The organism is Alishewanella aestuarii B11 (genome assembly GCF_000280055.1).
Taxonomy (GTDB): domain Bacteria; phylum Pseudomonadota; class Gammaproteobacteria; order Enterobacterales; family Alteromonadaceae; genus Alishewanella; species Alishewanella aestuarii.
Map to the genome: position 1 here is coordinate 57,672 of NZ_ALAB01000002.1, position 115,343 is coordinate 173,014.

The window sequence follows — 115,343 nt, forward strand, 5'->3', positions numbered from 1 at the left end:
CTGTCACAGGATGATCCCGATTTTGCCCGCATGAATTGGGTATTTTCAGGTAATGCCAACGTTTATGAGTTTCCGATTGTTTCACTGGGTGTCAGTATCCAGGGCGCCGCTGCCCATTGGTTAACAGCCAATACCTTTGTCTGGAATACGCCGGCAGCCGATACCGCGCCAGTGGTGAAGTTGTTCTACTCTACCGATGCCAGTTTAACCGTGAATAATAGCGATGAAATCGAAGGTGGCAGCAGTATTGAATTGACACCGGTATCAGCTGATGACAGTTTGCGAGCCTTAGTGCCGCATTTGGCTAATGCAGCGGTGTTCAGTGCTAATTTTACCACCGAACAAGCAAAAGCGATGGCGAAAAATCAGCTGGCACTGGCTGCCTATAATAGCGATAACGAGCTGATTAGCGCCAGCTATGTGCAAGTGGCTAAGGTGCTGGATGATCTCTATGCCTCTGGCGATAACAGCGCCTTAGATGCGCAGTTGGGTTTGCGCTACAACGGCAATGACCTTAGTGTTGCTGTCTGGGCTCCGACCGCGCGTTCGGTTAAATTAAAAGTGTACAATGCCAGCAAAGCGCTGACTGCCACGCACAATATGACTTCAGATACTGCGACCGGTGTTTGGCGTTACAGCGGTACCCGCAGTGCCCTGGATCGCCAGTTTTATCGTTTTGAAGTTGAAGTCTACCACCCGTTAACGCGCAAGGTGGAGATCATAGAAGCTACCGATCCCTATTCTGTTAACGTCTCTACCAATGGTCGTTACAGTCAGTTTGTTGATTTAAATGACGATGACACCAAGCCTGAGGGCTGGGATAGCCGTGAAGTACCGGTAGTAGCCAACCCGACCGATATCGTGATCTATGAAGGCCATGTGCGTGATTTCAGTATTCGCGATCAGAGCACGCCGGCAGCCCACCGCGGTAAATATCTGGCCTTTGCCGAGACGGATTCTGCACCCGTGCAGCATCTGCGTAAGTTGGCGGAAAACGGCTTAACCCATTTCCACGTGTTGCCGCTGAATGATCAGGCGAATATCAATGAAGATGCTAATCGCCGGGTCAATCTGACGGATACCATTGGTCGGTTATGTCAGTTAAATGCGCAGGCGCCGGTATGCGGGGTAGAAAATGCCAATGCCACTATTGAGTCTGTGTTGCAAAGTTATTTGCCATACGAATCTAAAGCCCAGGAATTAGTGCAGTCAATGCGTGCCATTGACGGCTTTAACTGGGGTTATGACCCGCATCATTTTATTGCCGTCGAAGGCAGCTACGCCTCTAACCCGGAAGGCATCGCGCGGATTAAAGAAGTGCGGACGATGAACAAGGCACTGAACGACTTAGGGCTGCGGGTGGCGCTGGATGTGGTATACAACCATACCAGCAGCTCAGGCCTGTTTGATAATTCAGTGTTTGATAAAATTGTCCCTGGCTACTATCACCGCTACAGCGAGACCACCGGTAATATCGAGCGTTCGACCTGCTGCGAAAATACCGCCACGGAACACAAAATGTTCGACAAGTTTATCAAAGACTCGCTGGTGATCTTATCGCGCGACTTTGGTTTTAACGACTTCCGCTTCGATATTATGGGCCACCATCCAAAAGAAGGTATTTTGGCAGCTCGCGAAGCGGTACGTGCCATTGACCCGGATGTTTACTTCTACGGTGAAGGCTGGAACTTTGGTGAGGTTGCCGATAACCGCCTATTTACCCAAGCCAAGCAGCAGGATATGGCAGGTACTGAAGTAGGCACCTTTAACGACCGGATCCGTGAAGGCGTGCGCAGTGCGGCCTTGTTTAGCGGAGTAAATAACGATGGTAACCTGGCACAACAGGATTTTGTGCGCATTAGCTTAGCCGGTACCTTAAAAGACTTCGTGTTTAAAAACTACCGCGATATTACCGGCCCGGCCAGCAGCGCCAACTGGAATAGTCAGGCGGCAGGTTATGCAGAAAGCCCGGCGGATATTATCAACTATGTATCGAAACACGATAACGAAACCTTGTGGGATAATCTGCAGGCTAAGTTACCGGAGTCAATGACACTGACCGAACGGGTACGGGCGCAAAATGTGGCTATTGCCATCCCGTTAATGAGTCAGGGTATTCCGTTCCTGCAACTGGGTGGCGATTTCCTGCGCTCCAAGTCGATGGATCGCGACAGCTATGATTCCGGCGACTGGTTTAACTTTGTCGACTTCACCTATCAGACTAACAACTGGGCTGTAGGTTTACCGCTGGCGGAGAAAAATCAGGCTAACTGGGAGAATATCGCCCGCTTATTCCTGAACCGGGAGACCAAGCCGGCCAGCTCAGATATCCGCTTTGCGGCGGCCGTATTTGCAGAGTTCTTAAGCATCCGCAGTGGTAGCCCGTTGTTCCGCTTACGCACAGCAGATGAAATTACTGCCCGCTTAGGCTTCCATAATATTGGCCGTAATCAGCAGCAGGGCTTAATCGTAATGAGCCTGGATGACGGCATTGGTGTGCCGGATCTGGACCCGCTGTATGATGCGCTGGTGGTTGTTATTAACGGTACAGCGGGTGAATTATCCCACACTGTACCCACAGCTGCCGGTTTTGAGTTACATCCAACCCAGCAGGCGTCTGTGGATCAGCGGGTACATAGTGCCAGTTTCACTCAGCAAGCCGATGCCGGTACCTTTACCGTGCCGGCAAATACTATTGCCGTCTTTGTTAAGCCACAAATGGGTGCGCAGGGCGCCGGTTTAGCCGCAGATGCGACATTGGGCGCGCCGGATATTCCGCCTTATGCCGCAACCGATGTCTTTGTACGTGGTGGTTTTAATGGTTGGGGTGAAGCCGATGCCTTTAATTATGATGGTGCCGGCATCTATACCGCCACTATCAACATTGATCAGGGCAGCTACGAGTTTAAAGTCGCCTCAAGTGATTGGTCGACTGTAAATATGGGTGCAGGTGCCGCCGGTAATCAGGTTGTAGTCGGTACACCGTTAGTGATTCAAGCCAGTAACGATAACTTACGGATTGATATCGCTAAGAGCTCAACCTACGTCTTTACGTTAAATGCCAATGATGCTGCTGCACCAACCTTAACCGTATCTGAGTATGTGCCTTATGGCCCAACCACCATTTTCCTGCGTGGTGGTATGAACGGTTGGGGTGAGGCAAATGCATTCAACTATATTGGTGGCAATAAGTACAGCGTAGATATCAACATCACTGCCAGAGACTACGAGTTTAAAGTTGCCTCCAGTGATTGGGCTACGGTGAACCTCGGTGCTGGTGCAGCGGGCAATACCCTTACACTGGGTGTACCTAAGGTTATCGAACCAAGTAACGATAACCTGCGGATGGACTTTGCGGAAACCGCGACCTACAACTTCCTGTTAGATGCGACCTTTACTGCAGAGCCGGAGCTAACGGTGACGAAGAAGGAATAAACAATACCAAGTATCAGAGCCTCTGGCTCTGATACGGTACCTTGACCGTCGGGAATGAGCGCGCGAATGCGATAACATCTAAAAGCTGCAGCTGGTCTGCAGCTTTTTTATTGCTGATAGCTGCCAACGAATAAGAGGCATCATGACAAATAAGTTCGGCAAACTATGCCCGTTGTTGTGGCCAGCGGCGCCCGAAAACGCAGCAAATCGTGCTCGCGCGCCTGAATAAACTGTACTTTAGCCTCGGCAAATTGCTGTTGCTGCCGGTACCATTGCCCAAGCTGATAGTGCAGCAGGGCATGGCCGGTTGTGGCTGCAGTTTGCTGCAGCGCTGCTGCCAGCGCTTGTTGTGCCGCAGGCTCGCGCAGCTGGCTAAGTTGCAGTAACTGTTGCTGTTGTTGTGCGGTTAAAGGCTCGCTTTGAAAAGGTGGCTGATCTGCCAGATTGCTGGCTATTGTACTGAGATAAACCGGGATCCCCGCCGCACGATAGCGCGCTAGTAACCGGCTCATATTGGCCTGAAATTGCGTTAGCCCGGCTTGGTAAGTCGGCGAATCCAAAGCGATGGCTTTGTCGCGCGCGACCTGCGCCATAAAAGTACGGCTGCTGCCGTTTATTTGTGCTGGCGGTCGCAGCTGCAGATAGCCCTGTTCCAGCAATTGAAAGCTGCGCAGTTGCCGTAAGCTGAGTAGCCAGCGGCTGAGTCGCGGCGAGCGTGCCGCCAGATAATTAGAGCCAACACCCAATAGGCCCAGGTACTCGTTATGACCGGCGTAAATCAGCACCGCATCGGGCTTAAGCGCAATAATTTCGTCGGAAAAATCCAGTAGGGTGTAGCTGTTTACCGCCGATAAGGCGGTATTGACTACCTCTACCGGCCGCTCCGGAAAGGTGCGCCTTAAACGTTGTTCCAGCATGCCGGCCAGGGCCGCGCCCATACCATAAGGATAACCCGCTGCGGTCGAGCCACCCTGTACCACTAAGCGGAGTCCATTAGCTGGCTTTTGTGCCAACACAAAGCTGGGTTCCAGCTCAACCCTTGGTACAGCAGCGCCAGCTGGAAAGTAGCGTTTGACGATCTGGGTTTCGGTTACCAGATAGGCCGGGTTTGCCGGGTAGGGTTTAAACAAGGGTAAAGGCTGGGCCGGAAACAACAGCCGTACCGCGCCTTCCAGCAACAGAAACAGCAGTAGCGGTAAGCTGAGGGCGATAAGCCAGAACAGGGGACGTTGCATGTTAAGGGCGTCCGGGGGCTTGAGTTGGCGCTAACTGCTGCCGCAATTGGGCTTGTTGGCGCAACGCCAGCGCATGAGTCGGGTCAAGGGTCAGAATGTGTTCTACCTGCTGCAGCGCGGCGGTTAGCTCACCGGCAAAATAGTAACTACGCGCCAGCATCAGGCGATAGGATATATTTTCTGGCGCCAGATTGACTGCGCGCTGCTGATAATACATCGCGAGCAGCAGATCCTGACTATCAAAATACAACTGACCAGCGACATAGGCTGCCTGATGCTGGTTAGGCAAGGCGTCAAATAATAAGGCGGCCACCTTCGCCGCTTTCGCGGGTTGTTGCTGTTGTTGGTAGTAATCTAATAGCTGCTGGCTGCTTTGTAGCCAACTGAGTCCCTGTGCCCTTTGCCAGGCAAGCTGCTGCTCCGGGTTTTGTCGTGGGCCAAAACTGACCTGCTGTGGCTCGGTGGTAAAGGGGTAATCGGCAGTCAGCTGGCGGATCTTGTAATCGGCCAGTTGTAAATCCACGGCAGTCAGTGGCATATCCGCCCAGGCCTGGGCCAGGCTAACCGCGACGGCCGGCGGCCCCAGATAGCGCTCCAATAGCGGTAACCAGGTTTCGGCAATCAGGAAATAACCACGGGCATTCGGATGCAGATGCTCCAGCATCAGCTGATAATCGATAATGCCATTGTTGCTGGCCTGGCGTAGCTGCGCTTCAGCATCAGCCAGGGGCAGCCTAAAGTCAGAGGCCAGCTGTTGCAGCTGCTGATTGATCGCCAGCGGTGCCCGAAAACGCAATAGATCATGCTCCCGCGCCAGTTGAAAATGTTGCAGCGCTAAGCGCTGCTCACCAGCGTCGAGCAGCAGCTCGGCCAGCTGAAAATGCCAGCTGGCAACATCGGGGTTCTGTTGTAACGCTTGTTGTAATTGCTGGCGTGCTTGCTGCGGCTCCGGCGTCAGGGTCAATGCCGGCTGGCTGGAGCTAAAGGGGGGCTGGCGTTCATTACTGGCGATACTGCTTAAAATCACTGGTACCCCGGCTTGATGGTAGCGGTGTAGCAGCGCCTTGAGATTAGCCTGAAATTGCTGTAATCCGGCCTGATACAGTGAGCTATTTAGCGGGATCTGCTGTTCGGCGGCAATCTGCGCCATCATGGTGCGCTCCGCCAACGCTGGCGCGGGTGGTGTTCTAAGCGCACTATACAAGCGTTGTCCGGCCTGGAATAAGGCCAGTTGCCGTAATTGTAAATACAGCAGCTTACTCAGGTGGTTGCCGTCTCCAAGAAGTGCTGAGCCGACACCCATCAGGCCCAGATATTCATTATGGCCGGCATAAATCAGGATCAGATCCGGCTCAATCGCCAGAATTTCGGCACTAACATCGCGCAACGTATAGGAATTTACCGCTGACAGGGCGGTGTTAAACACCAGAATATCCCGATCCGGATACAGCCGCTTTAACCGCTGCTGTAACATTGCCGCCGGCGAGCCAAAACGGCCATAGGGGAAACCGGCAGCGCTGGAGCCACCTTGCAGCACGATGCGAAACTGGCCGGCTGGTTTCACTGCCGGAAAATACTGGGTATCAATGGCCAGATCCGGCGCCTGCTTGGGATCGGCAAAATAACGTTTTATTAAATCCGGATTGGTTTGCAGATAGCCCGGTAAGGATTCAGAGGCGATAAACAGCGGATAGCGCTGATACCAGGGGCTGACACGCAACAGCATTTCCAGTACCAGTAACAGCAATACCGGTAGTAGCAGCGCGATCAAATAAAAGACTTTGCGTGGGGGCTGTGGTGTTGCCAACTTTGCTGCAACCTGATTCAAAAAGCATCAGCTTACGTTACCTTAAGCCCTTGTTAGCAGCAAGTTTTCTGATACCAGCTCTATCGGCTTTTTAAAAATCAGGTTAAGTTAAGGCAATAAGTTTTCAGTTAATGGATTTATGCGTTATATCCTCGGTATTTCCTGCTATTACCATGATAGTGCCGCCTGTGTGCTGCGCGATGGGGTGATAGTAGCGGCAGCGCAGCAGGAGCGTTTTAGCCGCCTGAAACATGACGCTGGCTTCCCCGCCGACGCCATTCGCTATTGTTTGCGCGAAGCAGGGATAGATCTCAGTGAGCTAAGTGCCGTAGTGTTTTACGATAAGCCGTTACTGAAATTTGAACGTTTGCTGGAAACCTATCTGGCACATGCGCCGCGCGGTTTTCGCTCGTTTTTAATGGCGATGCCGGTTTGGCTAAAAGAAAAACTGTATTTAAAAACCGTATTACGGCGTGAGCTTCGGGCGTTAGCCGGGCTGGATCGCAATGCGCCACTACCCAAATTATTGTTTAGCCAGCACCATCAGGCGCATGCTGCCTCGGCGTTTTATGCCAGCCCCTATCAGGAGGCGGCAGTGATCTGTCTGGATGGGGTTGGCGAGTGGGCGACATCGACTATCTGGCATGGCCAGGGTAATCAGCTAAGGCCTTTAGCGGAACTGCATTTTCCGCATTCATTAGGTTTACTGTATTCGGCCTTTACCTATTATTGTGGCTTTAAGGTGAATTCCGGCGAATACAAGTTAATGGGGCTGGCGCCTTATGGCGAGCCTAAGTATGTTGAGTTGATTTACCGTGAATTAATTAGCGTGCGCGAGGATGGCAGCTTTGCACTGAATATGCGCTATTTTGCTTATCCGGTTGGCTCACGCATGATTAATCAGCGTTTTGCCGCTTTGTTTGGCGCACCACCGTTAACAGCAGACGCCGAACCCGGCCAGCTCTATCTCGACTTAGCCGCTTCCATTCAGCAGGTGACCGAAGAGATCGTACTGAAAATTGCCCGTCATGCCTGGCAACTGACCGGCGCCAGCAAGCTTTGTCTGGCAGGGGGTGTCGCCTTAAATTGTGTCGCCAATGGTCGCTTATTGCGCGAGGGGCCTTTTCAGGAGCTTTGGATCCAACCGGCTGCCGGCGATGCCGGTGGTGCCCTAGGCGCGGCCTTGCTGGCCTGGTATCAGTATTATCAGCAGCCGCGGCACAGCGATGAGCTGCAGGACCAGATGCAGGGGAGCTATCTGGGACCCGCTTATAGCGAGGACGAGATCGAAGCACTGTTACAGGCAGAGCAGGCACCCTATCAGTACTTGAGCGAGCCGCAGCTGTATCTGGAAGTGGCACGGTTATTGGCGGCGGGTAAGGTGGTGGGATGGTTTCAAGGGCGGATGGAATTTGGACCGCGGGCACTGGGGAATCGCTCCATTCTTGGTGACGCGCGCAGCCCGGTGATGCAAAGTATCCTGAACCTGAAAATTAAACAGCGCGAATCTTTTCGCCCTTTTGCACCCGCGGTGCTAGTCGAGGATTTGCAGCAGTATTTTCAACTTAACCACCCCAGCCCCTATATGTTGTTAGTGGCCAGGTTGGCCGCTGAATTACAACTTGAGGTGGCGCCGGGGTTAAGCGGTTTAGCCCGGCTGGCACAGCAGCGCTCCAGTCTGCCGGCCATTACGCATATTGATTACAGTGCCAGAGTGCAGACGGTCAGTGCCTATACTAACCCACGTTTTTATCAGCTGTTGCAGCACTTTAAAGCTCAGACCGGCACCTCAGTGCTGATTAATACTTCGTTTAATGTCCGGGGCGAGCCACCGGTTTGTAGCCCGGTTGATGCCTTGCAGGGCTTCTATGCGACCGATATGGATGTGCTGGTGCTGGGCAACTGCCTGCTACATAAAGCTGACCAGCCTGCAGTGAAACTACAGGCGGCGCGCCAGCGCGTCTTTGCCGCAGATTAGTGCCGGGGAGCAGATAACAGATGAGTGCGCTGTTACTAAAAAAAACTGACCACAAGGGGCTGCGCCAATTTGGCCTGCAAATGGCGCTAGTGATTCCGATTCTGTTTGGTCTCTTGCTACCCTGGCTGTTTGGCTGGTTTTGGCCTTTCTGGCCTTGGATGGTCGCTGCAGGATTTTTATCGCTGGCGCTGGTTTATGCGCCAGGTTTATATTATCCCTATCGGGTATGGATGGCTTTTGCGGCAGTTATGGGCTGGCTGAATACCCGACTACTGCTTGGCGTGGTGTTTTATCTGTTGATGGCACCACTTGGGCTACTACTCAGGTTAACCGGTAAGCTGCAGTACCAGCTGCACCCTAAAGGTAACAGTTATTGGCGCAAGCCCGATAAAGAGCCAACGGCAAAAGACTTGGAGGATCCATTCTAATGCAGGAATTTTTAACTGATTTATGGGCCTTTTTGCGAGTGCGCAAAAAAATCTGGTTGTTACCCATTATTTTGGTGCTGGCGTTGTTAGGCGGGCTGATCGTTGTCAGTCAGCAGTCTGCGCTGGCGGGCTTTATCTATACCTTATTCTAAGCGCCAAATTCGCTAAAGCTGAGCAAATGCTGTATGCTGCGCGCCCTTCCTTTTGAAGGGCACTGCAGCTGCGGGCAGAGATTTTCGCAGCACCATTGCGGGAATACGCATGCAATTTACTGATTTACCTTTAGCGGCTGAGCTGCTCAAAGCTGTAGCTGAAAAAGGCTACACCACGCCGTCACCTATTCAACAACAAGCTATCCCTGCGGTACTGGCGGGGCGGGACCTGATGGCCGCCGCCCAAACCGGTACCGGCAAAACTGCCGGCTTTACCTTACCGTTACTGCAGCGGTTGAATGACAGTCGCGAGCAAGGCCGTAAAGTACAGCCGAATCAGGTACGGGCACTGATCTTAACCCCAACCCGTGAACTGGCCGCGCAAGTTGCCGAAAGTGTGCAGCTGTATGGTAAGCATTTACCGCTACGCAGTACGCTGGTATTTGGTGGCGTTAAAATTAACCCGCAGATGATGGCGCTGCGTAAAGGTGTCGATATTTTGATTGCCACGCCGGGCCGGTTGCTGGATTTATACCAGCAAAACGCGGTGCGCTTTAATCAACTGGAAATTCTGGTGCTGGATGAAGCCGACCGGATGCTGGATATGGGCTTTATCCGCGATATTAAGAAAATTCTGGCGCTGTTACCGCCGAAGCGGCAGAACCTGTTATTTTCGGCCACCTTCTCAGACGAGATCCGTACTCTGGCCAAAGGCCTGCTGCATGAACCGCTGGAAGTGACGGTAACGCCGCCAAATAGCACGGTAGAGCGGATTGAGCAGTGGTTATACCCGGTTGATAAAGGTCAGAAAGCCAATTTACTGATCCAGCAAATTAAACAGCATAACTGGCAGCAGGTGCTGGTGTTTACCAAAACCAAACATGGCGCCAATAAGCTGACCTTATTGCTGGAGAAAGCCGGCATCAGCGCCATGGCTATCCATGGTAATAAAAGTCAGAATGCCCGCACCAAAGCACTGGCTGAGTTTAAAGCCGGCGGCATTCGGGTGTTAGTGGCAACGGATATTGCGGCGCGAGGTCTGGATATCCAGCAATTACCGCAGGTCGTCAATTATGAGCTGCCAAATGTTGCTGAAGACTATGTGCACCGTATTGGCCGTACCGGTCGTGCTGGTGCTGCTGGTTTGGCGGTATCGCTGGTTTGTGCTGAAGAGTTAAAAGAACTGAAAGGTATTGAAAAGCTGATTAAACAGCTGTTACCACGCAAAGTTATCGAGGGTTTTGCGCCGCAGCAGTCGTTGCCCGAGACGATGTTAAGTACTCTGCCGGTTAAGCCGAAGAAACCGAAAAAGCCAAAAACCTACACTCAACCCAGAGCCTTAGTTAGCGCCAACACGGCGCGCTAAAGCAACACAAGCCGCCGGTTCGAAATATCCGGCGGCCCTCTTGTTTCAACCACAGATCGGCTTATACTCCCGTACAGGTAGTACTTTGGAGTTAGCTGGTATGTACGGGTATATTGCGCGGCAACCCATCTTTAATGCGGCAAAAGAGACCATCGGTTACGAGCTGCTATTTCACGATGGTGAGGTTAATTCCTTTCCGAAAATAGATGCCGACGAAGTTTTTGCCCGCCCGGAAATGCTGAAGCATAAGCAGCTAAGTTCTAATTAAGCGAACTTACTGCAGTCGTTTGCATTATTACCTCTAGTTTTTCTTAACAATATGCCAGCAGCGTTATGCACTCAATATTTCTATGTCTGTGGCGTCGCAGCAGCCATAAATCGCTGCTTTGCATACGTATGCACCAAAAAAAGGCATAACCTGACACGGAATCTGCGGTAATTTAATCAACATAACCAGATCAACAGACAAGGTAATCGCTGATGCAAATAAAACACGCCACCCTAAGCGCTCTGGCGCTGTCGATGATGCTTGCTTGTGGTAAAGCACCTGCGCCGGAACAGGCTACGCCGGCAGCCGCCGCAAATCCTAAAACAGACGCCGCTGCAGAGCCTTCCGGTAAGCCCGTGGTGTATCAGGTATTTACCCGCCTATTTGGTAATACGAATACCACCAACAAGCCCTGGGGTACGCTGGAAGAAAATGGTGTTGGTAAGTTTAGCGACTTTACTGATGATGCCCTGAAAGGCATTAAAGCGCTGGGTACTACCCATATCTGGTACACCGGGGTGCCACATCATGCGGTGATCCGCGACTATACCGCCTATGGTATCAGCAACGACGATCCTGATGTGGTAAAGGGCCGTGCCGGTTCACCCTATGCAGTGAAAGACTATTACAGTGTGAATCCGGATCTGGCCGACGACCCGGCCAAACGGCTGGACGAATTCCAGGCGCTGATCGCCCGTACCCATCAACATGGCATGAAAGTGTTGATCGATATCGTCCCTAACCATGTGGCGCGGCGTTATGAGTCTCTGGCCAAGCCGGAGGGCGTGCGCGATTTTGGTGCGGATGACGATACCAGTGTGGAATATGCCCGCGATAATAATTTCTACTATATCCCCGGTTCCGCCTTTCAGGTACCGGCCTGGCCGGCCGATTATCAGGTGCTGGGCGGTGATGCCCATCCGCTGGCCGATGGCAAATTTGCTGAAGTGCCGGCGAAATGGACCGGCAATGGCGCCCGCTCGGTGCAGCCGGCCTTTGATGACTGGTATGAAACGGTAAAAATTAACTTTGGCGTGCGTCCGGATGGTAGTTACGACTTTGACAAACTACCGGCTGACTACGCTGAGAAAGATTGGCAAGCGCATTATCAGTTCTGGCAAGGCAAAGAAGTGCCCAACACTTGGATTAAATTCCGTGACATCGTTTTGTACTGGACTGCGATGGGCGTTGATGGCTTCCGCTACGATATGGCCGAGATGGTACCAGTGGAATTCTGGAGCTATTTAAACTCGCATATTAAACAACAAAACCCGGACGCCTTTTTATTGGCCGAGGTATATCAACCGCATTTATACCGCGACTATATCAAGCTTGGTTTAATGGATTACCTGTACGATAAAGTCGAGTTTTACGACAGCCTAAAGCTGGTGATGCAGGGTAAAGGCCCGACGTCTGAGCTGGTGACCATTCAACAGCGGATGGCCGATATTGAACAGCATATGCTGCACTTTCTGGAAAACCACGACGAGCAGCGTATTGCTGCTCCGGAATTTGCCGGCGATGCCCGCAAAGGGATGCCGGCGATGGTGGTGTCAGCCTTGATCAGTAAATCCCCGACCATGCTTTATTTTGGCCAGGATGTCGGCGAACCGGGTGCGGATGACGCGGGATTTGGTAAGGCCAGCCGCACCACCATCTTTGATTACTGGGGCGTACCGCATCACCAACGTTGGATGAATGGTGGCAAATTTGATGGCGGTGCCCTAAGCCCGGCAGAGCGGGAGCTGCGGCAATTCTATGAAACCTTAATGCAATTTAGCCGTAATGCCCCGGCATTGAATGGCGCTTATCTGGAGTTGCATACGCACAATTTGGCCGCTGGCAGTGCATACTCGGAACAGCAACTGGCGTTTGCCCGCTACGTGGAGCGGCAGCAACTGGTGGTGGTTAGCCATTTTAATCCGCAGCAGGGCGTTGAATTTACGTTGCAGTTACCGGCCAGTCTGATCAGTGCCTGGCAGCTGGCAGATGGTACCTATCAGCTGCAGGATCAATTATCCGGGCAACAGAATCAGCTGCAGGTGAGCAATGGTCTGGGGCAGATCCCGGTGCAACTGGCCCCGCTGGGCTCGGTTGTGTATCAACTGGTGCGTTAAGGAGCCACTATGCAGCCTGTTATAATGCGGATCGCTGGCCTGCTGTTATTGCTGGGGCTGCTGTTTAACAGCAGTCAGGCCGTCGAACATTATCAAAGTCACCGCCAAACCGCGCAGGGCCTGATCCTGACCACGGATCAGGGTGAAGTGAGCATCGCCTTTTACAACGCCCACAGTGTCGCTGTCTGGTATCAGCGAAGCGCTGTGCTGCAACAAGACTCCTTGTTGATCGGCACAGCACCACAGCCGGTAGCCTTGCAATTGGCGCTTGATGAGCAACAACTGACCTTGCAAAGTGATGCCTTGCAACTGGTGATCAACAAAAGCCCGTTAAGTATTGCCTTTTACCGCGATGGCGAGCTGTTAACCCGGGATCAGGCCGGCCTGATTCAGGCGGATGGTCAGCTTGGTTTTGATTTTAGTCTTGCCGAGCAGGAAAAACTGGCCGGTGCCGGGCAGCGAGTGCTGGGTATGGATCGCCGCGGTCATAAGTTACCGCTCTATAACAAGGCGCATTATGGTTACAGTACCGAGTCGAGCCAGATGTACTTTAGTCTGGCCGGTATTTTATCCGATAAAAACTATCTGTTGCTGTTTGATAATGGCGCCACTGGTGAGCTGGATCTGGGCCATAGCCAGGCAGATCAGTTACGTTTCCGTGCCCAGGGCGGTCGCAGCAGCTATCTGCTGGTCGCTGCCGATACGACACCTGAGCTGATCCAGCAGTATCTGGCGGTCAGTGGCAAACCGCCATTACCCGCGCGCTGGACCTTAGGCAACTATGCCTCGCGCTTTGGTTATCGCACCGAGGCAGAGGCGCGGGCGGTGGTGCAAAAATTCCGCGATCTTAAGCTGCCACTAGATGCCATTGTGATCGATCTGTACTGGTTCGGGCCGGATATTCAGGGCCATATGGGTAATCTGGACTGGGATCGTGAAGCATTCCCAAATCCAGAGCAAATGCTGGCCGATTTTGCTGCCGATGGTGTTAAAACGATCCTGGTGACGGAGCCCTTTATTCTGACAACCTCCAAGCGCTGGGATGAAGCGGTCGCGGCGAGTGCTATTGCGCCGGGGCCGGATGGTCAGCCAAAGACCTTCGATTTTTACTTTGGTAATACCGGCCTGGTTGATGTGTTTAATCCCAAAGCCGCCGATTGGTTCTGGCAGCGTTACCATGAGTTACTGACGCAAGGTGTTGGTGGTATTTGGGGCGATCTGGGCGAGCCTGAAGTGCACCCGGCCGATACCTATCATTATCTGCCGGGCATTGGCTTACAGCCTGCCGATGCAGTGCATAATGCCTATGGCCATCGCTGGGCTGAGTTGGTGCATCAGGGCTATCGCCGTGATTTCCCGGCACAGCGGCCCTTTATAATGATGCGCGCCGGCAGCTTAGGTTCGCAGCGCTTTGGTATGGTGCCCTGGACCGGTGATGTCGATCGTAGCTGGGGCGGGCTAAAGCCTCAGGTCGAACTGGCGCTGCAAATGGGCCTGTTTGGCTTTGGCTGGATCCACTCTGACTTAGGTGGTTTTGCCGGTGGCGAAGTCTTTGATCCTGAGCTGTATATCCGCTGGCTGCAATATGGCGTATTTCAGCCGGTGTACCGGCCACATGCTCAGGAGCATATTGCCCCTGAACCGGTATTCCATAGCCAGGAAGTGATTAACACCCTGCGCCCCTGGCTGGAGCTACGCTACCGCCTGCTGCCATATAACTATACGCTGGCCTATCAGCATAGCCAAAGCGGGATACCGCTGATGCGACCGTTGTTTTTCCTGGATGAGCAAAACCCGGCGCTACGCGATGAAGCCAACAGCTATTTATGGGGCGATGCCTTTTTAGTGGCGCCGGTGACTGAGCCGGGCGTAACAAGCTGGCCGGTAAATCTGCCACAAGGTGTCTGGTTTGATTTCTTTAGCGGCGAGCGGCTGGAAGGTGGTCAGGTGCTGCAGCGTCCGGTGACGATCGACACCATTCCGGTGCTGGTAAAAGCCGGTAGCTTTATTCCGATGACCGACAGCTTGCAACGCACCGCGGATTATCAGGGCAAGGCGTTAACACTGCACTATTACGCCGATCAGAGTGTCGCTGCCAGCCAGTACAGCCTGTTTGAAGATGATGGCGTAACGCCGGATTCGGTTGCCAAGGGCCAGTATGAGCTACTGCATTTCGCGGCCAGGACGGAAGACAACAGGCTAACGCTGAACTTTAGCCGCGAAGGCGGGGAGTATCAGGGCAAGCCGGCCAGCCGCGATTTCACATTGGTGCTGCATAATCAGCGTGGCAAGGCGCGCAAAATCTATCTGGATGGCCGTTATATCCCGATTGTTGCCCAGCCGCAGCGTTTTGCCCGCGGTGAAAATATCGCCTGGTATGACAAAGCGAATAAGCAATTGCATATTAAGTTGCCGCTTAAGGCTGCAACTAAACAATTACAGCTTCACTATTAAACGTCGAAGCTAAACCCAAACGCCAAAGCTGACAGTTTTAAATGCTGTCATGTTTGGCGGGGGCATAGTACCGGAGACATAGTACCGGAGACATAGTACCGGAGACATAGTACCGGAGGCAAAGATGACGGCGCTTAGAAAATATTGGCGGCGGGGATGGCTAAGTGGTTTATTTTGCGGGTTAATGTTAAGTAGTACTGTGTTGGCAGCAGACGATAATACAGCAACTTTGCCAGGCGTTACGGTTGGCCAACTTGTCAGGTTGCCGCAGATCGCCTCAGTCTATGTGCACAGTCGCCCGATCGATGTCTGGTTACCGGAAGGTTACAGCAGTTCACAGCGCTATGCGGTGCTCTATATGCACGATGGTCAGATGTTATTTGATGCCCGTACTACCTGGAATGGCCAAAGCTGGCAGGTAGCCGAAACGGCGCAGCAATTACAGCAACAGGGGCAGGTGCGGCCCTTTATTGTGGTGGGCATTCACAATATTGGTGCGGCGCGGCACAGCGAGTATTTTCCGCAGCAGCCCTTTTTAAGTTTACCGGAAGCGGTGCAGCAACAGCTGTATCAACTGGAGCGCGCGCCCGGTGTGCCGTTATTTGCCGGCGCCGTTTACAGCGATAACTATCTGCGCTTTTTAGTAACAGAACTAAAACCCTATATCGATCAGCATTTTGCTACTGATCCGGCACGCGAAGCGACCTTTATTATGGGCTCCAGTATGGGTGGCCTGATTTCCTGGTATGCGCAAAGCCGCTATCCGCAGGTATTTGGCGGTGCCGCTGCCTTATCCACTCACTGGCCCGGCACCTTTAGCGTGGAGAATAACCCGATCCCGCAGGCCTTTCTAAGCTATCTGGAGCAACAGCTCCCCGCTGCCGGCCAGCATAAGTGGTACTTTGATTATGGTGACCAAACGTTGGATGCGCTCTATCCACCGTTACAGCAGGAGGTTGATCGCTTATTCCGGCGCAAAGGTTTTAGTGCGCCCTTGTGGCACAGCGAGCTGTTTGCCGGTACCGATCACAGTGAACAGGCCTGGGCGGCCCGGTTAGCAACACCACTGCGCTTTTTACTGGCTAAGCCAACGCAGGAGCAAAACTAATGCGTAATTTTTTGCAATTAAAGTTATTTGGCTTATTAGCTATCTATGGTCTGAGTTTTGGTTTGCAGGCGGCTAGTGAATACGCGTCTAGGGTACAGCGGGTTGAGCCACTGAACTGGTGGGTTGGTATGCAGCATCCGACTGTTGAGCTGATGCTGTACGGGGATAAGTTAGCGGAGTTAACACCTAAGCTCAGCTATCCCGGGGTTAGCATCAGCGCGGTACATCGTACCGATAACCCGAATTATCTGTTTGTTGAGCTGACACTGTCTGCTGATGCGGCGGCGGGCACCTTGCCACTGCAGCTTTGTCGCGGCGCAAAAGCCGTACAGCAAGTTGATTACCCGTTATTGGCACGAAATGAAGGTTCAGCACAGCGCCAAGGCTTCTCGCCAGCCGATGCGATTTATCTGATTACGCCGGATCGCTTTGTAAATGGCGACCCCAGTAACGACAGCGTACCCGGGATGCTGGAGCAGGCGAACCGGCAGGATGATAACGGCCGTCATGGCGGCGATCTGGCCGGGATGCAGCAAGCGCTGCCGTATTTGCAGCAGCTGGGCGTGACCGCGGTTTGGCCAACGCCGCTAACCGAAAATAATCAACCGGCTTATTCCTATCACGGCTATTCCGCCACCGACTTTTACCGGGTGGATCCCCGCTTTGGCAGCAATGCGCAGTTCCGTGATTTTGTTGCGACCGCCAATCAGCTTGGTATTAAAGTGATTCAAGATATTATCGTTAATCATATTGGCAGTAATCACTGGTGGCTACCGGACTTACCGGCTAAAGACTGGCTGAACTTCCCGAGCGGCGATGGTAATGGCAACTTTGTGCCAACCAATCATAACCGCAGCACCATTCAGGACCCCTATGCGGCCGATATTGATCGCGAGCTATTTACCGATGGCTGGTTTGTCGACACCATGCCGGACTTAAATCAGCGTAACCCCAGATTAGCGACCTATCTTATTCAGAATAGTATCTGGTGGGTGGAATACGCCGGGCTGTCGGGTATTCGGGAAGATACCTATTCTTATGCCGATAAAGCCTTTTTAAGCGAGTGGGGCCGCCGCATTATGCAGGAATATCCTCAGTTTAATATTGTCGGTGAAGAGTGGAGCCCGAATCCGCTTATCGTCTCGTACTGGCAGGCCGGCAAGCAGAATAAAGATGGCTATGTTTCGCATACTCCGGCGATGCTCGACTTTCCGCTGTATGACGCCCTGCTAAAATCACTGGCAGAGCCAGAGAGCTGGAATAGCGGCTGGATCCGGCTGTATGAAATGCTGAGCAATGACCATGTCTATGCCAACCCCTTTAATTTAGTGATCTTTGAGGGTAACCATGACACTGCACGCTTATTTTCAGTGCTGGGCGAAGATCAAGACTTGTTCCGGATGGCGCTGAGCTATCTCTTTACCATGCGCGGTATTCCACAGCTGTTTTATGGCACTGAGCTGGCGCTGACCAGCCCGCCACAGCGCGATGATGGCAAGGTACGGGCCGATTTTCCCGGCGGTTGGGCGGGCGATAAAGTCAATGCCTTTACCGGCGCGGGGTTAACGGATACCCAGCTTATGGCGCAGCAACTGGTCAGCCGGCTGCTAAACTGGCGTAAAACCGCCAGCGCGATCCATCAGGGTAAACTACTGCACTTTGCCCCGGATCGCGGCACCTATACCTATTTCCGCTATAACGAGCAACAAACTGTGATGGTGGTGATGAATAAGCAACCGCATCCGGTAACACTGGAGCTGGCACGTTTTAGGCAGGTGCTGCCAGCCAAGGCGCAAGCCACAGAGGTGCTAACTGGTGCAAAATTGCAGCTGCAACAACAGCTAACCGTGCCGGCGCGGGGCGTATTGGTATTAGATATTCGCTAAACTGCGACTGTTCTGCCATAGTTAGCAGTGAATTTTTCATTGTTTAACAGGGACTTTCCAATGCGAATTAAAAAACTGCTTGCTGTGACCTGCTTGGCCGCGCTACTGCCATTGGCAGTAAGTGATGCCTGTACCCGCGCTGTCTATAAAGGGCCGGAGCAAACCATTATTACCGCCCGCTCGATGGACTGGAAAGATGAAATTCCGGCGAATCTTTGGTTATTCCCGCGCGGTATCGATCGCCGGGGCGAGGTCGGTCCCAACTCGGTACGCTGGCCCGCCAAATATGGCAGTGTATTGGCCAGTGTCTTTAGCGTGATTCGCAATGCCTTGGTGCCCTTTGGTATTTCCTCCGAAGCCGAACCCAATATTCCCTCGACCCGCTGGCGCAGTCTAAACCGGCGCAGCCGTTTGTGTTTGCCGGTCTGTAAAACCTATCAATCGCGGTGCCTTCGCGGCGTTGCGCCTTGCTGAATACGTATTCATCTTGTTCTTGCCGCTAAATGCAGGTATCAAACAGCCTGACAGGTAAATAATTATAAAACCGCAACAGAGACCATCATTATGCAAACCAAACCAAACCTTGGCTTTTGGCAGATTTGGAATATGTGCTTTGGGTTTTTTGGCATTCAGTTTGGCTTTGCCCTGCAAAATGGCAACGTCAGCCGGATCTTCCAAACCCTGGGCGCCGACATGGAGCAAATTCCGATCCTGTGGATCGCCGCCCCGCTAACCGGCTTACTGGTTCAGCCGATCATTGGCCACTTTAGTGATAAAACCTGGACTAAGCTGGGCCGGCGCCGGCCGTTCTTTTTATACGGCGCTTTAGCCACTACCGCTGCGCTGGTGATAATGCCAAACTCGCCGACCTTGTGGATCGCCGCCGGTATGCTGTGGATTTTAGACGCCGCCATTAACGTGACGATGGAGCCGTTTCGCGCCTTTGTTGGTGATAACCTGAATAAACAGCAGCGGCCAACCGGCTTTGCCATGCAATCCTTTTTTATCGGTGTCGGTGCCGTGGTCGCGTCTGCCTTACCCTGGATTATGACCAACTGGTTTGGTGTCGCCAATACGGCTGCCGAAGGCATGATCCCGGATTCGGTGGTGTACTCTTTCTACGCCGGTGGTGTGGTACTGTTTTTAGCGGTGGGCTGGACCATCATCTCCAGTAAGGAATATAGCCCGGAGCAACTGGCTGCCTTTGATGCCGCTGAGCAGGCAGAACATCCCTGTGCGCCTATGGCAACCCCGGCTCAGGATTACTGGCGCAGTGGCGCTGCAGCCGTAGTGATTGGCGTGGCAGCCTTTGCTGCGGTGGCATTCTGGCAGCTGGATAAGCAACTGTATTTACTTGGCGCTTTAGTTGCCGCCTTTGGTTTACTGCAATGGGCGGCCAGCTGGTTTAAGCAACAGCAAAACCGCAATATGCTGGTGCAGCTGACCGATGATTTATTTACCATGCCGAAAACCATGCGCCAACTGGCCGTGGTGCAGTTTTTTTCCTGGTTTCCGTTATTCGCGATGTGGATCTACACCACCGCCGCCGTTACCAGCTACCACTATGGCACCACCGATACGACCTCGGTAGCCTATAACAATGGCGCTGACTGGGTTGGGGTATTGTTTGCGGTGTATAACGGTTTCGCCGCCATTGCTGCGTTGCTGATCCCGCTACTGGTTAAAGCCACCAGTACGCAAAAAGCGCACTGTATTAACCTGTTATTCGGCGCCCTGGGTTTATTCTCCTTCTTCCTGATTAAAGATCCGGCGCTGCTGTGGTTACCGATGATTGCCATTGGTATTGCCTGGGCCTCGATTTTGTCACTGCCTTATGCGCTGCTATCTAACTGTTTACCCGCCCATAAAATGGGGGTGTATATGGGGATGTTTAATATCTTTATCGTGTTACCGCAGCTGCTGGCGGCAGCTATTCTGGGCAGCCTGGTGGGCTATCTGTTCCAGGGGCAGGCGATTTATGCGCTGGCGATTGGTGGCGTAAGTTATGTAATAGCGGCACTTTATGTGTTGCGGGTAAAAATCGAAACAGTAAAGGGATAAACCATGTTAAGAACCTCATTAACCGCGCTGACGCTGGCGCTGGCACTTAGTGCTTGCAAGCCGGCGCCACAGCAAACTGAAACTGTTGCCGCACCGCTGGCGGCGAGCGCAGCAGCTGAGCCTGGCCCCTGGTGGCAAGATGCGGTGTTTTATCAGATTTGGCCGCGTAGCTTTTACGATACTAGCGGCGATGGCCATGGCGATTTTAATGGTATGACCGCCAAGCTACCGTATTTACAGGAGCTGGGTATTAACGCCATCTGGTTAACGCCGATGTTTGAAGCGCCCTCCTATCATGGTTATGACTTTACTGAGTTTTATCAGGTGGAGCGTGACTACGGCAGCATGGCAGAATTTGAAGCCTTTATTCAGGCGGCCGATGCCAAAGGCATTAAGGTGATTCTGGATTTAGTGATTAACCATATCTCGCGTGAACACGAGTGGTTTCAAAAGTCAGCCGAAGGCATCGCGCCCTATAAAGATTATTTTGTCTGGCGCAAGGACTTACCAGCCAAAGGCGAAGGCTGGGGCCACGCCTGGGCTGATAATGATCAGCCGGACGCAGTTTGGCACTTTGATGAGCGGCGCGGTGAGTATTATTACGCTGCCTTTGGTGCGACCCAACCGGATCTGAATTTAGAACACCCGGATGTGGTGGCCGAAATGAAGAAGATGGCGAAATTCTGGCTGGACAAGGGTGTGGCCGGTTTCCGCTTAGATGCGGTGCGCTTTGTGATGGAAAGTGGCCCGGATGGTCAGGCCGATTTGCCGGCGACCATTGATTATTGGCGCGATTTTAATGCCTTTGTCAAAAGCGTGAACCCGGAAGCTTATTTAGTTGGCGAAGCCTGGGTAGATATCCCAATTGCCGCCAAATATTGGGGCAACGGTGAGGGGCTGGATCAGGGCTTTGACTTTGAAGTGGGTTATAAAATTATTGGTCAGCTGCAGCAAAATGCCGGCAATGCCGCGCAGTTTGGTACTATTAGCGGTACGCAAAGTGGCGAATTACACCCGCTACAGGAAAACCTGCAACGCCGTCTGGACTCGTCCGCGCCACTGGCATTCTTCACGCCATTTTTAACTAACCATGATCAGGACCGCGTTGCTTTTCAGTTAAGCGGTGATCGTGCGACGGTACTGCAAAAATCCAAACTGGCCGCGGCCATGCTGTTTAGCTCGCCCGGTACTAAGTATCTTTACTACGGTGAAGAGATTGGCTTAACGCAGGCACAAAGTGGCCATGATGTATACAAACGCGCACCGATGCTGTGGAACACTGAGGCCCAGGCTGGCTTTACCGCAGCGCCGCTCAGCTGGGTAGAGCAAAAAGAACAGTTTACCGTGCAGTTTGCCGATTGGTGGCCGGGCTTTTTACAGCAGCAGTTAAGCGCCGGTGGTAATACCGTAGCAGAGCAGCAAGCCCAGCCAGATTCACTGTGGCGCCTGTATCAGTTCTTAATCGCGCAGAAAAAGCAGCGGCCCGAGCTAAAACTGGCAGGCAGCTATCAGGTGACAGAGCCTGCCGCCGGCCTGCTGCAAATCGACCGCGAGCTAAATGGCAGCCATACCCGCTTCGTACTGAACCTAAGCGAGCAGCCGTTAGATATCAGTGCCTCTCTGGAAAGCAAGCTCAATGCCAGCTGGGGCTTTGATCTTAATGCCAGTCAGCTGGCCCCCTATGGTTTAGTGGTGCTGCAAAGCCACAACTAATTATCCTGTTGCAGAAAAACCCACACGGCAATGCTGCCCTGTGGGTTTTTTATTGCTGTGTAGACGTATCGACTCATCAGAGTGCTCAGGTCAGCTAAGGTCGTCTCGAAAAATTCACTTCAGATTATGTTTTGGCGCTAATATCAGTAAAGGTTCCATTACATAAGCATTATCAATATGCTAATAAAATGCCTTGTTTGTTCGTTATGTCTAGCTTAACCTTTCTGATCCGTAGCGAAACCAACCTGTTTGACCATAATGCAATTAAAAATCATCATGTTAACTTAATTAGATCAGGTGAGCGTTAATGAAATTATTATTAATATTTCTTTTGGTCTGTATGCCCATGCTTTATGCAACAGAAGTGACTTACCCTAATCGCCATACTTTTAGCAATGTTGAATCGTCCCCCAGTATTTTTGCGGGAAAAGTCATAGATATGGTAGGTGTGTTAAGTATTAACGGTGAAGAGGCCTACTTATGCGAGTCGGTAGACGCATGTTTATCCTGGAGCCCAAATCGTTTCAAGCTTGACTGGCGTAAATTGAATGAAGTTACTGGTGGGGGGATGTCTGGGTATGATATGTGTCACGTACTGGTTATTGGAAACTACATTCCAAGTGAGAAACATGACAAAAGCTATTACATTGGGTCGATAGGTACGACTAATCTGCAAATTTCTTTGTCGATATCAAGACTGGATTATCAGAAATTAAATCCTAATTGTGCAGTTTGGAATGATTTTATAAAGAATCGACCTGGTGATGAAGGGCGTAAGCAGCTTGAAGACATGATTATCAGAATGAAATATAGAACACGATAGCAAGTTTTCTGGTCAGTAAGATACGCATTGTTCGCTATAATAACCAGAAATTAGACATAGGAATTTTAGTATGGAGCTTTTCGCTAAATTTTTGAAAATATAACAGCGAAAATAAAGAAGAAAAAATATGGGTTAGTATCGAGAAAGTAAAGTTTCAGGAAAAGTAGATATTTAAATTTTAAGAATGAGAAACCGGACGGGCCAACAAAATGCAGCTTGTAATACTTTTCATCACAAGCCTTCTAGGCGATGCAAATTTTGCAATGAACCATGTTCCAGCGAACTACATCAGTTATTGCCAGCAATTTATCACTGAAACTACAGGGAGGCCGCTTCCCGCTGAGGTCGATACCGCAGTAGTGCAAAAACTAAAATTAACATCTTCAGTTGCTTTTACCAGAGGAACTTTAGGTGAGGTTGGGAAGATAAGGGATAACTACAAGCAGTTTTTTGTTTGCAGTGTAGTTAATGATACAGGTGAAGTTATCAGTCTGTATGAAACAAAAGTGAAATTGCATTACGAGAAAGAAACGCCTTTACATAGTGAGTATTCAAAAAACTATGTAGATAATGACGATGCTTTCTTTGATCTATTCCTCTTTTTCCGCCATGGTGATGATTTCCTTTTTCAAGAAAAGGCTCGCTATAATAATACGCAACTCTACAAGTATTTCAGCAAGCTAGAAGATGCTTGGTATGGTGATGTTATATTAAATGACGCAGAAGACGCTATCCTTAAGCGCCTAGTTGGAACCTGGTATTTTGTGAACGATGATATTTCAAATGATTGTTATCAATCAATAGGGATTAGCAAACATAAAAATTTTACCATAGGTAATGAATGTGATGAAGTCCCGAGCGATCGTACAGCTCTTCACGAAGAAGAATTGGTTCGTGAAGCCGGTAAATATGATCTTGATGATGGAGTTCTTATACTGAGTCGGGACAGAATTTATAGAGACAGCTTCTTAACCCCATTCGAAAAAACAGTAGCTTATAGAATCATCCTAACCGATAACGCAAGTAAACTCATCTTGATAGATGAAAATAATAATAGACTGGTCTTTTCAAAGTTCTCAGATAGCAAAGATTAAATGAGTTTTGATCTTTAGATTGAAATTGAACTGCCTTGGGTGTAACGCTACAGGCTTATAGTTATTACGGCTACGCGAAAATGGTCGTCGGGGCGATTAGGGCATAGAGAGCGGGGTTTGCAACATCAACCAAATGCTAAAGGTGATGATGTTGGCAGTATAATGTCATATTCTCGCAATAGAGCAATATTGAGTTCGGATAACCAGAGGTTATATTATGGGTGTTTTTATACGGTGCGTGATTTGCACTGGTGATTTTTTAATGTTTTTTTTCGTTTCAGCCGCATTTTGTATTGCTGATGATGAATATCCACAAGAAGTTGAAGGGCTCGTTTATAACTACGAAAGAAAAGAAGGTGATAAGTATTACTTTAAAAGGGCTAAGTATAAATTAATAAGTGAGTTGGAAGGAAGATGCATATTTGGCATTGTTGATGAGGTGAGCGTGCCTTCATTTGTTTATGAAGGTGAGCAAGATTACATTGTTGAAGAGTTCTATGCGGTGACCAAAAAAAGAGATGGTCGTTGTGAATTTGATAATGATGTATTTAGAAATGAAAGTTTGATTTTTTTTAGAATGAATCTTGATGAGTTTTTGGCGGTGGAGCCAGAGTTTTTTTCATTCTTGAGCAGTAGTGATTTGAGAAATTATATCCTATCAGAGCTGGGTTATTCCGCATACTCTGCTTTCTCTATTGCTAAGGTTGGCGATTTTGATTTTAGGGTCAATTTATCCATCGGTGGTTCGGTGTATAATATGAGTGTTCTGTTCGCTAATGAAAATTTTAAAATTTTAAAAGTTAATAAAGAGTTTGAAAATCTTAACTATTAGGGAGAAAGCAACGAGGCTGGGCTTTTTGGGTAGTACTCATTCACTTCTCGAAGCCTTCGGCGGCAGATCCCGAAAGGGAAATGTACTACACCCATGTTATAACAAATAACAATGGCGTTTCCGAGCAGGTAATGAGCTTTGATGTGTTTGGTGCGCGGCGGGATGCCCAAAGCTGGGCGCTAAAGCATACTGAAGCCAGCTCTGGTTTACTGTCCCGCGCGCTCACCTTGCGCTGGGCACCTCGCTTTTGCAATCCTGCAATGCTCCTCGCCACCGCCCTTGCCTTCCGTGGCAAGGGCGTTCGCTGGGGGGAAGATACGCAATCTTCCCCCGTTTCCAGCTCACTATACCGGCCATGAACAAATCGACGATGTCGGTCTGGTGCATATGGGTGGCCGGGTATACGACCCGATATTAGGGCGTTTTTTACAAGCCGACCCCTTTGTGCAGCAGCCAAACAATACACCGAATTTAAACCGCTATAGTTATGTACTAAATAACCCGCTCAATGCGACAGACCCTTCTGGTTATTTTTTCCAGATGTTGGCGATGTGGGCGGCGGCACGGCAATGGCAAACTTTGCCGGAGGGATGGCAAAGGGCTATGCTAAGAGTATGTTATTTAACGGCGCAATGAAGGGCTTGTCGCATTTACAAAATAGAGCGAGTACCAATGGGCCTGATTCGGCAAAGGCGGTCGATAATACGCAGGGTAGTAATAGTGCTGATGGGCATACAGCATCAGGCGAGTCTGGACACTACCTTGGGGACACAGATAGAGCTGCTCTAGCAAAGAGTATGGATACATTAAATCAGCAACTGATTAAGAGAATGGAATCCGGTCTTTTTAAATCACATAAAGAGGCTGCTGAATGGTTGCATGATAATGGTTTCGTTTTGACTGAACAGTCTGGTGCAGAAATCTATGCAAGGATTTTTGAGCGCGCAGATGGATTTGCAGTTGGAACGGTCATAACAAGTTACCATACTAGTAGAATCGATGTTGTTGATATGAGTCGTTCTGTTTCCTCTGGCCGCTTAGTTGCAGATTGGCATACCCATCCGGCGGTTGGAGCAGCGAACTTTTCGCAGCAAGATTATCAAACTAGATTGGATCGATACGTCAGCTTCAAAGACTATTGGAATCCATCATCCGGTTTACGGCATTATGATGGTTTTAAAGCGTGGAGTACGTTAGGTTATAATCCATCACCAGCGCTGCCCGATATGACACTTGATCATGGCGACAAATTTTCATCTTGTATAAAAGGCGGTTGTTAATGAAACTTATATGCGCACTCTTCATTCTGGCATTGTTTAGTTGGCATAGTATTGCGGGGTTACCTGTAATCTATCCGAATCGAATTACCATTGCTGAGTTACAGCTGTCACCAGAAAAGTATAACGGCAAAAATATTGACGTTATTGGTATATTGAGTGTGCATGAAGATGAGGTATTTCTTTGCGAGTCAATGGATGTTTGTCTGTCTTGGAGCCCATTTAGACTGCAAATTGATTTAGCCTCGATAAAAAAGTCAACACTGGGAAGTTATCAAACCTACGACACTTGCCCAGTTATTATCATAGCCGAGTTTTTTAATGAGCCTTCCCATCAATCTTATGCAATAGGTCAGCTTAGATCAGATTTGATGCAAGTTGAATTATCTATATCGCGTGTCGATTACCAGAGTTTTAATCCAAACTGCAAGGCATGGAACGATTTCATAGAAGGTTTTTCAGTAAGATATGGTGATAAAAAACACGAGAATATTAAGCGATCTATTGAGGGAATGCGAACACGAACGAGATGAGTATCTTGGTTTTGGTTAAGGAGTCATAACGGCCGTTGACGGGAGCTTAAACAATCCAATCCGAAATCAATGCTGAACCCATGCAGCATGGTGGCGTCGAATGGCTGTAACGGCGCTTTGTGGTGCTCATTCATTTGGGCAGCGAGGAGTTTGACCCAATACTGGGCGTTTTTTACAAGCCGACCCCTTTTATTCAGCAGCCGAATAATATTCAGAATTTTAACCGATATAGTTATGTACTGAATAACCCGCTCAATGCGACAGACCCTTCTGGTTATTTTTTCCAGATGTTGGCGATGTGGGCGGCGGCACGGCAATGGCAAACTTTGCCGGAGGGATGGCGAAGGGGTTTGCCAAGGGGCAGATATTTAACTGCGTAACCGGGGCTGGAAAGTGTTTACTGGCCGGGGATGGTAATGCTGCTACAGGGCAGGCCGCAGCCGATAACCCGAATGCACCGCAGCAGGTGGATAATAAGCAAGGTAGTGCTAGCACGGATGGACTGCCTCAGTTTAAGGGAGTTCGAGACTGGTATAGAGAAGGCGGCTTGCAAATTTCTAAACTAAGCGCAGAGGAAGCTGTAGTTTTCAAGGCCCAAGCTACAGAAGCTCGCGGTGGAATTAAAGATTTCTTATCAAAGCTAAATAGCAATGATACTGATTTCAAGAATGAAGTTGCTCAGTTCTATGGCTTGTCCGGAGCAGGTGATAGAGACTTCTCCATACTTCAAGACGGTTTGAACACACATGGGAATGAAGTCATGCGTTTAATTGACAATGCAATTAATAATACGTCAAGCGTGTTCCGGATGGCAGGTTCGTCACACGGCGCAGCTACAGGGGGAAGGGTTTTTCTTGGTGACCCATTTTGGAAAGGTATTCAGCAAGCAGGAACTATAATTCATGAATTCTCACATGTGGCCGGAACTGGCCACAATGACTCTTGGACTCCCGAGCTGGCTTTAAAAGGTTTGCCTGGTATGCGAAGAGATGTTCTTTATCAAATGCCAGGAACATCAGACAGGCTAATATCTTTGGACAGAAATATTAAAAACACATATTTCTTTGAATTTGCGGTGACACGATTATGAATAAGTTGATTATGGCTGTTTTGGCTTTACTTTCGTGTGTTGTTAGAGCGGAAAATGTGTTTATCACTGCAGTAATTGCCCTCGATTGCGATGATTTGGATACTGTTACTATTACTCAAGTCAATGTAACAAGTCAGCCAATTAAAATTATGCAGGGTCAACTAGACTCTGATGGATTTTGGATTAAAGGTAGTCTAGTTATTTCGAACGAAGCTCACAAATTACCAGCTAGTACAGCACCATCTTGGCACTTTGAACACTTTGAATGGCCAAGGGAGTTAGTCATGATGGAACCAGGACGGAAGTTTGTTTCTAAATTAAGAATAAGTGATTTTTTTGAAATGAGTAATTTTGTTGTTGCAAGATTATACTATCAAAACTATCTAAATATCATTGTGGGTGATGATGAAGTATTTACCAGTATAAAATCAAATAGCTTTATTGTATCTGAAGAGTGCCCGGCAGTAACCGATTCAGGTTGGGAAGATAATGGAGAAGCAACTATCTGATCTTTGTTATAGTAAACGTCAAAATAATCGAGAAATATTAATTTTAATTTAAAATCTTCGGGGTCAGATCCCGAATGGGCATTAACAATCTGTACTTACCGCCTTGAGTCGCTGGTTTAAGGCGGTATCTATCCGGCTGGCTCTGCCCATGTCATCGCCAATACCAATACCAATGCCTTGCCAGAACTACTTTGGCAAAAGCTAATGCTTAAAAATCGAATTTTAATAACAATTTACGTTTCGGCTATTGATTAGGGGGTTGTAATGAAAAAGTTGTTACTACTTTTGGTTGTGCTTTTTGTGACTAATGCTCTGGCTGATACAACAGCTAAGATTGATAAAATATTAATGTTTGAAGGTGGGAACCTGGTTTATATTTATCCGGAAACCTTCGGGGTCAGATCCCGAATGGGCATGCCATTGGATATCACACCCATCCATCGGGCGAAATTAACTTTTCAAACATCTTTACCGCAATGAAAAACGGAGGAAATGCTGATACAGAGTGGATTAGAGCTAATGGCAAAGGCTTGTATGTTGGTGTGATGCAAGGTGGTGTGGTGAAAATTAGCTTTTGCGGACATAATTCTACTTGCTCACGCGATACTTCAACAGATGGTGCTAAAGGTAAAGTGATCAAATGATAACTGTATTTATAATGTTAGCTACGCTTTTTCTGTCGGACGAGGAAAAGGCCCGCAGTAGTGCCACCTCCTGCTTTAAGTCTTACACCGAAATACTAAATAAAGCTGTTTCTGACGATGTGGATAGTGTCACCGTTAGAGTGCTCGAAAAAACTTCATTAATCGCTTTTAGCAGAGGTTCTATCGGTGATGTGGGGACATTTTCTGAGAGCTATCAGCAATATTTTTCTTGTACTACTTCTAATGCAACTGGAAGAACCTTAAGTATAACTGAGACTCAACAAATGCCGATTGTGTTGGAAGAAGTACCCTGGCTATCAGAGTTTTCTGACAACTATGTAGATAATGACGAGAAATTTTTCTATATCTATCTTTTCAATTTTAATGCTGGTGCTTTCACGTATGAGGCGAAGAAGAAATATAACAACACACAGCTTTATGAGCACATCATCACCACAGCAAGCAAACAGTGAAGTCTTAGGGGGGCAGATCCCGAAGGGGAAGTGTACTACACCCATGTTATAACAAATAGCAATGGCGTTTCCGAGCACGTAATGAGCTTTGATGTGTTTGGTGCGCGGCGGGATGCCCAAAGCTGGGCGATAAAGCATACTGAAGCCAGCTCTGGTTTACTGTCCAGTGCGCTCACCTTGCGCTGGGCACCTCGCTTTTGCAATCCTGCAACGCTCCTCGCCACCGCCCTTGCCCCTTCCGTGGCAAGGGCGTTCGCTGGGGGGAAGATACGCAATCTTCCCCTGTTTCCAGCTCACTATACCGGCCATGAGCAAAGCGATGATGTCGGCCTGGTGCATATGGGTGGCAGGGTATACGACCCGATATTAGGGCGTTTTTTACAAGCCGACCCCTTTGTGCAGCAGCCAAACAATACACCGAATTTAAACCGCTATAGTTATGTACTAAATAACCTGCTCAATGCCACAGACCCTTCTGGTTATTTTTTCCAGATGTTGGCGATGTGGGCGGTGCAGTATATTGCGGCCGCAAGGGCAACCAGCGCTATAAGCTATGCAATGCAGCGATTAAAGAAATGAATGAGCTTGTTATGGAGAATGATGATTTTTTTAATATAAAAATGAGCTTACAGATAAAGCTGCAGATACTAATTTAGTCTTCTCGGAAAAATGCATCCGCGAGAAAAATGGTGCGAAGGTCGCTGGTTATTGGAGTGGTAGCGAGAAAAGGCTTTTGCGTTCTAAACCAATGTTGAATGATAATAATTTCAGTAGGTATATCAAGCACGAATTTGGACATTCGCTTGGTTTAGACCATATGGATAACGATATTAAAATTTTATGAGTTATTATGGGTTGCGTGACGGCGGCCAACCCAATAATGTCTTTTTAGATTAACTCAATACCAAAAAGATTATTTGATGAATGCTTATTCTCCTAAGAGTAGATGGCGGTAAGAAATGAGGTTTATATCATTTGCTTTGTTTTTTCTATGTTTTAATGTCAATGCTATAGTAATTCAATGTGCTGAAACTAGATATTACCCTATCGATAAGCAAGTGTTGCTGAATGAAAAGGTTAGGGTTGGTGGTTTTTTAAGCTATGAGTTGGCTGAAGTCTGTGATGAAATGCTAATAAAAACTTCGATATTTAAACTGGATTCAGGGTTTTATGCATTTTATTTTCTTGAGTACAGTAATGACGATGAGGCATACACAATTGAGGGCGTCAGAGAGTTTGTGGTATGTTTCAAAGCTGATGATTCGTGTTTGGCACAGCTTAGAATAGAAAAAGATTTTTACAACTCTATTGATGACGACAAAATGGAGTTTGTTGTGTCGTCTTTAATTTCTGCAAGGCGTGATTCTGACATTTCCTCTTTATTTAAGAGGAGGTATCATTATTTTAATCTTGTCTTGGATTCTCGTTATAGAATATGGTTTAGGTTGATTAACAATTTATCTCTAAGTAAAAGTGATTTGTGGGTGTTAAGCATGAGTCCGATATTTATTGAGAGTGAAAATAAAGTAATTGATGTTTTCTCACTTTTTATATTCGAAGATATAAGTACTTACACGATTAGTTTTGATATAAATCACTCATCTTTCGAATTGCTGAGTGTCGGAAATCCGATACTCTAACAGATTTCGACAAATCTATCGCTTTGCATGATTAGCGCTCAGCCCCTACTCTTGCAATATTGGGCAACTAATCTCCAGAGTAAGCAAACAGTGAAGTCTTAGGGGCAGATCCCGAAAGGAAAATGTACTACACCCATGTTATAACAAATAGTAATGGCGTTTCCGAACAGGTAATGAGCTTTGATGTATTTGGTGCACGTCGGGATGCCCAAAGCTGGGCGCTAAAGCATACTGAATGGTTTACTGTCCCGCGCGCTCACCTTGCGCTGGGCACCTCGCTTTTGCAATCCTGCAATGCTCCTCGCCACCGCCCTTGCCTTCCGTGGCAAGGGCGTTCGCTGGGGGGAAGATACGCAATCTTCCCCTGTTTCCAGCTCACTATACCGGCCATGAACAAATCGACGATGTCGGTCTGGTGCATATGGGTGGCCGGGTATACGACCCGATATTAGGGCGTTTTTTACAAGCCGACCCCTTTGTGCAGCAGCCCAACAAGCAACTGTCAAAAGCTATACTTATATGATTAGTTTTGATCTGGATGACAGACGTTTCGAATTGCTAAGTGTCGAAAATCCGATACTTTGATGGTTCCAACAAGTCTATCGATGCTCCTGATCTAGCCTTAATAGCCGGCTTATGTGTCGTGTTACGACTGGTGGGTGTTTACTGAGCGACAGAGCCCGCCCCCGACTGCGCGAAGTTGTTGTAGCCCTGAGCTGTCACTGTTCAGATCTACTGCGACTAAAAGCCGATAGTCCCCAGCCTAAGTCCGCGCTACACTTACTATATTATCCTTAGCTAAGGGAATGCCGGATGTCGCATCGCGCTCATTTATTTTCGTTACGGATTTGCCATGCTTTGCGTGAGAGTCTGGCTGAGGGTTATAACCGGCACAAGCTGGTCAAAGACTTACTGGCCGGTGTTACGGTCGGTATTATTGCAATACCACTGGCGATGGCGTTGGCGATTGCATCCGGTGTACCGCCGCAATATGGGCTTTATACGGCCATTATCGCCGGCTTTGTGATTGCCCTTACCGGCGGCTCGCGTTTTAGCATCTCCGGGCCGACCGCTGCCTTTGTCGTGATCCTGTATCCGATTGCGTTAAAGTACGGCTTAAGTGGTTTACTGCTCGCCTCAGTGTTGGCCGGAGTGATGTTGGTGGCGATGGCGCTGTTTCGGTTGGGCCGCTTAATTGAATATATCCCGGAGTCAGTAACCCTCGGCTTTACCTCAGGTATTGCGATAGTAATCGTTATTCTGCAAATCAAAGACTTCTTTGGTTTGCCATTGACGGCGTTACCTGAGCATTTTGGCGATAAAATCTGGTTACTTGGCCAGCAATTACCACACTTTGCCTGGCCAAGCCTGTTGGTCGCTGCTGTGACACTGGCGGTAATGATTGGCTGGCGTCGCTTAAATACTGCTATTCCGCCGCATCTGCCAGCGCTCTTGGTCGGTACCTTACTGGGGTTGTTATTACTGCAATTTGGTATTGATTTACCGACGGTGGCCTCGCGTTTTAGTTATACCGCTGCTGATGGCAGCCTGGCTGCCGGGGTGCCGCCGTACTTGCCCTATTTTGACTGGCCCTGGAACCGTCCCGGGCCGGCAGGTGAGCCAGTGAGTTTTAGCTGGCAGCTGGCAAAAGATTTATTGGCTGCCGCCTTTGCCATTGCCATGTTAGGGGCCATTGAATCGCTACTCTGTGCGGTGGTGCTGGATAATGCCAGTGGCCGGCGCCATAGTGCGAATAGCGAATTATTGGGGCAGGGCCTCGGTAATATTATTACGCCGTTCTTTGGTGGCATTACGGCCACCGCGGCGCTGGCACGCTCATCGGCGAATTTTAAAGCCGGCGCCCAGTCGCCGGTCGCTGCTATGGTGCATGCAGTGGTGGTGCTATTCGCTCTATTACTGCTAACACCGGTATTGGCCTATCTGCCAATGGCGGCTTTAGCTGCGCTATTGGTCATGGTGGCCTGGGGCATGAGTGAAGCGCCGAAAGCCTGGCACTTACTGAGAGCCGCGCCACGTGGCGATGTGCTGGTATTTTTAGTCTGCCTGTTACTGACGGTAGTATTTGATATGGTAATCGCCATTACCGCCGGTATTTTGCTGGCGACCATGCTGTTTATGAAAGATATTGCTGCGATGACTAAGGTCACCGATATCAGCGGCAACCGCAAGCAAGTTGAACAGGTATTACCTGAAGGCTGGAAAGTATTAAAAATAAGCGGCCCGCTGTTTTTTGCCGCGGCCGATCGGATTTTTGCCGAAGTGGCGCTGCTCAGCCAGCAACAACGTGGGCTGGTACTCTATATGGATGGGGTGCCATTGCTAGATGCCGGAGGTCTGGCGGCGCTGGATAAACTGTTACATAACAGTCGTAAGCAAGGGGTGGAATTACTGATCGCGGACTTACAGTTTCAGCCGCTAAAAACCCTGGCTAAGGCCGGCGTTAAGCCAGAGCCGGGGCAGCTGACCTTTTACCCGACCTTGCGCGAGGCGCTGGAGCAATTGGCCGGCCGGCAAGCTGTGCCAACTGAGTCTGAGACTGTGGTATTACCGGCAAGTTAACGGCCTAGTTAGCGCTATTGCCGGCAGCACCACAGGATTGCCGCACCACCAGCTTAGGCTCAATCAGGTTGTCGGTAATGGGCTGGTTGTTGATCAGTTTCAGCAGGTTATTCACTAATAGCTCACCGGCTTTGCTGGTATCCTGCTGAATGGTACTTAAGCCCGGCGACGCAAAAGAAGCGGCTGGGATATCATCAAAGCCCATCACAGCGATCTGTTCCGGGACTTGAATACCACGACGTTTCAGGCAGCGCATCACACCAATCGCAATCAAGTCACTGGCACAGAAAATCGCATCGATACTGACTCCACTGTCCAGCAAGGTAGCGGTGGCCTGATCGCCGGCACTTTCGGTTGAGATCGCATCAAAATGCGGTACCTGTTGTGGTGTAATGCCGGCTTTGGCCAGCGCATCAATAAAACCCTGATAGCGGGCACTGAATTCCGGGCTGCCCTCTGAGGCATTACCAATAAAAGCAAAATGGCGGTGGCCGGTATTGAGTAAATGCTCGCCTGCCAGATAGCCACCCTGCCAGTTATTGCTGCGAATGGTAAATTCCGGATGGCCTAATACTTCGGCCCCCCAGCAGACAAAGTGGGTTTGCTGCGCCAGTAATTTGGCCAGCTTTTCTTCGTAGTCGACATAGTCGCCATAGCCCAGCAGGATAATGCCATCGGCCTTTTTACTGTCTTCATAGTCGGCATGCCAGTCGTCACTGAGTTGCTGAAACGACACCAGCAGATCCTGGCCGTTACGGGCGCAGGCGCGGGTAATGCTGCCAAGCATCGATAAAAAGAACGGATTGATCAGCGACTCATCGGTAGTGGGATCTTCAAACAGCAGTAATGCCAGGGTGCTGCTGCGCTGCTTGCGCAGATTACTGGCATTTTTATCCACCTTATAGTTCAGCTGGCGGGCAATCGCCTGCACTTTTTCGCGGGTTTCTTTGTTTACCTGGGGGCTGTCGCGTAATGCCCGTGACACAGTCGACTGCGACACGCCAGCCAAATAGGCAATATCAAAAGAGGTCGCTTTATCCTTCATCTTTTCCTGCTGTTTACCCAAAATGTCTGTCAAGGCCAGCTGGCTGCTCCGGCGATCTGGCCTGGCTATTCTATGTTGGCTTTACAGCCCGAGATCACGCAAAAAATCATCATCGGCTTGCTGAGCGGCGGCATTTGATTGTTCCTGCGCCTGCTCTTGCAGTGCCTGCTGCAGAATATCATCCGGGCTATTCTGTACCGCTTTTTCAAATTCGCCGAGCTGGATAAACTCGGTTTTATCCATCGCCAGTTCCATATAGAAAATATTATGATCCGGCGTGCTAAAGGTTACCCGACGCGCCTGCGGTTGATCCAGTTGGGTGTTGATCAGGATCTGCACCTGTTTATTGATGGCCATCATTTTCGGCTGGCTTTGATTGATTGAGGTTTGCAGCTCTAAGCGCACCTGACCGGTAAAGTCACCGACAATCTGGTTCATCAGCTCACCCATTACGTTACCGACTTCATCCGAGGTGTGGAAAGACGCCAGTTCAGACTCCGGCATGCCCATACTAAGCAGATAGCGACGGTAAATTTCCATCGCCGCCTGAGCGGTAAAGTTAATTACCACCAGGCCGGAAAAACCGCCGTCGAACAACACAAAACAGCCCAGGTCCGGGCGTAAACAGGTTTTCTGAATTTTTTGTACCATCGGGGAATGATTGACACCGGGGTTACCGGCGGCGGCCAGTACCCGTTCAACCGAGCGACACAGTGTCAGCAAAATTTCATCAGTAGTAATAATATTATTTTTTTTCATGGTGCTATTCCACAACGGATCACAGAGTATTCAGACAAGGTTTTACCGCAGTTCTGACATTTTGGCTATGCTCTTAACGCAAAAGCCATGTGAAAAGCCGCAAAAATTGCCGGCCTGAGCCGGTATTGGTTATGATGGCACTTTTTAGGGTACGGGTTCTGATGAGCACTGCTTTACCTTCGCTGCGGATCGTGATGTTGCTGGCTGCAGTGATCGCAATCACGCCGCTGGCGATTGACATGTATCTGCCGGCGCTGCCGTTAATGGCAAAAGAGCTGCAGACGACTAATGCTCTGGTGCAGCAGTCGCTGAGTATCTATCTGGCTGCCTATGCGCTGGGGATGCTGTTATTTGGGCCCTTGGCCGATATGCTCGGGCGCCGTCCGCTGGCGCTGTTTGGCTTAGCCGGCTTTCTGGTCGCCAGTGTGGCGCTGAGTCTGGTAAGCAGTATCGAAGGGTTCTTGCTTTGGCGTGCGTTACAGGCATTTTGTGGTGCGGCAGCGACAGTGGTGATCCCCGGCATAGTGCGGCATCTTTACCAACAGCATACTGCTAAGGGTATGTCTTATGTGTCGATGATTATGATGCTGGCGCCGCTGATTGCACCTGCGATTGGTAGCGGCGTGATGTATGTCACCCATTGGCAGCATATCTTTTCGTTGCTGGCGCTGTATGCCGCCATTATGCTGTTGCTGTGCTGGCACTTTTTACCAGAGATTAAGCAACAAAGTGGCAATAGCATCCGGCCGGCATTTTTCAGTGGCTATCAGCAGGTGTTTGCTAACCGCTCAGCCTGGCCCTTTATCGCCATTTCGATGTTTGCGTCCTTTAGCTTTTTTACCTTTCTCACGGCCGTGTCTTTTGTCTATATCAGCTATTTTGGTGTCAGCGAACAGTTATTCGCGCTGTTGTTTGGCCTGAATGTGTCGTCGCTGATGTTGGCGAACTTTATTAATAGTCGACTGGTGACCCGCCTCGGGCCACAGCGGATGCTGACACTGGGATTAGTGCTGGCGCTGTTGGCGGCGACCACGCTTAGCGGCGTCAATGCTGCCGGGCTTGGGTTGTGGTATACCGTCGCCAGTATTGCACCCTTAATGGCCAGTTTAGGCCTGATTGCGACCAATGCCGATGCGCTGATCCTGATGCAGTTTCCACAGCACAGCGGCACGGCGACGGCAGTAATTGGCACCCTGCGTTTTGGTAGTGGCGCGCTGGCTGGTCCCTTATTGGGCTTGCTGTATACCGGCACGGCATTGCCATTCTCGCTGCTGATGCTGGCCGGTACTTTGTGTATTTTAGGTTCAGTGATCTGGGCTAAATCCCTCGGTCACTAAACGATTACTAAATCTTACAGGCGCCGCCGCTACACTCGTCATCGTCATCGCCAAACTGCGGTTCGGCGACAGCGCTGTTGGCAGCAGCCAGCTGAGCCGCGACCGAGTCTTCGGCAGCGTCAAAATCCAGGTGATCTAAATCAAGGTCAAAATCAGACATGGTCGGTTTTCCTAATCGGCTGCCATCGCAACCTGGCTTATACTTGGGTTTATCTTATGGCACATACTGTCAGTCAGTGTAGCAGACCCGGCTGCCACTGAAAAAGCCCGGGCAGTAATTTCGTCGCTGCGCTATCCCTGCTATCATAGCGCAACTTTTCCAGCCGGCCGGAGCTTACCGATGACGACTTTAACGCTGCAAACCCCCGATGATTGGCACCTGCATTTTCGTGATGGCGATATGTTACTGGAAACCGTACCGGCCACGGCACGGGTGTTTCAACGCGCTATCGTGATGCCTAATTTAGTGCCGCCGGTCACTACGGCCGAGATGGCAGTCGCCTACCGCGAACGTATTCTGGCGGCGCGCCCGGCCGGTAGCCGCTTTGAGCCGCTGGTCACCTTATATTTAACCGACAAAACCAGCAAAGCCGATATTCAGCAAGCCAAAGCGGCAGGGGTCGTAGCGGCTAAATTATACCCGGCCGGTGCGACGACAAACTCCAGCTCAGGTGTCGCGGCACTGGATGCCTTATACCCGGTGTTTGAGGCAATGGCCGAAGCGGGCATGTTGCTGCTGATCCATGGCGAAGTGACCGATCACGAGATTGATATTTTTGACCGTGAGAAAGTATTTATTGATCGCTATTTGCAGCATATCGTTGCCCGCTTGCCGTCACTAAAGGTGGTGTTTGAGCATATTACTACTGCTGACGCCGCCAGCTTTGTCGCCGAAGCCTCAGCTAATGTGGCGGCGACTATTACACCACAGCATTTACTGTTAAACCGCAACGATATGTTAGTCGGCGGCATCCGGCCGCATAACTACTGCTTGCCGGTATTAAAACGCCGCACCCATCAGGAAGCGCTGCGGGCTGCGGTGGCAAGCGGTTCAGCCAAGTTTTTCCTCGGTACCGACTCGGCGCCTCATGAAAAGCACCGTAAAGAATCGGCCTGCGGCTGTGCCGGCTGCTACAGCGCGCATAGCGCGATCGAGTTATATGCGCAGGTGTTTGATGAGCTGGGCTGCCTCGATAAGCTGGAAGCTTTTGCCAGTCATTATGGTGCGGATTTCTATGGTTTACCGCGCAACAGCGGCACTATTACGCTGGTACAACAGGAATGGCAGGTGCCGGCCGAAATTATGCTGCCAAACGGTAATCCGATAGTGCCATTTTTCGGTGGCCAGACCCTGAAATGGAAATTACAGCAGGGTATTCAGTAAGTACTGAGTGGTCTATTGCCGCAGATATTGAATTAACCGATCTAAGGCCCGGTAACTGAGCGCTTCCAGCAAGTGGGGGCGCTCAATTTGCGGGCTCTGCTGCAGATCGGCAATAGTACGGCTGACTTTTAGTAGCTTGTGATAGGTCCGGGCTGATAATTTAAATTTCTGTAGCGTGTTTTCTAAAAACGTCGCATCGCTGCTACTCAGTGGGCAGTAGCGATTCAGCTCCCGCCCCAGTAAACGGGCATTGGCTTTGCCCTGACGCGCTAATTGCAATTGCCTTGCGGCCAGCACCCGTTGCTGGACCTGCTGGCTGCTTTCTTCCGCTTGCTGACTGCTCAGGCTACCCGCCGGCAACAACGGCACTTCGATTTGTAATTCAATCCGTTCCAGAAAAGGCCCGGACAAGCGGTTCAGGTAACGCAGAATTTCACCATGATTGGCGCGGCCGTCCTCATGATGGCCGGTGGGGCTGGGGTTTAACGCCGCCACCAGCTGAAATTGTGCCGGAAACTCGGCCTGCCTTGCGGCCCGGGAAACGTGAATCGTCCCGGTTTCCAGGGGTTCCCGTAATACATCCAATACTTTACGCGGAAACTCAGTAACCTCGTCTAAAAATAGCACCCCGTGATGCGCCAGTGAAATTTCACCCGGCCTGGGTACTGAGCCGCCGCCAACCAGCGCGACAGCAGAAGCAGTATGATGTGGCGAGCGGAATGGGCGTTGTTGCCAATCTTGCTGATCCCTGGCGATACCGGCAATCGAGTAAATAGCGGCGGTTGCCAGTGCTTCGCTTTCTGTTAACGGCGGTAAGATCCCCGGTAAGCGTTGTGCCAGCATCGATTTGCCAGTACCAGGTGGGCCGAATAACAACAAATTATGTTCACCGGCAGCGGCCAGTTCCAGCACCCGCTTGGCTTGCGGCTGGCCTTTTACATCCGCCAGATCCAGCGGGTTGCCTGGTGGTTTTTCAGGCAGAGGTGGAATGGCGGGCAGGGCTTGCTGTGCCAATAAGAAACTGTGTACCTGCAGTAAATGGGTGGCGCCATGCACGGCCGCGTCAGGGATCAGCTGCGCTTGTTGGGCATTAGTCATCGGTAAAATGGCGGCGCGTCCGGCATCGCGGCAAGCAATCGCCAGCGGGATTTCGCCTAGAATCGGCCGGATTTCGCCAGATAGCGCCAGTTCGCCGCAAAATTCAAAGGTATCAGTGCATTTTCCCGGTAGCTGGCCAGAGGCGACAATAATCCCCAGGGCAATCGCCAGATCAAAACGGCCACCTTCTTTCGGTAAGTCGGCAGGGGCTAAATTAACAGTAATGCGCCGGTCCGGGAATTGAAAACCGCTATTTAACAGCGCACTACGCACCCGATCCCGGGCTTCTTTTACCGAGGTTTCCGGTAAGCCCACCAGTTGAAATGCCGGTAAGCCGTTACTCAGGTGTACCTCGACGGTAACCAGCGGGGCCGCCAGACCATAGCGGGCGCGGCTAAAAATAATGGCCAGTGACATTGTTGCTCCCTGCAAGCTGAGTTAGATTAAATTTAATTTTATTGTTAAATAAATGCAAGTTTTTGGCTTTTTTGTTGTCGCGCCACAGCAAGCCATTCAACAAACAGAAATTTTGTAGTTTTTCAGCGGCAGGCCGATAATTCCGATATACACTTTAACCACATTCTAAAAGATGGAGTAAGCGGTAATGGAGTACGCCCTATGGCTTCAGTTCAGCCTCTGATCCTGCGCGGCCGCTGGTTAATTCTGGCGCTATCGCTTTGTTTTATCGTCTTAAGCAGCATCGGGCTGGGCCAGTTGTATTTCCGCGGTGATTACCGGATCTTCTTTGCTAAAGATAATCCACAGCTGCAAGCCTTTGAGCAGATGCAGCTGGAATTTAACAAAAGCGACAATATTCTGATTGGTATAGCACCGCGCAGCGGTGACGTCTTTACACCAGAGATACTGCAGTTAGTACAGGAATATACCGAGGCTGCCTGGCAAACGCCCTATTCGATCCGGGTAGACTCGCTGAGTAATTTTCAGCACACCACAGCCGAGGCCGACGACCTGGTGGTTGCCGATCTGGTGCCGAACTCGCAGCTCTCTGCTGCGGAGCGTCTGATTATCCGTGACATTGCCATTGCTGAACCGGCTCTGGTGAACCGCTTGGTGGCAGCCGATGGTAAGGTGACGGCGATCAACATCACGGTGCAATTGCCTGAACCAACACAGCAACAGCAGGTTACTGAAATTTGGTCATTTGTCAGTGACTTATCAGCACAATTTGCAGCGCGTTATCCTAACGTCGAATTCCACCATACCGGTATCATCGCGCTGAATTATGCCTTTGCCTCTGAGGCAGAACAGGATGTCCGTGCACTGGTGCCGATAATGCTGGCGGCTATTATGTTGATGCTGGCAGTGTTACTGCGCTCGATCGCCGGTGCGCTGGCGACCTTGTTGATAATAGTGGTAACTGTAACTTCAACCCTGGGTATCGCAGGCTGGCTAGGGCTGTTTATGAGTACTGCGACCGTCAACGTGCCGACCATCCTGATGACGTTGGCCGTTGCTGACTCCGTGCATTTGCTGGCATCTATGCAATTTGCTTTGGCCGATGGCAAGACAAAATCACAAGCTATTCAATACAGTTTGCAGCGTAATTGGCAACCGGTAGTGATTACCAGTGTAACCACTGCTATCGGCTTTCTGACGCTAAATTTCTCTGAAGTGCCAATTTTACGGGATCTGGGTAATCTGACCGCACTGGGCGTGATGCTGGCCTGCGTCTTTAGTCTGACTTTGTTACCGGTGCTGATGCAATTTCTGCCGTTACGGGCCGCTACCATACAGCAAAGTTCTGGCACTATGGCGCGTTTATCTGAATGGGTTATTCAGCGTCAGCGGCGCTTACTTTGGGGTTTTGTGCTGGTGACACTGCTTTGTACAGCGCTGCTGCCGTTAAATCGCGTCAATGACGAACCGAATAAATACTTTGCCAGTAACACCAGCTTCCGCCAGGCAAATGACTTTATGGAGCAAAACCTAAGCGGCTTTACCAGTATTGATTTTGCGCTTAATGGTGGCGTTGCTGGCGCAGTCAATCAGCCGGAATTATTGCAGGCACTGGAAAGCTTCAGCAACTGGTTAGCAGAGCAGCCGGAAGTGATGCATGTCAATACGCTCAGTGATGTGCTGAAGCGGCTGAATAAAAATATGCACCAGGATGATCTGGCCTTCTACCGCCTGCCGGAAACAGCAGCAGAGGCGGCGCAGTACTTATTGTTATATGAAATGTCCTTGCCATTTGGCCTGGATCTGAACAATCAGTTGAATATCGATAAAAGCGCTACCCGTTTAACCGCAACACTGTATAACCTTGGCAGCAAAGAATTAATTGCGCTGGAGCAGCGGGCGCTGGCTTATTTTGCCGCTAACTGGCCGGACTATCAGCTGTCCGCTGCCAGTGCTGCCCTGATGTTTGCCTATATCGGCGAGCGTAATATGGCGTCAATGTTAACCACCTTGCCGTTAGCCTTACTGCTGATTTCAGCGCTATTGCTGGTTAGCTTGCGTTCCTGGCGTCTCGGCCTGATCAGCATTATTCCGAATCTGGTGCCGGCAGTTATCGGTTTTGGTTTATGGGGGCTGTTGGTGGGGGAAATTAACCTGGCATTGTCGGTCGTGGCCAGTATGAGCCTGGGGATCATTGTCGATGATACCGTACATTTTCTCAGTAAGTACCGCCATGCGCGGGAAGAGGGGCGGGACAGCGAGCAGGCAGTGCGCTATGCTTTTCACAGTGTTGGCCGGGCGCTCTGTATTACCACGCTGGTACTGGTAGCCGGTTTTTCAGTGCTGATGTTTTCCGGTTTCCGGCTTAACTCCGATATGGGCCTGCTGACCTCAGGAATTATTTTGATTGCCCTGCTGGTTGATCTATTCTTTTTACCCGCTTGTTTACTCAAGCTCGACAAATCAGGGAGAACTGCCGATGTTAGTCCGGCAACAACAAAACACAGCTGACACCCCCCGCCAATCTGATCGTTTCGGTATCGCCTCTGGCTGGTTGTTAGTGGCAAGCCTGCTGTGCATGCCGCTGGCGCAGGCAGATGCTGAAAAAGGCCTGGCGATCGCCACCGAGCAAAAGGCGCGTGACCGCGGTTGGGGTGACAGTGAAAGCGAACTGCAGATGGTGCTGCGCACTGCTCAGGGCCGGGAAAGTGTGCGCCGCATGCGCACCCTGGCGTTGGAAGTGCAGGGCGATGGCGATAAAAGCCTGACTATTTTTGATGAGCCGCTGGATGTGCGCGGTTCGGCTTTTCTAACCCATTCCCATCCCACTGCTGAAGATGACCAATGGTTATACTTGCCCAGTGTAAAACGGACACGGCGGATTGCCAGCCGCAATAAATCCGGGCCCTTTATGGCCAGTGAGTTTGCCTATGAAGATATGACGTCCTTTGAGCTGGAGAAATTCAGTTTTAACTATTTGCGGGATGAGCCCTGCGCTGAGCTGACCTGCTATGTGGTTGAACAAACGCCAACCGATAGTTTTTCTGGCTATAGCAAAATTCTGGTCTGGGTAGATCAGCAACATTACCGCGTGATGCGTGCAGAGTATTACGACAAGAAACAAAGCTTGCTGAAAATTCTGGAGCTGAGTGATTACCGACAGTATCTGGATAAGTTCTGGCGGGCGCACAAGCTGAGTATGCAAAACCAGCAAACCGGCAAAAGTACCGACTTGTTGCTGGAAAGCATCCGCTTTAATACTGGCCGCAGTGCAGCAGATTTTGATGTTGCTGCCTTAGAGCGGGCACGCTAGGGAGTATAGATGTTAGGTCGCACAAGCTGTATTGCTTTGCTGGCATGGGCATTACAACAGCCGGCCCAGGCTGCCACCTTGGGGCCGGTCGATGCCAATACGACACTCTGGCGGCTGGCGCTGGCGGCGCGCCCCGATGAGCAGGTAACGATGCCACAGGTGATCTATGCGCTGTGGCAGCACAACCCGGCCGCTTTTCGCGACCAGAATTTGCATTATTTGTTAAAAGGCGCCCAGTTAAAGGTACCAAGCCGCGAGCAAATGCTGGCCACACCGGCGGAACAGGCGCATCAATGGTATTACGGCGAACTGGCGAAGCAACAATTACCGACCCGCTTAGCGGCTGCCCAACCGGCTAAGTCTGAATCCGTTGCCACTGCGCCGGAGTCTGAGGCAGTCGTGGCAGTACCGCAGCCAATCCGCCCTGCGGCACAACCGGCTAAACCTGTGGCAACAACGCCCCGTCCTGCGCCGTCTCCTGCAGTAACACCCGCACAGGCACCACAAGTTGCCAGTAGCACCAGCCGTTTGCAGCAGGAGTTGGGTTTTGAACAACGTTTTTTTGCCAGCCGGGGCCTGGCAGCAGCCGAGCGCTCGCAGCAGCTGTTAAGTTATCGCGCGCTGTGGTCGTATGAGGATGCCAGTCGCAAGCATCAGCTTAATCTGGAGCCCTATTTGCGCTGGCACAGAGCTGACAGTGACAGCAATCTGGTCGATCTGCAGCAGGCTTACTGGCGCTATATCGGTGATGGCTGGGAATTTAAGGCCGGTATCGATACGCTGTTCTGGGGGGTAACCGAATCACAACATCTGGTGGATGTACTGAATCAAAGCGATTTAGTTGCCGGCGTTGAGCTGGAAGCTAAATTGGGGCAGCCGATGCTGCAATTGCGGCGCAGTGGTACTGCCGGCACCCTGGATCTGTTTGTACTGCCGTATTTTCGCGAGCGCTTATTTCCCTCACCACAGGGCCGGCTTAGTCCGCCGCTGCCGGTAAACCATGACCTGGCCTGGTATGAATCCAGCTCCGGTAAACACAATCTGGACTTTGCCTTGCGCTATAGCCAGCGCTTTGCCGGTTTGGATCTGGGGCTGAGTTTCTTTAGTGGTAATAACCGCGAGCCGGTTTTAGTACCTACCGCAAACGCCGGGTTACGACCACTTTATTACCAGATGGAGCAGTACGGACTGGATTTGTCATGGGTGCAGGGCGACTGGCTCTGGAAGCTGGAGTCGATTTACCGCCGTAGTGGGCCTTTTGACTATGTTGCCGCCACCGGTGGTTTTGAATACACCCGGGTCGGCGTCTTTGGGCAAAGCTGGGATCTGGGCTGGATTGCCGAATATCAGTACGATAGCCGCGGCAAGGCCGCGACCCTGCCGGGGCAGAATGATCTGTTCTTCGGTTGGCGGCTGGCGCTGAATGATATTGCCGGCACCGAGTTTTTATTTGGCGTGCTGCAGGATCTGGATCAGCGACAAAGCCGCAGCATCAAGCTGGAGGGCGCCCTGCGCCTGACTGACAGCCTGCGGTTAAGCCTTAACGGTTGGCTATTTCAGAGTAATAACCCGCAAGATGCGCTGTTCTGGTTGCGTCGTGATGATTATCTTGCGCTGCAACTGACCTACTTTTTCTGATTTCTGGTTATTTAGGCTTTGGTCTGTGCTGCCTTTACGGTAGCATAGGTCTTTTGCCTGTTGTGTTACGCCGAGAAAAACGTGTCTGAGCAAGATCCTGTTGATACCAATTTTCCATTGTCGGATGCCAAACTGCTGCAGTGGTTTGATCCGGCGACGGTCCATCGTGCCCGCGCTTATCTGCAGGCCGGTAAAGTGCTGAAACTGGAATACAACGACGATCTGAGTCAAATCAGCGCCCAGGTGTGGGGCGCCGGTTTTGCCCCTTACCGGCAAAAAATCAGTCTGCGTGAACAACAAGGGCATTGGCAGTTAGAAGATAGCTGCAGTTGCCCGGTCGGCGGCCGCTGTAAGCATGTGCTGGCCGTGCTGCTGCGCTTAAAGCGCGATTATGCGCAGCAGCAACTGCGGATCAAACAAATGCCGTTGTTGCAGCTGGATAACTGGTTTGCTGAAGTGGCCAGAGTACGTGAACCTGATGCTGCCAGCAGCGAAGAGAGTATCCTGTATTTACTGAGTTATGGCCAAAGTGGTTTGCAGCTCTATCCGCGACGGGTCAAGGTGCTGAAAAAAGGCGGCTACAGTAAAGGCCAGCCTTTGGGTAAGTACGATCTGGTCGCGCCACAGCCGCCAAGCTGGCTGGCCGAAGAAGACTACCGCTTACTGACATTATTCCGCTCCCACAATCAACAGGATCAGCATTTGCTTGAGGGCCGCTGGGGTTATGAGTTGTTACAGGCGTTTCTGGCAACCGGCCGCTGCTATTTTGGCGAGGCCCGGCAACCCTTAAGCTGGCAGGAGGCGCGACCGCTGCAACTGAGCTGGCAGGCCAGCAGTGGTGGACAACGGCTGCAGTGTCAGATCGCAGAAGACGAGGCGAACCAGCCAATCTTTACTGACCCCCCCTGTTTTATCAATACCGATCATTATGAACTGGGCCCGCTGGATACGGCATTAACGGGGCGCGAGTTAAAGCTACTGAGTAAGATGCCACTGATCCCGCCGGCACAGCTAACCCAGCGGCTGGGCCAGCTGCAAAAGCTATTCCCGGCAGTCACCTTACCGCTGCCGGAGGGCGCAGCCGCCAGTCAGCTGGATGTGGCACCGGTACCGGTGTTGGCACTGCAAATGCGGGTGCAACAACCGAAAATGCCGGCCAGACCCGTCGCTATTCTGGCCTTTGATTATGGTGCCCACCGGCTGCCGCTGAATTTACAGCAGCGGCAAACCGAGATCGTAACGGCGGCGCAGAGTATCTTTGTGCTACGCCAGCGTGGCGTGGAAGTGGCCGCTTTAGAGCAGTTGCTGGCACTGGGGCTGGTCAGTTGTGAACTGCCGGCACCGGCGAATACGCTAAGCGCCTTCTCAATAGGGGAAGGGCCGGATAATCCAGAGCTATGGCAACCGTTGCTGGAAGCCTTGCCCGAACTGCGGCAACAAGGCTGGCGCATTGAGCAGGACAGTGACTTTAATCTGCAAATTCTGGATGCCAAGCCCTATTTACAGGTCAGTGACGGTAAACACAGCGGTTTCGAGCTGGCGATCCAGGTCGATGTCAGTGGTCAGCAGGTACCGTTATTACCGTTAATTAGCCAGTATCTGCGGCATTATGGCCTGCCCACCGCCGGTGAAACCATCTGGCTGAGTCTGCCGCAGGGCAAACTGGCGATCCCGATGGCATTAATTCAGCCGCTGATTGATACCATCGTTGAGCTGCTGAACTTACAGAAATCGCCGCTAACGCTGGAGTTACCAGACTATAAAGCCGCGATCCTGCCGCCACCCGGCGCGGCGGAAATTCAGTATCTGAATGCCAACCGCCTGCAGCGTCTGAACGAGCAGTTACACAATTTTCAGGGTATTAGTGAGGTGCCGCTGCCAACAGGTTTGCAGGCGACACTGCGCAGCTATCAGCAGCAGGGTTTAAACTGGCTGGTGTTTTTACGCCACTTTGGCCTGGGCGGCATTCTGGCCGACGATATGGGCCTGGGTAAAACCCTGCAAACCTTAAGTTTCTTGTTGCACGAAAAGCAACAGGGGCGTTTAACCCAGCCGGCGCTGATTGTTTGCCCGACCTCACTCCTTGGCAACTGGCAGAATGAAGCGGCGCGTTTTACCCCGGCGCTGCGGGTCCTGCAAATTTACGGTGCCAAACGCCGGCCTTTGTTTGAGCAACTGGCAGAGTTCGATGTGCTGGTGACCAGCTATCCGCTGCTGGTGCGGGATCTGCCGCTGTACCGGCAGCGCGCCTTTAGTGTAGTGGTGCTGGATGAAGCCCAGCATATTAAAAATGCCGGCAGTCAGGCCGCACAGAGCGTGCGGGCGTTAAAACGCGACTTTAGCCTGGCCTTGTCGGGCACGCCGCTGGAGAACCATCTGGGCGAATTAAAGTCATTGTTTGACTTTGTATTGCCGGGGCTGCTTGGCACCGAAGCCCACTTTACTCAGGTGTATCGCAAACCGATTGAGAAACATGCCGATACCGAGCGGGCACAGGCATTAAAACAAAAAGTGGCTCCCTTTATGCTGCGCCGCACCAAACGTCAGGTGGCCGCGGAGTTGCCCGAGAAAACCGAAATTGTCCAGCTGCTGGAGCTGGAAGCCGATCAGCGCAACCTGTATGAAAGCATCCGCTTGATTATGGAAACCAAGGTACGGGAGCTGTTTTTGCGTAAAGGCGTTGCCGCCAGCCAGATCGAATTTCTGGACGCCTTGCTGAAACTGCGTCAGGCCTGCTGTGACGCCCGCCTGGTACCGATCGAGCAGGCGCAGCTGGTGCGGCATAACGCCAAGCTCAGTTGGTTGCGGGAGAATCTGCCGGAAATGATTGAAGAAGGCCGGCGGGTACTGTTATTCAGCCAGTTTGCCAGCATGCTGCACCTGATTGAGCAAGAGCTGCAATTTCTCGGCATCAGTTACAGTAAGTTAACCGGCCAGACCAAAAACCGGCAGCAACAAATTGATGCTTTTCAACAGGGTGAAACAGAAGTCTTTTTAATCAGTTTAAAAGCCGGTGGTACCGGCCTGAATCTGACGGCTGCTGACACCGTGATCCATTATGATCCCTGGTGGAACCCGGCGGCAGAAAATCAGGCCACTGACCGCGCCCACCGCATCGGCCAGGATAAAGCGGTCTTTGTGTACAAACTGATTGCCCGCAATACGGTAGAAGAAAAAGTCCAACAACTGCAGCAATATAAGCAGGGACTGGCCGATCAACTGCTGAGCAGCGGCAAGGGCCAGCTATGGCAGGGGAATGCCGAGGACTTGCTGGCGCTGTTTATGGCTGACTAGGGCTGGGCAACAGCGCATAATAAGCGGCGAGCAGCGCAATATCGTCATCGGTCAGGCCGCGCGCCTGCGGGCTCATTAACGCATGTTTGCGACTGCCATCGCGATATTGCTGCAATGCCTCAGCCAGCTGTGCCTCTGGCAAGCCAGCCAGACTGGGATATAACGCCTGGCGCGAGATACCATTAGCGCCATGGCACGCGGCGCAACTGCGGGCACGCAGGCTGCCCTGCTGCAGTAACTGCTGTTGTCCCGGTGTAAAACGTGCCGTTAACTCCGGCTCGGGGGCGGGCTTACCGCAGGCCGCTAAACCCAGTACTGCAACGAACAATGACAAACTTCTGCGCATTACCGCCTTCCTTTTAAAAAAATCCAAGCCAATTATTCTTACACTCAACACTCAACACTCAACACTCAACACTCAACACTCAACACTCAACACTCAACATTCAACATTCAACATTCAACACTAGCCTGCCATAAAATTTTACTATTGCCCAGTTAGCCAAAACGGGTAGTGACAAACGCAGTACCTCGACTAAAGTTGCAGCAGCAAGCGCCAACAAGCCCTGCAATTTTTCTGTTATGGTTAATGCAGCTTAACTTAACGGATGCCCTATGTCAGACGCTACCCCAGAGCTGCATCAACAACCCTTTGCAGACCGGCTAAGCTGGCTGGAGCAGTTAGCCAGCCGGCATAGTGCGGCCTTTATTGCCGGCACCGCTGCCCGCGAGGCCTATCTGGCGCAGCATCCGACTAAAATTATTGCGCTAAAATGCATGGATGGCCGGATCCATCTGCCGCATGCTACCCAAACGCCGCTGGGGATTATTCAGCCCTACCGCAATTTGGGTGGCATTTTTAACCTTGGCTGGCCTTATCTGGGCGATTTGCTGTGCGATGATATCAATCAGGCGCTGGCGCAAGGCAGGCCGGTGCTGGTACTGATTAGCTATCATTTCTCAGCCGGTGCCAGAGAGCGCGGCTGTGCCGGCTTTCAACATGATCGTGATGCCGCACTGGCGCAGGCGCTGCAGATCCGCGATCAGCTACAGAGCATTTTTGCCGCCAGTGAGCAGTGTTATGCGCTGGTGGTTGGTTTTGAAACCGACAGCGACGCGCTGGTATTGCATGGCAGTACTGGCCGGATGCTGGATTTAAGCCAGTACAGTCCGGACCTGAGCCCGCAGTTACCGGCCTTGTTGCAACAGCTCTGCCCGTTATTGCCAGCGGCGATGCAGCGTGATTTACTGCCTCTGCTGCTCGGTAATTTGCGGCACAGCGCCTTGCAGCGGCAACAACGGCGGCAGCTGGATATTGAGCATCGGGAGTGGATGCTCTGTCTGGGGCGTGGCTTTGATTTTCTGCATGTGCCTAATATTGCCCTCATTATCGGCCCCTTTAGCCCGGACCTGTCGCAGCCGGTGAAAAAGGCCGCCGCGATCATCCTCAATAATATCAAGCAGCAGCGGATCCCGGCAGATGGTGTATTACTGCTGGCCTCGGTACCTTATCAACAGGCCGGTATTGACCGGCGCCGCGCTGAGTTAAAGGCCGCGTTTTTTTGTCAGTTTGCTAAAACCGTGATTGCCGAACAGGAACCGGCATTATTGCCGCTGCTGCAAAGTCGCAGTGCTGTGATGTATTGGCCAGAGCGGCGGCTGGAGTGGTTATAAGCTAATAACTAAAGTGTTGCTGCAGGCGGCTAAATTCGTTCTGATAGACGATGATAGCCGCCGCCAGCTCATCTCTCACCAGATTGGCCTGTCCCAGGCTTTCATTTAGTTTGGCTAACTCATCGCGGATCTTAATCCGTTGCTCACGGCTCAGGCCATCGGCAACCAACTGCTCATTTAACTGACTAATGGTTTTTTCCAGTTGTTGCAGTTCCTGCTGCACTTTGCGTAATTCGCTGCGCGCGCCATCTAACTGGCTTCTGGCCTGATAGAGGGTCTGACCATCGCGGTATCCGGCCATAAAGGCACTGGCAAATTCGGCCGGACAACTATTCTGATAACTTTGGTTGCCACTACCCTGGGCAAAGCCATTTTTTGCGGTACAAAACTGTGCAGAACCCTCGAAATGTCCGGCGCGGTAGGCATCCAGATCCGGCGTGATACCATGTTTGGCACAGTCTTGCCGGTATTGCCGGATCTGACTTTCGTTGCGGCCTTTAATGCCATCTTCAAAACCCAGGGTGCGCCAGTCCGCATTGACGCAGCCGGCCTGATCCAGACTGCTGCAGCCGGTTAATAGCAAAGCGGCAAGCCAGAGTGGATAGGTTTTCAGATAGGGCATAGCGGGATTTCCTTTAATCAGTAGCGGACTGATCCGCCAAAATGGTTTCAATGCGGTTACGGCCACGTTGTTTCGCTTGCAGTAAGGTTTTGTCAGCTCGGGCGAACAATTGGTTAAAGCTTTCATCGCTTTGCTGCTCACAGATACCGAAACTGGCGGTAACCTGTTGTCCGCCTGCCGTGATATGCAACTGTTCGATACTAAGGCGCAAACGTTCACAGATTTTGCTGGCTTCGCGGCTATCGGTATCAGGCAATAGTAGCATTAGTTCATCACCGCCAAAACGCCCTAGCAGATCATGCTGTCGCAACTGGCGCTGTAAGGTTTGGCATACCTGCTGTAGCACTTCGTCACCGATCTGATGCCCCAGTAAATCGTTAACCCGTTTAAAGTGGTCCAGATCCAGCACTGCTAAACAGACTTTATCTTTGCGGCGCCCGGCACGGCCCATTAGCAAATTAGCTTGCTCGACAAAGCCTTGCCGGCTTAGTACGCCGGTTAGCGGATCGGTATGCAGACTGCGCTGTAATTGCTGGTTGGTATTTTGCAGCAAAGGTACAGCGGTGCCATACAGCATGGCAACCGCGATCATTGCAATGGTAAACTGATAAATTGCGGCGTAGTTGGATAGGTCCAGTAAGGCCATTAGCAAGACGATGGCAAGACTGATCACCGCCAGGCCACTAAAGCTGCGCCAAATTGACTCGGTATAAACCAGCCACATCGCCGGTAAACTTAAAAACAGGATCAGAAAGGTAATCTCCTGCGCCCGGACCTGATGGGCCAGCAACATGCTCAAGGTGAGAAGCAACAGGCACAGAACGAGTTTTAGCAGAAAACTGTGACGGGGACCATGACCGTGCTGCAACAACCATGGCGCTTGCTTGGCAATAGTTTTACCGGTGCAATAATCAAGCAGCAGTACAAGAAACGGACTCAGTGACAAAATCGCCACCAGATCGCCAATCCACCACCCCAGCCAGATCGCCAGGCGCTCACTCTGCTCAATGACACCGGCCAACTGTAAAGACCAGGCACCACTGTACGCGGCAAGCAAGGCGGCAATCGCAGCCAGGATCAGATAAGCAACCAGGGTGCCGGAGTAATTAACCCGTCCACTTTGGATCAGAATACGCAACAATAGGGCGCCCAGCAGGTAGCTCAGGCCATGCGCCATCGCTGGAAAGATGGCGGCAGCGTAAGGGATCTGCTCGGCTGGATGATAGCGCTGAAAATGCCAGACGCTCATCAGGAAGCAAACCAGTAATAAAGCCGGGAAGGCTCTTAAACCAAACAGGGTTAAGGCGGCAAAACTCAACGCAGCCGGCGGATACCATAAGCTGGCATGGGGGCTGTACTCCAGCAACTCCGCACTCTGATAAAGCAGTACCCAAGCTAGCATCAGCGCCAGTTGTAAACCGAGCTGAGAACTGATGCGTCCAACTGACGGCATAGCCGCATCCCTACGAAAACATTAGTAAATCGAGTTTAACGCGACTTTATGGCTTTGCCTAGTCACTATAACTTATGGGTTAACCGTGGCGGTTATTGCAGATTGCGGCTTTGCAATAGCTCACTGACAGTAACAAAGCGATAACCTTTCGCCTGCAGTCCCTCGATAATGAGCGGCAGTGCCTCGCGCGAACTTTGCCGGCTTTGGTACATCACATGTAACAGGATAATACTACCGGGGCGGGCGTCGGCAATCACCGCCGCCGCCAGCGCTTGGGGATCCGCTGCCAGCTTTGGCTCGGACTCTGGCTCTAAATCCCACATTATGGTTTTGCGTTGTTGCTGGCTAAGATACCAGGGCAGGGTAAACAGTTTTTTGCCGTAAGGTGGCCGAAACAGGATCTCGTCGGTAAAACCGGCCTGCCGGATTTGCTGATCGGTGCGCTCCACTTCTGACGCTACGGTAGCCGGTGATACCAGTAACATACGCTTATGGGTATAACTATGATTGCCTAACTGATGCCCGGCCTGCACCAGCAAGCGGCCTTGCTCCGGATGGCGCGCGAGTTCATGGCCGGTGACAAAAAAAGTAGCCGGCACCTGATAGCGAGCCAGCAATTCAACCACTTCGGCGGTATAACGCTCAGAGGGGCCATCGTCAAAGGTGAGGGCAATTAACGGCTGTTCTGTTTCCACCCGGGCAATCAGCTCGCCAAACAGCTGATACTGCCGTGATGACGCCAGTTGATACAAGCCAAGTAACAGCAGTAAGAACAGTGAGACAGTTGTAACAGCAGCGGTGCGTCTTTGCATTGAACGTCCTTGTGCAATAAAGCTTAGTTATCAGTGTGGTACATCTGACCTGAACTGCCAATTAATGTTGAAAATTTATTCTGCCAGTGCCGGCCAATCCGCCGGCCAGCCGTTGTCGCCTTGCTGATAATCACATACGCCATCTGGAAAAATTTGCTGTAATTCCGATAAATATGGCGTCATATCAACCGGGTGATAGTGCCCGGCGGCAATAAAGTCGGCAACCGGTATTAACCGGCATTGCAGGAGTAAGCCATGTGTCGGTGCCCCGGCCTGGCGTCGACTATTACTGAGCGGCGGATAGTGCCTGGAACAGCTGCCATTGGGCTGCCATACCGCCGCACCTGCGGCAATCAGGCTGCCATCGGCAGCAAAGCAGCGGTCACTGGCACTGTCCGGCGCAATACCTTGTTGCAGCCACTGCTCTAAGGCGGCAAAAGCTGCGGCCACCGGCGTATAGTCCGGGTGGCTGACCCAGATCCGTTGCCAACCGTCATTACCCTGCATCGCCAGGCGTTGTCTGGCCATAAAGGACGGTTCCAGATGATGCATATCCAGTACCGGATCCAGATAGTGGCGCAAATCGATAATTGGGATCTGCGCCTTACCGAGAAACAGCTGGCCATAGCGATAAGCGCGGTTAATGGCGGCGGTATCGGCACGATAGCGGGGCGCCACCAGAAGATCTGCCGCGCCAGACTGCGGCGGACTAATATTATGCCGGCCAAAGCTGCTAAGCCAAAGTGGCAGATCCAGCTGGCGGATAAAGCGCACGGCCTCAGGCTGTTTATACGTGGCAGGCAGCCAACTACCGATAAGGGCATTAAGCTCCAGAAATTGCCGGGCGCTCAGTTGGCCGTTACGCAGCGGCAGCAAACCATACTGCACGCCGCTATTATCCCACAGGCTATGCGCGAAACCGTGCTGATCCCGGCCATAAATTTCAACCAGATCCTGCCAGTAACTCCAATGGGTTTGTTGCCGCAACTCGGGGCTGGTAAAGGGTTTTAAGCGGCCCTGATGCGGGTTATGCACCATCGAAGATAAACCAAACCAGGCGTTAATACATTGGCTGGCGCCTCGTGCCGGGGTGGGCCATTGTCCGGCCAGTAGCTGTGCGGCGCTGATTTGCCAGCGAAACCTTACGCTTTGCTGTTCACTGGTGCTAAGCCCTTCTATTAGCTGGCGCTGCGCCATACTTTGCCAGCTGGCCTTATCACTGGCGGTAAAGTAGTAATAGTTATGCAGCAGGTCGCAGTCGAGGGCATAGACGACCTGGCTCAGCATATCCGGATAGCTGTATTGCGCAATAGCGGCGTCGAGCAAGCCGGGCGCGTTCTGTGCCAGTAAATATTGTGCAATGCCGCCACCAGAGCCACCGATGCCAATGGTAAACCGCGGTTTGCCATATAAACTTTCAAAATGGCGTTTCAGCCTGACCGCCACCTCTTCGGCGCGCAAAAAATGATAGGTGTGGCTGGTACGGTTGGCGCTGCTGCTTAGTACCGCATAACCCTGCCGCAGTTGGGCGGCGCGATTGGCAATCATCCGCTCCAGATTAATGCTGCCTTGCCGGAAACCGATACCTACACCGCCATGAAACTGATAAATCAGCTGCTGATTCCAACGCTCTGCACTGTCGCGCTCACCGTATTCAGCGGCATTAACCGGCATCACCACAAAGTAAAAAAAGCGCAGCAGGGTACCTAACTCGACCCGGACCAGCTGCTCATCGTCGCCCAAAGGTTCGCCCTGATAAGGCTGCACCTGATTATCAGCCGTAAGCCGATACCAGAGCAAACGGCTGGGGTGCAGGCAATCCTGGCTGTAACCCAGCTGCTGCTTATCCTGCACCACGGCAATACCATAGCCTTGCTGATTATCAACTTGTGGTGGCTCCAGCCCCTGCTGCGAAAAGCCGCAATAAAACGGATACTGCAGGCTGCCGGAATACAGTGGCGTTACCGGGCCAACGGCACCGAGCGCGATCGGATAAGGATAAGGATCGGCCGGACGTGGGGTAGTGGCAATAAAATCGCTGACCTGCAGTAGCCCGCCCGACGAGTGCGGCGGCACCGCCAGTACCGGGTGCGGCTCGATAAAGTGTGCCGGATAGTGGCTGCTGGGCCAGAAGTAATAAGCGAGCACCAGGATAGCGCCCAGCAAACTTAGCCATACTTTTCGTCGCATGTCAGCAATCTCTCCCCCGAACTTTGTCGTACCAGCTAAATAATTTATAGCGGGATTTTGCGATGCGATCATTATTCTGTTGCTGGTTATTGCTGCTCTCGACCGCTGCTATGGCCGATGATGCGGCCTGGCAGGCCTGGCGTGAGGGCAAGGCGGTACTAATGCTACGGCATGCCCTGGCGCCGGGTACCGGTGATCCGGCCGGTTTTCAGTTACAGGACTGTCAGACACAGCGCAATTTGAATCAACAGGGGCGGCAGCAAGCTAAAGCCTGGGGGCAAAAATTACGCCAGCAGTACAGTGGTGATATCCGGCTTTATAGCAGCCAGTGGTGCCGTTGCCTGGAAACGGCGCAGTTGATGGCGATAGCGCCGGTGCAACCGCTGCCGGCGCTGAATTCATTTTTTGCCGGGCGCGGTGATGGCCAGCAGCAAACTCAGGCCCTGCTGGACAACTTTGCCAAGGCCAGCGAGATGCCGCTGGTTCTGGTTAGCCATCAGGTCAATTTTACTGCGCTGACCGGTATTTTCCCACAATCGGCAGCCGGAGCCATTTTAGCCTTACCGCTAACCCAGCCGGCGACGGTACTCGCCAGCGTCAGTTTGGATCAGCGCTAGTATCTTGCAATGCCTATTAGCTGTTGTATAGTGGTTAACAGCTTATCAACATTCAGGGGCGCGCTATGAGTAAAGCTGTGGTACTGGCCTTGTTAAGTGCCGGGCTATTTTTTTCAGTGAGTAAGGTGCAGGCTGTTTCGGCAGAGTTACAATGTCAATTACAGGTGCCGGCGGCAGTGCACGGTACCTCTGTGTGGTATCAAATGGGTTATCCGTTTAACCTGACGGCCAATAATCTGGGCTTACTGCCGGGCAGCACCCTGTATCAAATGGCGGAGCAGGCTTTTGGCTTATGGCAACAAGGTGTCAGCGAAACTGCCGTTATGGCGCAGGTAAGTCAGCGCTGTGCCAGCTTTAGTGCAGCAGAGCTGAATCGCGAGTATTCGTTTTTCGAAGAGGAAGGCAATACTCCAACACAACTTACCGCCTGTGGTGATATGACAACTACAGTGGTGCAAAGCTTTGCTAACTTGGATGGCCAACCTTTCACGCTGAATAACCTTAAGATTGCGATTATAGGGGATGAGCATAAGCCGGCGATTGAGCAAATCATCGTACATGCCTTTAATTTAAAACAGCAAGGCCAGCTGGAAACCGCCATTCTGGAGCAAACCTTTGCCTATTGTCAGCAACAAAGCACCGAATTTAAACAACAACTGGCAGCAGAGTTCTATGCTGAATAACTTCTACTTTGCGGGAGTCGCGAAATTATGATTACAGCAGTCTATGCCGCCTTACTGGCGGTGCTGTTTGTGGTATTAAGTGTGGCGGTGATCCGGCAGCGCCGTCGCTTACAGGTGGCATTAGGCTCGGGAGGCCATAGCGCACTGCAACGGGCGATGCGGGTACAGGCCAATTTTGCCGAGTACACGCCCTTTGCGCTGTTGCTGTTATTTCTGGCCGAATATAGCGGTTTGGCCGGGCTTTGGTTGCACCTGCTGGGCGCATTATTGCTGCTCGGACGCTTAAGCCATGCTTATGGTGTGAGTCAGGAACCTGAACCGCTTAAATTCCGGGTTATCGGCATGGCGCTGACCTTTAGCGTGTTGTTACTTAGCGCGCTGGCGATATTGGTGCTCTATGTCAGTCGTTGAACCGGTGGCGCGACAGCTTGCCGCTTACAATCAGCACAATCTGGCCGAGTTTATTGCCTGTTATGCGCCGGATGTGCGGATTTACCGCATGCCGGCCAATGCACCCAGTTTGCAGGGGCGCGAAGCGCTGGCACACTTCTATGCTACCGAGCGTTTTACCCTGCCAAAGTTACAGGCGGCAGTACTAAGTCGGCAGGTCGTTGGCAATAAAGTCATCGACCATGAACGGGTGACCGGGCTACGGGACGAACCTTATGAAGTGGCAGTGGTCTATGAGGTCCAGGCAGGCCTGATTAGCCAGGTCTGGTTTTTTGCTGCCGACTAATGGCAGTTTCTCGCTAGTCGCCGATACTGTGGCCTTACCCTATACCCTCTATTCCCAAAGCAAACATGGCAGTATTGTTGTGAAGTAACTGCATTTGCCAGTGTTAGTGGCAGAACATCACCCAGGTTAACCATAACCGAGCTCCGACTCCGGTATGCTTGCCGTACCGGAGTCGCAACCTGCGATAGTGGGATTGGCACTTTTAGTTGATGTGACGACTGATTTGTAGCGGAGAAAGACAACTTTGAGCCCTAAACCCACCCCCGCAAATTACACCTGACTCCGACTCCGGTATGCTTGTCGTACCGGAGTCGCAATCTGCGATAGTGGGATTGGCACTTTTGGTTGCTGTGACGCTAGATTGTGGCGGAGATAGGTCGCTTTGAGTGAACAACTTGTTAACTGACTATCGCTCATTTTCAAGCTCATGCCATACTCGAAGGACAATGACTGCACTGGCGTGAACAGAATAGCGAACAACATATTTTCCAAAAACCATATCACGGATGATATCTGGGACTGGAGCCATCTGAACCGGCGTCCCCATCCTTGGGAATGCTGGCAACAACTCCATTTTTGCGATCAATTCTGCCGCTATTTTGCTAGCTGCAGTTGGATTATGAACTGCAATAAACTCCCGCAAACGCTTTAAATCTTCGATTGCATCATTGGTATAGACTAGCTTCACTTACCAGACCCCGGCGCATCCTGTTCTTTTTCTGTACCCCAACTGCTTAACCAGTTGTGTACTTCACTAGCGTCAACCACTTTTCCTTGAGCAGCTGACTCCATCGCAGCCAAAGTTTGTTTCCAACGTTCTTGCTGTAAATTCTGCTTATCAATGTATTCCGATAAGGCTTGGTTGATCACCCATCCTTTGCTCCGATGAAGCCTGCTCGCAATAGCGTCCAACTGATGCTCAACCTCTGCCTGTAAGCGAACTGTGGTAACACTCATGCTGATACCTCTCTCAACCAAAACACTGTAATACATTGTAGTCAAGAAGGGCTCGTATAGCAATTTAACGTTTAGTGAAGGAGCGGGCTTTAGCCCGTCCCAGTGAGCGAAGCGAACGATTTGAACCTGTTTTGTACGCTCAGCATGGGCATGAACTTATGATGTGAAAGTCCTCTGTAGGAAGACAAAAGACAACTTTGAGCACTTAACCCACCCCCGCAAATTACACCTGACTCCGACTCCGGTATGCTTGCCGTACCGGAGTCGCGATCTGCGATAGTGGGATAAGCACTCACACATTTTACTGGCTATCCAGGCCGCCGAATTTCGTCAGGGCATTGATTGACTGTTACATCGCGTCTGATCAGCCATCCTCTGTGTAACAATTTGTGCTTAATGCTCTAGTCAAGTTATCCTGTTGAAAAGTCTCAATTAGCACATAAAAATTTTTGCGCTCGAGTACCAACAACTAACAGTGCTTCAATATTCACGGTAATGGTGATAAACCAAGTTCTTTAAGAAATGCATTATGTTTATCCCGTGCATCCTCAATGGTTTTCTCCAGCGTGACTAACTCTGCATTAACTGCTTTAAGGTCTATTTCCTGTTCTGCTACCGCCGTGCTGATGTAGCGGGAAATGTTGAGATTGAAATCATTCTTTTCGATTTCAACCATTTCTACCCGGCGTGAGTAGCGCTCCTCTTCATTGCGGAATTGATAGGTCTCAATAATCTTAGCGATGTGCTCTTCGCTTAGTTGATTCTGTCGCTTGCCCTTTTCAAAATGCTCAGCGGCGTTTATGAATAGCACGTCATCGGGCTTTTTACATTTCTTAAGCACCAAAATGCACACCGGGATACCCGTGGAGTAGAACAGGTTGGCAGGCAAGCCGATAACGGTGTCGATATGGCCGTCTTTCAGCAGCTTGGAACGAATGCGCTCTTCGGCCCCGCCACGGAACAGCACGCCATGCGGCAAAATAATCGCCATCACACCTTCATCTTTGAGGAAGTGAAAGCCATGCAGTAAAAAGGCAAAATCAGCGGCAGATTTGGGTGCCAGCCCGTAGTTCTTAAAGCGCACGTCATCGCCCATGGCTTCCGTGGGTTCCCAGCGGTAGCTAAAAGGCGGGTTGGCGACAATGGCGTCGAAACTGGGTTTTTTGGCGGGGTTCAGTTCCCGCAGAATATCCCAATCATTGGCCAGCGTATCGCCGTGATAGATCTCAAACTCGGTATCTTTCACGCCGTGCAGCAGCATGTTCATGCGCGCCAGGTTGTAGGTGGTGATGTTCTTTTCCTGGCCGTAAATCTTACCAATGCCATGTGGCCCCATGCGTTTGCGCACATTCAACAGCAGCGAGCCAGAGCCAGAGGCGAAGTCGAACACACTGGCTAGCCGTTCTTTTTTGCCCGTGGCGGGTTCCTGGCTATCCAGGGTAACAATGGCCGATAAAATGTCCGAAATCTGCTGCGGGGTGTAAAACTCGCCCGCCTTCTTGCCAGAGCCGGCGGCGAACTGGCCGATCAGGTATTCGTAAGCATCACCCAGCGCGTCGATGTCGGTGGAGAACTCATTCAGCCCTTTGGCAATCTCCGAAATGATGCGGCACAGTGTGGCGTTGCGATCTTCGTATTTTCGACCGAGTTTATCCGAGCCAAGATTGATCTCCGAGAACAAACCGCTGAAGGTGCTTTCGAAGGATTCGTTTTCAATGTATTTAAAACCCGCCTGCAAGGTGCTGAGCAGCTCGCCATTTTGGGTGCGTGCCAAGTTGGCGACGCTATTCCAAAGGTGCTGCGGCTGGATCACATAATGCACTTTGCGGCGCATTTGTTTCTCAAACTCGGTGATGTCATCCGGGTTGTTGGCATACCACAATGCCAGCGGCACACGGCGGTCGTCGGCGTCGGGTGTGGGGTAGTCTTTGCCGAGTTCCTTTTTAGCTGCCGTCTCGTAATTGTCCGACAGGTAGCGCAGGAACAAAAAGGACAGCATGTAATCGCGGAAATCGTCCGCATTCATCGCGCCGCGCAGGGTATCGGCGATGGCCCAGAGGGTTTTACCTAGTTTGGTGTCGTTCATTTTTTAGGGCGTCTCTTAATCTTGTTTTCAAGGGCGTTCAGTTCGGCTTCGTCTTGCGCGTCGGCTGCCAACGCTTCTTGCTGTTTGCGGTGTTGGTCGTAGTTCAGATAGAGGGCGCTCGTTTTATTTTCCATCTGCTCGTGGCTGATGGCGCCCGCATGAGTGAGTAATGGGAAGCCGTTGGAGGTGATGATCTGGCCCACACTTTCCTTCCAAAAGCTCATCCGGGTTTCCTGGCGGCTCTTGGCGCGTAGTTCAGCGGTTTCAAGGAAGATCACCACCAGCCGGTTTAGGGTGTCGATCTCATCCTCGGTCAGGTAGTTCTTGGCCACGAGGATGTCGGTTTTGCGCACCTTGTCGCCCTTCCAGGCGAGCAGACCAAAATGCGGATCAGCAGGGTTTGCCCGTGCAGAAATCAGTTCGGCTGCCGTCTTTTGCGTTACGGCATAGACCAAAAGGTTTTGCACCGTGGCAAAGAACACCTGCGTGGCCTTGTCGCTCTTGTCGTAGTCGCTGGAGAGGGCAAAGAGGTCGCGCACCTTCTGGTAAAAGCGTTTTTCAGACGCCCGTATGTCGCGGATGCGTGCCAGCATCTCATCGAAATAGTCTGGGCGGCCATCCGGGTTCTTCAGCCGCTCGTCGTCCATCACAAATCCCTTGGTCAGAAACTCCTTAAGCACCGTGCTGGCCCAGCGCCGGAACTGCACGCCACGCGGTGAGCGTACGCGGTAGCCCACGGCCAGAATAGCATCGAGGTTGTAGAGCAATGTCTGGTAGCGCTTGCCGTCGGCGGCAGTTGTCAAGGATTCCTTGACAACTGAATCTGCGTCCAACTCCCCATCTTCGAAGATGTTCTTGAGGTGCAGGGAGATGTTCTGCTTGGTGGCGTCGAAGAGTTCCGCCATCTCAAGCTGAGTCAGCCACACGGTTTCGTCCTTGGCCCGCAGTTTGATTTGGCTTCGCCCGTCTTCGGTGGTGTAGAGGATCAGGTCGTTCATGGGGTGGCTACCGGGGCTGATGTTGTGCCTTGAGCGGACGCTGCGGCTTGGGGTGCCACCTCCGCAATCTCCGGCAATGTAAAGTTAAACGTGCTGATAAAGTCCGCCATGATGCGTCGAAACAGTTCTTTGTTGTCTTCGCCCATAATGGTCGGCTCCTGAATCGCGTATTTCCCGTGGCTGAGCAGATTGAGAACGCGATTATAGAGCGCCTGGTCTTCCTCGTTATTAAGCGCCTTAAGGCAGAATGAAATATCTTCATGCCCAAAGAAGGATGCTGTCTTCTCCATAATGCTTCTTAGCGCATTGAAGTGGAAAGTGTAGAGCGTGCCAGTTACAGGATCGGCGGCACGTTGCAGTTCTGCCAAAGTAGCGACGTGGTGAAAGAACGGCGTATCGTCGGTGGCCCGTAAGGTATAGACACCGTCCCCATTGGCGCGGTGAAGAAAATAGCGCTTGTGTGTAACCTTGGGTTCGCCTTCTTTTGCTCTGCTGATCTCATTGCACATCACGTTAAAAAAGAGTGCGTGATGAGAGGAGAATACGACCTTGATAGGATTCGGCTCACCCCGGCTGTTCGTCCGGCTCGCAGCTCGCCGAAGAAGTTTGGCCAGATCGCAAGCGACCGAGACAGCGTTGTTGTCATCCAGAGATGAAATAGGGTCGTCAATGTAGAGGTATTTTACCCATTGATACGATTCGTGGCCGTCGAGCATCCGTTCGCAAATGGCCATAAAGAGGCACCAGATAAATATATTCTGTTCGCCACGGGAAATTTTTATATTTTCTTCATCATCTTTGCGGAACGTGATTTTCCAATCGGCATAGACAATATCGAACTCGAAGTCGGCATAACGGCTAAGGTAAACAGCGATAGCTTCGTCGAGGGCAAGGTCTTTAAGCGCGGCAAAGAACTTTGATTCGCCATTGAGTTGGAGATAGCGAACACTGTCGCCTTGCAGATCGTTTTCCCAAGTGAATAAGTCCTCAGTAAACGCATTAAAGTAAAGAGTATCAGCTTTACCTTCAGGGTTTTTCTTGGTTTTGCGCTTACCCGAATCTTTGAACTCCATAGAAAGTCGTGTTTTGCCCGTACGGTTATAGGCGTAGAGCAGAATAAGATCGACACCGCCGTGATCATCACGCAGCTTCCTTGCCAGTGTTGTCAGGTTCGCATACTTGTTGATCTTTGGTTTATTGCTCATGCCTCAGCCTCCCCCAGCGATGGGAAAAGCTGCTGCATCAGGCCTTTTTTGTGTGCTTTAAGAGCTTCGAGCTTTTTAGTCTCAGTGGTAATGAGGTCGTCGAGGTTGGTGAGACAGTCGGCGATGCGTTGTTGTTCGTGGACTTCGGGGAAGAAGAGCTCAAACCCTTTGAGATGTTCTAGCTCTATCTTTCCAGCACCGATACCTGTTTCGTTGATCGGGATGCGCGATTGGAAGGCTGAGAGCTGATAGAGAAGGAAACTGGTGTTGATTGAGGTATCCACATCGAGCGCTTTCACATCTTGATTGAATGCAACATCAATTCCCGCTATGCAAATCGGCACACGTTTGAACAACATGCTTCCACGAACAAGAATCAAAATTGATCCCTTCTTGGCAATCCTCGTTCCTTTGCCGATCGCAAGAGGCGTCACATAATGATCCGCTTTCTTGATGATAAGGTCATACATCGACGAGGCGCTTACCCAAGGGATGCTTCCATTCCAATATGCAGGATTGTCTTTTGAAGGTGTTCCACCTGATGAAAACGAGGCAAAACTGCCCATCGTTTTTATCTCCCACTCCCCAGTGTTTTGAAATTCGGGGAAGCGGAAGCGAGGTTGGGTTTCGTCTTCGCGGGGGAAAAGCTGCTGCATCAGCCCTTTTTTATGGGTTTTGAGCGCGTCCAGTTTTTGGGCTTGAGTGGCAATCAGCTCGTCCACGGAGCTCAGGCACTCAGCGATTTTTTGTTGTTCGGCGGGGCTTGGCGTGGGAATTTCTACGCCAAAAAAAGTGTCTTTGCTGATGTTCAGCAAACCATTGCTCCGCGCCCCGCTCGTGATGTGCCGCTTTAGCTGTCTGCCATGCTGGTTCTGCTCGAAGCACTGCTGAAAGAAGCCGTTCGAGTAACCATCTTTCATTCGGAAACAGATGAAAACATTTGGCGCGGCGACTTGCCCCCATCTCTCAAGAAGATATATGCAGCCTTGCGGGAACTTTAGTGAATTGCCTTTGTTAAAAACAAAGTCGCCATCCCGAACCAAGGTGTAGAGCTGATACTGGTTGCCTGAAATGTCGCGTCCGAACCTCTCTGCCTGCGGCACGAATCCAATACCCGCCGAGATACTTACCGGCGTGAGTTTCCTCTCGCCCACGCGCTCAGTTACTGGCACAGATGCTTCTCCCAAGGCCACGGGAGTCCACCCAACCGCTCCCCGAAACTCAGGAAAGCGCAGCTTAGGCACCAAAGCATTTTTGCCCTCTTCCTTCGTGGCGGTGTTTTTTATTGTTTTACTCATACGCACTCAGTCCTGAAATATCGCGGCCTTGGGCGCGTCTGGTGAGTAGCGGGTGCAGATCTGCCATTAACGCAAGTTCGGCCTGGGTACGAGCCTTCCAGCCGAGCTCCAGCGGGGCCATCAGGTCACTTAATTGATCGCCGTCGAAAATCATCCGCTGCAGAATACCGTCGACAAAGCTTTGCAGGGCGGCAGTGTCGAGACCGTGCTTGGCAGCGATAGCGGCGAGCTCAGCGGTGTCTTTTGCTGCCTTAAATTGGGTGTAGCCGTCGCGGATGGCTTGTTCGCTTAAGCCTTCGCCTGCTTTGAGGGTGGCGATGTAAGCGGCGATGTCGTCGCGCTCGTTCATAAACTTGGCATCCGACTGAATGAGGCTAATGAGCTGTTCGCGGCTCATCGTCGATTTGCCGGGGCCTTTGGCCGAGAACTTAGTGATAAGGCCCATAATGTAGTCGTAATCAATCAGTGAGGATGCAAACAGCACAAACTCGAAATCAAGCTGATCCACAGTGCTTGGTGTGGGTTTATCGCTGCCCTTGCCCTGTTGGGCCTGTTGTTTCAGCCGCTGGGCAGTTTCCAGATAGGCGCCACGAAAGCCGAGCAGGTTTTCTTTCGGGATAATTTGCTCGATGGCGGCGGCGTTATCCTCAGTTAAGTCGGTGTATTGGTCAAGCTGAGTTTTAAGCCGCTGCACTTCCTTGAAGTGGTTAATGAAAGCGGCGCGGGCTTCGTCACCCTTGAGGTTGTGCACAGCTTCGGGTGTTGTATCCAAACCTTGGGATTTCATGAAAGCGTCGAGCTTTTGCACGGCAACATCCAGCTTTTCGATAACCACCGGGGCTTTGTCCACCAGCCAGATTTCGCGGGCCTGCTCACCGGAGCCTTCCCCGGAAAACAGCGCAATGGCCGCATCCACGTTATCCTGCTGCTGGCGGAAATCGAGGATATTGCCGAATGGTTTTGTGCCATTAGGCTTCTTATCCTCGGCCTGAATACTGTTGAGTACACGATTGGTACGCGAGAAGGCCTGAATTAAGCCGTGATGCTTGAGGTTCTTGTCCACATACAGCGTGTTCAGGTATTTGGAATCAAACCCGGTGAGCAGCATGTCGACCACAATGGTGATGTCGATTTTTTGCGCATGCGGATGGTCGGCATTGGGCCATTGCTGGTCTTTAATACGCTTTTGTACATCCTGATAGTAAAGATCAAACTCGCTGATGCTGTGGTTGGTACCGTAGCGGCTGTTGTAGTCGGCCAGGATGGCTTTAAGCGCCGCTTTTTTCTGCTCAGGTTCAACGGCGTTGTCTTCTTTCTCCTGCGGCAAGTCTTCCTGGATTTGTTTGACATCAGCATCGCCCTCAGCGGGCGGCGAGAACACGCAGGCGATGTTCAGCGGCTGAAAATCGGGGTCGGCTGCCTGCTTTTCTGCTTGCACGGTCTTGAACAGCGCGTGGTATTCAATAGCGTCGTTGATGGACGCTGTGGCGAGCAAAGCATTAAAACGGCGCTGGCCAGTCGCAGCATCGTGCTTGGCCAGAATGGCCTCAATAACGGCGCGTTTGGCGATGGCCTCGCCGGGCTTAGGCAGCGTTTTGCCTTCCTCGACCTTGGGCTTGAAGTAATCGACATGGAAGCGTAACACGTTGCCGTCTTCAATGGCGTGAGTAATGGTGTAGGCGTGCAGCCGCTTCTGGAACAGGTCTTCGGTGGTTTTGAACTGGCCAGATTCGCCTTCGAATTGTTTGGCGCTGGCGTTGACCTCAAAGATCGGCGTGCCGGTAAAGCCAAACAGCTGGGCCTTGGGGAAGAACTCTTTAATCGCCTTGTGGTTGTCGCCAAACTGCGAGCGATGGCATTCGTCGAAGATAAAGACAATGCGTTTGTCGCGTAGCGGTGCGAGCTGCTCTTTATAGGTGGCCTGGCCGCTTTTGGCGCGTTGCTGGTTGCGCTTGCTATTTTCATCCAGCGCCAGACCCAGTTTTTGAATGGTGGTAACGATCACCTTATCGGCATAGTCATCTGACAACAGGCGACGCACCAGCGCGGCGGTGTTGGTGTTTTCCTCGACGCAGCCTTGCTGGAATTTGTTGAATTCCTCGCGGGTTTGCCGATCAAGGTCTTTACGGTCGACCACAAACAGGCATTTTTCAATGTCGGGGTTGTCTTTCAGCAGCGTAGAGGCCTTGAAAGAGGTCAGCGTTTTGCCGCTGCCGGTGGTGTGCCAAATGTAACCATTGCCGCAGTTCTGGTGGATGCTGTCGACGATCTGCTTCACCGCATACACCTGATACGGGCGCATCATCATCAGCTTTTGCTCGCTGGCGATCAGCACCATGTAGCGGCTGATGGTCTGGCCGAGGGTGCATTTGACCAGGAAGGTTTCAGCGAAGCTGTCGAGGTGCGTGATCTTTTTGTTTGCCTTATCGGCAAACTGATAAATGGGCAAAAAGCGCTCGTCGGCATTGAAGGCGAAGTGCCGGGCGTTGTTGTTGGCGAAATACCAGGTATCGGTGCGGTTGCTGACAATAAAGAGCTGAAGGAAGCACAGCAGCGTTTTGCTGTAGCCATTACCTGGATCGTTTTTATACTCGACGATCTGCTCCATGGCCCGGCGCGGGCTGACGCTGAGGGTTTTCAACTCTATCTGCACGCAGGGCACACCATTGATAAGCAGGATGACATCGTAACGATGGTGGCTGTAATCGGTGTTGATGCGCAGCTGGTTGATCACCTCAAAGGTGTTTTTGCACCAGTCTTTAATGTTCACCAGGGTGTAGTTCAGAGGTGTGCCGTCGTCACGAGTGAAGCTGTTGCGTTCGCGTAAGGTGCGTGCGGCGGTGAACACGTCGGGGGTGACGATTTCTTCGAGCAGACGTGAAAATTCACCATCGGTAAGCCGAACGCGGTTAAGGGCCTCGAATTTTTCACGAAAGTTCTGCTCTAACGCGGCGCGGTCGCGGATATCTTTACGGTATTCGTACTTGAGGCTTTGCAGTTTGCCGATGAAGCCGTATTCGATGCTGTCTTCCCGCACGCCGGAATTCGGCTTAGCAGAACGCTTGCTGTAGGTGCCTTCAAGCTCTGGTGATGAGTCTGTGGCGCTTTGCTCGATTTTTTTTTCGGTCATTTAGATATCCATTAATAACCAGTCCTTGCAGCACACGAGCATAATCCAAAAAATCACTTAGTAATATTCTCAGCTTGCTCAGCGAGCTGAGTATTAAATTTAATCACGGCCACATTAACAAGCCAGCTTAAATAATGTTTTTAACTCTTGTCGGCAAAGGTTTTGTTTTCATGAAGGTAATTTAACGCATCTAGAAACAAAGGGGTAGATGTGATTGGACGGTAATGTACTGGCTTGACTAATAAATATCAGTTGCCAGCTAATTTTGGCCACATCTTTGCTCAAACATTGAGTGCATACCATTCGTCAGATGTCTAACCCACTATCGCAGGTTGCGACTCCGGTACGCAAGCATACCGGAGTCGGGGTTTGGTGCTATTTGGGAGAGCGGTTTTGCGTTTGGTACAAAGCTTCTTTTCTTCGCTAAAGCTTTGTTTGCACATGAGGGCAAAGGTTTCTCACCCACTATCGCAGGTTGCGACTCCGGTACGCAAGCATACCGGAGTCGGAGTAAGGTGTAATTTGCGGGGGTGGGTTTAGCAGCGGCACCGGCGTAAGTGGCATCGCCTGCATCTGTTGCTGGCGCAGGCCTTTTAATTGTTGGCAGATGAGTTGCTGATAGGGGGTAAAAGCCGGGTGCATAGCCATGGCGGCTAAACCGGGTTGGAATTTTAACTGCTTGTTATCCAGCATCGCTGGGCTGGCAGCATGTTGAAATTGGCTTAGCTCGGGTAAGAGCATACTGCTACAACCTAAACTGATGGCGATGCTTAACCCCGCTAAATCGGCATCGCCAAAATAGATACAGGGTTTACCGGTTTGCGGCCAGGCATCACAGAGGACAGCACAGCCGCTGCTGTATTGCGTATCTCCTCGATAGATGATCAGTGGCAGCTGGTACGGTAGCGCCAGCGTAAAACGCTCCAATTGATAGAAGCAATCCAGGTTTTCGACCACTAATAAGGCGTCATAGGCGCTGAGCGGCAGTTGCTGCCAGTCGAGATCGCTAAACTGCAGTGCTGGCAAGCCTTGAGCAAAAAGCGGGGTGTTAAGCCTGACTAATACTCTATGTTGGCGCGGGCTGGCGCCAGCGCTTTTTAGCTCTTGCTGGCTGTATAAGCTTTGCTCCAGTCGATCCTGACTGCTTAACGGCTGGCGGAAACAGGCTTGCCCTAACGCTTGCTGGGCCTCTGCAATTTGCTCTAACAGCGCCCGGTTAAATGGCACTGTCGGTAAGCGCGCACTGTGTGCCGGTAATAATTGCTGTTCAATACACCAGGCAATTACCTGGGCAGCGATCTTACTGTCGGCTTTAATGGCTGCACTGCCGTCGCGTTGCAGGCGCTGCTCCAGCTTTAACAGCCAGTTTAGCGCCTGTAACCCCAGAGCCTTATGCATCAGGCTGCCTGCAAACCAATACTGATATCGCGGATCAGGTACAGGCTGTTAACGGCGCTGGCCGGGCTTTCTTCGCGTTGCAGCTGGAACATCTGCTTTTCTGCCACTGGTAACGCCTGATACTCGGCCAGGATCTGATAGAGCCAGATCTCGCAGTCCCAGGGCAGTTGTTGCTCTGTCAGATACTCCAGCGCACTTAAACTGCCGCCGCGGTCGATCACCCGCAAATAGAAGTTTTCGACATCGGTTTTTAGTGCCAACTGGCGGGCTGCGATTTCTTCATCCTGCAGCAGCTCACTAAAGCTGGCGCTTGGCGTATCAGACAGCGTTACCGCAACCTGCCGTGGCAGGGCGCGTACCAGTTCGGCCAGAATTTGCCGTTCACTGGCTTTATCCAACGCGATAGCGGCCTGTGGCCGGATGGCACTGGCCTGGTTAAACAGATCCGGTAGCTCGCTGCGGTTGGGATAATCGGCCGGCTGATACTTTGGATGCTGGCGTAAAAACGCCACCATATTGCTAATCAGCAAGGATCGCGATTGTTGCTGGCGGAACTTGGCCAGCAGCTCGACCAGGCGTTTTTGCACTTCCAGCAAGCTACTATGATGCGAGCTCAGCTGGCTTTGCAGCTGGCTAACCAGCAACTTGCGCAGATGGTTATTGCCTTCCGATAGCTCAATCAGCTCGGTAAAGTCGAGCAGATCCAGGCCATCGAGCAAGCGGCGCAGTTGTTTTTGCGCGCGCTCGTTTTCGCGAATTTTATCGTCCAGGCTACTAACAAAGCCAAAGTCGCTGTTCAGCCGGTGCCACAGGCTGTCGATCGCCTCTTCAAACTGGCCGCTTAAGTCATGTACATGCTCAGTTAACCGCTGCAGCTGTAACTCGGCCACCGCATAGTCGCCTTTGTACTGCGCATCGCGGTATGCCTGCACCCGGTTGCGGATTTGCTCCAGTTTTTCGGCCACGTCGGCGTTAATTTGCCGGCGGTTTTCATCAGCGACCATACTGGCGATCAGCTCGCTGACTAAAGGCCGCAGTGCCAGCGGTTGTTGTTCGTCTGGCCGCCACAAAATACGGGCGGCAATCAGCTTTTTCAGCGCCCCTTCGCTAAAGGCCGTTTCATCGACATAGCCATCCAGATAACCCTGCATCAGTTGCTTATGATACTTGCCGAGTAAAGCCAGCCGCTCAGCACCGGTATTAAACAGGTTGGAAGCGATGCCCGGGGTCGGATCCAGCGGCGCCATCAGAGTAATGCCTCCTGCTGCGGGGTGTCTTCTACCGGCAGATGTTCTTCATCGCGGATAAAGCGAATCACATCAATCAGATAATCAATTTTACCGGTAACGATATAGTACTGGCGGTCGGCATGCGGCTGCAGCAGATAGCCATGTTCTTTTAAGCGACGGAAAATCAGCTTTACCTGACTATCCAGTTGCTCGCTCTGGCTATTAAAAAAGCGGTCGCTGGCCAGTGTATTCAGGCGTTGGCGCAGGCTCTGGTTATCTTCGGTACGTAGCACAAACTCCTGCAGCTTGATGGTATCGCCGGCGGTCAGGGCGCTATCCCGGCCCAGGGTTTCCTGTACCAGTTGCAACCATTCCAGCAGCGGCAGCAGTGACTGCACCGTTTGCGCAAATTGCTGACTCAGCTGCTCGCGTGCCTCTTTGCTCAGCTCGTAGTAGCCAAGAAAATACACGCTCTGGTCATCATTACTAACCAGCCGGCGGTTAAGCGGCCGCAGGTAATGATTGATGTCCTGCTGGGTTTGCTCGTTACTCAGATGTCGGTAGGCATCTTCATCGGTAATGCGGCAGATGAAATCGCCTGCCAGCAGGCGTTCCAGTAAGGGTCCGTGTTGCAGCATCAGTTGGCCTCCTGCTGTTTACTGGCTAAGCGCTCGGCTAAGCGGCTGATTTTGGGTTGAATACGTTTCAGGCGGCGCAGGCTGCTATTCTGCTGGTCCGGCTCAATTAAATAGCGGTGCTGGAATAACATTAACACATCGGATTCCGGGTTCGGGAAGGCGCCGACTATCACGATCTGATTGCTGCTACAGGCCTTAAACAGTTTCTCGACGTTGTGATAGGCCAGGGTACCGATTTCATCGATCGGCCAGTGGATGGTGACCTTAGCTGCACCGCGCAATAAGCGGGTAAAGGCCAGCAGGTACTTACACAGAATCAGATAAGCCATACCATGGCTGGAGGACTCCAGTAGCTGACGGTCGTTTTTAATTACCAGCTCGGAGCCGCCTTCGCTTAAATGCAGCTCAAGGCGTAACAGCGATTCTATACTGTACTGCTCATCGGCGCGCAGCAGCTCTACCACATCGGCCAGCGCATTCAGATACTGCTCCGACGGTAAGGCTTTACCGGAGGCGCCCCAGTCATCATAGAGCTTGGCAAAATGCTTCAGCGGCTGCCAGAAACCCAGCTCGTCGATGGTCGATAAAATCCGTACTTCCGATTTGCTGATCCCTTCCAGTACCAGATCGTCGGCCACGGCTTCGCTTAAGCGGCGGCTTTGCAGTGCAATGCGGCGGTTAATATCACTAAAGACGGTAAAGAATTTTTTCAGATCGCCGCCGATATTCTCGCCCATTTCCAGCAACTGTTGCTGGGCATCTTTCAGAATTTGCAGCAGGTTTTGCAGAATCGGCAGCTGGTCGCGCTCTTTCGCGTATTCCGGTAGTTTGCGTTTTTCATGCTCCAGCCGGTCGAGGAATTCCGGGCCGGCGTCTTTACTAAGCATGCCCTCAAACTGCGCCAGTGCTTGTTTCAGCAGGCTTTCCAGTTTGTTACGCTGCTCCAGTGCTTCATTAGCCCGGGCCAAACGTTCAATGATATCCGCACTCGGGTTCGCCGCGGCCGGGCTAATGCTGGCCAGCTGCAGTTCCTGCAGCTTGTAGAGCACGGGCTTTAACTGCGCCAGTAAGTGCTCGGCTTGCTGCATCTGCTCCTGTACGCTGCGCTTTTGTTCTTCCAGCTGTTTGCTGTTGGCGCTGTATTCGGTTTTTAACTGCTCCAGTGCCTGCTTGCTGCTACGCAGCTGCTGCTTTAAGCCGGTTTCCTGCTCCAGTAGCTGCGGCCGCAGTTTCTGCCAGTCCAGCGCCATAAAGCTTTGCCAGGCGGTTAGTTCATCCTGGCGGCTCTCAACGGCTTTGATCTCGCTGCGTAGCTGATCCTGTTTCTGTTTTAGCTCGGTCAGGCGGCGCGGATCGATACCTTTCGCCGACAGTTCTTCGTTAAAGGCTTGTTGCAGCTCTTTAATTTGCTGCTGGTTATCATCGCGTTTGCGCTCAAGCTGCCGTTCCAGCTCGTCGATCTGCTCGTCAAACACCTGTAGCTCAGCCTGCCAGTCGGCTTTTAGCTCCATGCGCTGGCTGTGGTGATCATCTTTCAGCGCCTGCAGGTCCTGCTGCTGTTGCTGCTTAGTTTTGTCCAGCTGTTGCTGCTGGGCAGACAGCTCGGCTTTAACTTTGGCCTGGCGCTGGGTCACCAGCTCACGCTGCTGTGCTTGCAGGCGGTTACGGGCATCGCGGGCGTACTCGATATTCTGCTCGTACTGGGTAAACTGCCACTCAGCCTGCTCGACCTGAGCCCGCAATAGCTCGGCCTGTTCAAAGCGCTCTTTTAACAGCTTTTCGGCCTGCTGTTTCTGGCTTTGCAGTTGTTGCACCTGCTGTTCGGCGGCTTGAATACGGTGGCGGATCGCGGCTTCATCCTGGGCATAATCCGGGGTATCAATGGCAGTCAGCTCCAGCGTCAGGCCATAGAGGTTGTCGCTAAGCTCACTCAGATGCGGCTGTAAGTCCTGCCGGTCCAGCAGGCGCTCGTCCAGCACCTTACCGAGTTTTTGCTCCCAGCCGTTATAGTGCAGGCGCAGGAAATGCCGCAGACTGCCTTGTTCCGGACTGAGCTGGCGGTGTAGTTGCTGTAGCTGTTGCTCGGCACTGTGCAGTGCTTTGCGGCCTTGCTCCAGTTGCTGATCGGCCTGTTCGCGTGCTTCGCGGGCCTTTTGATACTGCTGCTGTAATTGCTGCAGTTGCCGGGCCTGCTGCTGTGCCTGTTGCTGCGCTTGCTCCAGCCGCAGCTCGGCAACGCGCTGCGCTTCCAGCTCCTCTTCGGTTAAAGCCGGGCTGTTAAGCTGGCTTTGTAATACGGCGATCTGGCTGCTTAGCTGGGTTAGCTGGTCGGCATATTGCTGCTGGGCCTCTTGCAGGCGGCCCTGGAAGCCTTGCTCCAGTGTCGCCAGCTTGTGTTCCTGCTGCTCACGGGTCTGATCTTTTTGTTGTTGTAAGGTGCGCGCCTTGGCGCGGTGTTGCTCACTTAAGCGGTTAAAGGCTTCGGCCAGTTTGGCTTTGCGTTGCTCCAGCTGGCGTTCTAAATCGCCATGCTGCTCCACCATCAATTGATACTGCTCGGCCAGCTCCTGCAGGGTTTCACGCCACAGAGGCAAGGCATCGGTATCCCGCTGCAGTTTTGGCATATCCTTGCTGTCGTAGTCGTCATAGCGCTGCTGCAATTGGTCCAGACGGGCGCTGGTTTCATGTAAACCGGCTTCGGCCTGGGCCAGCTTGCTGCTCAGCTCCAGCTGTTGGGCGCTATACACATCCTTGGCGGTTTGCAGCTGCCCCCGCAGCAGATGCACCTGTGCTTCAGCATCGGCTTTACGTTGTTTTTGCTGCTGCTCATCGTCTTGTAGCAGCGGTAGCAGCGCCGCTAACAAGGCTTCACAGCCGTCGAGTTGTTGCGCCAGTTGCTTCAGCCGCTCAAAATCCTGTTGCAGCCGGTCCAGTCGCATCGACTGCCGCATCTGCTGGATCCATTCCCGCGCCTTGGTGTTTTTAACCTTAGTGGTGGGCAGAGTGACGCCGTCTTCTTCAAAGATCGCTGCCAGCATCGCTTTGAGCGTATCCATTTTGCCTTCTTTGGCATGCACGGCGCTGACCAGCTTTTCGATATGCCGCAGTTTATGGCCACTGGCAACCAGGCTGTAACTGCTGGCCAGGCGGCGCAGTTTAAGACTATCGGCATTGTTGCCGCGCAGCGCGGCGGCATCGTTCTGAATAATGCTGCGATACTCGCTGGTGGCACTGATTTTTGGCGACACCTGTACATCCGGGCGGGCGCGCATTGCCGCTGCCCAGTCACTGTAGCTCATACCTTTGGCGCCTTCGCTGCTGTGCTGCAGATAAAAGTCGCTCTGGTAGGGCGCGCCGACAAAGCGGTAATCAACACCACCGTCGCTTTTCCGGGTTAGCACCACCTGGCAAATTTCGCCGCCTTCGCGCCGGTATTCATAGATCAGATAGCTGTTGGTATAAGGCAGGTAAAATTCATCGAATTTTTTGCGGGTTTTTGGCACCACCCGGTTCGGCTGTTCACCGTAAAATACCGGTACCAGCCGCTGCAAGGTCGTTTTACCCGAGGCGTTGGTACCGCATATATTAGTATGCTGATCCAGTTGTAATTCCACCACACCCGGCAGGTGGGTATGGATCAGCACAATACGAAGTAATTGAGACATAGCGCATCCTATCGGCGGCGCAGAATCGCAGCGCCGCTATCTTCTGATTTTGGCGGTTATTATCCATGGAATGACAGGAATTGCTAGTCGGCCAATTCTTTTACCATTATGGCACCGGCACTGATATTTTGCAGTTGCAGGCACAGTGCGTCATGCTGTTCCAGCGGGAGCTGCACTTGCAGCATAACTTGTTGTTGATAATCTGCTGTCAGTAGTTCCGCCTGATACTGTGCCATTAGCTGCCGCACCCGCGCTTCCAGCGCGAAATCAAGCTGCAGTTGTAGCCGGGCTTTTGGGCTGACAGTTTGCAGGTTGGCTTGTTGTGCTGCCTGCGATACTGCTGCGGAATAAGCGCGGACCAGGCCGCCGGCGCCGAGCTTAATACCACCAAAATAGCGTACCACCACCGCCAGACAATTTCCCAGTTCGCGCTCGGTCAGTACATGCAGCATCGGTTTGCCCGCTGTACCACTGGGTTCGCCATCATCACTAAAGGCCTGAGTCTGTGGCTGGCGGGTATTACCAATAATGTAGGCCCAACAGACATGGGCTGCGTCTTTATAGTGTTCGCGGTAATGCTGTAGCCAGTGCAGCGCCTGTTCACGATCGCTTACCGGTTGCAAGAAGGTAATAAACTCGCTGTTTTTCTCCAGCAACCGGTGTTCAACGGCGGTAGCCAGAATACTGTAACGGCTCATTGTAGGCCTGTGTTATCTGAAACCAGGTTGCTATTATAAGATCGAATAGGAGGCGGGATCACTCCCGCCGTCCTCTCACACGTTCGCCGGGCATGGCGCGCCAGAAAAAAACCGGCAGTCAGGCTGCCGGTTTGCTTTATGACACTAAGCTTTCGAATCAGAAGTTAACGACTAAATCGCCTGAACATATCTGAGTACCAGCTAAACACAGTTTATAGGTACTGGTTGGCGCCGTTGAGGTAAAGCGGTCGCGGTAACGATCACCTACCACTGTGTCGATTAGCGTACCATCACGATACACATCTACAGCCGCACCAATATCGTTCATCCGTAAATCAACAATAGTTGAGCCTGTTCTGGCGCGGGTAGCACGCAGCAAACTCAGGTTAAAGTTGATGTCAGCAACAGAAACCTGTTGTGAACTGGTACTGGTTAAACCGGTATCATCTGTTACGGTCAGCGATACAGTGTAGTCACCAGCCGCAGCGAAGGTATGGCTTGGGTTTTGCTGTGATGAGGTTGCGCCATCACCAAAACTCCAATCCCAGGCTACGATACTGCTATCTTCATCTGTTGATAAGTCAGTAAAGCTGGCAGTTAAACCGGAGATGCTGTAGCTAAACGCAGCTACCGGTGCAATCGGATCTACCGGGCCATCGTTTAATGCCGACAGATTCAGACGCCAGCTGTTCAGAGTACCGGTATCCAGACTTGCATTATCCGATACGAAAAGCACCCAATCGCCACTCATCTGTTCGCCGTTAAAGCTGCTGATTGGATAGTTACCGATCAGATCCCGTGCGCTGCCCCCGGTGCGGTTATGCAGAACATGCTGTGTGCCCGTTGGTGAGGTTAAGCGAACAATCAGATCACCGCGCCAGGTATGGGTAATATTCAGGTCCACAGATGCACTGAAAATGGTGCCGTCATCCGGTACTGAAATAACGCTGGTGATACCTGCCGCGTTATTATCAGGAATAGCAACAGGTGTATCGTTGATATAGCTGTAATCCTGTAAGAATGCCGGCGTAATATTTAAGCTGGCATTAACAGTACGCTGCAGTTCGCCTGATGAGTCTGTTGCGGTAATAGCCAGATTATAATCACCCCAGGCCGTGGCGGTGTCGGTATTAACTGTGAGCACTACTACATCACCAGGCATAGCACTGTTTGCAGACAGCGTCGCGCCTGACAGAGCAGGAGATGCGTCCAGCGACAGGTTAACGACTTGCATCCAGTCGGCTACGCTGTTGATATCCAGCGTAAAGGTCGCAGTGTCGCCAGCGACAATATTCTGGTTACGTGGCGTAAGTGCCAGGCGGAAGCCCGGAGCCGGATCCGCTTCCTCAAGCGCTCTGGCTAAGTTTAAACGTTTACCAGAGACGGTCTTACCCTCAAGAGCTGGCAGGCTGTCACCCGTCTCCATCAGAATGGCTTTCATTTCTAACGGTGTAATATCCGGGTTGACTGACCACAGCAGGGCTGCAGCACCGGCGACGTGCGGCGATGCCATGGAAGTACCTGAGTATGCCGCATAGCCGTTATTCGGAATGGTCGACAAGATTGCTGAACCCGGCGCACCTAAGTCTACACTGGTTAAACCATAGTTTGATGCGCCACTGGTAAAGACTGACAGGTTGTCGTTACGATCAGTTGAGGCAACTGATACGATAACGTCCAGGTCGTATGCGGCAGGGTACATGGGGTTAACATCAGCATCACGACCGGCATTACCTGCCGCAGCGATAAACAGAATACCTGCATCTCCACCTGACTGAATGGCGGCGCGCAGTGTTTCTGAGAAGCCACCACCACCCCAGGAGTTGTTGGTCGCTTTAATATCTACACCATGGTTTAGCTTAAGGTTAGTGTAGTAGTCGATACATTCAATGGCACCAGCGGTTGAGCCGCCCTGAGGTCCAAGGAATGAACATGGCAGTAATGTGACATTCCAGTTTACACCAACAACGCCAATACTATTGTCACCGGCAGCACCGATAGTACCGGCGACATGAGTACCGTGAGAGTCGGTATCCATTGGATCACGATTTGGATTTAATGATGAATAACCATATGGATGGCCTGGCAGATTGCCCGGGTTAACCCAGCGGTTAGCGATAAGATCCGGATGGTTGTAGTCCATACCAGAGTCGATTACCCCGATAATGACACTATGGTCGCCTGTCGTCGTTTGCCAGGCATCCAGAGCTTTAATATCTGCACCGGCACGGCCACCGGCTTGTCCCGTATTATGTAAACCCCATAAATCACCAAAGCGTGGGTCGTTTGGCGGGGTAACAGCTGCACGGGTACTCTGGACCAGGTAGTTCGGCTCTGCGACCTCAACAGCAGGATTTCGGGCCAGTTGCTTCATAACGAAGTCTTTATTCACGCCTTTCGGAACCCGAACTTTTACGATCCGGCCATCCGCAACGTGTTGAAATGCCAGATCACGACCTTGAGCATCTAATTGACGCAGGCTGGCGCCTGTTCTGCGGATCAGTGTTTCTCGTTGTTGTTTATTAACACCTGGCTTGAACATTACCAGTATTGAGTCATCTGCGGCTGGAGCCTGCTCTTTGGCGAAGGCGCTACCGCTGATTAGCGCAGTACCCACAGCCAGGGCAATGAGAGATTTTTTTATCATAAACGTACCTGTTTTATTTTATAAGTTTGTGAATGGTGCTAACAGATCGCACAAAGGATAAATATCACAAAAGCTTCTGCGCGGGAGAGGATGCGCAATTTATAGGCCGGAAGAGCTAGCTCTGAGGCAGGTGTCCATGCTAATGAAACGATATAAGCCATTGTTTTTTAATGTTAATATTATTTTTCGTGTTAAGGGAAATTTCCGTTAATTAGGCCGTTCTTCCGATTGTCTGTTTGCGTCACTGCATTAGTCTTGGTTAACCAATAGTAAAAAAGGGGGAGGGCATGCAGTTTGTAATTACAAGGTGCTGGCAAGGGCTGCTACTGGTATCGGCTCTCTTAGTGGGCGTCGCTGAGGTTAGTGCAAACGACGCTTCTATCTCGCTAGCACAGTTGTTGGACCGGCATGGTAACAGTAATGCTTTGGTCATTTTACAGCGCGGCACAGTAAACAGTGCTGATGTCACGCAAAGCGGTTTAGCTAATGTTGCTGAGTTACAACAAATCGGCATGTTGAATGAGATTGCATTACAACAAGCCGGGGTGGGGAATCAGGCAAGTGTCCGGCAAGTAGGATTTGGTAATCAGGCCAATCTCGCACAGCTGGGAAATGCTAACGCTATTTCGCTGGAGCAATGGGGGGGGCAAAGTTTCGACCTGACCCAGATTGGCAACGGCATTGAAATATCTATCGTCCAATACTAATTAAATCGAGAAAGGAAGAACCAATGTTTAAGTTCACGTCACGTAAAACACTACTAGCTTTATCTGTCGCCGCTTGTTTATCAGGTCAGGCAGTTGCCAACGATACAGCAATAGTATTGCAAACGAACACTGGTAATCAGGAGAATCTGGTACAACTGGTGCAAACCGGCACTGCCACTTCAGATAACTTTATTATCGCGCAGCAGGTCGGCAGTGGGAATGAGACAGACATTCAGCAGAGCGGCACAGCTAATGAGATCGACACTTACAGCGGTGGTGACGCCAACTCAGTGCTGTTAAAACAAGATGGATCCAGTCATTTAATGCTGGTTGAGGTTGAGGGTAACAATAACCTGGTCGAAGTCAATCAGATGGGCGTCGCTCAAGAAGCAACAGCATTAGTGCAGGGTGATGACAATCAGATCTCTATTGTTCAGGACGGCGGTTTGAACTGGACTCTGGCCGAATTCAGAGGCAACGGCAACAGCTATGAAGCTCTGCAGGACGGTGTGTTCAACGAATCGGCAGTTATCGGTGGCCTGGGCAATGACAACACTGTTGCTATTGAGCAGGACGGTTTTGCCAACGTTGGCGGTATTGTTGGGCTGCGGGGTAACAATAATGATATTGCCATTCAGCAATTTGGTGATGAAAACGTATTTATTGCCCGTACTTTCTCCGGTAACAACAACGAATTAAATATTTTTCAGGATGGTTCTGGCAACGAGTTCCAGATTAATCCGTTAAATGGCAATGATAATGTGGTGTTTGTTGATCAGGTTGGTGCGAACAACCTAATTGAAGCACCGATCGGAATTAGTGGTGATAACAATACCTACGACTTCGTGCAGGCCGGTGACGATAATTACATTTTCTTTGCCAGTGTAGGATCAGGCCACGATCTGATGATTTCACAAACCGGCAATAACAATAATGGCGAGATGATTCTGGTAGGTAGTGCTAACGTTGGTACTATCGAAACAACCGGAGACAACAACTATGCCGGCATCGGCCTGGTTGGTAATGCCAACAATGGTCGAATCAGCCAGAATGGTAGTGATAACTTCGCGCTGCTTGATGTGGCAGGTGATCGTAACCGTTTAAATGTGAATCAAGCTGGTAATGCCAACGAAGTTATTGTCACCGGTGAATCGGTCAACAACAACAATGTTACTGTTAATCAGCGTAACGGCGATCTGAACCTGGTAGACGTGTTACTTGAAGGTAATGGCAATACATTAAATGTATTGCAACGTGGCAGCCAAAACTGGGTTGGCGGTGATAATGCGCCGTCGTTCCGGGTTGCCGGTGATAACGGCACAGTGTTAATTACTCAGCAAGGTAGCGACAACCTGGTACTGGGTGCTCAGGGTGGCGTTGATAATGTGCTGCAAGTGGTACAAATTGGCTCATTCAACACTGCTATTGTGAATCAAAACGCACCAAATTAAATATTCGGGTTGTTTGTTGATCAGATGTTTAATATAGTGCGATAAGATGTTTTGAATGTATAGAACGGAGCGGTGCAAGCCGCTCTGCTAATTATGAGAAATGGATTTTTCGCACTTATTATCCTTATTTGTTGCCTCTCGCCTGCGAAAGCAGAGATTGAGTTGAGCGGCATGGTGCTGGATAGAACGATTTCCCGCTTTGGCAAAGACTTTGTCTTTTACTTCTCTTCCTATTGGCGTGAAGTGCCGTCTACAGACGGCGTTACTATCGTCGTGTACGAGCAAATCTATCCTCAGGCAGGAACCTTTCTTTGGGTTGAGTTGGACCAAAGACGGATCTATCAAAACTATTTTGGTCGCCGGCAAAATGACGTCAAGCAGATGGCTGAGCAAGCGATCTTAATCGCGGTGGATGAATTGGTAAAAATTAAAACAGAGGAGTGGTTCGGTGCTGAATCGACTTTCTAAGCAAGCATGTTTTCTGACTTTGTTAGTGTGCAGCGGGACCTTAATGCCTGTTAGCCAGACGCTGGCGACTGAACTGGTGTACACGCCGATAAATCCCAGCTTTGGTGGTAATCCACTAAATGGCAATTTTTTGCTGCAAAAGGCGCAAAGTCAAAATGCGCATTCCTTACAAAGGCCTGCATTATCGTTTGTCGACAAATTCCGGGAAGCTCTGGAGCGAAATATTATCAACTCGCTGACCAGACGCATTGCAGATGGTGAGCTGGTTGAAGGTGTATACGACACTGGTGAATATCGCATCGAAGTGATTCAGGATACTGACGGCAGTGTCCTGGTCACGATAACCAATCAAAACACTGGTGATACCACCATTATTCGTATTCCCGTTTTACCGAGGTAAGTATGCGTTTTAGCATTGTTTTGTTATTCAGCGTATTGAGTAGTTGCGCTTTTGTACCTAAACCCACCTTAAATCTGACGCCGGCTGAAATCAATCCGACGTCTGCCGCTATGTTGAGCCTCAAATCAGATAAGCAGCCGCGACATCCTATCCCGGTTTCTGTTTATGCGTTTCGCGATCAAACAGGACAGTATAAGCCCCAGGCTAATGTGTCGAGTTTCTCAACGGCGGTGACTCAGGGCGCGACCTCTATGCTGACCCAAACGCTGATTGAGAGTGGCTGGTTTTCCCCGTTAGAGCGGGAAGGATTGCAAAATCTGCTTACAGAAAGGCGGATCTACACTTCAAATAAAGGCGCTCCTGAACTGCCACCGATGAAAGAAGCCCGGTTGTTGCTTGAAGGCGGCATTATTGGTTATGAAACCAATCTAACTACCGGTGGTATCGGTGCTGAATACTTTGGTATTGGTGCCTCAGAACTCTATCGCGAAGACCAGGTTACGGTTTATTTGCGTGCTGTTGATGTGTTCACCGGCCAGGTTTTACTCTCGGTATCAACGACTAAAAAGGTTTTCTCTCAAGAGTTGAGAGCTGGATTATTCCGCTTTGTCTCTCTCAATCGTTTGGTTGAAGCCGAAGCCGGTTATACAACCAACGAGCCGGTGATGTTTTCGGTTAAGCAAGCAATCGAGTTAGCAGTGATGGAATTGGTGGAGCAAGGTGTTGCGAAAGGCTTCTGGCGGCCAGAAGCCTAGTCAAGGCCTAGATATAAGAGGGGGAGCGTGCAGCTGGCTCTCCTTGGGCAATCTTAATTAATTCTACTCTGTTGCGGGCTTGGGTTTTGCGCAAAATAGTGGAAACATGAGCTTTTACCGTGTGAGTACTAATGTTGAGTTGGTCGGCAATTTCCTTATTGCGGGCACCCTCAGCAATAAGTTTAGTGATCCGTTTTTCCTGTTTGGTCAGGATCAGAAATTTTTCTGAGCTGAACAACACATCACTGCTTTCCTCCGGCATAAGTGTTTGGTCAACAAAGGCAGAGAGCTCTGCTCTTGAATAGTACAACTGACCTTTCATCATATTACTCAGAGCAGACAAGACTTTATCTAATTGCTCATCACGATAAATTACGCCCCGGATACCGGTTTTAATTGCCAGAGCGCTATTGATAACATCACGCTCGGCATTGAATAAAAAAACTGAGCCGCATTTCCGAACAGACTGTAATAAGGTATTGAAGCTGTTCTTACCCACACTGATATTTTTTAACTGTATACCGATCAAGGTGTTTTGCGGCAGATCTTGCTGCGCCTGGAATTCGGTTGCTGATAACTGCTTTACCGGTATGCCCAGCGATTTCGCCAGCAGCACCAAATTACAGCTGATACTGACATCCGATAAGATTAATAGTTGGTTATAAGGCATCACTGCGTTTTCTCCACTGCCATTCCAGACAAAACTCCCTGTGGACTTTGTATATCAAATTGTGAATAAGTTATCAATTTATATTTCAGATATGTATGTGACATATGGAGCTGATGGGTGAGCCATGGTTAGTATCAGCGCTACTGTGGTCAGGGCGATTGATTGGTAATAGTTGTAGCAGTGGCCAGATGCGCTGGATCCAACAAGTTGGCCAACTCCTCCCGATCGATCCCGGTTTGCTCGGCGGCGACATCCAGAATAGGCCGCTGTTGTTGATAGGCTTGCTTGGCAATACGCGCTGCCTGTTCATAGCCGATGCGGCTGTTAAGTGCCGTAACCAGGATCGGGTTTTGCGCCAGACTGGCAGCAATATGTCGCTCGTTGACGGTAAAGCCGGCGATGGCCTGTGTAGCCAGTGCGTCACAACTGCCGCTGAGTAAAGCTATGGCTTGCAGTAAGTTATCGGCCACCAACGGCAACATCACGTTAAGTTCAAAGTTGCCGGATTGGGCAGCGATGCTAATCGCTGTATCACAGCCAAATACCTGAGCACAGGCCATAGCAACGGCTTCCGGAATAACCGGGTTCACTTTGCCGGGCATAATGGACGAGCCTGGCTGCAACGCCGGCAGGCTGATTTCCGCTAAACCCGCTAAGGGGCCGGAATTCATCCAGCGCAGGTCGTTAGCGATCTTTAGTAAGGCGGCCGCCAGCGTTTTCAGGCAACCCGATAACGCCAGGGCGCTATCCTGCGAGCTGAGGTTAAAGAAAAAATCCGGGCTGACGCTTAACTTGAGACCGGTTTGCTTACTGAGCTGTTGGGCGAACCTCGCCGCAAACTGGGGGGGGGCGTTAATGCCGGTTCCTACCGCGGTGCCGCCCTGCGCCAGTTGGCTTAATAGCGGTATCTGCTGCTGTAATTGTTGTGCGGCATGTTGCAACTGACTGTGCCAGCCACCCAGTACCTGCGCGAAGGTCACGGGCATCGCATCCATTAAATGGGTGCGACCGGTTTTAACAATATGGCCGACAGTGGCAGATTTTTCGCTGATCGTCTGCTGCAAGCCCTGAATCGCCGGTAGTAACTGCTGCTGTAACGCCAGCAAGCAGCTGAGCTGGATCGCGGTTGGTATCGTATCGTTGCTGCTTTGCCCCAGATTTACCTGATCATTAGGGTGTATTTTGGCACCGCTGAGCTGGCTGGCCAAGGTCGCCAGCACCTCATTCACATTCATATTGCTGCTGGTACCCGAGCCGGTTTGTAGCACCGGCACCGGAAATTGACTTAAGTCGGTGTCGTGCAGTAGTTGCTCTGCTGCCTGACTGATTGCCTGGGCCTGCGGCGCGGTCAGTAAGCCAAGTTCGGCATTGGTGAGGGCTGCGGCTTTTTTAATCTGCAGTAAGGCTTTGATAAAACCCACTGGCATTGGCTTGCGGCTAATCTGAAAGTTTTGTACGGCACGCTGAGTTTGTGCCTGATACAAGGCTTGCGCAGGTACTTGCAGCTCTCCCATCGAATCATGCTCAATCCGAAAACTCATGTTACACCCCCTGATAAAAAATCTGGTTTAAACAACTGGTACTCCAGGCGCGACCAGCTTGACCACAGGTTTTGCATATTCCGATAGTTCTTGCTTGCGATTAAATGATAATAGTTATCATTAACCAAAAGTCAAGCTATCGATAATCAACAACGGCAGACCAGCTGCCTTTGCGATGCCGGGGATTAGGCTGCAGGCAGGATATAACTGATATGTTGATAAAAACGTACAATCAGATCCTGGCGCTCTGCCGGAATCTCCAGTTGCCGGGCGAAGCTACGTAGCGCGTCTTCGACCTGGTTCATAAAGCGGCCATAGCCAAACTCGGTGTTGTCGTCTTTATCGGCCACAATAATAAAGTGTGCGCTCTCAACCAGCTTATCAGCCTGCCAGAAGGTGAGCAGCTGGGGCTCAGTACAATCCGGGTTAAAACTGATTTTCTGCAGCTCGCGGTTCTGCTCGATTTGGTCCCACTTGCTGCTGCGCACTACCGGTGTCAGACCATTGGCAACGATGGCCAGCCGGTCCAGCTTTTTACCGGCACAGGCTTCGACAAAGCGTTGTTGCAGCTGCTGATACAGCGGGCTAAAGTCGGTTGCTCCCGCTGCAAGCCACTGCTGTTTTAGCTGCCGGGTAAGGGGCAGGGTAACAGTGACGTAAGTCAACTCGCTGTGTTCGTCCGGTAGTGCACAGTGCCGGGCTTTGTAGCGTGGGTAGAGGCCGCGCAGTTTATAGCCATAACTTTCTTTATGACCTTTCGTTTTTGCAAACAGATCATAAGACAGCTGCTGATGGTCGCGCAGTTTCAGTGCCGGCTTACCAGGTAACTGTTGCTGCCAGGCCTGCAGACACTGTACTACTTTGCTGTGAAATGCTGCAGCCTGGGATCGCAGCTCTTCGCCGGTGGCCAGAAATACCACCCGGATCTTGCGTGCCTGATAATCAGGCTGGCTGAAGATACCCTGACCTTCATGGTATTTAGGGTTATAGAAAAACAGGATCTGCTTTTCGGTTTGTAAGGTATAGGCCTCCTGATGGAAACGGACCACCGGCAGTTTGTCATTGGCAATTAATTGCACATTGCGCAAATCATATTGCGGCAGTAGCGCAAACAATTGTTGGGCTAACTGCTGATAGCAGGCTTCATGACTGCTGAACTGCTGGTAGAACGCGGCGTCGGGCTTAAATTCTGCCAGTAAATACTGATTAGAACGGGCTGTGGTACTGATATAAACACGATGCGGATTGTGGCTGGCCATAGTAGCTCTCCTTAACCATTAACTGCGGCTAAGTGTAGCGAAAAGGGCCGGCCGGATTGTTGCGGTAGATTAAAGTATCGGCCGCCATTTTAGTGCTCTGTTCAGGGTTCGTTCAGCTCCTGATGATGCTTGCCGAATACCGGAATGGTAATGTGCCAGCGGATCGCCGCCAGCCGCAACAATAATAAGCCCAGCATACCGGCCAGCATTGCATACAGCTGCGGTACCGCCAGTGCCAGTAGCGAGGTATAGATAATGCCGCCGAAAATACAGGTTACTGCATAGAGCTCGCCGCGAAACACCATCGGTACTTCGCGGCACAGCACATCGCGGATCATGCCGCCACAGACGCCACTCATGGTGCCGAGCATAATGGCCACCATGCTGGAGGTACCATGATCCAGCGCCTTCTGGGTACCCATAATCACAAAGAACGCCAAACCAAAGGCATCGGCAATTTGCAGGGTATTATTGGGAATGGTCAGCCGGTTACGTACCAGCAGGATAGTGCCAATAGCGGCAACAAAGATGGCATAAAAATAGGTATTATTATTTATCCAGATCACCGGCACATCCAGGATCAGGTCGCGCAGGGTACCGCCGCCGATGGCGGTAACACTGGCCAGCACGATCACGCCAAAGCCATCCATATGGTTACGCCAGGCCGCCAGGGTGCCGGAAATGGCAAACACCGCTATCCCCAGTAAATCAAACCATAAAAAATATTCCGGCATCTTCTGTATTCCATGGCGAACTTCGGTCAATTGTAACAGTCTGCTGTTAGAGCGTGCTGACGTTTGCTGCTTGTTTTTGCAGCAAACGTCAACACGCCTTAACTACACCTTAAAATAACACTGTCAAAACTTTATTGCGACGATAAGGCTATGGTAGTCTGCACAATTTCGCGGAAGATGTTGTAGAACTGATGAAAAAAACACTGATTATTTCGCTCGGCGCGCTGCTGATGGCAACCGCGGGGTTTTACTATGGCAATTATAAAGCTGAGCGCTTGATCGCCGGCCAGATTGAATTGATTAACAGCTCCTATGCCGAGATGGCGAGTCAGGGGCTGATGCCGGCAGTACAGCTAAATTACAGCAAAATCCGCGCGAACTACTGGCGCGATCATTACCGCTTAAGTGGCTTACAGCTGCAAATCGCCGGTGTGGGTACCGTGGCTGAAATTGGCCGCTTAAGTATCCGCGGTTTTAAACCCGGCAAGTTGTCGCAGCAGGGTGAATTACGGATCCAGCAATTGCAGCTGAGTAACCTGCTACAGCAGATGCTGCCGCCGGAAGTCGGAAAATTATTGGCTGCATCGCCGCTATGGCTGGATTACCGGTATCAGTACCAACCAACGCAGGATCTGTTGACCTTGCAGCAGCAACTGCGGGTTGGCGATGCGATGCGGTTAGAGCTGCAACTGCAACTGACAGCGGTACAGGCGTTATGGCAGTTAGGCAGTGAGCTGGCGGCGATGGATCTGGAACAGCAGCAGGCTTATCAGCAGGGTAAGCAGCAGCCGAGAGTGCAGCAGGCGCTGGCGGCGCTGCAATTGGTCAGTGGTGAACTGACGCTGGAAAATAACGGCTATTTGCAGCAACTGCAGCCCGTGCTGTTAGCACAGCCGGCTACGGCGCAGCTGGCAGAGCTAAAGCCACAACTGGAAGTCTATGTGCAAAGCACAGAGTTGGTGACCGAGCGCATTCGCGAGAATCTGCTGCTGTTTTTGCATGAACCACAGCGCCTGAAGCTGAGCTTTAATTTGCAGCGGCCGCTGACCTGGCAGCAGCTGCAAAGCGGTGAGCTTACTGAGGAGTTGACCACCCCCGAACAGTGGGTGGCCTTTACCGGTTTACTGGTCGAAGCCAACTAATCTTGGTTGCACTTCGACACGGCTAACGCTAACCCAACCAGGGTAAATGGCTACGCCGCTGTGCCTCGAAGGCGGCGATCTGGGGATTTAACTGCTCGCTGGAGCCGATAAAATCCAGCCCGGAGAGTAAGCGCTGTTTAATATCCGGGTCGATATTAAAGCCCATCGCTGCATTATTGCCGAACAGGATCTCCTGACTTGCCAGATCGATCTGCCACTGCTGCGGCCCCTGGGCACAGCGGTTAAACAACAGCTCGATATTGGTTTTGCTTAAGGTAATTAATAGCATGCCGTTATTTACGCTGTTATTGAAGAAAATATCGGCAAAACTTTCGGCAATAATCACATTAAAGCCATACTGCTGCAGCGCCCAGGGCGCATGCTCGCGGCTGGAGCCACAGCCAAAGTTGGCGCGGGTTAATAAAATTGACGCGCCCTGATATTGCGGATAATTCAGCACAAACTCCGGGTTAGCGGCGCCATCAGCCAGATAACGCCAGTCATAAAACAGCGCTTCAGCAAAGCCATCGCGGCTCACCGAGGTTAAAAACTGCTTGGGAATAATCTGGTCGGTATCAACGTTATTTTTATCCAGCGGACACACCAGGCCTTGTTTAAAAATCTGGCTCATTGGGCGGCTCCTTCTAAACGGGCGACATTAACAAACTTACCGGCGATGGCGGCAGCGGCAGCCATGGCTGGGCTAACTAAGTGCGTACGGGCACCACGGCCCTGACGGCCCTCAAAGTTACGGTTACTGGTAGAAGCACAGCGCTGACCGGCGGCGACTTGATCGTCATTCATACCCAGACACATTGAGCAGCCCGGTTCCCGCCATTCAAAGCCCGCTTGTTTAAAGATCTCGGCCAGACCTTCCTGCTCGGCCTGCCGTTTGACCACGCCAGAGCCTGGTACTACCAAAGCCCGCACGCCGGGCGCGACCTTGCGATCCCGCACGACGCTGGCGGCGGCACGTAAGTCTTCAATCCGGCTATTGGTGCAGCTACCGATAAAGACCACATCAACAGCACAGTCGGTCAGTTTCTGGCCGGCGCTCAAGCCCATATACTGCAGGGCGCGTTCCGCAGCCTGACGCTTGGTGTCGTCGCTAAAGCTTTCCGGTGCCGGGATCGGCTCATCAACGGCAATCACCTGCTCAGGGTTAGTGCCCCAGGTAATTTGCGGGCTGATGCTGCTGGCATCCAGGCTGATAGTTTTATCAAACACGGCATCGGCATCGGAATGTAGGCTCTGCCAATAGCTAACGGCAGCGTCCCAATGCTCAGCCTGTGGCGCATGAGCTTTGCCTTTTAAATAAGCAAAGGTAGTGCCATCTGGCGCAATTAAGCCGGCTTTGGCGCCCATTTCAATACTCATATTGCACAGTGTCATCCGGCCTTCCATACTCATACCGCGAATGGCGCTACCGCAAAACTCGGCGACATAGCCATTACCGCCAGCCGTACCTAATTTGCCAATGACCGCCAGGATCACATCTTTGGGCGTAACATGAGCCGGCAGGTCACCGTTAATTTCCACTTTCAGGGTTTTCGCTTGCTGCTGTGGCAGGGTTTGGGTGGCCAGCACGTGCTCAACTTCCGAGGTGCCGATACCAAAGGCCAGAGCACCGAAAGCACCATGCGTCGAGGTATGCGAATCACCACAGACAATAATCATCCCCGGCTGGGTTAAGCCTTGCTCCGGGCCAATCACGTGCACTATGCCCTGATCGGGGTGGGTCAGATCCAGCAGTGGAATACGGTGCTCATCACAGTTGGCGGCCAGGGCTTCTAATTGCTTGCGCGAGGTTTCACCGGCCGCATCCAGGCTGCGGCGCTGCGTAGAAACATTATGGTCCATGGTAGCAAAGGTTAGATCCGGGCGGCGCACGGCGCGGCCAGCCAGTTTTAAGCCGGAGAACGCCTGCGGTGACGTCACTTCATGAATTAAATGCCGGTCGACAAATAATAAATCGGTGCTGGCGTTTAATTTGCCAACCACATGGCTGTGGTAAATTTTCTGATACAGGGTCTGGCCCATCAGTGTGTCTCCTGCTGTAAGGTGGCGACAATGGCCGCGCCAACGGCGGCGGTGCCATAAGTAGATTTCGGGTCGATATCACGGGTGACGATATGCTGCTCTAAACACTGCTGCACCGCGCGCTCAATTGCCTGGGCTGCGGCTTCTTCGCCAAAGCTGTAACGCAGCATCAGGGCGGCACTTAATATTTGCGCGATAGGGTTGGCGATACCCTGGCCGGCGATATCCGGCGCACTGCCACCGGCGGGCTCGTACAAACCAAAGCCGCTGCCATTTAAACTGGCTGATGGTAACAGGCCCAAGGAGCCAGCGATGGCGGCAATTTCATCGGATAAAATATCGCCGAACAGGTTATCGCACAGCATCACGTCGAACTGCTGTGGGCTGCGGATCAGCTGCATCGCCGCATTGTCGATATACATATGCTCCAGTGTGACATCCGGGTAGTTTTTGGCCACCTGTTCCACCGTTTCGCGCCATAAAATACTGGTTTGCAGCACATTGGCTTTATCAATAGAGGTGACTTTTTTGCCGCGCTTTTGCGCCGCCTGAAAGGCTACCTCGGCAATGCGGGTCACTTCTGCCACGCTGTAGCGCTGGGTATCAAAGGCAGTGTCGCCGCTACGACCCTTTTCGCCAAAATAAATGCCGCCGGTGAGTTCGCGGATACACAGCACATCCATGCCTTTGCTGCTGACCCTTGGATGCAGTGGCGATAAGTCGGCAAAGGCCGGATAAATTTGCCCCGGACGCATATTGCAGAATAAGTCGAAGGTTTTACGCAGTGGCAGCAAAGAGCCGCGCTCAGGTTGCATATCCGGTGCCAGGCCGGTCCACTTTGGCCCGCCGACGGAGCCAAACAAAATGGCATCGCTGGCTTTACATAGAGCCAGCGTGTCCGGCGGCAGTGGTACGCCGGTGGCATCCAGGGCGGCGCCGCCAACCAGCGCTTCGGTTAACGTTAATTGGAACTGAAATTTATCCGCCACCACCTGCAGTACCTTAATCGCCTCGGCCATGACCTCCGGGCCGATACCATCGCCGGGCAATACCGCGATCTTGTAATGCTTACTCATATCTCACCTGCTGCTTGTTTAATTTGGGATTCGTTCGCTTTGGCCTGTTTATGGGCGTCGATGGTTTGGGCACGTTGGATCATATTCAGCACATGCACATAGGCCAGCACTGAGGCGCGGACGATATCGGTGGCCAAACCGGCACCATGGAAGCGCCGCCCTTCATGTTCGGCAATAATATCGACCTGACCCAGGGCGTCTTCGCCACTGCCTTTCGCCGACAGGTTAAAATCGACCATCCGGATCTGTAATTTGCTAATGCGCTGTACCGCCTGAAACGCCGCTTCGACCGGGCCATTGCCGGTGGCGGCTTCGGTAAAGATCTTGCCGCCGCAACTTAAGCCTACGGTGGCGCTGGCGACATGGCCGGTATGGGTCGAGGAGCTTAAAAACTCCAACTTGTAGAACTCGTCCTGCTCCTGCAAATTCTGGAAGAACACCAGGGCTTCTAAATCGTAATCAAACACCCGGCCTTTCTGATCGGCCAGTGCGACAAAGCTGCTGTACACCGCTTCCAGATCGTAGTCGTCTTTGGTGTAACCCAGCTCAGCCAAGCGGTGCTGAATAACATGACGGCCCGAGCGTGAGGTCAGGTTTAATTCGTTCTGGCGGATGCCGACCTGTTCAGGCGAGATAATTTCATAGGTGCTTTGCGCTTTTAACACGCCATCCTGGTGAATACCCGAGCTGTGGGCAAAGGCATTTTCGCCAACGATGGCTTTGTTGGGCTGGATGGGCATATTGCAGATCTGGCTGACCAGATGGCTGCTGCGGTAAATCTCGGTGGTTTTAATGTCGGTATACAGCGGCGCTAAAATATCCTTGCGGGTGTTGATAATCATCGCCACTTCTTCCAGCGAGCAGTTACCGGCCCGCTCACCAATACCATTGACGGTACATTCAATCTGCCGCGCGCCGGCCTGAATGGCGCTGATACTGTTCGCCACCGCCAGCCCCAGGTCATTATGACAATGCACACTTAAGCGCGCCTTATCGATATTCGGCACCTTGTTACGCAGCGTGCTGATAATAGCCGCATATTCGTTGGGGATGGTGTAACCCACGGTATCCGGAATATTAATGGTGGTGGCGCCGGCAGCAATGGCCCGCTCGACTATCCAGCATAAATCGTCCACCGGGGTGCGGCCGGCATCTTCGCAGGAGAATTCGATATCATCGGTATAGCGGCTGGCCAGTTTAATGGCGGCGACCGCCTGATCTGAGGCTTCGGCCAGGGTTTTGCGCAGCTTGTACTGCAAATGCAGCGGGGAAGTGGCAATAAAGGTATGAATCCGGCGGCGTTCCGCATCTTTTAACGCGGCGCCACAGGCTTCAATATCGGCTGCCACTGCCCGCGCCAGGCCGCAAATGATCGGGCCTTTTACTTCGCGCGCGATACGCTGTACCGAATCAAAATCACCGGGGCTGGACACCGGGAAGCCGACTTCCATTACATCGACATTTAAGCGGGCAATGGCATGCGCCAGCTGGATTTTTTGCTTCTGGCTTAAACTGGCACGCAGTGCCTGCTCGCCATCACGCAGGGTGGTATCGAAGATCCAGATTTTGTTATCAGCACTCATTACGCAATCCTATGTTATCAAATCGTGGCGTACTGCTTGCCGGGATAAAAACAAAAAACCCCGGCCTTGGGCACGGGGTTTTAGGTTTATCGGTAAGGGTTTTTCACCAATAAGCACGGCCCCGCGCAGCGCAGAGGAGCACGAGGAGGAGGCTATTGAAACGCACTAATACCGAAGAAATCATTTACTGCCTTGAAAGTCGAAGTTGCAGAACGTCATTAGTAATACCATGGTTATTTTTTATCTGCAACAGTATAGATGGCTAAATGGATAAATTTTTGCAGAAACTTTAGTCGCATAAGGCAACGCATATTGCGTAACCTTTGACGCACCGCTAGATTAGCCGACATTCTTCCCATTGCAGGATTGCGAATGAAAACCCTATTCAAACCTTTAACTGCGCTGTTGTGCAGCACCCTGTTGCTGACGGCCTGTGATAAACCCGTGGCACCTTTAAACAGTGAGCCGGCCGCAGCGGTCAGTGTTGCCGTATTGGATGAAGCCGCCGAGCACTATGTGAAACTGGTGCTGGCACTCGGCCAATACGATAGCAACTATGTCGATGCCTATTATGGCCCGGCTGAATGGGCCGAGGCAGTAAAACAGCAGCCGCAACCCCTGCCAGAGCTACTTGCTGAAGCTCAGCTGCTGCGCGATGCGTTACAGGCGCATAGCGAAACGGATGCGATGTTAAAGTTGCGGCTGCATTATTTACAGCGACAGCTAACGGCGCTGATTAGCCATGCCGATACGCTACAAAACGGCACTGCGGCCAGCTTTGAACAACAAGCTAGCGAACTCTACGATACCCAGCCACCGCAACAGGACCTAAGCAGCTTTGCCCCTGTGTTGGCTGAGCTGGAGCAACTGGTACCCGGCGAGGGCAGCCTGACCGAGCGGGTCGTGGCCTATCGCAAAAATTTTGTTATTCCGGCGGATAAATTACAGCTGGTGTTTGAACGGGCGATCGCGGAATGCCGCGACCGGACCTTACAGCGCATCAGCTTGCCGGCGCAGGAGAATTTTACGCTGGAGTTTGTGACCGACAAACCCTGGAGCGGTTATAACTGGTATCAGGGCAAGGCTTATAGTCTGATCCAGATTAATACCGAGCGGCCGATTGATATCTCCCGCGCTGTCGATCTGGGCTGTCACGAGGGCTACCCCGGCCATCACACCTATAATGCGCTACTGGAAACCGAGCTAAAACAACAGCGTAACTGGGTGGAGTTTAGTGTTTATGCGCTATTCAGCCCGCAGTCGTTAATCGCGGAAGGCACCGCCAACTATGGTATTGATATCGCCTTTCCCGGTGAGCAAAAACTGGCGTTTGAACGCGACGTACTTTACCCGTTAGCCGGGCTGGATCCATCGCAGGCCGCCAGCTACGACCGCTTTTTAAAACTGATGGCACGCCTTAGTTATGCCGGTAATGAAATCGCCCGTTTATTGCTAAATGGCGAGATTGACGAAGAACAATTTGTTGCGCTGCAACAGCAATATTTGTTGCAAAGTGAGGCCGAAGCGCGGCAGCGGCTACGTTTTGTCAGAAGTTACGGCGCCTATGTGATTAACTACAACTGGGGCAAAGATTTGGTAAAACAGTATGTCGAGCAGGCCAGCAGCGAAGATGAGCGTTGGCAGCGTTTTATTAGCTTATTATCGACGCCGAAACTGCCATCTTCATTAGCCTGGTAACAGAGTAAAAACGCGGCCGCGTCAGGCTTGAAGCTACGCGGCGCGCCCCCATTATTGAGCAAGATATTTTAACAGGAATTGTTATGGAACGTTATTTTGAACGTTTAATGTATGCCACGCGCTGGATTATGGCGCCAATTTACCTTGGCTTAAGCTTGTGCTTGCTGGCGCTGGGTATTAAATTTTTCCAGGAAGTGTTTCACTTTATTCCGCTGATTTTTAGTATGAAAGAAGTGGAACTGATCCTGATTACGTTAAGCCTGATCGATATCGCCCTGGTTGGCGGCCTGATTGTGATGGTGATGTTTTCCGGCTATGAGAACTTTGTCTCGCGTTTAGACTTACATGGTCACGACGATAAGTTGGGCTGGCTGGGTAAGCTCGACTCTAATTCCCTGAAAAATAAGGTCGCGGCCTCTATTGTTGCCATCTCGTCGATTCACCTGTTGAAGGTGTTTATGAATACTGAGCAAATTGAGAATGACAAGATTATGTGGTACCTGTTAATCCATATTACCTTTGTCATCTCTGCTTTTGCGATGGGTTACCTGGATAAAATCTTACGCGATAAACCAGACCCGAAAATTGTTGTGCCTGATCACACACAGAAATAACTTGCATATCGGCGCAGCCTTAATTAAGATGCGCGCCGTTCTGTCGGTGCCCACGCACAGTATGCCCGGGTGGTGAAATCGGTAGACACAAGGGATTTAAAATCCCTCGGGGGAAACCCCGTGCCGGTTCAAGTCCGGCCCCGGGCACCATTTAGTTGATTTTAAAAAAGTTTTTTAATCACTAAAACGCAGAATAACGAACTACAAAAAGTCATGTGTAGTTTGTGTGTAACAAAACATGCGAGTTTAGCTCAGCTGGTAGAGCGCGACCTTGCCAAGGTCGAGGTCACGAGTTCGAACCTCGTAACTCGCTCCAAACTCCGAAAAAGCCGCTTTGAAAGCGGCTTTTTGCGTTCTTACGTCTAAGCCGCACCGCGCCCCGTCTCCGGTATGCTGGCGTACCGGAGACGCCATCTGCGATTTAAAAAAGTACGCCTATCCAGACGCCTGTTGCTACTCAGTCTGAAACATCCGCGCATTTTGGCAGACAGCCAGTAATATTCTGAAATTATACTTTGCGGACTCGCATGGATGCAGGCAAAGTCTTAACAAGACTTATACAACTGCTATAAAGGTTGACTATGAGGTGCCTGGTCAAGATTTCCTTTATGGTGTCAAAACTGAGATGATGGCAATAATGTATCCTAGCCTGACATATACTTGGAATGCTGATTAATTGAGCATAGCGCCGGAAGTTACAGCAGTTTATAATTTTGGGGCGGTTTGAGCATTTTGCTTGAAAGGTGGAATTAATGAATAACGCAAAAATCAACAAAGCTATGCTGACATGGGCGCGCGAGCGTTCCGGCTATGCTTTGCCTGAATTTGCGCGCAAATTGAATGTGACTGAAGAAAAAGTCAGTGAATGGGAAGCTGGCGAGCGGGATATTACCTTCGTGCAGGCAATGACGTTTGCCAATAAAGCTCATGTGCCTTTTGGTTTCCTGTTTTTAAGCCAGCCTCCTGTTGAAAATCTACCGATCCCTGATTTACGCACTGTGGATTCCGCAGAGTTAAAGCGTCCAAGTACTGAGCTGATGGATTTACTCAAGAATATGCTGGAATGTCAGGACTGGTACCGCGACTATGCCCGTAATCAGCTGCTAGAGCCTATCAGTATTGTCGGGAGCTTCCGAATTGAAGATGGGGTGGCAGCTGTTGTGGCAGATATGCGCAATAAGCTTAACATTCCACCTCACCCAAAGCGGGGTTCTTGGGACGACTACTACCGCGATTTAGTAGAGCGAATCGAAGCGCTTGGTATTTTGGTGATGAGGCAATCTAGTCTTGGACATCACAGCAGACCTTTTAGTGTCGATGAATTCCGTGGTTTTGCGATGTGTGATGAGTTTGCGCCAATTATCTTCGTCAATCATGCTGATGCACCCGGTGCCCGATTGTTTACCCTTATCCATGAGCTATGCCATATCTGGATAGGGCAAACCGGCCTTTCTGATGGCGATGCTAACAGTCATCGCGCGGAAGAGCGTTTTTGTAACGCGGTGGCAGCTGAGTTACTCGTTCCTACTGATGAATTCCGGGCGCGTTGGCACATCGACGTTGATAACTGGCAACAAAACCTACCTGAGTTAGAAGCGCATTTTCATGTTAGCCCCTTGGCCTTGGCGCGGAAAGCATTAACGCTGGCATTGATTAGCCAGGGTGAATACGGAGCCTTCATTAAGGCGCAAAGAGAAGCATTTAAAGAGCGCGAAGCTAGCGGTAGTAGCCCAGGCTATTTTAAAACCAAAAAGGCGCAAATTAGTCAGCTGTTTTCTAAGGCCGTTGTCAGTGAAGCGTTGAATGGTAAGTTGTTGTTGCGTGATGCTGCTTGGCTGCTTGGAATGAAACCAGCCAACGTGACTAAATTCGCGCAGGAGCTTGGGTTTTGATTTATCTGCTGGATGCAAACACCTATATCGAAGCTAAAAACAGCTACTACAGCATGGATTTTTGCCCCGCCTATTGGTCTTGGTTAGATCACCAATTTGCGGCCGGTATAGCGGGTAGTATTGATATGATTGGTCGAGAGCTGAAAGAGGGTAATGACGAGTTAGCGGAATGGGTTGAAGCCCGTAAAGGCCAGTTTATTGCTAACGATGATGATGCCACCCAAACGGCTTTTGTGCAAATCATTGAGTATGTGATGGCGCAAAACTTTAACCCTGCTAATCGAGATCAAAAGCGGACCCTTGGTTAATTGCTAAAGCGATGTCGAGCGGCGCTATAGTTGTAACGCATGAAAGTTTGGTTAGTGACGCGACGAAGAAAGTTAAGGTACCTAATATCTGTAAACAGTTCGGTGTTCAATGTATTAATACGTTTGAATTCCTGCGGCAGACAAAAGCCAAGTTTGGCTTGATTTGAATGTGTAACAACTTAATTGCGTTAGATATTCGGTAAATCCAAATTCCGAAAAAGCCGCTTTTAATAGCGGCTTTTTTGCTTTCTTACGCCAAAGCTGACGCTAAGCCGCACCGCGTCCCGTCTCCGGCATGCTGGCGTACCGGAGACGCCATTTGCGATATCAAAAAGTCACTGACTCCTGCCGCAGTAATACTTCATTTCCCGCAATCTTCCCAAGATGCAAGCACCAACAAAAATATTGCGCAAACCCAGGTTATTCTTTAGCGTAACACGTTAAGCATTAGCGGCGTGGCAAGCCGGCGTAACAGGAAGATGAGCATGACAATAAAACTTTCTACGATCGCGCAAAATGAGCGGTTGCCGCAATTAGCAGCAAAGATGCCAGACCATGAGTTATGGTTAAGTTTTTTGCGTGATCCTGACGCTAATCTACTGGCGTTACTGGAAGAAAAAAGATAGCGATTGATTGCTCTACAACATACCAAATTAAGCTGAAACTATAGTTTGACAGCATGGCTGCGTTTAATCTGCTTAATCATCGCCTGCGCCAATGGCGTATTGGCGTGCTGGTTTGACGTTATCAGCATCAGCGGAATTTGGTATGAATATTTTGCCGGTAAAATAGCTTTAAACAGGCCTTTGTCTACCCAGTAACGGGCGTAGTGTTCTGGCAGATAGCCAATAAACTTACCGGTTAAAATCAGGTGGGCGATACCTTCATCGTGGTAAGCAATGGCGCTGTTTGGGTAGTGCAAACCATCGTTACGGCGCTCTTTATCGCGCAGATAATTGCTGGTAATAACTTCTGCCCGTTGCAGCAACTTTTCGGTGTCTTGTTCGGCGCAGTTAAACAGCGGGTGGCCAGCAGCGCAGTACAGATAATTGGTTTCATAGTGCAGCGGTGTGTAATCCAGGCCGCGGATCTGATGGCGGCTAACGCCAATGCCCAATAAAGAGCGGCCGTTAGCGACGGCGGTTTCCACTTCACGCGCTTCACACACATACAAGTCAAACTGAATGTTATCGCTTTTGTCTTTTAGCGCGGCAATGGCCTGCGCCACTTTGCAGTGCGGATCGCTGACCAGGGTGTCGATAATAGCAATACTGACCCGGCCGGACAGCTGCTGTTTCGAGCTGGCAATGGTATTGGCAAAGGCTTCGCATTGCTGCAGTAACTCTAATGAGGCCTGGTAGGTAATACGGCCTGGCTCGGTCAGCTCAAAACCGCTGCGGCCCCGCTTACACAGCTTTACCCCTAAACGGATTTCTAAGTCAGATAAATGCGCGCTAATAGTAGAGCGGCCAATATTCAGCCGTGACTCAGCCGCCGACAAGCCGCCGCACTCGACAATAGTGACGAACACTCTGAGTAATCTAAGGTCGACATCTTGTACTTGCATGGGCGCTGCTCTTTAGTTCGATAAAGTCGGAATAAGTTACGAATATTATGTATTTATAAGACTACAGCTGCAAGCTAGCATGGCTCTAATAAAGATCCGCAGAATTTTAGGAGCACAAGATGACATTTCGCTACGGGATCGACCGGCTGGATTTAGATATCGTTAACGGTATCGCCGATGGCACTATTAAAGCTGAGTTGTGTGCAGAAGCCATCGCCCGAATTAATCAAAGCCGCAACAACGTTGAGGTGATGGCCACATCGGACAAAGCTATTTATGGTATTAATACCGGTTTTGGCCCGCTTTGCGATACGCAAATCTCGCCAGCAGAAACCGCGCTGCTGCAAAAAAACCTGCTAATCACCCATGCGGTTGGCGTGGGCGAGCCTATCGCTAAAGCCATTTCCAAGTTAATGTTGATCACCAAAGTACATGCGCTAAGCCAGGGCTATTCTGGCGTGCGCCTGGAAGTGGTTGAACGCATGCTGACGTTTCTTGAGCTGGACTTAATTCCGGTGGTGCCGGAGCAAGGCTCAGTAGGGGCATCAGGCGATTTGGCGCCGCTGTCGCACTTATTCTTACCGCTGATTGGTGAAGGTGAGTTCTGGCACGACCGTGGCACTATCAGTGCGGCTGAGGCGCTGGCGCAACATGGTTTAGTGCCGCTGGAGCTGCAGGCCAAAGAGGGGCTGGGCCTGATTAACGGCACCCAGTTTATTTTATCGCATGCTATTACTGCGCTGACCAAGATGCGCTACCTGCTGGATTTAGCCGATGTTGTCGGTGCCATGAGTATTGAAGGGATGCAGGGCAGTGGTTCGCCTTTTCGTGCTGAGCTGCACCAAATCCGTGCTTTTGCCGGCAATGTTGAAGTGGCCGCCCGTATGCGCCGTTTGTTTAAAGATTCAGAAAATATGGCCTCGCATACCGGCTGTGCCCGGGTGCAGGATCCTTACTCGCTGCGCTGTATTCCCCAGGTACATGGTGCCTCGCGCAATGCTTACTACCACTTAAAAGAGCTGGCCGAGATAGAAATGAACTCGGTTACTGATAACCCTATCGTCATCAGCAGCGAAGAAGCGATTTCCGGCGGTGGTTTCCATGGTCAGCCACTAGCGATGGTGCTGGATTATGCCTCTATTGCGGCCGCGGAGCTGGGCAATATCTCTGACCGGCGCTGCTATTTACTATTAGAAGGCTTACACGGTTTGCCGCGTTTGCTAACCAAAGCCGGTGGTTTAAATTCCGGCATGATGATTCCGCAATATGTCACGGCGGCGCTGGTAACCGAGAACAAATCCTTGTGCTTCCCGCCCTCGGCCGACAGTGTGCCTACCTCTATGGGGCAGGAAGATCATGTGTCGATGGGTAGTATCTCTGGCCGTCAGTTAAACCAGATCCTGGGCAATCTGGAAAAAATCCTCGCGATAGAGCTGATGTATGCGGCGCAAGCCATCGAGTTTCGCCGGCCGCATCAATGCTCCGATATCATTGAACAAAATTTTGCCCTTATTCGCAGTAAAGTGGCCAAACTGGAAGAAGACCGTCTGTTAAAGCCGGATATCGACGCCATGATAGAGCTGGTGAAAAGCCAGGCCTTCACTGTTAACTTTGCGCTTAATTAAGAGGATACGGATGATGACTTTTCAGGACCAGATTAAGCAAGGTATCCCGGCCGAGTTACCTGCGGCCAAGCCATACCCGTTAGACGCCAATCGTGCACCGAAGCGCAAAGACATTTTAACTAAAGCGGAAAAACAACTTGCTGTGCGTAACGCGCTGCGTTATTTCCCGAAAGCCTGGCATGCGGAGCTGGCGCCAGAATTTGCCAAAGAGCTTAACGATTTTGGCCGTATTTATATGTACCGCTTTAAGCCGGACTACGAGCTAAAGGCACGGCCAATTAGTGATTATCCGGCAAAATGCCAGCAAGCTGCCGCTATTATGTTGATGATTGATAACAACCTGGACCCTGCAGTCGCGCAGCACCCACAAGAGCTTATTACCTATGGTGGTAATGGCGCGGTGTTCCAAAACTGGGCGCAGTACCGCTTAACTATGCAGTATTTAAGCGAGATGCAAAGCGATCAGACATTACATATGTACTCGGGCCATCCTATGGGGTTATTCCCATCGTCAGAAGACGCACCAAGGGTGATAGTGACCAATGGTATGATGATCCCGAACTACTCCAAACCGGATGACTGGGAGCGTTTTAATGCGTTGGGCGTCACCCAATACGGCCAGATGACGGCCGGCTCTTATATGTATATTGGCCCGCAGGGCATAGTGCATGGTACCACCATCACGGTGATGAACGCCTTTCGTAAAGTATTACAAAAGGGCGAAAGTGCGAAGGGGAAAATCTTCTTAACTGCCGGTTTAGGCGGTATGAGCGGCGCTCAGCCCAAAGCCGGTAATATCGCCGGTTGTATTACGGTCTGTGCCGAAGTAAACCCCAAAGCCGCTACCAAGCGCCATCAGCAAGGCTGGGTTGATGAGTTAATTGATAATATGGACGCGCTGATTGCCCGGGTAAAACAGGCGCAGGCCAATGAAGAAGTGGTGTCGATTGCTTATATTGGTAACGTGGTGGAGGTGTGGGAAAGCTTCTATCAAAGTGATATTTTTGTGCATCTGGGTTCAGATCAAACCTCGTTGCATAACCCCTGGTCGGGCGGTTATTACCCGGTCGGTATCAGCTACGACGAAGCGAATCGCTTAATTCGTGACGAGCCAGAGCTGTTTAAAGCCAAAGTGCAGGCGACATTAAAACGCCATGCTGAGGCGGTGAATAAGCATACCGCAAAGGGCACTTATTTCTTTGACTACGGTAATGCCTTTTTACTTGAAGCCTCACGCGCCGGCGGCGCTGTAATGGCCGACAATGGTATCGATTTTAAATACCCATCCTATGTGCAGGATATTTTAGGCCCGATGTGTTTTGACTACGGCTTTGGCCCGTTCCGCTGGGTCTGTACTTCAGGTAAGCCAGAAGATTTGGATAAGACCGATGCTATTGCTGCCCAGGTGCTTGAGCGCATTATGGCTGAGGCACCTGAGGAAATTCAGCAGCAAATGCAGGATAACATCACCTGGATTAAAGACGCCAAACAGAACAAGCTGGTGGTCGGCTCGCAGGCGCGGATTTTATATGCTGACGCCGAAGGAAGGATGGAAATTGCCGCTGCCTTTAATGCCGCCATTGCCCGTGGCGAGATTGGCCCGGTGGTGCTGGGGCGCGATCATCACGATGTCAGCGGTACTGACTCGCCATTTCGTGAAACCTCGAACATTTATGATGGCAGCCGCTTTACTGCCGATATGGCCATCCATAACGTTATTGGTGACAGCTTCCGCGGTGCGACCTGGGTGTCTATTCATAACGGTGGTGGCGTTGGCTGGGGCGAAGTGATCAACGGTGGCTTTGGTTTGCTGCTGGATGGCACTAGCGATGCCGATCGCCGTTTAAAATCAATGCTACTATTCGATGTTAATAACGGTATTGCGCGGCGCAGCTGGGCGCGTAATACTGAGGCAGACTTTGCGATCAAACGCGAAATGGCCAGAACACCGAAGTTAAAAGTCACACTGGCCAATCGGGTTGATGACGATGTTATTGCCGGGCTGGCACTCTAGCCCGGTGCACAGGACAATAAAAAAATCGGCGTATTAACTAACCGCGCCCTCGGGCGCTTTGTCAGTTATAACGAAGAAAGCTGACAAAGCAAAACGATTATCTGACGTTGTTTGAGGACGCCAAACTGGCACTGGACCATAGTGATTAAGGATAAAAGATGATTGATTTTAACAATAAAGGTTTTTTTAAGTTAAAACAAAACCGTGACTATGCAGACCAGGTGGCGGCGCTGCTGCTGGATGGTGAGACCATAATTGACGCCTATAAATCCATGCGTGATGGCGTGGTGTTTACGACAAAACGGCTGATTGTGGTCAACGTGCAGGGCATTACCGGTAGCAAAAAAGATTTCACCTCTATCCCTTATAAAAACATTGTCGCCTATTCGGTCGAAACCTCTGGCACCTTCGATTTGGACTCCGAGCTGGAAATTTATTTGTCAGCAGTAGGCAAGGTAAAATTTGAATTTACCGGTAAAACCGCGATAGTGGAGATAGCCAAATATATCGCGCAGCATTCGTTGTAGCACAAAGGCCCACAAAAAATGGGCGCTACGCAAGGTAACGCCCAGGAAAAGCTTAGTAGTACTTCAAACCATCCGCCTTACCGCGAAACGCATAATAGGCAACCGCGGTATAGGCGGCGATAATCGGAATAACCACAACAGCGCCGAAGAAAATAATGGTCAGGGACTCTTTGGAGCTGGCCGCTTCATAGAGCGTCATTTGGTTTGGCACCACAAAGGGGTAGAAGCTTAGTGCTAAGCCGACAAAGCTGCAGACAAAGATCACTTTACAGATAAAGAACGGCAGCCAGGCGCCGCGATCATCGGGCAGCGGTAGCCGCTTTAAAGCCAGATAACCCAGCGCAAACATCGCAAAACACAGCAGCGGAATGGCGGCAAATAAATAAGCCAGTGGTGGCTCGGTCCAAACCTGATATACATTGGCATTTACCAGCGGATTGATAGCGCTGACTGCCAGAATACCGGCCAGCGTCCAAACCCCGGCCAATTTACACTGCCGGATAGCATGGCGCTGTAAATCGCCACTGGTTTTGCCTATCAGCCAGGCATTGCCAATCATCGCATAGGCGGCGGTAACGCAGAGGCCGCTAAAGCTGGCAAACACGACACTGCCAACGCTGTATTCCAGCCCCATAACATAGATACCCAGCATAAAGCCCTGGCTAAAGGTTGCCAGCAAGGAGCCAAATTTAAAGGTCCAGTCCCAGCGGATTTTCCGCTCCGGTTTTACTTTGGCGCGAAAATCAAAGGCGACACCGCGTAAGATCAAGCCAATCAGCAACAAGGCGGCGGGCAAATACAGCGCATGCAGAATCGCACTGTGCGCCGCCGGAAAAGCCACCAGCAGCAAGCCGACGGCCAGCACCAGCCAGGTTTCATTGGCATCCCAGAACGGACCAATAGAGGCAATGGCGGTATCGCGCCAGGCTTCTTGCTGCATCGGCAGCGTTATGCCCACGCCCAAGTCATAACCATCCAGGATGGCATACAGCAGTACCGCCAGTGCTGTCAGGCCGGCGAACACCAGTGCCAGATTTTCTGCAGTCAGGAAATTCATGCTTCGACTCCTTCATTGGCGAGTTTGGCTTTCTGTTCCGGTAGGCCTGGCAGCGACAGGTCATATTCCTCAACCTCAATCGCCCGTTTTGCCAGCCAGAATAAGGTTTTAACATAGGCCAGCAGTAACACCACATACAGCGCCAGATACATGATTAGCGTTAAGGCAACCTGCTCACTGGCCACAGTGGTCACGGCGTCACTGGTTTTTAGCACACCATATACCAGGTATGGCTGGCGGCCGATTTCGGTCACATACCAACCGGCCAGGGTGGCGATCCAACCGGAGAACGACATGCCGATTAATACCTTATATTGCAGCGGTGATAATTCGCCTTTTCGGTACAACCGCAGGCTACACCACCAGGCAACGGCCAGCATTAATACACCGATACCCACCATCACCCGGAAACTGTAGAACACCGGCGCCACCGGTGGGTGTGCGTCCGGAAATTCGTTAATGCCTTTCAGCTCACCGTTTAAATCGTGAGTCAGAATTAAACTGGCCAGTTTTGGAATCTCAAGTGCAAAGCGGTTAGTTTGAGTTTCAGCATCAGGGATCGCAAACAGCACCAGTGGCGCGCCTTGCTGGGTATGCCAGATCCCCTCCATGGCCGCGATCTTTTGCGGCTGATGTTGCAGCGTATTTAAACCATGCAGGTCACCAACAAAGGCTTGGGTCGGTGCCAGCACAGCAGCGGTGAACAGGGCGGTTTTTAGTGTCAGGCGCGGTGCTTTTTTATTATCACCGCGATATAACCGGTAGGCAGAAATGCCCGCTACCAAAAAGCAGACCGTCAGTGCCGACGCCAGCAGCATATGGGTAAAACGATACGGGAAGGAGGGGTTAAAAATTATCGCCAGCCAGTCAGTGGCATGCGCTACGCCATCACGCATTTCAAAGCCAACCGGAGTTTGCATCCAGGAATTGAGCACCAGGATCCAAAATGCCGACAGCGTAGTACCTATTGCCACCAGTAAGGTGGCCAGCGTATGCAGCCAGCGCGGTACCTTGTTAAAACCAAACAGCATAATGCCGAGCATGGTTGCTTCGAGGAAAAAGGCGGTCAGGATTTCGTAGGCCAGTAACGGGCCGGCAATATTGCCTACTGTCTCCATAAAACCCGGCCAGTTGGTGCCGAACTGGAACGACATAGTAATGCCACTGACTACACCCAGTGCAAAGGTCAGTGCAAAGACTTTGACCCAAAAGCGGTAGGCGCGCATCCACACCGGGTGCTGTGACAGGTCAAAGCGGATTTTAAAGTACACCAGCAACCAGCCCAGGGCGATGGTAATGGTTGGGAACAGGATATGAAAACTGATATTGGCCGCAAACTGAATGCGTGACAGCAACAGGGTGTCTAACATGGCAACCTCACTACAACAGAACAACAGGTGGCAAAAACAGCTAGGCTTGTTTTGCCGGATCTTTTTTACCTAAAAACTTATCGGTAAATTCCAGTACCTTGCCAACGCCGGAGCCTAACTTCATTAAGGTATTCAGCTTCTCCGGCGACAAGGATTGCAGGCTTTGCGTCCATTCAGTAATGTTCTCCAGCAGATCGTGAATTTCGGCGATGCGCTTTTGGGCAAAGGCTTCTTCCGGATTAGCCGCTTCGTCCATCATAATGTCACGCAGTAAGCTAAGCGTCGGGTCCATTTCCCGTTTGCGCCGCTCTTCAAACACCCGGTTGGCCATATCCCAGATACTACCGCGGCTATGATAAAACTCGCGCCGCTCGCCGGGTTTATGGCTAACCTGCACCAGCTGCCAGCTACCCAACTCTTTTAACCCCATACTGACATTGCCGCGCGAAATCCCCAGCAGCTCACCAATTTCATTGGCACAGAGCGGTTGCTCGCTAATCACCAGCAGGGCGTAAATTTGGCCAACGGTACGGTTAAAGCCCCAACGGCTGCCCATTTCGCCAAAGTGGTAAACAAAGGATTCAATCATTGGAGTCATTTGCATATGTGCATCTCATTACTGAACTTTCAGAAATTTCTGAAGTAATAATACGCTTGTTGCTTGATCCAGATCAACATAATTTGCAGGTATGGCTGCGAACTAATTAAAAGAATTTAGTGGGCGTTGAGCGCACGATTCAGAAAAAAAGTTGGGCTTTTCTATCGACAGGACTGTTAAGGCTTGATAGAACTGCTAAAGTAGTGAAACTCACCCGCGAAACATTCATTACGGATCAAGTTAGTTACGCCGTTAACTTAATGCAAGGTTTAACCTATGTTTAGAACAATATCCATTCAAAAACGTTTACTGGCAGCCTTTGGCGCTCTGGCTTTTATGCTGGCCGCGCTGGGTCTTTATAACCTGAATACCATGTCGCAAATTCGTGAACGGGCGAATTTGGTTGAAACTAATACTTTACCTTCACTAATGAGCCTGGCGGACTTAAATCTGAACGTCACCCGTCTGCGGGCCTTAACCTTACGCTTGATGTTAACTACCGACATTACGCAGGAAGGCGCCACACTGAACGAAGTAGAGCAATTACGAGCAGAGGTGCGGCGTAATGAGCAGGCATTTTCTGCTAACATATATCTGGATGAAGAGAGGGAAGTTTTTGCTGATTTCGAAAAAAGATTACAGCAATATTTGCAGTTACAGCAAGAAGCGGTCGAGTTTCTGAAGCAGGACGAGACCGGTATGGCGGTGGATTTGCTGCAGCAAATTAACCCAATTACGGCACAGATGACAACGGATTTACTCGATCTCACCCGTATCAAACAGCAAGCTGCTAACACCGCGCGAACCGAGTCAGTCAGTGCTTATCAGGCCGCCCGTATTATTGTTATTGTACTAATAGTGTTAGCGGTGGCGATTGCTATAGTGATTGCACTGGTTATTTCACGCGGTATCAATCAGCCGCTGGAGCAAGCGGTTGAGTCTGCCCGGCAAATTGCTGAAGGTGATTTGACGCAGCGTATCAATAAAGACGGTGACGATGAGTTAACCCGCCTGGCTGAAGCCTTACAACAAATGCAGCAAAAACTGCGTGATGCCATTGGCCATATCGCCAGCTCAGCCAGTCAGCTGGCCTCTGCTGCGGAAGAACTCAATGCCGTTACCGATGAGTCAGCGCGCGCCATTCAGCAACAAAATGATGAAGTACAACAAGCCGCGACGGCTATCACTGAGATGAGCTCAGCGGTCGATGAAGTGGCGGCAACGGCGATGCAAACCTCAGATGCGTCTGCACAATCGGCCAATCTGGCCAAAGATGGCAGCCAGAAGGTTACCCAGACCCGGGCGGTCATTAGTAAGATGAATACCGAAGTGCAGCAAAGTGTTACCGTGATTAACGTGCTGGCCGAGAAAGTCTCATCAATTAACCAGGTGCTGGAAGTGATTCGCAGTGTGGCCGAGCAAACCAACCTGCTGGCGCTGAATGCGGCGATCGAAGCAGCCCGCGCCGGTGATGCCGGCCGCGGTTTTGCCGTCGTCGCCGACGAAGTGCGTAGTTTGGCGCACCGCACTCAAACCTCCACCGGTGAAATTGAACAAATGATCCAACAAGTGCAAGGTTCGGTACGTGAAGCGGTAAATGCCATGGGGCTAATTAGCCAAAACGCTGGTGATGCCCAAAATGTGGCTGAAGAAGCTGCCGCAGCCCTGGGGCAGATCGCGACCAATATTACCAGTATCAGCGATCAGAACCATGTCATTGCCAGTGCCGCTGAAGAGCAATCGAAAGTGGCACGGGAAATTGACCGGAATATAATCACCATTAGCGACCTGGCCAATCAAACCTCAGCCGGTTCGCAGCAAACCTCTGCCAGCGCAACAGAATTGTCGCGATTAGCAATTCAACTTAATGAGCTGGTAAACCGCTTTAAGGTTTAATTCATGTAAAGCAACAGGGCGCTATCGGCGCCCTGTTGCTTTTAGAGCTTATGCAATTTTTCGTTACCATTCCTTTGTGGCAAGCTGATTGTGATATTCTTTCAGCTAGTTAACAGAGGAATGATTATGCCACGCTACTCCGCCGACTTTATTAAGATGATGCCTAAATCCGATCTGCATTTACACCTGGATGGCAGTTTGCGTCTGGACAGCTTAATCGAGATGGCGAAACGCAGTCAGGTTACCCTGCCGTCAGAAAGCGTCAGTGGTTTAAAAGAGCTGGTATTTAAAGATCGTTATCAGAATCTGGGTGAGTATCTGCATTGCTTCCAATATACCTGTGCCGTGTTACGCGACCCGGAAAACCTGCAGCAGGCCGCTTACGAGCTGGCACTGGATAATCAGGCCGAAGGCGTCAATTATATTGAAGTGCGTTTCGCCCCGCAGTTGTTGATTGATCTGACGCGCGGTATTGATTTTGACCAGATTATGCATGCAGTGAATAACGGGCTAAAGCAGGCGATGCAGGAGTATAACGCCACTGAAGCGGTGCTAAGCGGTCAGAAGCCGCCGTTCTACTATGGCATTATTAACTGTGCGATGCGAATGTTTGGTAACAAAGGTTTCTCACCCTATTACACCAACCTGTTTCAATTAATGCGTGATTTTGCGCCAATGGATGTGATTAAGCTGGCGGCGATGGAGCTGGTGCGTGCCAGTGTCCGGCTGCGTGATGAAGAAGGCATGCCGATTGTTGGTCTGGATTTAGCCGGGCAGGAAGCAGGCTATCCGGCCGGTAAATTTAAAGAAGTATACGAATACGCTCACCAGCACTTTTTGCTAAAAACCCTGCATGCCGGTGAAGCCTACGGTGCCGAGAGTGTGTTTGAAGCCATTACCGAGTGCTATGCCGATCGTCTGGGGCATGGCTACTCAATGTTTATACCGGAGATGATTCAGGATCCGGCTATTTCCGATAAAACAAAATATATCAATAACCTGGCTTCTTATATCGCCGATAAGCGTATTGCGATTGAAGTCTGTTTAACCAGCAACCTGCAAACCAACCCGGCGATTACCGATATCCGCCAGCATAAGTTTAAAGATATGCTGGAGCATCGTATTGCTACAGTCATTTGTACCGATAACCGCCTGGTATCGAATACCACAGTCAGTAAGGAATACCAGCTGGCGCTGGATAACTTCGACGTGCCGTTAAAACGGTTAAAAGATATGGTGGCCTATGGCTTTAAGAAAAGCTTTTTCCCAGGCAGCTATGTCGAGAAACGTCAGTATGCTAAACAGTGCCTGGAGTATTTTGACCGTGTTGCCCAGCGCTATGGCTTTATTTGATTGAAATCAAAAGCTTACTGTTAGCTGGCCTTTATTTGGCTGCTAGCTATTTCTGCTGTCTGAGGTAGTGTCGCTTTTTGCATACAGTTTAAGATGTTGATTTTAAATGGAAATTTTTTTTCCCCGTTTTAAGTGTCGCTAATTAGCAACAGTTAGCGACACCCCTATCCGCATTACCCTGTCAGAAATCACCTAAGTTTTTGAATCTAAATTGAAATTAAATGTTGGCACGCAGCATGCATTAACTATGGTAACGCTGCAGGGGAATAGCGTAAAAGCAATGCAGTATTACTTTTACGCGATTCTCCTGAGACAGCAAAGTTGCTCCACTGCGGGAGCCCATAGCCGGAGAAGTACCATGGATATGTTCTTAAGTTTTATCACGCTGTTTTTAGTTGCCAATATGGCTATCGTTTTTACCTTACTGCGTCGGGTTGACCTGAATAATGCCAGCGTCCAGGCCTGGGAACAGCAGCAACTGGCGCATTCAACTCAGGCTACGCAAGCAGTTTATGCTCAGGGCATGAACACCGAGTTAGCCCAGTAACCTATCCCATAGATCAGCTGTTGAGCTGAATCTGCCTTGGCCAGTCTTAGTACTGGCCTTTTTTTGCCCGTAGCAGCTAATTTATACGGCTAACGGCAATACAAGGCCCTGAATTTTCAGTAAACTAAAGTCAGAATTCTCTGAGGGTGGAGCCCATGCGCTTTTCCATTCAAACGGCGTCATTGCGACAGTTAGTACTGCTAAGCTTTTTTCTGGCCCTGATCCCAGTCGGAGTTTTATTGTGGCAGAGTAATAAATCCCTAAGTGGTGTCAGTAATTATGCCATTACCTCGGCCGAGCAGGCAGTGTCGACAGTGCGCCAGGCAGAAAGTATGCAAAGCCTGGTAGTCGATATCGAGCGGGCTGTGCGCCAGTATGCGGTGGTGCGCACTGAGGCGCTGCAGCGGCTGGCTTTAAACCATATCGACAATCAACTACAGCTGTTAGCTCAGCTCTGTCGCAGTTTACCCGAATTGGCGTTATGTCAGAGTCAGCGCGATGCTTTGCAAAGCCTCAGATTAAAGTTTATTGAACCGACCAGCGAAGTGCCAGAAGCCTTACTGCTGCAAGTGCGTACCCAGCAACAGCAAATCACCAAAGAAATCTGGGACCTGTTAGAGCGGCAACTGGAGAATCAGCAACAGCAGGTCGCGAAAACCCAGCAACAGCTGGCCTGGGAAACCTTTGCTCTGGTGTTACTCACCTTACTCTTGGTGTTATGGGCCTCGGGCCGGATCACGGCGCCGGTACAGAAGCTGGACCGGATGATCCGGGCCATTGCGCAGCCAAAGCATCAGTTTCCGGATGAAAAACTGCGCGGGCCGCGGGAACTGGCCGAGCTGGGTGAGCAATTACGCTGGCTGAGTTCGCGCCTGCAGCAATTAGAAGCCTTACGGCTGGTGTTGCTGCGCCATGCCTCACACGAGCTAAAAACGCCACTTTCCAGCATTCGCGAAGGCTGCGCCCTGTTAACCGAGCAGTTGGTCGGTCCGCTCAATCCGCAGCAGCAGGAAGTTGTCAGTTTGCTGAATGGCAGTGCCGACCGGCTCAGCGTGTTAACCGAGCAGCTACTCGACTATAACCGCCTGCTACAACAAGCCCAGCCGAATTGGAGCCAGGTGGTGCCACAGCAACTGATGCAGGAGTGTTTTAGTGACCATGCGTTATCACTACAACAACGCCAGCAACAGGTGAAGCTTGATTGTCAGCTCAGTTCACTTTGTACTGATGCCACCTTGTTTCGGCGCATTCTGGATAATCTGATTAATAACGCCCAGGCCTATGGCGCCGAAGGCAGTCCGGTTTGGGTGAAATTATACCGGCAGGACGAATCCGTGGTATTGGAGGTGGCGAATAATGGCACCCCGATCCCAGTGGCACTGCGTGAGAAATTATTTGAACCTTTCCAGCGGGGCACGACCCCACGTTTTGATGCAGTGCAGGGTTCGGGGCTGGGGCTGTCGATAGTAGCAGACTGCGCCCGCTTGCTTGGCGGGCATGCGGATATTGTTGACGTCGTCTATGCCGATGTCTGTATCCGGGTCAGGTTGCCGCTTTCAGGAGAAAAAATGGTATGAAAAATTTAGTCTGGGTCGCGTCACTGGCGCTGTTATCAGCCTGTCAGGTTACGCCACCGCCAGCACCACCGCCAGCCGAGCCGCAGCTTGAAGTGATGCCGGAGCAGCCAGAGCCGGCGCTGCAGGAAGAACCGCAGTTGCTTGACCTGCTAAAATTTACCGATGAGCCGGCAACGTTGCAAGCCTGGCTGGATTATAAACAAAGCATTCTGGCTGAGCCTGAGGCTGAGCGGCAGCGTTTACTGCAACTGGCGGAACCGGACGAGGTAGCGCAATTCCAGTTCGCGCTGTTATCGCTGCACCCGGATATGCCCTATGTCAGCCGCTTTAAGGTACAAACGCAATTGGCTGAGATGCTGCTGAGTTTCCCGCCGCGTCTGGCTGCGATCTTTAGCTGGGAGCTAACCTATAATCAGAAGTTATTGGAAGCTGAATCGGCAGTCAGTGCCGTTACCCGTTTAAATGCCCAGCAACTGGACCAGTTAGAGCGGCTGCAAAAAACCAACCGGGAATTGCAGAAGAAAATTGATGCTCTGACCCAAATCGAGGCCGAGTTAAACCAGCAACCGGTGGAAAATAACGGAGGCAATAATGGCCCGGGATAACCCTCGCTTATTGTTGGTCGATGACGATCCGAGTTTACTGCGGCTGTTAACCCTGCGTCTGGAAGGCGAAGGCTATCAGGTGATTAATGCCGACAGCGCTGAAACGGCGCTGACGCTGCTGGCGAAACAGAGTGTCGACGTGGTGTTAAGTGATTTGCGGATGCCCGGACTGGATGGCATGAGTCTGTTTGATGAAATTGCTAAACGCTACAAAGGCGTACCGGTGATCCTGATGACGGCGCATGGCTCCATTCCGGAGGCCGTCGCTGCCACGCAGCGCGGCGTGTTTGGCTTCCTGACCAAGCCTCTGAACCCGGCTGAGCTGCGCGAAGTATTACAACGCGCGTTGAATCAATCCTTACCGGAGCAGGAGCAATGGCGTGAGGCCATTATTACCCGCAGCCCGCTGATGCAAAATGTGCTGGAGCAAGCGTACCGGGTGGCGCAGCGGGATGTCAGCGTACTGATCACCGGTGCCAGTGGTACCGGTAAGGAATTGCTGGCCAAAGCCATCCACAATGCCAGCCCGCGGGCCGCTAAGCCTTTTGTCGCGATTAACTGCGGCGCCTTACCTGAGCATTTGCTGGAGTCTGAGCTGTTTGGCCACAGTAAAGGGGCCTTTACCGGCGCGGTCACTGAGCATGCTGGTTTATTCCGCGAAGCCGACGGTGGTACCCTGTTTTTGGATGAAATTGGCGATATGCCAGTGGCCTTGCAGGTAAAGTTACTGCGTGCCTTGCAGGAGCGCCAGATCAGGCCGGTAGGCAGTGCTAAAACGATCCCGATCAATGTGCGGGTGTTGTCTGCCACGCACCGCGATTTACAACAGGCGATGGCCGACGGCAGTTTCCGCGAAGATCTGTACTATCGGTTAAATGTGGTGAACCTGCCACTGCCGACGTTAGAGCAACGGGCAGAAGATATCCCGCTGTTAGCCCGCCACGTTTTGCAGCAAAGTGCCGAGCGGCATCATGTAAAGGTAACCCGCTTCTCCGATGACGCCCTGCAGCTGCTGGCTACCGCAAAATGGCCCGGTAATGTGCGGCAACTGGTCAATGTGATTGAACAGTGTGTCGCCTTAACCCAGAGCCCGGTGATTTCAGCGTCCTTAGTGGAGCAGGCGTTATCACAGAATAGCAGTTACTGGCCGACGCTAATCGAAGCGCGCGACCAGTTTGAACGCCAGTATCTGATCCGGGTATTGCAAATGACCGAAGGCAATGTCACCCGGGCCGCCGAACTGGCGGGTCGTAATCGTACCGATTTTTATAAGTTGCTGAAGAAACATGAACTCAGTGCCCAGCAGGTCGCCGAACAGGGTGATGAGCTGGAATAGGGCACTGCGAAGGAAGAAACAAAGATGAATAAACCCACTCCGTCTGATGCCTGGCTGGCCGAAGAAGCAGAAAACCCGGCGCTGGTTCGGGCGAAAATTGTTAGTGAAACAGCGCGGATCAGCTGGCTGGAGCTGCAAAAGTTTTATGCCGCTGGCAGTGTGATTAGCGTCGCAGCCGAGCTGGATTTAATTGACGTGGCCTTTGCATTTAGCCGCGATGATAAGCAGCAGGTTGCGCAGTGGCTGCAAAGTGCTCAGGTGGTTCGTACCAGCGAGGAGCAAGCGCAGCAGTGGTATCAGCAACAGGCTGAACTGTGGGCCGTGGTCATTTCACCCTGGGTTCTGGTGCAGGATAAGCCATTACCGCAACAGTTAAATTAACCCCTACCTGCGCAGGAGCCTGTTATGAGCCTGGACTATAAAACCGTTGCCTGTTCTCACATTACGCTGTCGCAGTTGATGTTACCCTCCCACTCCAACTTTAGCGGCAAGATCCACGGTGGCTATCTGCTATCGCTGATGGACCAGATCGCCTTTGCCTGTGGCTCTAAATTTAGTGGTAAATACTGTGTCACGGCGTCGGTGGACCGGGTGGATTTTCTCAGTCCGATCGAAGTCGGGGAGTTGGTGACACTGAATGCTTCGGTGAACTATGTCGGTACCAGCTCAATGGTGGTCGGGATCCGGGTTGAAGCGCAGAATATTCAAACCGGTCAGATAAAGCATTGTAACTCGTCGTACTTTACGATGATTGCCAAGGACGCGGATACCGGCAAGCCGGTGGCGGTGCCACGCTTGATCCTGCGTAGCAAGGAAGAAGTGATGCGCTACCTGAAAGCCGCCGAGCGTATTGAACTGCGCAAGCAAAAACCGGCATCGGCCGAGCCCTTTGCCGGCTGTCTGGAGCAGGCAGTCTGCGAAATCCGCCAGCATTTTGATGCCAAAGTCGAGCTGGTGATTTAGCGCGCATAAAAAAGGGCGACCCCCTGGTCGCCCTGTGATGATAGGCTTAATAGCCTGCAGCCTGGCCGTCTTTACGCGATTCCGAGGCGCCGATCCAAACACCATTAATAGGGTCTTTCATAATCGCCTGATAGCCACCATAGCCACCTAAGCCATAACGCACGTCATGACCACGTTTTTGTAATTCACGCACCGTTTCAAACGGGATGCCGCGCTCAACCTCAATATAGCCACCGTTTTTCAGATAGGCATCCTGGCCGTCCGTAGGTTCAGTGCTGCCCAGATGCTGCCAACGGGCGGCATCACCGGCTTCCTGCAGGTTCATACCAAAATCCACCATATTGACCAGAATTTGCACATGGCCCTGCGGCTGCATGGCGCCGCCCATTACGCCATAGCTGATCAGCGGCTTGCCGTCCTTGGTCACAAAGGCCGGAATAATGGTATTAAAGGCACGCTTACCAGGCTCATAGACGTTGGCGTGATTTTTATCCATCGAGAACAACTGGCCACGATCCTGGAACACAAAGCCTAAGCCCGGCACCACCACGCCAGAGCCCATGCCACGGTAGTTGCTCTGAATTAATGACACCATATTGCCGTCTTTATCGGCGGTGGTCATATAGATGGTATCGCCTTCATACAGATGCGGGTTGCCGGCATCGACGCGCTGGGCGGCACGTTGGCTAATCAGCTTGGCGCGCTCGCGGCCGTATTCCTCAGAAATCAGTTTGCTGATTGGTGTTTTGTAAAAGTCCATATCGGCATAAAACTTGGCGCGATCTTCAAAGGCCAGTTTTTTTGCTTCTACCATCAGGTGGATGCTTTCCGGGCTGTTAAAACCGAGGGCGGCCAGATCAAAGTTCTTGAGTATTTGCAGCATTTGTAAGGCAGCAATACCCTGGCCGTTTGGCGGCAACTCCCAAAGGGTATAGCCTTTATAGTCGACGCCCACCGGCTCTACCCAGTCCGAACGGTGATTGGCAAAGTCGGCAAAGCGCAGATAGCCACCGTTTTCAGTCATAAATTTATCGATTTTGCGGGTAATTTCGCCCCGGTAAAAAGCATCACGACCGTCTTTGGCGACGGTGCGTAGCGTGTACGCCAGGCCCGGGTTCTTAAAAATCTGGCCCTTAGCTGGCGCCTTACCATTAATGGTAAAGCTGCCTTTAAAATCGCCGGGTTGTGGGCTTAACACTGGCACACTGCGATCCCAATAGTAGGCGATTAGTTCAGTAACCGGGAAACCTTTTTCGGCGTAATCGATAGTGGGTTGTAGCAGCTGTGGCATTGGCAGCTTACCGAATTTCTGGTGCATTTCAAACCAGCCATCGATAGTACCGGGCACGCTAATTGGCAGCATGCCATGGGGTGGTAAATCGCTGCGGCCCAGTTTATCCAGCTCGGCCTTTAAGGTGTCATAACTTAATCCCAGCGGCGAGCGGCCAGAGGCATTTAGCCCATAGAGCTTGCCGGTTTTGGCATCCCAGATCATGGCGTAGAGATCACCACCAATGCCATTACCGGTCGGCTCCATTAAACCCAGGGCCGCATTGGCGGCAATGGCGGCATCAATTGCGTTGCCGCCTTGTTTCATAATATCCAATGCAATCTGGGTTGCCAGTGGGTGGCTGGTGGCCGCCATAGCTTCTGTTGCGATCACTTCGGAGCGGCTGGCAAAGTCTTTACCGGTAATGCGATCGAAAGCCTGTACCAGCGGCGAGGCGGTGATACTTAGCCCCAGCGCCAGCGTTAACAGTGTTTGCTGCATAAATTTTATCCCCTGTGGTTTTGGTTAAACTTAAGCAGTTGTTAATACGCATACCAGCGGCTTTCGCTCAGTGGTTAGTTTTCGGCGTTAAGCGGGTGGGCACTTAGCTGTTGGCGTTCCTGTTCGGTTAACAACGCCGCCTGTTGCTGTTGATAATCAAATTTCACCATGGCGGCAGTGCCCGATACCGTTTTCTGGCCGTTTTGCCAGGCTTCCTGATACACCTTAAACGAGCGATTACCCACTTCACTGATCCAGGTTCGAATTTCTACCGGCTGGCCATAATGGGTCTGGGCATGGTAATTCAGTTGAATACCGGCAATAATCAAAGCCCATTTTTTAACGTCCAGATCTGGGGTAAAGATTCGGAACACCGGCTGGCGGGCGCTTTCAAACCAGACGGCAAACACCGTGTTATTAATATGCCCTAAGGCATCAGTATCAGAAAAACGGGGCTGGATAACCTCGGTAAACATCAGTAGGACCTTGTAATGACCAATTTTATTGAAGTGTATGATAATGCGTTAAGCCCGGCACTTTGCCAACAGCTGATTAGCACCTTTGAGCAAAGCCCGCATACGCAAACCGGCCGTACCGGCGCAGGCGTTGATACCAGCAAAAAAATCAGTACCGATCTGTATCTGAATGAGCATGCTGAGTACCAGGCGTTATTACAGCAGATTATTCAGGTTACCACCCACTATGCACATCAGTATTTTCAGAAGTACCATTTTGCCTTGATTGCGCCTGTGGGCATCACCACCCAGGATCCGGTCAGTGGCGCCCCCTTGCCGGTCACCCATGAAAATTTCAGCCAGTTTAGTCAGCAACAAACCTTTGATTTTATGCGTACCCTGTACCGGCTGGGGCCTATTCAGGCGCAAAAATATGCCGCCGGTAAGGGCAACTACAACTACTGGCATTGCGAGGTTTACCCCCAGCTGCCGGACAATGAACCGTTGCACCGTAGCTTGCTGTTTATGTTCTATCTGAATGATGTAGCCGAAGGCGGCGAGACCGAGTTTTATTATCAGCAGCAGAGCATCCAGCCCAAAGCCGGCCGTATGGTGATAGCCCCGGCGTATTTTACCCATACTCACCGCGGCGCTGTGCCGGTATCCGGTGACAAGTACATACTGACCAGTTGGATTTTACTGCAACGGGCCGAAACCCTGTACGGGCTACCCACAAAGTAATAGTGACAGTAAAACAATCATAAAGCCAAATGATAACAATTGCTGTTTGAGTTTTTAATTGCTAAGATGCGCGGCAATTTCATACATCATGATTATCCAGGAGAGGTTTTATGTTGTCGACTAAACGTCAGCCCGTGGCTTTAGCCGTGGCGCTATCTTTAGGTGTGGTGAGCATGGCTGCAGCTGCGGAAGAAGCTGCCGCAGAAAGTAGTGCAGAAAAAGTGATGCCCTCTATTGAGGTGATCCGGGTCAAGGGTGATCAGCAGCTGCATCGTTTTGATGAAACCGGGTCGGTGATCCTGATCGACCGCGCCCAGATTGAGCAGGTGCAGCCACTGTCGACAGAGGATGTTTTGCGCCGGGTACCAGGTATCAATATTAAAGGTGAAGAAGAGACCTCCATTGTTGCGAATTTCGGTATTCGTGGCTTGTCTGCCAGTGAATCCAAATCCTTATTACTGGAAGATGGCGTACCGGTA

102 protein-coding genes and 2 tRNA genes (2 of these 104 cut by a window edge) are annotated in these 115,343 nt (G+C 51.2%); 66 read left to right on the forward strand and 38 right to left on the reverse strand.

Annotation, left to right across the window (positions count from 1 at the left end; all coding sequences use genetic code 11):
• On the forward strand, window positions 1-3,435 hold the 3' portion of the coding sequence (locus tag AEST_RS01215; protein WP_008606460.1) for an alpha-1,6-glucosidase domain-containing protein. 555 nt of this gene lie to the left of the window's left edge; 3,435 of the gene's 3,990 nt are visible here — the last part of the coding sequence; its start codon lies off the left edge, out of view; it ends in the stop codon at window positions 3,433-3,435.
• A 140-nt stretch (window positions 3,436-3,575) separates the two neighbouring features.
• On the opposite strand, the gene AEST_RS01220 is transcribed toward AEST_RS01215, so the two are convergent.
• Together AEST_RS01220 and AEST_RS01225 are read right to left on the reverse strand one after the other, a co-directional pair.
• Window positions 3,576-4,670, reverse strand: a complete 1,095-nt coding sequence (locus AEST_RS01220) for an SGNH/GDSL hydrolase family protein (RefSeq protein WP_008606461.1) — start codon at window positions 4,668-4,670, stop codon at window positions 3,576-3,578.
• A gap of 1 nt (window position 4,671) precedes the next feature.
• Complete coding sequence (locus AEST_RS01225; RefSeq protein ID WP_238534526.1) at window positions 4,672-6,477, reverse strand: SGNH/GDSL hydrolase family protein; 1,806 nt, start codon at window positions 6,475-6,477, stop codon at window positions 4,672-4,674.
• A 139-nt stretch (window positions 6,478-6,616) separates the two neighbouring features.
• Here AEST_RS01225 and AEST_RS01230 point away from each other — a divergent pair, with 139 nt between their 5' ends.
• From AEST_RS01230 to dauA, 27 genes are all read left to right on the forward strand, one after another.
• Window positions 6,617-8,455, forward strand: coding sequence for a carbamoyltransferase family protein (locus AEST_RS01230; RefSeq protein WP_008606466.1), 1,839 nt, complete (start codon window positions 6,617-6,619; stop codon window positions 8,453-8,455).
• Window positions 8,456-8,475: 20 nt separating this feature from the next.
• Entirely contained in the window at window positions 8,476-8,883 is a 408-nt protein-coding gene (locus tag AEST_RS01235; RefSeq protein WP_008606467.1) for an SxtJ family membrane protein, read from the forward strand.
• Window positions 8,883-9,035: a DUF5989 family protein gene (locus AEST_RS17235; protein ID WP_008606468.1), complete on the forward strand. Its 153-nt coding sequence runs from the start codon at window positions 8,883-8,885 to the stop codon at window positions 9,033-9,035. The genes AEST_RS01235 and AEST_RS17235 overlap by 1 nt, the downstream gene beginning before the upstream one ends.
• A 109-nt stretch (window positions 9,036-9,144) precedes the next feature.
• Window positions 9,145-10,401 carry a DEAD/DEAH box helicase gene (locus tag AEST_RS01240; protein ID WP_008606469.1) on the forward strand — a complete coding sequence of 419 codons (1,257 nt, stop codon included), beginning with the start codon at window positions 9,145-9,147 and terminating at the stop codon, window positions 10,399-10,401.
• A gap of 100 nt (window positions 10,402-10,501) precedes the next feature.
• A complete protein-coding gene (locus AEST_RS17115) occupies window positions 10,502-10,669 on the forward strand; it encodes a hypothetical protein (RefSeq protein WP_008606470.1) in 168 nt (55 codons plus the stop codon).
• A gap of 212 nt (window positions 10,670-10,881) precedes the next feature.
• A complete protein-coding gene (locus tag AEST_RS01250) occupies window positions 10,882-12,786 on the forward strand; it encodes an alpha-amylase family protein (RefSeq protein WP_008606471.1) in 1,905 nt (634 codons plus the stop codon).
• A gap of 9 nt (window positions 12,787-12,795) precedes the next feature.
• Window positions 12,796-15,240, forward strand: a complete 2,445-nt coding sequence (locus AEST_RS01255) for a glycoside hydrolase family 31 protein (protein WP_008606473.1) — start codon at window positions 12,796-12,798, stop codon at window positions 15,238-15,240.
• Window positions 15,241-15,364: 124 nt separating this feature from the next.
• Window positions 15,365-16,348: an alpha/beta hydrolase gene (locus AEST_RS01260; protein WP_008606475.1), complete on the forward strand. Its 984-nt coding sequence runs from the start codon at window positions 15,365-15,367 to the stop codon at window positions 16,346-16,348.
• Window positions 16,348-18,234, forward strand: a complete 1,887-nt coding sequence (locus tag AEST_RS01265) for a glycoside hydrolase family 13 protein (protein WP_008606477.1) — start codon at window positions 16,348-16,350, stop codon at window positions 18,232-18,234. Before AEST_RS01260 ends, AEST_RS01265 begins: the two co-directional genes overlap by 1 nt.
• Window positions 18,235-18,294: 60 nt before the next feature.
• The gene (locus AEST_RS01270) at window positions 18,295-18,708 is read left to right on the forward strand and encodes an Ntn hydrolase family protein (protein WP_008606479.1); all 414 of its coding nucleotides are present in this window, start codon (window positions 18,295-18,297) and stop codon (window positions 18,706-18,708) included.
• 90 nt (window positions 18,709-18,798) lie between these two features.
• On the forward strand, window positions 18,799-20,295 hold the full coding sequence (locus AEST_RS01275) for an MFS transporter (RefSeq protein ID WP_008606481.1): 1,497 nt from the start codon (window positions 18,799-18,801) through the stop codon (window positions 20,293-20,295).
• 3 nt (window positions 20,296-20,298) lie between these two features.
• The gene (locus AEST_RS01280; RefSeq protein ID WP_008606483.1) at window positions 20,299-22,008 is read left to right on the forward strand and encodes an alpha-amylase family glycosyl hydrolase; all 1,710 of its coding nucleotides are present in this window, start codon (window positions 20,299-20,301) and stop codon (window positions 22,006-22,008) included.
• 307 nt (window positions 22,009-22,315) lie between these two features.
• Entirely contained in the window at window positions 22,316-22,831 is a 516-nt protein-coding gene (locus AEST_RS01285; protein WP_039924811.1) for a hypothetical protein, read from the forward strand.
• Window positions 22,832-23,040: 209 nt separating this feature from the next.
• Window positions 23,041-23,925 (forward strand): hypothetical protein, encoded by an 885-nt coding sequence (locus AEST_RS01290; protein ID WP_008606489.1) that lies wholly within the window; start codon window positions 23,041-23,043, stop codon window positions 23,923-23,925.
• A gap of 217 nt (window positions 23,926-24,142) precedes the next feature.
• Window positions 24,143-24,757, forward strand: a complete 615-nt coding sequence (locus tag AEST_RS01295; protein ID WP_156803859.1) for a hypothetical protein — start codon at window positions 24,143-24,145, stop codon at window positions 24,755-24,757.
• 288 nt (window positions 24,758-25,045) lie between these two features.
• Entirely contained in the window at window positions 25,046-25,393 is a 348-nt protein-coding gene (locus AEST_RS16905) for an RHS repeat-associated core domain-containing protein (protein ID WP_274517111.1), read from the forward strand.
• On the forward strand, window positions 25,327-26,037 hold the full coding sequence (locus tag AEST_RS01300; RefSeq protein ID WP_039924812.1) for a hypothetical protein: 711 nt from the start codon (window positions 25,327-25,329) through the stop codon (window positions 26,035-26,037). The genes AEST_RS16905 and AEST_RS01300 overlap by 67 nt, the downstream gene beginning before the upstream one ends.
• Window positions 26,037-26,567: a hypothetical protein gene (locus AEST_RS01305; protein ID WP_039924813.1), complete on the forward strand. Its 531-nt coding sequence runs from the start codon at window positions 26,037-26,039 to the stop codon at window positions 26,565-26,567. Before AEST_RS01300 ends, AEST_RS01305 begins: the two co-directional genes overlap by 1 nt.
• A 122-nt stretch (window positions 26,568-26,689) precedes the next feature.
• Window positions 26,690-26,947, forward strand: coding sequence for an RHS repeat-associated core domain-containing protein (locus AEST_RS16910; protein ID WP_238534528.1), 258 nt, complete (start codon window positions 26,690-26,692; stop codon window positions 26,945-26,947).
• The gene (locus AEST_RS01310; protein ID WP_039924815.1) at window positions 26,884-27,657 is read left to right on the forward strand and encodes a M35 family metalloendopeptidase; all 774 of its coding nucleotides are present in this window, start codon (window positions 26,884-26,886) and stop codon (window positions 27,655-27,657) included. Before AEST_RS16910 ends, AEST_RS01310 begins: the two co-directional genes overlap by 64 nt.
• Complete coding sequence (locus tag AEST_RS01315; RefSeq protein WP_039924817.1) at window positions 27,654-28,166, forward strand: hypothetical protein; 513 nt, start codon at window positions 27,654-27,656, stop codon at window positions 28,164-28,166. The genes AEST_RS01310 and AEST_RS01315 overlap by 4 nt, the downstream gene beginning before the upstream one ends.
• A 264-nt stretch (window positions 28,167-28,430) precedes the next feature.
• A complete protein-coding gene (locus AEST_RS01320; protein WP_008606499.1) occupies window positions 28,431-28,646 on the forward strand; it encodes a hypothetical protein in 216 nt (71 codons plus the stop codon).
• 160 nt (window positions 28,647-28,806) lie between these two features.
• On the forward strand, window positions 28,807-29,283 hold the full coding sequence (locus tag AEST_RS01325; protein WP_039924819.1) for a hypothetical protein: 477 nt from the start codon (window positions 28,807-28,809) through the stop codon (window positions 29,281-29,283).
• Window positions 29,284-29,364: 81 nt separating this feature from the next.
• Entirely contained in the window at window positions 29,365-29,862 is a 498-nt protein-coding gene (locus AEST_RS17325) for an RHS repeat-associated core domain-containing protein (protein ID WP_008606506.1), read from the forward strand.
• 380 nt (window positions 29,863-30,242) lie between these two features.
• Complete coding sequence (locus AEST_RS01335) at window positions 30,243-30,923, forward strand: hypothetical protein (RefSeq protein ID WP_039924821.1); 681 nt, start codon at window positions 30,243-30,245, stop codon at window positions 30,921-30,923.
• 235 nt (window positions 30,924-31,158) lie between these two features.
• Window positions 31,159-31,446 (forward strand): RHS repeat domain-containing protein, encoded by a 288-nt coding sequence (locus AEST_RS17470; RefSeq protein ID WP_039924823.1) that lies wholly within the window; start codon window positions 31,159-31,161, stop codon window positions 31,444-31,446.
• Window positions 31,447-31,736: 290 nt separating this feature from the next.
• The gene (dauA, locus tag AEST_RS01345; RefSeq protein WP_008606507.1) at window positions 31,737-33,503 is read left to right on the forward strand and encodes a C4-dicarboxylic acid transporter DauA; all 1,767 of its coding nucleotides are present in this window, start codon (window positions 31,737-31,739) and stop codon (window positions 33,501-33,503) included.
• 4 nt (window positions 33,504-33,507) lie between these two features.
• Here dauA and AEST_RS01350 read toward each other — a convergent pair whose 3' ends face one another.
• Window positions 33,508-34,548 (reverse strand): LacI family DNA-binding transcriptional regulator, encoded by a 1,041-nt coding sequence (locus AEST_RS01350; protein ID WP_039924825.1) that lies wholly within the window; start codon window positions 34,546-34,548, stop codon window positions 33,508-33,510.
• 81 nt (window positions 34,549-34,629) lie between these two features.
• Window positions 34,630-35,307 (reverse strand): DUF3334 family protein, encoded by a 678-nt coding sequence (locus tag AEST_RS01355; RefSeq protein ID WP_008606509.1) that lies wholly within the window; start codon window positions 35,305-35,307, stop codon window positions 34,630-34,632.
• A gap of 131 nt (window positions 35,308-35,438) precedes the next feature.
• Between AEST_RS01355 and AEST_RS01360 the strand changes: the two genes are divergently transcribed.
• On the forward strand, window positions 35,439-36,644 hold the full coding sequence (locus AEST_RS01360; RefSeq protein WP_083840383.1) for a multidrug effflux MFS transporter: 1,206 nt from the start codon (window positions 35,439-35,441) through the stop codon (window positions 36,642-36,644).
• A 7-nt stretch (window positions 36,645-36,651) separates the two neighbouring features.
• Here the strand turns inward: AEST_RS01360 and AEST_RS17240 are convergent, their stop codons facing one another.
• Window positions 36,652-36,804: a hypothetical protein gene (locus AEST_RS17240; protein WP_008606511.1), complete on the reverse strand. Its 153-nt coding sequence runs from the start codon at window positions 36,802-36,804 to the stop codon at window positions 36,652-36,654.
• A gap of 180 nt (window positions 36,805-36,984) precedes the next feature.
• Between AEST_RS17240 and pyrC the strand changes: the two genes are divergently transcribed.
• Window positions 36,985-38,028 carry a dihydroorotase gene (gene pyrC / locus AEST_RS01365; protein ID WP_008606512.1) on the forward strand — a complete coding sequence of 348 codons (1,044 nt, stop codon included), beginning with the start codon at window positions 36,985-36,987 and terminating at the stop codon, window positions 38,026-38,028.
• Between the two features lie 12 nt (window positions 38,029-38,040).
• Here pyrC and AEST_RS01370 read toward each other — a convergent pair whose 3' ends face one another.
• A complete protein-coding gene (locus tag AEST_RS01370; protein ID WP_008606513.1) occupies window positions 38,041-39,543 on the reverse strand; it encodes a YifB family Mg chelatase-like AAA ATPase in 1,503 nt (500 codons plus the stop codon).
• Between the two features lie 201 nt (window positions 39,544-39,744).
• Between AEST_RS01370 and AEST_RS01375 the strand changes: the two genes are divergently transcribed.
• From AEST_RS01375 to AEST_RS01390, 4 genes are all read left to right on the forward strand, one after another.
• Complete coding sequence (locus AEST_RS01375; RefSeq protein WP_008606515.1) at window positions 39,745-42,054, forward strand: efflux RND transporter permease subunit; 2,310 nt, start codon at window positions 39,745-39,747, stop codon at window positions 42,052-42,054.
• A complete protein-coding gene (locus tag AEST_RS01380) occupies window positions 42,023-42,856 on the forward strand; it encodes an outer membrane lipoprotein-sorting protein (protein ID WP_008606516.1) in 834 nt (277 codons plus the stop codon). The genes AEST_RS01375 and AEST_RS01380 overlap by 32 nt, the downstream gene beginning before the upstream one ends.
• A 9-nt stretch (window positions 42,857-42,865) precedes the next feature.
• A complete protein-coding gene (locus AEST_RS01385; protein WP_008606517.1) occupies window positions 42,866-44,494 on the forward strand; it encodes a type IV pilus assembly protein FimV in 1,629 nt (542 codons plus the stop codon).
• A gap of 81 nt (window positions 44,495-44,575) precedes the next feature.
• Window positions 44,576-47,788: a DEAD/DEAH box helicase gene (locus AEST_RS01390; RefSeq protein ID WP_039924828.1), complete on the forward strand. Its 3,213-nt coding sequence runs from the start codon at window positions 44,576-44,578 to the stop codon at window positions 47,786-47,788.
• On the opposite strand, the gene AEST_RS01395 is transcribed toward AEST_RS01390, so the two are convergent.
• The gene (locus tag AEST_RS01395; RefSeq protein WP_008606519.1) at window positions 47,775-48,134 is read right to left on the reverse strand and encodes a c-type cytochrome; all 360 of its coding nucleotides are present in this window, start codon (window positions 48,132-48,134) and stop codon (window positions 47,775-47,777) included. The genes AEST_RS01390 and AEST_RS01395 overlap by 14 nt on opposite strands.
• Window positions 48,135-48,403: 269 nt before the next feature.
• On the opposite strand from AEST_RS01395, the gene AEST_RS01400 reads away from it, so the two are divergent.
• Window positions 48,404-49,462 (forward strand): carboxysome shell carbonic anhydrase, encoded by a 1,059-nt coding sequence (locus AEST_RS01400; RefSeq protein WP_008606521.1) that lies wholly within the window; start codon window positions 48,404-48,406, stop codon window positions 49,460-49,462.
• A 1-nt stretch (window position 49,463) separates the two neighbouring features.
• On the opposite strand, the gene AEST_RS01405 is transcribed toward AEST_RS01400, so the two are convergent.
• The 4 genes from AEST_RS01405 to AEST_RS01420 all read right to left on the reverse strand — a co-directional run bounded on the left by AEST_RS01405 (window position 49,464) and on the right by AEST_RS01420 (window position 54,539).
• A complete protein-coding gene (locus AEST_RS01405; RefSeq protein WP_008606522.1) occupies window positions 49,464-50,084 on the reverse strand; it encodes a DUF2799 domain-containing protein in 621 nt (206 codons plus the stop codon).
• 13 nt (window positions 50,085-50,097) lie between these two features.
• A complete protein-coding gene (locus AEST_RS01410; protein ID WP_008606523.1) occupies window positions 50,098-51,537 on the reverse strand; it encodes a GGDEF domain-containing protein in 1,440 nt (479 codons plus the stop codon).
• A gap of 92 nt (window positions 51,538-51,629) precedes the next feature.
• The gene (locus AEST_RS01415; RefSeq protein WP_008606525.1) at window positions 51,630-52,349 is read right to left on the reverse strand and encodes a polysaccharide deacetylase family protein; all 720 of its coding nucleotides are present in this window, start codon (window positions 52,347-52,349) and stop codon (window positions 51,630-51,632) included.
• Between the two features lie 75 nt (window positions 52,350-52,424).
• Window positions 52,425-54,539: a DUF6351 family protein gene (locus tag AEST_RS01420; protein ID WP_008606526.1), complete on the reverse strand. Its 2,115-nt coding sequence runs from the start codon at window positions 54,537-54,539 to the stop codon at window positions 52,425-52,427.
• Between the two features lie 62 nt (window positions 54,540-54,601).
• Between AEST_RS01420 and AEST_RS01425 the strand changes: the two genes are divergently transcribed.
• From AEST_RS01425 to AEST_RS01440, 4 genes are all read left to right on the forward strand, one after another.
• The gene (locus AEST_RS01425) at window positions 54,602-55,156 is read left to right on the forward strand and encodes a histidine phosphatase family protein (protein ID WP_008606527.1); all 555 of its coding nucleotides are present in this window, start codon (window positions 54,602-54,604) and stop codon (window positions 55,154-55,156) included.
• 65 nt (window positions 55,157-55,221) lie between these two features.
• On the forward strand, window positions 55,222-55,839 hold the full coding sequence (locus AEST_RS01430) for a hypothetical protein (RefSeq protein WP_008606529.1): 618 nt from the start codon (window positions 55,222-55,224) through the stop codon (window positions 55,837-55,839).
• Window positions 55,840-55,866: 27 nt separating this feature from the next.
• Window positions 55,867-56,250 carry an MAPEG family protein gene (locus AEST_RS01435; protein ID WP_008606533.1) on the forward strand — a complete coding sequence of 128 codons (384 nt, stop codon included), beginning with the start codon at window positions 55,867-55,869 and terminating at the stop codon, window positions 56,248-56,250.
• Window positions 56,237-56,575 (forward strand): nuclear transport factor 2 family protein, encoded by a 339-nt coding sequence (locus tag AEST_RS01440; protein WP_008606534.1) that lies wholly within the window; start codon window positions 56,237-56,239, stop codon window positions 56,573-56,575. Before AEST_RS01435 ends, AEST_RS01440 begins: the two co-directional genes overlap by 14 nt.
• Before the next feature lie 406 nt (window positions 56,576-56,981).
• On the opposite strand, the gene AEST_RS01445 is transcribed toward AEST_RS01440, so the two are convergent.
• The 13 genes from AEST_RS01445 to AEST_RS17475 form a co-directional block, all read right to left on the reverse strand.
• Window positions 56,982-57,263 (reverse strand): type II toxin-antitoxin system RelE/ParE family toxin, encoded by a 282-nt coding sequence (locus tag AEST_RS01445; RefSeq protein ID WP_039924833.1) that lies wholly within the window; start codon window positions 57,261-57,263, stop codon window positions 56,982-56,984.
• On the reverse strand, window positions 57,260-57,532 hold the full coding sequence (locus AEST_RS01450; protein ID WP_039924835.1) for a CopG family ribbon-helix-helix protein: 273 nt from the start codon (window positions 57,530-57,532) through the stop codon (window positions 57,260-57,262). Before AEST_RS01450 ends, AEST_RS01445 begins: the two co-directional genes overlap by 4 nt.
• Before the next feature lie 487 nt (window positions 57,533-58,019).
• The gene (locus AEST_RS01455; RefSeq protein ID WP_008606536.1) at window positions 58,020-59,618 is read right to left on the reverse strand and encodes a type I restriction-modification system subunit M; all 1,599 of its coding nucleotides are present in this window, start codon (window positions 59,616-59,618) and stop codon (window positions 58,020-58,022) included.
• Window positions 59,615-60,616, reverse strand: coding sequence for a virulence RhuM family protein (locus AEST_RS01460; RefSeq protein WP_008606537.1), 1,002 nt, complete (start codon window positions 60,614-60,616; stop codon window positions 59,615-59,617). The genes AEST_RS01455 and AEST_RS01460 overlap by 4 nt, the downstream gene beginning before the upstream one ends.
• Window positions 60,613-61,821 (reverse strand): AAA family ATPase, encoded by a 1,209-nt coding sequence (locus AEST_RS01465; protein ID WP_008606539.1) that lies wholly within the window; start codon window positions 61,819-61,821, stop codon window positions 60,613-60,615. The genes AEST_RS01460 and AEST_RS01465 overlap by 4 nt, the downstream gene beginning before the upstream one ends.
• Window positions 61,818-63,119 carry a restriction endonuclease subunit S gene (locus tag AEST_RS01470; protein WP_008606540.1) on the reverse strand — a complete coding sequence of 434 codons (1,302 nt, stop codon included), beginning with the start codon at window positions 63,117-63,119 and terminating at the stop codon, window positions 61,818-61,820. The genes AEST_RS01465 and AEST_RS01470 overlap by 4 nt, the downstream gene beginning before the upstream one ends.
• Entirely contained in the window at window positions 63,112-66,249 is a 3,138-nt protein-coding gene (locus AEST_RS01475) for a type I restriction endonuclease subunit R (RefSeq protein WP_008606542.1), read from the reverse strand. The genes AEST_RS01470 and AEST_RS01475 overlap by 8 nt, the downstream gene beginning before the upstream one ends.
• A gap of 465 nt (window positions 66,250-66,714) precedes the next feature.
• Window positions 66,715-67,647: a DUF7281 domain-containing protein gene (locus AEST_RS01480; protein WP_008606543.1), complete on the reverse strand. Its 933-nt coding sequence runs from the start codon at window positions 67,645-67,647 to the stop codon at window positions 66,715-66,717.
• Window positions 67,647-68,894 carry a hypothetical protein gene (locus tag AEST_RS01485; protein WP_008606545.1) on the reverse strand — a complete coding sequence of 416 codons (1,248 nt, stop codon included), beginning with the start codon at window positions 68,892-68,894 and terminating at the stop codon, window positions 67,647-67,649. Before AEST_RS01485 ends, AEST_RS01480 begins: the two co-directional genes overlap by 1 nt.
• A complete protein-coding gene (locus AEST_RS01490; protein WP_008606548.1) occupies window positions 68,894-69,514 on the reverse strand; it encodes a condensin complex protein MksE in 621 nt (206 codons plus the stop codon). The genes AEST_RS01485 and AEST_RS01490 overlap by 1 nt, the downstream gene beginning before the upstream one ends.
• Window positions 69,514-73,179, reverse strand: a complete 3,666-nt coding sequence (locus tag AEST_RS01495; RefSeq protein ID WP_008606549.1) for an ATP-binding protein — start codon at window positions 73,177-73,179, stop codon at window positions 69,514-69,516. The genes AEST_RS01490 and AEST_RS01495 overlap by 1 nt, the downstream gene beginning before the upstream one ends.
• Window positions 73,180-73,262: 83 nt before the next feature.
• On the reverse strand, window positions 73,263-73,877 hold the full coding sequence (locus AEST_RS01500; RefSeq protein WP_008606550.1) for a YigZ family protein: 615 nt from the start codon (window positions 73,875-73,877) through the stop codon (window positions 73,263-73,265).
• A gap of 157 nt (window positions 73,878-74,034) precedes the next feature.
• Entirely contained in the window at window positions 74,035-76,524 is a 2,490-nt protein-coding gene (locus AEST_RS17475) for a S8 family serine peptidase (RefSeq protein ID WP_008606555.1), read from the reverse strand.
• 287 nt (window positions 76,525-76,811) lie between these two features.
• On the opposite strand from AEST_RS17475, the gene AEST_RS01510 reads away from it, so the two are divergent.
• From AEST_RS01510 to AEST_RS01530, 5 genes are all read left to right on the forward strand, one after another.
• On the forward strand, window positions 76,812-77,231 hold the full coding sequence (locus tag AEST_RS01510) for a curlin subunit CsgB (protein WP_083216238.1): 420 nt from the start codon (window positions 76,812-76,814) through the stop codon (window positions 77,229-77,231).
• Between the two features lie 23 nt (window positions 77,232-77,254).
• Entirely contained in the window at window positions 77,255-78,682 is a 1,428-nt protein-coding gene (locus tag AEST_RS01515) for a hypothetical protein (RefSeq protein ID WP_008606558.1), read from the forward strand.
• A gap of 72 nt (window positions 78,683-78,754) precedes the next feature.
• On the forward strand, window positions 78,755-79,150 hold the full coding sequence (locus tag AEST_RS01520) for a curli production assembly/transport protein CsgE (RefSeq protein ID WP_238534530.1): 396 nt from the start codon (window positions 78,755-78,757) through the stop codon (window positions 79,148-79,150).
• A 13-nt stretch (window positions 79,151-79,163) separates the two neighbouring features.
• Entirely contained in the window at window positions 79,164-79,550 is a 387-nt protein-coding gene (locus AEST_RS01525) for a curli assembly protein CsgF (RefSeq protein ID WP_409976793.1), read from the forward strand.
• A 2-nt stretch (window positions 79,551-79,552) separates the two neighbouring features.
• Window positions 79,553-80,305 (forward strand): CsgG/HfaB family protein, encoded by a 753-nt coding sequence (locus AEST_RS01530; protein WP_008606564.1) that lies wholly within the window; start codon window positions 79,553-79,555, stop codon window positions 80,303-80,305.
• A 7-nt stretch (window positions 80,306-80,312) separates the two neighbouring features.
• Here the strand turns inward: AEST_RS01530 and AEST_RS01535 are convergent, their stop codons facing one another.
• From AEST_RS01535 to AEST_RS01550, 4 genes are all read right to left on the reverse strand, one after another.
• Window positions 80,313-80,975, reverse strand: coding sequence for a response regulator transcription factor (locus AEST_RS01535; protein ID WP_008606566.1), 663 nt, complete (start codon window positions 80,973-80,975; stop codon window positions 80,313-80,315).
• 149 nt (window positions 80,976-81,124) lie between these two features.
• Window positions 81,125-82,516: a class II fumarate hydratase gene (locus AEST_RS01540; protein ID WP_008606568.1), complete on the reverse strand. Its 1,392-nt coding sequence runs from the start codon at window positions 82,514-82,516 to the stop codon at window positions 81,125-81,127.
• Between the two features lie 185 nt (window positions 82,517-82,701).
• Entirely contained in the window at window positions 82,702-83,775 is a 1,074-nt protein-coding gene (locus AEST_RS01545) for a DUF3083 family protein (RefSeq protein WP_008606571.1), read from the reverse strand.
• A 101-nt stretch (window positions 83,776-83,876) separates the two neighbouring features.
• Window positions 83,877-84,509, reverse strand: coding sequence for a trimeric intracellular cation channel family protein (locus AEST_RS01550; RefSeq protein WP_008606572.1), 633 nt, complete (start codon window positions 84,507-84,509; stop codon window positions 83,877-83,879).
• A gap of 191 nt (window positions 84,510-84,700) precedes the next feature.
• On the opposite strand from AEST_RS01550, the gene AEST_RS01555 reads away from it, so the two are divergent.
• Entirely contained in the window at window positions 84,701-85,651 is a 951-nt protein-coding gene (locus AEST_RS01555) for a hypothetical protein (protein WP_008606573.1), read from the forward strand.
• A gap of 28 nt (window positions 85,652-85,679) precedes the next feature.
• Here AEST_RS01555 and leuD read toward each other — a convergent pair whose 3' ends face one another.
• From leuD to leuA, 4 genes are read right to left on the reverse strand one after another with little or no spacing between them, the layout of a single operon-like run.
• A complete protein-coding gene (gene leuD, locus AEST_RS01560) occupies window positions 85,680-86,282 on the reverse strand; it encodes a 3-isopropylmalate dehydratase small subunit (protein WP_008606574.1) in 603 nt (200 codons plus the stop codon).
• Complete coding sequence (gene leuC / locus AEST_RS01565) at window positions 86,279-87,691, reverse strand: 3-isopropylmalate dehydratase large subunit (RefSeq protein WP_008606575.1); 1,413 nt, start codon at window positions 87,689-87,691, stop codon at window positions 86,279-86,281. The genes leuD and leuC overlap by 4 nt, the downstream gene beginning before the upstream one ends.
• Window positions 87,691-88,767: a 3-isopropylmalate dehydrogenase gene (gene leuB, locus AEST_RS01570; RefSeq protein ID WP_008606576.1), complete on the reverse strand. Its 1,077-nt coding sequence runs from the start codon at window positions 88,765-88,767 to the stop codon at window positions 87,691-87,693. The genes leuC and leuB overlap by 1 nt, the downstream gene beginning before the upstream one ends.
• Complete coding sequence (gene leuA, locus AEST_RS01575; RefSeq protein WP_008606577.1) at window positions 88,764-90,350, reverse strand: 2-isopropylmalate synthase; 1,587 nt, start codon at window positions 90,348-90,350, stop codon at window positions 88,764-88,766. Before leuA ends, leuB begins: the two co-directional genes overlap by 4 nt.
• A gap of 372 nt (window positions 90,351-90,722) precedes the next feature.
• On the opposite strand from leuA, the gene AEST_RS01580 reads away from it, so the two are divergent.
• The 8 genes from AEST_RS01580 to AEST_RS16920 all read left to right on the forward strand — a co-directional run bounded on the left by AEST_RS01580 (window position 90,723) and on the right by AEST_RS16920 (window position 95,488).
• Window positions 90,723-92,048: a hypothetical protein gene (locus AEST_RS01580; protein ID WP_008606579.1), complete on the forward strand. Its 1,326-nt coding sequence runs from the start codon at window positions 90,723-90,725 to the stop codon at window positions 92,046-92,048.
• An 83-nt stretch (window positions 92,049-92,131) separates the two neighbouring features.
• Window positions 92,132-92,662, forward strand: a complete 531-nt coding sequence (locus AEST_RS01585) for a TIGR00645 family protein (protein WP_008606580.1) — start codon at window positions 92,132-92,134, stop codon at window positions 92,660-92,662.
• A 63-nt stretch (window positions 92,663-92,725) separates the two neighbouring features.
• Window positions 92,726-92,812: transfer RNA gene (locus AEST_RS01590), tRNA-Leu, on the forward strand.
• A gap of 90 nt (window positions 92,813-92,902) precedes the next feature.
• Window positions 92,903-92,978 (forward strand) — tRNA-Gly (locus AEST_RS01595).
• 436 nt (window positions 92,979-93,414) lie between these two features.
• Entirely contained in the window at window positions 93,415-94,554 is a 1,140-nt protein-coding gene (locus AEST_RS01600; RefSeq protein WP_008606581.1) for an ImmA/IrrE family metallo-endopeptidase, read from the forward strand.
• Entirely contained in the window at window positions 94,551-94,862 is a 312-nt protein-coding gene (locus AEST_RS17480) for a DUF4411 family protein (protein WP_008606582.1), read from the forward strand. Before AEST_RS01600 ends, AEST_RS17480 begins: the two co-directional genes overlap by 4 nt.
• A gap of 11 nt (window positions 94,863-94,873) precedes the next feature.
• Window positions 94,874-95,029 (forward strand): DUF4411 family protein, encoded by a 156-nt coding sequence (locus AEST_RS17485; RefSeq protein WP_255365668.1) that lies wholly within the window; start codon window positions 94,874-94,876, stop codon window positions 95,027-95,029.
• 318 nt (window positions 95,030-95,347) lie between these two features.
• Window positions 95,348-95,488 (forward strand): hypothetical protein, encoded by a 141-nt coding sequence (locus AEST_RS16920; protein ID WP_008606583.1) that lies wholly within the window; start codon window positions 95,348-95,350, stop codon window positions 95,486-95,488.
• Between the two features lie 38 nt (window positions 95,489-95,526).
• Here the strand turns inward: AEST_RS16920 and AEST_RS01610 are convergent, their stop codons facing one another.
• A complete protein-coding gene (locus tag AEST_RS01610; RefSeq protein WP_008606584.1) occupies window positions 95,527-96,429 on the reverse strand; it encodes a LysR family transcriptional regulator in 903 nt (300 codons plus the stop codon).
• A gap of 119 nt (window positions 96,430-96,548) precedes the next feature.
• Between AEST_RS01610 and hutH the strand changes: the two genes are divergently transcribed.
• The 3 genes from hutH to AEST_RS01625 all read left to right on the forward strand — a co-directional run bounded on the left by hutH (window position 96,549) and on the right by AEST_RS01625 (window position 100,595).
• A complete protein-coding gene (gene hutH, locus AEST_RS01615; protein WP_008606585.1) occupies window positions 96,549-98,054 on the forward strand; it encodes a histidine ammonia-lyase in 1,506 nt (501 codons plus the stop codon).
• A gap of 13 nt (window positions 98,055-98,067) precedes the next feature.
• A complete protein-coding gene (locus tag AEST_RS01620; RefSeq protein WP_039924839.1) occupies window positions 98,068-100,068 on the forward strand; it encodes a urocanate hydratase in 2,001 nt (666 codons plus the stop codon).
• Window positions 100,069-100,226: 158 nt separating this feature from the next.
• Window positions 100,227-100,595 (forward strand): PH domain-containing protein, encoded by a 369-nt coding sequence (locus tag AEST_RS01625; RefSeq protein ID WP_008606587.1) that lies wholly within the window; start codon window positions 100,227-100,229, stop codon window positions 100,593-100,595.
• 52 nt (window positions 100,596-100,647) lie between these two features.
• Here AEST_RS01625 and AEST_RS01630 read toward each other — a convergent pair whose 3' ends face one another.
• Genes AEST_RS01630 through AEST_RS01640 form a run of 3 tightly spaced genes read right to left on the reverse strand, consistent with a single transcriptional unit; the run spans window position 100,648 to window position 103,626 of the window.
• Window positions 100,648-101,652 carry a cytochrome d ubiquinol oxidase subunit II gene (locus AEST_RS01630; protein ID WP_008606588.1) on the reverse strand — a complete coding sequence of 335 codons (1,005 nt, stop codon included), beginning with the start codon at window positions 101,650-101,652 and terminating at the stop codon, window positions 100,648-100,650.
• A complete protein-coding gene (locus AEST_RS01635; RefSeq protein ID WP_008606589.1) occupies window positions 101,649-103,022 on the reverse strand; it encodes a cytochrome ubiquinol oxidase subunit I in 1,374 nt (457 codons plus the stop codon). Before AEST_RS01635 ends, AEST_RS01630 begins: the two co-directional genes overlap by 4 nt.
• Before the next feature lie 40 nt (window positions 103,023-103,062).
• Window positions 103,063-103,626: a GbsR/MarR family transcriptional regulator gene (locus tag AEST_RS01640; RefSeq protein WP_039924842.1), complete on the reverse strand. Its 564-nt coding sequence runs from the start codon at window positions 103,624-103,626 to the stop codon at window positions 103,063-103,065.
• Window positions 103,627-103,896: 270 nt separating this feature from the next.
• Between AEST_RS01640 and AEST_RS01645 the strand changes: the two genes are divergently transcribed.
• From AEST_RS01645 to AEST_RS01680, 8 genes are all read left to right on the forward strand, one after another.
• On the forward strand, window positions 103,897-105,516 hold the full coding sequence (locus AEST_RS01645; RefSeq protein ID WP_008606591.1) for a methyl-accepting chemotaxis protein: 1,620 nt from the start codon (window positions 103,897-103,899) through the stop codon (window positions 105,514-105,516).
• A gap of 126 nt (window positions 105,517-105,642) precedes the next feature.
• Entirely contained in the window at window positions 105,643-106,869 is a 1,227-nt protein-coding gene (locus tag AEST_RS01650) for an adenosine deaminase family protein (protein WP_008606592.1), read from the forward strand.
• A 358-nt stretch (window positions 106,870-107,227) separates the two neighbouring features.
• The gene (locus tag AEST_RS01655) at window positions 107,228-107,416 is read left to right on the forward strand and encodes a hypothetical protein (protein ID WP_008606601.1); all 189 of its coding nucleotides are present in this window, start codon (window positions 107,228-107,230) and stop codon (window positions 107,414-107,416) included.
• A 155-nt stretch (window positions 107,417-107,571) separates the two neighbouring features.
• Window positions 107,572-108,993, forward strand: a complete 1,422-nt coding sequence (locus AEST_RS01660; protein ID WP_008606603.1) for a sensor histidine kinase — start codon at window positions 107,572-107,574, stop codon at window positions 108,991-108,993.
• Window positions 108,990-109,598: a hypothetical protein gene (locus tag AEST_RS01665; protein ID WP_008606605.1), complete on the forward strand. Its 609-nt coding sequence runs from the start codon at window positions 108,990-108,992 to the stop codon at window positions 109,596-109,598. The genes AEST_RS01660 and AEST_RS01665 overlap by 4 nt, the downstream gene beginning before the upstream one ends.
• Window positions 109,585-110,934, forward strand: a complete 1,350-nt coding sequence (locus AEST_RS01670; protein WP_008606606.1) for a sigma 54-interacting transcriptional regulator — start codon at window positions 109,585-109,587, stop codon at window positions 110,932-110,934. Before AEST_RS01665 ends, AEST_RS01670 begins: the two co-directional genes overlap by 14 nt.
• 24 nt (window positions 110,935-110,958) lie before the next feature.
• Window positions 110,959-111,315 carry a DUF2288 family protein gene (locus tag AEST_RS01675; protein ID WP_008606608.1) on the forward strand — a complete coding sequence of 119 codons (357 nt, stop codon included), beginning with the start codon at window positions 110,959-110,961 and terminating at the stop codon, window positions 111,313-111,315.
• Window positions 111,316-111,339: 24 nt separating this feature from the next.
• Entirely contained in the window at window positions 111,340-111,897 is a 558-nt protein-coding gene (locus AEST_RS01680) for an acyl-CoA thioesterase (RefSeq protein WP_008606610.1), read from the forward strand.
• A 46-nt stretch (window positions 111,898-111,943) separates the two neighbouring features.
• Here the strand turns inward: AEST_RS01680 and ggt are convergent, their stop codons facing one another.
• Both ggt and AEST_RS01690 read right to left on the reverse strand, forming a co-directional pair.
• Entirely contained in the window at window positions 111,944-113,668 is a 1,725-nt protein-coding gene (gene ggt, locus AEST_RS01685) for a gamma-glutamyltransferase (RefSeq protein WP_008606611.1), read from the reverse strand.
• 74 nt (window positions 113,669-113,742) lie between these two features.
• Entirely contained in the window at window positions 113,743-114,144 is a 402-nt protein-coding gene (locus tag AEST_RS01690) for an acyl-CoA thioesterase (RefSeq protein ID WP_008606612.1), read from the reverse strand.
• A 15-nt stretch (window positions 114,145-114,159) separates the two neighbouring features.
• On the opposite strand from AEST_RS01690, the gene AEST_RS01695 reads away from it, so the two are divergent.
• Window positions 114,160-114,864, forward strand: coding sequence for a 2OG-Fe(II) oxygenase (locus AEST_RS01695; protein ID WP_008606613.1), 705 nt, complete (start codon window positions 114,160-114,162; stop codon window positions 114,862-114,864).
• A 110-nt stretch (window positions 114,865-114,974) separates the two neighbouring features.
• Window positions 114,975-115,343 carry the start of a TonB-dependent receptor family protein gene (locus AEST_RS01700; protein ID WP_008606614.1) on the forward strand. Its footprint extends 1,707 nt past the window's final position, so only the first 369 of its 2,076 coding nucleotides appear in the window; the start codon lies at window positions 114,975-114,977; the stop codon falls past the right edge of the window.

Bases quoted from the DNA above. Each gene is read 5' to 3' on its own strand.
- AEST_RS01440 (WP_008606534.1), top strand. From the start codon at position 56,237: ATGTCAGTCGTTGAACCGGTGGCGCGACAGCTTGCCGCTTACAATCAG.
- AEST_RS01680 (WP_008606610.1), top strand. From the start codon at position 111,340: ATGAGCCTGGACTATAAAACCGTTGCCTGTTCTCACATTACGCTGTCG.
- AEST_RS01465 (WP_008606539.1), bottom strand. From the start codon at position 61,821: ATGAGCAATAAACCAAAGATCAACAAGTATGCGAACCTGACAACACTG.
- AEST_RS01550 (WP_008606572.1), bottom strand. From the start codon at position 84,509: ATGCCGGAATATTTTTTATGGTTTGATTTACTGGGGATAGCGGTGTTT.
- AEST_RS01290 (WP_008606489.1), top strand. From the start codon at position 23,041: ATGCAGCTTGTAATACTTTTCATCACAAGCCTTCTAGGCGATGCAAAT.
- AEST_RS01535 (WP_008606566.1), bottom strand. From the start codon at position 80,975: ATGCCTTATAACCAACTATTAATCTTATCGGATGTCAGTATCAGCTGT.
- leuD (WP_008606574.1), bottom strand. From the start codon at position 86,282: ATGAGCCAGATTTTTAAACAAGGCCTGGTGTGTCCGCTGGATAAAAAT.
- AEST_RS01275 (WP_008606481.1), top strand. From the start codon at position 18,799: ATGCAAACCAAACCAAACCTTGGCTTTTGGCAGATTTGGAATATGTGC.
- AEST_RS01395 (WP_008606519.1), bottom strand. From the start codon at position 48,134: ATGCGCAGAAGTTTGTCATTGTTCGTTGCAGTACTGGGTTTAGCGGCC.
- AEST_RS01235 (WP_008606467.1), top strand. From the start codon at position 8,476: ATGAGTGCGCTGTTACTAAAAAAAACTGACCACAAGGGGCTGCGCCAA.
- AEST_RS01470 (WP_008606540.1), bottom strand. From the start codon at position 63,119: ATGAGTAAAACAATAAAAAACACCGCCACGAAGGAAGAGGGCAAAAAT.
- AEST_RS01480 (WP_008606543.1), bottom strand. From the start codon at position 67,647: ATGCATAAGGCTCTGGGGTTACAGGCGCTAAACTGGCTGTTAAAGCTG.
- AEST_RS01645 (WP_008606591.1), top strand. From the start codon at position 103,897: ATGTTTAGAACAATATCCATTCAAAAACGTTTACTGGCAGCCTTTGGC.
- AEST_RS01485 (WP_008606545.1), bottom strand. From the start codon at position 68,894: ATGGCGCCGCTGGATCCGACCCCGGGCATCGCTTCCAACCTGTTTAAT.
- AEST_RS01320 (WP_008606499.1), top strand. From the start codon at position 28,431: ATGAAAAAGTTGTTACTACTTTTGGTTGTGCTTTTTGTGACTAATGCT.
- AEST_RS01430 (WP_008606529.1), top strand. From the start codon at position 55,222: ATGAGTAAAGCTGTGGTACTGGCCTTGTTAAGTGCCGGGCTATTTTTT.
- hutH (WP_008606585.1), top strand. From the start codon at position 96,549: ATGACATTTCGCTACGGGATCGACCGGCTGGATTTAGATATCGTTAAC.
- AEST_RS01630 (WP_008606588.1), bottom strand. From the start codon at position 101,652: ATGAATTTCCTGACTGCAGAAAATCTGGCACTGGTGTTCGCCGGCCTG.
- AEST_RS01450 (WP_039924835.1), bottom strand. From the start codon at position 57,532: ATGAGTGTTACCACAGTTCGCTTACAGGCAGAGGTTGAGCATCAGTTG.
- AEST_RS01580 (WP_008606579.1), top strand. From the start codon at position 90,723: ATGAAAACCCTATTCAAACCTTTAACTGCGCTGTTGTGCAGCACCCTG.
- AEST_RS01660 (WP_008606603.1), top strand. From the start codon at position 107,572: ATGCGCTTTTCCATTCAAACGGCGTCATTGCGACAGTTAGTACTGCTA.
- AEST_RS01310 (WP_039924815.1), top strand. From the start codon at position 26,884: ATGGCAAACTTTGCCGGAGGGATGGCGAAGGGGTTTGCCAAGGGGCAG.
- AEST_RS01600 (WP_008606581.1), top strand. From the start codon at position 93,415: ATGAATAACGCAAAAATCAACAAAGCTATGCTGACATGGGCGCGCGAG.
- AEST_RS01410 (WP_008606523.1), bottom strand. From the start codon at position 51,537: ATGCCGTCAGTTGGACGCATCAGTTCTCAGCTCGGTTTACAACTGGCG.
- AEST_RS01490 (WP_008606548.1), bottom strand. From the start codon at position 69,514: ATGCTGCAACACGGACCCTTACTGGAACGCCTGCTGGCAGGCGATTTC.
- AEST_RS01230 (WP_008606466.1), top strand. From the start codon at position 6,617: ATGCGTTATATCCTCGGTATTTCCTGCTATTACCATGATAGTGCCGCC.
- AEST_RS01555 (WP_008606573.1), top strand. From the start codon at position 84,701: ATGAAAAAAACACTGATTATTTCGCTCGGCGCGCTGCTGATGGCAACC.
- ggt (WP_008606611.1), bottom strand. From the start codon at position 113,668: ATGCAGCAAACACTGTTAACGCTGGCGCTGGGGCTAAGTATCACCGCC.
- AEST_RS01360 (WP_083840383.1), top strand. From the start codon at position 35,439: ATGATGGCACTTTTTAGGGTACGGGTTCTGATGAGCACTGCTTTACCT.
- AEST_RS01420 (WP_008606526.1), bottom strand. From the start codon at position 54,539: ATGCGACGAAAAGTATGGCTAAGTTTGCTGGGCGCTATCCTGGTGCTC.
- AEST_RS01585 (WP_008606580.1), top strand. From the start codon at position 92,132: ATGGAACGTTATTTTGAACGTTTAATGTATGCCACGCGCTGGATTATG.
- AEST_RS01460 (WP_008606537.1), bottom strand. From the start codon at position 60,616: ATGAACGACCTGATCCTCTACACCACCGAAGACGGGCGAAGCCAAATC.
- AEST_RS17115 (WP_008606470.1), top strand. From the start codon at position 10,502: ATGTACGGGTATATTGCGCGGCAACCCATCTTTAATGCGGCAAAAGAG.
- AEST_RS17485 (WP_255365668.1), top strand. From the start codon at position 94,874: ATGTCGAGCGGCGCTATAGTTGTAACGCATGAAAGTTTGGTTAGTGAC.
- AEST_RS01375 (WP_008606515.1), top strand. From the start codon at position 39,745: ATGGCTTCAGTTCAGCCTCTGATCCTGCGCGGCCGCTGGTTAATTCTG.
- AEST_RS01405 (WP_008606522.1), bottom strand. From the start codon at position 50,084: ATGCCCTATCTGAAAACCTATCCACTCTGGCTTGCCGCTTTGCTATTA.
- AEST_RS01510 (WP_083216238.1), top strand. From the start codon at position 76,812: ATGCAGTTTGTAATTACAAGGTGCTGGCAAGGGCTGCTACTGGTATCG.
- AEST_RS17325 (WP_008606506.1), top strand. From the start codon at position 29,365: ATGAGCTTTGATGTGTTTGGTGCGCGGCGGGATGCCCAAAGCTGGGCG.
- AEST_RS01415 (WP_008606525.1), bottom strand. From the start codon at position 52,349: ATGCAAAGACGCACCGCTGCTGTTACAACTGTCTCACTGTTCTTACTG.
- AEST_RS17470 (WP_039924823.1), top strand. From the start codon at position 31,159: ATGGTTTACTGTCCCGCGCGCTCACCTTGCGCTGGGCACCTCGCTTTT.
- AEST_RS01545 (WP_008606571.1), bottom strand. From the start codon at position 83,775: ATGGCCAGCCACAATCCGCATCGTGTTTATATCAGTACCACAGCCCGT.
- leuB (WP_008606576.1), bottom strand. From the start codon at position 88,767: ATGAGTAAGCATTACAAGATCGCGGTATTGCCCGGCGATGGTATCGGC.
- AEST_RS01220 (WP_008606461.1), bottom strand. From the start codon at position 4,670: ATGCAACGTCCCCTGTTCTGGCTTATCGCCCTCAGCTTACCGCTACTG.
- AEST_RS01270 (WP_008606479.1), top strand. From the start codon at position 18,295: ATGCGAATTAAAAAACTGCTTGCTGTGACCTGCTTGGCCGCGCTACTG.
- AEST_RS01455 (WP_008606536.1), bottom strand. From the start codon at position 59,618: ATGAACGACACCAAACTAGGTAAAACCCTCTGGGCCATCGCCGATACC.
- AEST_RS01265 (WP_008606477.1), top strand. From the start codon at position 16,348: ATGCGTAATTTTTTGCAATTAAAGTTATTTGGCTTATTAGCTATCTAT.
- AEST_RS01280 (WP_008606483.1), top strand. From the start codon at position 20,299: ATGTTAAGAACCTCATTAACCGCGCTGACGCTGGCGCTGGCACTTAGT.
- AEST_RS17475 (WP_008606555.1), bottom strand. From the start codon at position 76,524: ATGATAAAAAAATCTCTCATTGCCCTGGCTGTGGGTACTGCGCTAATC.
- AEST_RS01335 (WP_039924821.1), top strand. From the start codon at position 30,243: ATGAGGTTTATATCATTTGCTTTGTTTTTTCTATGTTTTAATGTCAAT.
- AEST_RS01500 (WP_008606550.1), bottom strand. From the start codon at position 73,877: ATGAGCCGTTACAGTATTCTGGCTACCGCCGTTGAACACCGGTTGCTG.
- AEST_RS01610 (WP_008606584.1), bottom strand. From the start codon at position 96,429: ATGCAAGTACAAGATGTCGACCTTAGATTACTCAGAGTGTTCGTCACT.
- pyrC (WP_008606512.1), top strand. From the start codon at position 36,985: ATGACGACTTTAACGCTGCAAACCCCCGATGATTGGCACCTGCATTTT.
- AEST_RS01305 (WP_039924813.1), top strand. From the start codon at position 26,037: ATGAAACTTATATGCGCACTCTTCATTCTGGCATTGTTTAGTTGGCAT.
- AEST_RS01495 (WP_008606549.1), bottom strand. From the start codon at position 73,179: ATGTCTCAATTACTTCGTATTGTGCTGATCCATACCCACCTGCCGGGT.
- AEST_RS01515 (WP_008606558.1), top strand. From the start codon at position 77,255: ATGTTTAAGTTCACGTCACGTAAAACACTACTAGCTTTATCTGTCGCC.
- AEST_RS01240 (WP_008606469.1), top strand. From the start codon at position 9,145: ATGCAATTTACTGATTTACCTTTAGCGGCTGAGCTGCTCAAAGCTGTA.
- AEST_RS01475 (WP_008606542.1), bottom strand. From the start codon at position 66,249: ATGACCGAAAAAAAAATCGAGCAAAGCGCCACAGACTCATCACCAGAG.
- AEST_RS17240 (WP_008606511.1), bottom strand. From the start codon at position 36,804: ATGTCTGATTTTGACCTTGATTTAGATCACCTGGATTTTGACGCTGCC.
- AEST_RS01315 (WP_039924817.1), top strand. From the start codon at position 27,654: ATGAATAAGTTGATTATGGCTGTTTTGGCTTTACTTTCGTGTGTTGTT.
- AEST_RS17235 (WP_008606468.1), top strand. From the start codon at position 8,883: ATGCAGGAATTTTTAACTGATTTATGGGCCTTTTTGCGAGTGCGCAAA.
- AEST_RS01665 (WP_008606605.1), top strand. From the start codon at position 108,990: ATGAAAAATTTAGTCTGGGTCGCGTCACTGGCGCTGTTATCAGCCTGT.
- leuC (WP_008606575.1), bottom strand. From the start codon at position 87,691: ATGGGCCAGACCCTGTATCAGAAAATTTACCACAGCCATGTGGTTGGC.
- AEST_RS16920 (WP_008606583.1), top strand. From the start codon at position 95,348: ATGACAATAAAACTTTCTACGATCGCGCAAAATGAGCGGTTGCCGCAA.
- AEST_RS01255 (WP_008606473.1), top strand. From the start codon at position 12,796: ATGCAGCCTGTTATAATGCGGATCGCTGGCCTGCTGTTATTGCTGGGG.
- AEST_RS01260 (WP_008606475.1), top strand. From the start codon at position 15,365: ATGACGGCGCTTAGAAAATATTGGCGGCGGGGATGGCTAAGTGGTTTA.
- AEST_RS01650 (WP_008606592.1), top strand. From the start codon at position 105,643: ATGCCACGCTACTCCGCCGACTTTATTAAGATGATGCCTAAATCCGAT.
- AEST_RS01675 (WP_008606608.1), top strand. From the start codon at position 110,959: ATGAATAAACCCACTCCGTCTGATGCCTGGCTGGCCGAAGAAGCAGAA.
- dauA (WP_008606507.1), top strand. From the start codon at position 31,737: ATGTCGCATCGCGCTCATTTATTTTCGTTACGGATTTGCCATGCTTTG.
- AEST_RS01620 (WP_039924839.1), top strand. From the start codon at position 98,068: ATGACTTTTCAGGACCAGATTAAGCAAGGTATCCCGGCCGAGTTACCT.
- AEST_RS01325 (WP_039924819.1), top strand. From the start codon at position 28,807: ATGATAACTGTATTTATAATGTTAGCTACGCTTTTTCTGTCGGACGAG.
- AEST_RS01655 (WP_008606601.1), top strand. From the start codon at position 107,228: ATGGATATGTTCTTAAGTTTTATCACGCTGTTTTTAGTTGCCAATATG.
- AEST_RS01355 (WP_008606509.1), bottom strand. From the start codon at position 35,307: ATGAAAAAAAATAATATTATTACTACTGATGAAATTTTGCTGACACTG.
- AEST_RS01625 (WP_008606587.1), top strand. From the start codon at position 100,227: ATGATTGATTTTAACAATAAAGGTTTTTTTAAGTTAAAACAAAACCGT.
- AEST_RS01635 (WP_008606589.1), bottom strand. From the start codon at position 103,022: ATGTTAGACACCCTGTTGCTGTCACGCATTCAGTTTGCGGCCAATATC.
- AEST_RS01385 (WP_008606517.1), top strand. From the start codon at position 42,866: ATGTTAGGTCGCACAAGCTGTATTGCTTTGCTGGCATGGGCATTACAA.
- leuA (WP_008606577.1), bottom strand. From the start codon at position 90,350: ATGAGTGCTGATAACAAAATCTGGATCTTCGATACCACCCTGCGTGAT.
- AEST_RS01435 (WP_008606533.1), top strand. From the start codon at position 55,867: ATGATTACAGCAGTCTATGCCGCCTTACTGGCGGTGCTGTTTGTGGTA.
- AEST_RS01295 (WP_156803859.1), top strand. From the start codon at position 24,143: ATGGGTGTTTTTATACGGTGCGTGATTTGCACTGGTGATTTTTTAATG.
- AEST_RS01380 (WP_008606516.1), top strand. From the start codon at position 42,023: ATGTTAGTCCGGCAACAACAAAACACAGCTGACACCCCCCGCCAATCT.
- AEST_RS01300 (WP_039924812.1), top strand. From the start codon at position 25,327: ATGGCAAACTTTGCCGGAGGGATGGCAAAGGGCTATGCTAAGAGTATG.
- AEST_RS01640 (WP_039924842.1), bottom strand. From the start codon at position 103,626: ATGCAAATGACTCCAATGATTGAATCCTTTGTTTACCACTTTGGCGAA.
- AEST_RS01530 (WP_008606564.1), top strand. From the start codon at position 79,553: ATGCGTTTTAGCATTGTTTTGTTATTCAGCGTATTGAGTAGTTGCGCT.
- AEST_RS01370 (WP_008606513.1), bottom strand. From the start codon at position 39,543: ATGTCACTGGCCATTATTTTTAGCCGCGCCCGCTATGGTCTGGCGGCC.
- AEST_RS01285 (WP_039924811.1), top strand. From the start codon at position 22,316: ATGAAATTATTATTAATATTTCTTTTGGTCTGTATGCCCATGCTTTAT.
- AEST_RS01350 (WP_039924825.1), bottom strand. From the start codon at position 34,548: ATGAAGGATAAAGCGACCTCTTTTGATATTGCCTATTTGGCTGGCGTG.
- AEST_RS01425 (WP_008606527.1), top strand. From the start codon at position 54,602: ATGCGATCATTATTCTGTTGCTGGTTATTGCTGCTCTCGACCGCTGCT.
- AEST_RS01250 (WP_008606471.1), top strand. From the start codon at position 10,882: ATGCAAATAAAACACGCCACCCTAAGCGCTCTGGCGCTGTCGATGATG.
- AEST_RS01400 (WP_008606521.1), top strand. From the start codon at position 48,404: ATGTCAGACGCTACCCCAGAGCTGCATCAACAACCCTTTGCAGACCGG.
- AEST_RS01540 (WP_008606568.1), bottom strand. From the start codon at position 82,516: ATGAGTTTTCGGATTGAGCATGATTCGATGGGAGAGCTGCAAGTACCT.
- AEST_RS01670 (WP_008606606.1), top strand. From the start codon at position 109,585: ATGGCCCGGGATAACCCTCGCTTATTGTTGGTCGATGACGATCCGAGT.
- AEST_RS01690 (WP_008606612.1), bottom strand. From the start codon at position 114,144: ATGTTTACCGAGGTTATCCAGCCCCGTTTTTCTGATACTGATGCCTTA.
- AEST_RS01695 (WP_008606613.1), top strand. From the start codon at position 114,160: ATGACCAATTTTATTGAAGTGTATGATAATGCGTTAAGCCCGGCACTT.